This is a genomic window from Streptomyces cinnamoneus, from assembly GCF_014650495.1.
GTDB lineage: Bacteria > Actinomycetota > Actinomycetes > Streptomycetales > Streptomycetaceae > Streptomyces > Streptomyces cinnamoneus.
This window is the reverse complement of record NZ_BMVB01000016.1, coordinates 1-111175: the sequence shown is the minus strand read 5'-3', so window position 1 is coordinate 111175 and position 111175 is coordinate 1. Positions and strand designations below refer to the sequence as shown.

Here is a 111175-nt window from a genome sequence, read left to right as displayed (position 1 = left end):
ACGGCCATGACGCGGGTGAGCGCGCCGGCCGCCAGCCGGCGCCACTCGGCGCGGACCCTTGCGTGGCGGTGCCGGGCGTCCGTGCGGCAGGCGCAGGCCGGGTCCTCGCAGCGGCAGCCGGGGTTCACGCAGAGCACGGTCTCGCGGTGCGGGAAGACCCGCAGTGACACCGAGTCGCAGTGCGGGCAGCGGCCGCGCACGCGCACCGGCGTCTCGGCGTCGCCGAGGGAGCAGCGGCGGGCCATGCGGTGGGCCTCGGCCCGTACGTGCTCGGCCAGGTCCGGGTCGGCGGTGATGCGGTCCAGCGCCGCGATCAGGCGGGTCAGGCGCGCCAGTCGGCGGGGCGGCGGCGGGCTGCGGTGGGGTGCGGAGAGGCGGAGGCGGGTGCGCGGAGCGCTGGATCGGGCATGGGCGGGTCGGGTCCCTCTCGGGCACGGGCGTGGACGGTCGCCCCGGGTTGCGGAGGGCCGGGGCGTGTGCGTGGCGTACGGGCACCGGTTGTTGCGGTGGCGCAATGAACGGTCCGCAGCGTGCTGGCGCGAGCGCAACAAAAGTCGCAGATGTATCCCCTGCCACGCCGGGCACCCCCTGTTCACCGGCCAAAGGACGAGAAATTACCCATCGGCCCTAGCCGGTTGCGCCCGCGCGCAGCATTCTGGTTATTGCGTGCGCGAACGGACGGTAGCGTTTCTGCTGCGGAGGGAGCAGTGCTATGGGCGGAAAAGGCTCGGAGACGGAGCGATTCGCGGGCTGGGTCGAGGGTCTGATGCGGGAGCGCGGTTACGACATCGACAGCCCGCGCGGCGGCGGACGGTCGCGGCTCGCGGAGGACGCCGGCGTGCACCGCGCGGCGGTGACCCGGCTGCTGCAGCGGCAGAGCCTGCCCGACCTGGAGACGATGCGCGCCCTGGCGCGCGTGCTCGGCGTGTCGCTGCGCGACATGCTCATCCAGTCCGGGAAGGTGACGGCGGAGGACCTGCCGCTGCCCGACGCGGCGCGCCCGGGCGTGTCGCACCGAAGCGACGGCCCGGTGACCCCCGGTGAGGCGGCCGACGCGCTCGGCATCCCCGACAGCTACCGTCGGCAGTTCGTGGAGATGACCGAAATGATCCTGGCGGTCAGCGGGGCCCGGCCGGAGGAGCCCCGGAGCACCCATCGGGGTGTATCCACCGGGCGCTAGGCGCGCGGGCGGGCCGGGGCGAGGCCCGGTGGGGCCGCCCTGAGCTGCGACATATCCAGCACATCGGGGTGTCCTCCGCGTGTGCATTTGTTTTGACCGCAGCCCATGCGGTAGGTACGCTCTGACCTTGTGCCTGGGGTGTCCCTGGGCTCTCGTGCGTGCCTTCAAACCGTACGAGGGGCCCGGAGCCGAGCGGTTCTCAACGCTCGGAGACGCCGAAATCTGCACCAATCCGCCCTCGGCGGAGGTCTGCAGTCTTCGACACGCCCGACCGCGTGGGTCGGCCGTCGCTCCCAGGTTAGTTTTATCGTGATCGGCACACAGAAACCGGAGAAACGGTGCCTACGATCCAGCAGCTGGTCCGGAAGGGCCGGCAGGACAAGGTCGAGAAGAACAAGACGCCCGCACTTGAGGGTTCGCCCCAGCGCCGTGGCGTCTGCACGCGTGTTTTCACGACCACCCCGAAGAAGCCGAACTCGGCGCTCCGCAAGGTCGCGCGTGTCCGCCTGACCAGCGGCATCGAGGTCACCGCTTACATTCCGGGTGAGGGCCACAACCTGCAGGAGCACTCCATCGTGCTCGTGCGCGGCGGCCGTGTGAAGGACCTGCCGGGCGTTCGCTACAAGATCATCCGTGGCTCGCTCGACACCCAGGGCGTCAAGAACCGCAAGCAGGCTCGCAGCCGCTACGGCGCCAAGAAGGAGAAGTAAGAATGCCTCGTAAGGGCCCCGCCCCGAAGCGCCCGGTCATCATCGACCCGGTCTACGGCTCTCCTCTTGTCACCTCGCTGATCAACAAGATCCTGCTGCACGGCAAGCGCTCCACCGCTGAGCGCATCGTGTACGGCGCCATGGAGGGTCTGCGCGAGAAGACCGGTAACGACCCGGTCATCACCCTCAAGCGTGCCCTCGAGAACGTCAAGCCGGCTCTTGAGGTCAAGTCCCGCCGTGTCGGTGGCGCCACCTACCAGGTGCCGGTCGAGGTCCGTCCGGGCCGCGCCTCCACCCTGGCGCTGCGCTGGCTGGTCGGTTACTCCCGCGCCCGTCGCGAGAAGACCATGACCGAGCGCCTCATGAACGAGCTGCTGGACGCCTCGAACGGTCTCGGCGCCTCGGTCAAGAAGCGTGAGGACACGCACAAGATGGCCGAGTCCAACAAGGCCTTCGCGCACTACCGCTGGTAGTCGCTACCCCCATCGAGAACCGAGAGAAGACTGAGCCATATGGCCACCACTTCGCTTGACCTGGCCAAGGTCCGCAACATCGGGATCATGGCCCACATCGACGCGGGCAAGACGACCACCACCGAGCGGATCCTGTTCTACACCGGCGTTTCGTACAAGATCGGTGAAGTCCACGACGGCGCTGCCACGATGGACTGGATGGAGCAGGAGCAGGAGCGCGGCATCACGATCACGTCTGCCGCGACGACCTGCCACTGGCCGCTCGACAACGTCGACCACACCATCAACATCATCGACACCCCGGGTCACGTCGACTTCACCGTCGAGGTGGAGCGCTCCCTGCGCGTGCTCGACGGTGCCGTGACGGTGTTCGACGGCGTTGCCGGTGTCGAGCCCCAGTCCGAGACCGTTTGGCGTCAGGCGGACCGCTACGGCGTGCCGCGCATCTGCTTCGTCAACAAGCTGGACCGTACGGGTGCCGAGTTCCACCGCTGCGTCGACATGATCGTCGACCGCCTGGGCGCGGTTCCGCTGGTCATGCAGCTGCCGATCGGCACCGAGGCCGACTTCAAGGGCGTGGTCGACCTCGTCCAGATGAAGGCTCTGGTCTGGTCCGCCGAGGCCGCCAAGGGCGAGATGTACGACGTCGTCGACATCCCGGACACGCACATCGAGGCTGCCGAGGAATGGCGCGGCAAGCTCCTCGAGGGCGTTGCCGAGAACGACGAAGAGATGATGGAGCTCTTCCTCGAGGGCCAGGAGCCCACCGAGGAGCAGCTGATGGCGGCCATCCGCCGCATCACTCTCGCCTCCAAGGGCGGCGGCGACTCCGTCACCGTCACCCCGGTGTTCTGTGGCACCGCGTTCAAGAACAAGGGCGTCCAGCCCCTGCTCGACGCGGTCGTGCGCTACCTGCCGTCGCCGCTCGACATCGAGGCCGTTGAGGGCCACGCGGTCAACAACGCCGACGAGGTCGTCAAGCGCAAGCCGTCCGACGACGAGCCGTTCGCCGGTCTTGCCTTCAAGATCATGAGCGACCCGCACCTCGGCAAGCTCACCTTCGTCCGGGTTTACTCGGGCCGCATGGAGGCCGGCACCCAGGTGCAGAACTCCGTGAAGGGCAAGAAGGAGCGCATCGGCAAGATCTACCGGATGCACGCGAACAAGCGTGAGGAGATCGACTCGGTGGGTGCCGGTGACATCGTCGCCGTCATGGGTCTGAAGCAGACCACCACCGGTGAGACCCTCTGCGACGCCGCGAAGCCGGTCATCCTCGAGTCGATGGACTTCCCGGCCCCGGTGATCCAGGTCGCCATCGAGCCGAAGTCCAAGGGCGACCAGGAGAAGCTGGGTGTCGCCATCCAGCGCCTGGCCGAGGAGGACCCGTCCTTCCAGGTCCACACGGACGAGGAGACGGGCCAGACCATCATCGCGGGTATGGGCGAGCTGCACCTCGACGTGCTGGTCGACCGTATGAAGCGTGAGTTCAAGGTCGAGGCCAACGTCGGCAAGCCGCAGGTCGCGTACCGCGAGACGATCCGCAAGGCCGTCGAGCGCATCGACTACACGCACAAGAAGCAGACTGGTGGTTCCGGCCAGTTCGCCAAGGTGCAGATCGCGATCGAGCCCCTCGAGGGCGACGGTTACGAGTTCGAGAACAAGGTCACCGGTGGCCGCATCCCGCGGGAGTACATCCCGTCCGTGGACGCCGGTTGCCAGGAGGCCATGGAGTTCGGTGTTCTGGCCGGCTACCCGCTGACCGGCGTCAAGGTGACGCTGCTCGACGGTGCCTACCACGACGTCGACTCCTCGGAGCTCGCGTTCAAGATCGCCGGTTCCATGGCGTTCAAGGAGGGTGCTCGCAAGGCGTCGCCGGCTCTGCTGGAGCCGATGATGTCGGTCGAGGTCACCACCCCCGAGGACTACATGGGCGACGTGATCGGCGACATCAACTCCCGCCGTGGCCAGATCCAGGCCATGGAGGACCGCCACGGCGCCAAGCTCGTCAAGGGCCTGGTTCCGCTGTCGGAGATGTTCGGCTACGTCGGAGACCTCCGCAGCAAGACGTCGGGTCGCGCAAGCTACTCGATGCAGTTCGACTCCTACGCCGAGGTTCCGCGGAACGTCGCCGAGGAGATCATCGCGAAGGCCAAGGGCGAGTAAGGGGCTCTCGTCTCCACAGACGAGGCTCACGCCTTAGGCTTGACACCGACTGTCGGGGCATACCGCCGCAAACCGTGAGGATTGCGGCGGGTGCCCCGGTGGACGGCACCCCAGCAAAGATCCCTGGCGCCGACCGAATCTAGGCGTACAGAACCACTCCACAGGAGGACCCCAGTGGCGAAGGCGAAGTTCGAGCGGACTAAGCCGCACGTCAACATCGGCACCATCGGTCACGTCGACCACGGTAAGACCACTCTTACCGCGGCGATCACCAAGGTGCTGCACGACGCGTACCCGGACCTGAACCCCTTCACGCCGTTCGACGAGATCGACAAGGCGCCCGAGGAGCGTCAGCGCGGTATCACGATCTCGATCGCGCACGTCGAGTACCAGACCGAGCAGCGTCACTACGCCCACGTTGACTGCCCGGGTCACGCGGACTACATCAAGAACATGATCACCGGTGCCGCCCAGATGGACGGCGCGATCCTCGTGGTCGCCGCGACCGACGGTCCGATGCCGCAGACCAAGGAGCACGTGCTCCTGGCCCGCCAGTCCGGTGTGCCGAAGATCGTTGTCGCCCTGAACAAGGCCGACATGGTCGAGGACGAGGAGATCCTGGAGCTCGTCGAGCTCGAGGTCCGTGAGCTCCTCAACGAGTACGAGTTCGACGGCGACGACGCTCCGGTCGTCCGCGTCTCCGCGCTGAAGGCGCTGGAGGGCGACAAGGAGTGGGGCGAGAAGCTCCTCGGCCTCATGGCCGCGGTTGACGAGTTCATCCCGCAGCCGGCTCGTGACACCGACAAGCCGTTCCTGATGCCGATCGAGGACGTCTTCACGATCACCGGTCGTGGCACCGTCGTCACCGGTCGTATCGAGCGTGGTGTCCTGAAGGTCAACGAGACCGTCGACATCATCGGCATCAAGACCGAGAAGACCACCACCACGGTCACCGGCATCGAGATGTTCCGCAAGCTGCTCGACGAGGGCCAGGCCGGTGAGAACGTCGGTCTGCTGCTCCGCGGCATCAAGCGCGAGGACGTCGAGCGCGGCCAGTGCATCATCAAGCCGGGTTCGGTCACCCCGCACACCGAGTTCGAGGCCACGGCGTACATCCTCTCCAAGGACGAGGGCGGCCGCCACACCCCGTTCTTCAACAACTACCGTCCGCAGTTCTACTTCCGTACGACTGACGTGACCGGTGTTGTGACCCTCAAGGAGGGCACGGAGATGGTCATGCCCGGCGACAACGCCGAGATGCACGTCTCCCTGATCCAGCCCGTCGCCATGGAGGAGAACCTCCGCTTCACCATCCGCGAGGGTGGTCGCACGGTCGGCGCCGGCCAGGTCACCAAGATCGTCAAGTAAGTCCTCTTACTTGCAGGTCTGAGAGGGCCCCGCACATCCTCGGATGTGCGGGGCCCTCTCGCTTTCTCCCCGCCCGCTCGCCTTTCGCGGCCCCGCCGCAGGTCAGCGGGTGTACGGCAGGATCTGCCGCAGCAGCCCCTTCGGGTGGCCGCGCCGCCGCCACTCCCTCGGATAGCCGATGGAGACCTCCTCGAAGCGGACCCCGTCGTGGAAGGTCGTGCGCGGGATGTGCAGATGACCGTAGACCACGGCCGCGGTGGTGAACCGCGTGTGCCAGTCCCGCGTCAGCACCGTCCCGCACCACTGGGCGAACTCCTGGTACGTCATGATCTCGGTGGGCTCGCGCACCAGCGGCCAGTGGCTGACCAGCACCAGCGGCAGCGACGGGTCGTGCGCGGCCAGCCTGGCCTCGGTCGCCGCCACCCGCGCCCGGCACCAGTCGTCGATGCCCGCGTAGGGCTCGGGGTGCAGCAGGAACTCGTCCGTGCACACGATGCCCGCCTCATGGGCCTGCGCCAGCGACTCCTCCTTGGTGGCCGCCGTCGGGGTGCGGAACGTGTAGTCGTAGAGCGTGAACAGCGGCGCGACCGCCACCGGCCCGCCCTCGCCCTCCCACACCGGCCACGGGTCCTCCGGCGTCACCACGCCCAGCCCCCGGCACAGCTTCACCAGGTGCTCGTAGCGGGCCTCGCCCCGCAGGTCCACCGGATCCGTGCGCGGCGTCCACAGCTCGTGGTTGCCCGGCGCCCACACCACCTTGGCGAAGCGGCCGGCCAGCAGGGCCAGCGTGCGCTCGACGTCCTCGAAGCGCTCGGCCACGTCACCGGCCACGATGAGCCAGTCCTCGTCGGTGACGGGCCGCAGTGACTCGGCGATGGGCACGTTGTCGGCCATGCCGGTGTGCAGGTCGCTGACGGCCAGGAGCCGTCGGCCGGGGGTGGGCGTAATCGGCTGCTGCATCGAATCCCAGACTCGCGGTCGGCTATTGGTGGTGCGCGGTACGGAACTTACGGTAGGCCCTGGTGCCCGGCGTGCGACGGGCATATTCATCACACCGGAGGACAGGGTGCCGACCGAGGAGTTCACCTACACGACCAGCTGGCGACCGGCCCCCCTGCCCGGGGGAGCGGGCACCGTCCCGCCGGGTCCGGTGCTGATCGTCCACACCCCCGCCGGCCGCCCCCTGGCCGACGCCCTCGCCGCCCGCCACCGACCCGACGAGGTGTTACGCCGCGAACTGGCCCCCCACCGCCGGGAGTCGGCTCCCCTGCCCACCGTGCCGCGCACCGTCTACTTCCTCGCCGGGGAGCACCCGGGAGCCCCCGGCGGCGCCCTCGACACCGCGGCCCTGGAGCGGGCCGAGGAGCAGGGCGTACGGGCCCTCTTCCGCTGCGCCCGCGACCTGCTCGTCCCGGTGGCCGCCACCCGTCCCGTGGACTGGCGGATCGTCACCCACGACGCCTGGCCCGTCGCCGGCACCCCCGTCACCAACCCCGCCGCCGCCTCCCTCGCCGGCCTGGCCCGCGTCCTGGAGAGCGAGCACCGGCACTGGAGCGCCCCCGTCCTCGACCTGGGCCTCGGCGGGCGGCTGCCGGCCGAGGCCGACCCGGCCCTGCCGCACCTCGCCGCCCTCATCGCCGCCGAACCGGCCGTACGCGGCGCCCACGCCGCCCACCGCGGCGGCGTCCGCCACGTCCCGGCACCGCACCCGGTCACCCTGCCCGCCCCGGCCGCGGCCCGCCTCCGCGCCGGCGGCACCTACGTCATCGCCGGCGGGGCGGGCGGCATCGGCCTGGAGACGGCCCGCCTCCTGGCCCGCGACCACGACGCCCGGGTGGTCCTGCTCGGCCGCTCCGACCCCGGCGAGGAGCTCCGCCGCCGGATCGCCGAGGCCGACCCCGATGGCAGGCACCTGCTCCACCTGCGGTCGGACGCCGGCGACCCGGAGAGCCTGCGCGCGGCCCTGCGGAGCGTGCACGCCCGCCTCGGGCCCGTCCACGGGGTGATCCACTCGGCGCTCTCCCACACCCCCGGCCTCGTCCGCGGCCTGGACGAAGCGGTGCTGCGCGACAGCCTCGCCGCCAAGAGCCGCATCAGCGTGGCGCTGGCGGAGGTCTTCGCCGCCGAGCCGCTGGACTTCCTCGTCTTCTTCTCCTCCGTCCAGTCCCTCCTGGGCGATGCGGGGCTGGCCGGCTACGCGGCCGGATCGGCGTTCCAGGACAGCTACGCCCACGCCCTCGACCAACTGCTGCCGTTCCCCGTACGGGTCGTCGACTGGGGCTGGTGGGGCACGGTGGGCGCCGCGTCCCACGCCGCCGTCCGCCGGCGGGCCCTGAGCCAGGGCTTTCGGTCCATCGCTCCGCACGAGGGCTTCGCGACCGTGCTGCGCACCCTGGCCGGCCGGCCCGTACAGGTGCTGGCGGTGCCCGGCGAGGACGTCCTGCTCGACCGGCTGGGGCTCACCCCGCGGCGTCGGGAGCAACCAGCCGTCGCCCGTTGAGCAGCTCCCGGCCCAGGAAGCTGAGCGTGTGGTACGCCCGGCCGTTGGCCCGGTGGGTGGTGATCAGGCCCGCGTCGCGCAGGACCGTGGCGTGGTGGCTGGCGGTCGCCATGGCGATGCGCACCCGGCGGGCCAGCTCGCTGGTGGTGCAGCCGCGGGCGGTGGCCTCCAGCACCTCGGCCCGGGTGCGGCCGAGCAGCGCGGCCAGCGGCGGCTCGCCGCGCGCCCGGCGGTCGCCGTGGACGTCGAGCAGCCACGCGGGGTCGTGGACGATCGGGTAGACGAGCACCGGCGGGAGCAGGGGATCACGCAGCACGGTGGGGGCGCGCCAGCAAAAGAAGGAGGGCACGAGCCGAAGCCCGCGCCCCTCCAGGTAGACGTCCTCGGTGGTCCCCGGGATCGCCACTTCCAGTACGGGTGGGTTCCAGCGGACCGCCGGATGCAGGGTGGCCAGCAGGTGCTCGCCGCCGCTGTGCAGGATCGACTGGGAGCGCACGGCCCGGTCGGCGGAGATGTGCTCGCTCAGCTTGCCGAGGTAGGGCCGGACGGCCAGGTCGTGGAAGGCGGTGATGCCGTCGCCGAGGGCCCGCAGGGGAGCGGCCTCACCGGCGGCGAGGGCGCGCACGAAGTGCAGGTCGCGCCGGTCCGGGGCGAGCAGCTCCAGATCGTGGCGCAGCTGGCCGCGGGGCAGCGAGAGCATGGCGTCCAGACCGCTCTCCAGCCCCTCGGCCGCCTCGGGCGGGGTGAGGAAGTCGGGGGAGTAGCCCCGGGGCGGCGCCAGGGCGAGGAGCCGGCGCATGGGGTCGGTCAGCGCGCTGCGCACCCGGTTGCGCCACTCGCCGAAGATCAGGGGCCCCTGGCCCGTCTGGACCATGTGGGCGGCCAGCAGCGTCTCCCACAGCAGGTCGGGCTCCGCGGAGACCCGGATGCGGCCGAGGTCGACGCCGGTGAAGTGAATGCGCACGGTCTGCCCCTGCCCCTCCGCGGCACGGCCTGAACGTGGGAGCGGCCGGAGAGTCGCCGGGGAGAAGCCTCCCCGGCCATTTTCCGGAAGCCGGCCCTCAGCCCCCCGGAGCCCGGCCTCAGACCCCCGAGCCCGGCCCTCAGCCCTCGGATCCCGGCCCTCAGCCCCCCCGGAGCCCGGGCCTCAGACCCCCGAGCCGGGGGCCGGACGCCAGAGCCAGGGGGTCGCGTCCGGGCCCAGGCCCACGGCGCACGGCCGCTGGCTCGCGTCCGTGACCAGCGAGGACGTGCCCAGCGGCAGGACGGCGTGGGACGGCCGTACGGGTGAGTCGCCGGCGTCGGCGTCGACGAGCTGTATCTCGCCGCGCAGCGAGCGGCCCAGCACCAGCAGGGAGTCCCGGCCGCCGCGCCGGGGCACGGTGGTCGCCGCGAGGGCGCCGTATCCGGTGAAGGAGCGCAGCCCCGCGCCCCCGGTCCGGCTGACCTTGGCGCCGTCCGGTTCCAGCCGGTAGCCGGTGGGCTCGGCGGCGGTGGGGGTGCGGTAGAGCACCGTCAGTGCCCCGTCCGGGCCGAGGGCCGCGCCGATCTGGTCGCCGCCGGGGCCGGGCAGCCCGTCGAGGGGCATGTGGCGCACCGGCTTGCCGGGCGCCTCCTGGCTCCAGTGGTGGACGGTGTCGCGGCCGGCACCGAAGACGTGGACGCGCTGCCGGTCGTCCAGGGCCACGGTGAGGCCCTCCTGGATCTCCTGGCCGTGCAGGCTCTGCCACTTCCCCCACTTCCCGTCGGCCTCGCGCACGCGGCTGGAGAGGCCCTTGCCGGCGTTGCGGACGAAGAGGTGGACCCGGCCGTCGGGGGTGGCGACGGCGGCGGGCAGGCCCACGCGGCGGCCGCGCTCGGTCTTCCGCTCGGGATTGCCGAGGCCCCGCCAGCCCTGGAAGGGGCCGCCGGGGGAGCGCTGCTCCAGGACGACGATCTCGCGGCTGTTGGCGCGGCCCTGGCCTTCGAGGGAGGAGAAGCGCAGGGCGAAGAGCAGCCGGCGGCCCTTGGCGTCCTTGACGGCCGCCAGCGAGGGCGCGAGGGGCCCGCCGCCGAGGTTCTGCGGCCGGCCCCAGCGGCCGCTGCCGGGGGAGGTCTCCTGCCAGCGCACGGCCTGCAGGCCGAGCACGCCGAACGCCTCCAGCCGGCCGGCGCGGTCGCTGTCGGCGACGGCCACGGCGCCGGGGTAGCGGTAGTGGGTGGAGCGGATCCAGCCCTTGCGGTTCTCCAGCGGGCGGTTGCCGCCCTGGCCGTAGTCGCCGCAGCCGGCGGCGTTGCCGCACTCCCAGGACGGGTCGCCGCCGTAGGCGGTGACGAGGCGGTGCTTGTCCTCCACGATCTGCTGCGGGAGGTTGTGCGGCCAGCGCTGGTTGTAGTACCCGCGGAACGCGTTCACGGCGAAGCGCGGCGGGTGTCCCTCGCGCCGGGTGGCGTCCGCGACCCACTGGTCGAGCGCCTTCCAGGTGAAGAGGGCAGTGGGGGTGTGGTCGCGGTGGTCCGAGCACGCCCCGTAGTCGTTGTCCTTGGGGTGGGTGGCGTCGTGGACCTGGTAGTCGGGGTCGGGGTCCATCGTGTGGACCACGGTCGGCCGGAACTTCGTCATGATCGCGGCGAGCACGTCCACCAGGGTGTTGTGCCGGTAGGTGCTCACGCTGGTGCAGGGCGAGCCCGCGGAGACCATGGAGTGCATGACGGCGTACGGGCGGTCCCACAGCTGGGGCATCCGGGTGTTGCCGGTGGAGAGCATGGCGATGTTGAGGAAGATCAGCCGGACTCTGCGGTGCCCGTTGGCGAGCTCGTCGGTCTCCGCCCGGACACCACCCGGAAGGTCCATGACGGACTTCTTCCAAGGGGTGAACTTGTCCTTGCCGATCATCTCGGCGTAAGCCTGGCGCAGGCCCTGCTGGCGGGCCGAGGAGTAGCCGGCCTTGTCGGCCCTGGGGTGGGGCATGCCCGGGATCCAGTTCTGCCCGACGGCCTCGCCGGCGGTGACGTAGACCGAGACGACGGGGACGCCCGCGTCGACCAGGCGCTGGGCGTCGGGGTTCATGAAGAACAGGTCGTCGTCGGGGTGCGCCATGACCTGCAGCAGGAGGGCGTTCCCGGCCGTGTCGAAGGACCGCATGGCGCTGGGGTCGACGGAACCCATGGCCTGGGGGGACGATGTGACCCGGTCCGCGCTGCCGGAGGCCCTGCTGCACCCGGCCGCGGTGAGCGCCGTGGTGGCGGCGATGCCGGTGAGCACGGCCCGGCGCGGGATGCCCCTGCGCTGTGAGATCTTCAACTAAGCGACTCCGTCCCGTCGTGCAGCGCGCAGTCTCCGGCTGCCCCAGCGTGATGAGGGACGGCCGGGGCTCCCCAGGGGTTGCCCCGGCCCTCGTCACAGCATGCCGGGGAGTGATGCTGCCGTGACACCGGGCCGCCGGCGACCACAGTGTCCCGTATGTCGGCGGGGTGGTTTGACAAGTGAGCCGGTAGGGGTACGGTCTTCGGCCGCGATTGGACCCCCTTCCGGGGTGTATGGCACACTGTTCAGGTTGCTCGGTTGAGTGCCGATGCTGCGCGCCTCCCGCCGGGAGGACTGGAAGCGAGTCCCGCAGTACTCGTCGTCCCTTATAAGGGGCGGAAGTACGGGAATCTTCCGGGAAGTGTCAGCGGGGCCCCAGCCAGGCGCTCGGTGGGTGCTTTTCCCCCACGAACCCCTTGAGCAGGGAATTTCCTTTGGGAAATTTTGCTGGAAGGGGCGCGACACGCCCGACCGCGTGGGTCGGAGGTGGAGCGGAGAACGGCAGCGTTCCGGGAGGTTTCCGGGCCGCGGCTCACCGAGTCCCAGAGCGTTACGAGAGACAGGACTACTGAGTAGCCATGGCGGGACAGAAGATCCGCATCCGGCTCAAGGCCTACGACCACGAGGTCATCGACTCCTCGGCGAAGAAGATCGTCGAGACGGTGACCCGCACTGGTGCGTCGGTCGCGGGCCCGGTGCCGCTGCCCACTGAGAAGAACGTGTACTGCGTCATCAAGTCGCCGCACAAGTACAAGGACTCGCGCGAGCACTTCGAGATGCGCACGCACAAGCGCCTCATCGACATCCTCGACCCCACGCCGAAGACGGTTGACTCGCTCATGCGCCTCGACCTGCCGGCGGGCGTCGACATCGAGATCAAGCTCTGAGGTGACGCGCGAGATGGCTAAGAACATTAAGGGCGTCCTGGGCGAGAAGCTCGGCATGACCCAGGTCTGGGACGAGAACAACCGTGTCGTCCCGGTGACCGTCGTCAAGGCCGGGCCCTGCGTCGTTACCCAGGTCCGCACCAACGACATCGACGGCTACGAGTCGGTCCAGATCGCCTTCGGCGAGATCGACCCGCGCAAGGTGAACAAGCCCCTCAAGGGTCACTTCGCCAAGGCCGACGTCACCCCGCGCCGCCACCTGGTGGAGCTGCGTACCGCTGACGCCAGCGAGTACACGCTCGGCCAGGAGATCACCGCTGCCGTGTTCGAGTCCGGCGTCAAGGTTGACGTCACGGGCAAGAGCAAGGGCAAGGGCTTCGCCGGTGTCATGAAGCGTCACAACTTCAAGGGCCTCGGCGCCGGTCACGGCACCCAGCGCAAGCACCGCTCGCCCGGTTCCATCGGTGGCTGCGCCACCCCGGGCCGTGTGTTCAAGGGCCTCCGCATGGCGGGCCGCATGGGCAACGAGCGGGTCACCACCCAGAACCTGACCGTCCACGCCGTTGACGCGGAGAAGGGCCTGCTCCTGATCAAGGGTGCGGTTCCTGGTCCGAACGGCGGCCTCGTCCTGGTCCGTACCGCGGCCAAGGGGGCCTGAGGTAACCGATGAGCACCATTGACATCCTTTCGCCGGCAGGCGACAAGGCCGGGACCGTCGAGCTCCCCGCGGAGATCTTCGACGCGAAGGTCAGCGTTCCGCTGATCCACCAGGTCGTCGTCGCGCAGCTGGCCGCTGCCCGTCAGGGCACGCACAAGACCAAGACCCGTGGCGAGGTCCGTGGTGGTGGCAAGAAGCCTTACCGCCAGAAGGGCACCGGTCGCGCCCGTCAGGGTTCGACCCGCGCGCCGCAGTTCGCCGGTGGTGGCGTCGTGCACGGTCCCGTGCCGCGTGACTACTCGCAGCGCACCCCCAAGAAGATGAAGGCCGCCGCCCTGCGCGGTGCCCTCTCCGACCGGGCGCGCCACAGCCGTATCCACGTCGTCACCGGCGTGGTCGACGGCGCGGTGTCCACCAAGGCCGCCAAGACCCTGCTCGGCAAGATCTCGGAGCGCAAGAACCTGCTCCTGGTCGCCGACCGGTCCGACGAGGCCGCGTGGCTGTCCGCCCGCAACCTGCCCCAGGTGCACATCCTGGAGCCGGGCCAGCTGAACACGTACGACGTGCTCGTCTCCGACGACGTGGTCTTCACCCAGGCCGCCTTCGAGTCCTTCGTGTCTGGCCCCAAGGCCGCTGAGACCGAAGGGAGCGTGGCCTGATGACTGAGGCCGTCGTCACCAGCAAGACCTTCTCGGACCCGCGCGACCTGCTGGTCAAGCCGGTTGTCTCGGAGAAGAGCTACGCGCTGCTGGACGAGAACAAGTACACGTTCATCGTCGACCCGCGCGCCAACAAGACCCAGATCAAGCAGGCCGTCGAGGCGGTCTTCTCGGTCAAGGTCACCGGGGTCAACACGATCAACCGTCAGGGTAAGCGCAAGCGCACCAAGACCGGTTTCGGCAAGCGCGCCAACACCAAGCGCGCCATCGTGACCCTCGCCGAGGGCGACCGTATCGACATCTTCGGCGGCCCGGTCTCCTAACCAGGAGTCCGAGTCGTCCGGAATCGGACGAGGACTGAGAAATGGGTATCCGCAAGTACAAGCCGACGACCCCGGGCCGTCGTGGCTCCAGCGTCGCCGACTTCGTCGAGATCACGCGGTCCACGCCGGAGAAGTCGCTGGTCCGCCCGCTGCACAGCAAGGGTGGCCGTAACAACACCGGTCGCGTGACCGTCCGCCACCAGGGTGGCGGCCACAAGCGCGCCTACCGCGTGATCGACTTCCGTCGTCACGACAAGGACGGCGTGCCGGCCAAGGTCGCTCACATCGAGTACGACCCGAACCGCACCGCGCGCATCGCGCTCCTGCACTACGCAGACGGCGAGAAGCGCTACATCATCGCCCCGGCGAAGCTCAGCCAGGGTGACCGGGTTGAGAACGGCCCCACGGCCGACATCAAGCCGGGCAACAACCTCCCGCTGCGCAACATCCCGGTCGGTACCACGATCCACGCGATCGAGCTCCGTCCCGGTGGTGGCGCCAAGTTCGCCCGCTCGGCCGGTTCGTCCGTCCAGCTGCTGGCGAAGGAGGGCGCTTACGCCCACCTGCGCATGCCGTCCGGCGAGGTCCGCCTGGTCGACGTCCGCTGCCGCGCCACTGTCGGCGAGGTCGGCAACGCCGAGCAGTCGAACATCAACTGGGGCAAGGCCGGCCGTATGCGCTGGAAGGGCGTTCGCCCGACCGTCCGCGGTGTCGCGATGAACCCGGTTGACCACCCGCACGGTGGTGGTGAGGGCAAGACCTCCGGTGGTCGCCACCCGGTCTCCCCGTGGGGTCAGAAGGAGGGTCGTACTCGTTCTCCCAAGAAGGCGAGCAACAAGTACATCGTCCGCCGCCGCAAGACGAACAAGAAGCGCTAGGAGCGGGTTTAGATGCCGCGTAGTCTCAAGAAGGGACCCTTCGTCGACGGACACCTCATCAAGAAGGTGGACGCTCAGAACGAAGCCGGTACCAAGAACGTCATCAAGACCTGGTCCCGTCGCTCCATGATCGTGCCGGCCATGCTCGGCCACACGCTCGCGGTGCACAACGGCAAGACGCACGTCCCGGTGTTCGTCACCGAGTCGATGGTCGGCCACAAGCTCGGCGAGTTCTCGCCGACCCGCACCTTCCGCGGCCACGTCAAGGACGACCGCAAGTCGAAGCGCCGCTAAGGCGGGGTGTGAACGACTATGACTGACACCGAAGGGACAACCATGGAAGCCAGGGCCCAGGCGCGGTACATCCGCGTCACGCCCATGAAGGCCCGCCGCGTGGTGGACCTCATCCGTGGCATGGATGCCACGGAGGCTCAGGCGGTCCTGCGTTTCGCCCCGCAGGCCGCGAGCGTGCCGGTGGGCAAGGTGCTGGACAGCGCCATTGCCAACGCCGCGCACAACTACGACCACACGGACGCTTCGTCGCTGTACATCAGCGAGGCGTTCGTGGACGAGGGCCCGACCCTGAAGCGGTTCCGTCCGCGTGCTCAGGGCCGTGCCTACCGGATCCGCAAGCGGACCAGCCACATCACCGTGGTCGTCAGCAGCAAGGAAGGAACCCGGTAATGGGCCAGAAGGTTAACCCGCACGGGTTCCGGCTCGGCATCACCACGGACTTCAAGTCCCGCTGGTACGCCGACAAGCTGTACAAGGACTACGTCAAGGAAGACGTTGCCATTCGTCGCATGATGACGAAGGGCATGGAGCGCGCCGGTATCTCGAAGGTTGAGATCGAGCGCACCCGCGACCGCGTCCGCGTTGACATCCACACCGCCCGCCCGGGCATCGTCATCGGCCGCCGTGGCGCCGAGGCCGACCGCATCCGTGGCGAGCTGGAGAAGCTGACCGGCAAGCAGGTCCAGCTGAACATCCTCGAGGTCAAGAACCCCGAGGTCGACGCTCAGCTGGTGGCCCAGGCCGTCGCCGAGCAGCTGTCCTCCCGCGTCTCCTTCCGTCGCGCCATGCGTAAGAGCATGCAGTCGACGATGAAGGCCGGCGCCAAGGGCATCAAGATCCAGTGCGGTGGCCGTCTCGGCGGCGCCGAGATGTCCCGCTCGGAGTTCTACCGCGAGGGCCGTGTGCCCCTGCACACGCTCCGCGCGAACGTCGACTACGGCTTCTTCGAGGCCAAGACCACCTTCGGCCGCATCGGCGTGAAGGTCTGGATCTACAAGGGCGACGTCAAGAACATCGCCGAGGTCCGCGCCGAGAACGCCGCTGCGCGTGCGGGCAACCGCCCGTCCCGTGGCGCCGGCGACCGCCCGGCCCGTGGTGGCCGTGGTGGCGAGCGTGGCGGCCGCGGCCGCAAGCCGCAGCAGGCTGCCGAGGCCCCCAAGGCCGAGGCCACCGCTGCTCCGGCTGAGTCCACCGGAACGGAGGCCTGACCGACATGCTGATCCCTCGCAGGGTCAAGCACCGCAAGCAGCACCACCCCAAGCGGAACGGCATGGCCAAGGGTGGCACCGAGCTCGCCTTCGGTGAGTACGGCATCCAGGCCCTGACCCCGGCCTACGTGACGAACCGGCAGATCGAGTCCGCTCGTATCGCCATGACCCGTCACATCAAGCGTGGCGGCAAGGTGTGGATCAACATCTACCCGGACCGTCCGCTGACGAAGAAGCCGGCCGAGACCCGCATGGGTTCCGGTAAGGGTTCTCCGGAGTGGTGGATCGCGAACGTCAAGCCCGGTCGGGTGATGTTCGAGCTGTCTTTCCCGAACGAAAAGGTCGCTCGTGAGGCGCTGACCCGCGCCGCTCACAAGCTTCCGATGAAGTGCCGCATTGTTCGGCGCGAGGCAGGTGAGTCGTGATGGCCGCTGGTATCAAGGCGACCGAGCTGCGTGAGCTGAACGACGAGGACCTCGTCGCGAAGCTCCGTGAGGCCAAGGAAGAGCTGTTCAACCTCCGCTTCCAGGCGGCGACCGGGCAGCTTGAGAACCACGGTCGGCTCAAGTCCGTCCGTAAGGACATCGCCCGGATCTACACCCTGATGCGCGAGCGTGAGCTGGGCATCGAGACGGTGGAGAGCGCCTGATGAGCGAGAAGAATGTGACTGAGACGAACGAGCGCGGTTTCCGCAAGACCCGTGAGGGTCTCGTCGTCAGCGACAAGATGGACAAGACCGTCGTCGTCGCCGTCGAGGACCGCGTCAAGCACGCGCTGTACGGCAAGGTCATCCGCCGTACGAACAAGCTCAAGGCGCACGACGAGCAGAACGCTGCCGGCGTCGGCGACCGCGTCCTCCTGATGGAGACGCGTCCGCTGTCGGCGTCCAAGCGCTGGCGCGTCGTCGAGATCCTCGAGAAGGCCAAGTAATTCCTGAGGGGAATTCCCCTCGGGCTAGTTCCGCCAGGCTCGGCGCGGGGCTCCCGCCGCTTCCGGAAGGAAGCGTCGGGGCCCCCGCCGGGAACCGGCAGACGATCAGGAGATAGACGTGATCCAGCAGGAGTCGCGACTTCGCGTCGCCGACAACACTGGTGCCAAGGAGATCCTTTGCATCCGTGTTCTCGGTGGCTCGGGTCGCCGCTACGCGGGCATCGGTGACGTCATCGTCGCCACCGTGAAGGACGCGATCCCCGGCGGCAACGTGAAGAAGGGTGACGTCGTCAAGGCCGTCATCGTTCGCACCGTCAAGGAGCGCCGCCGTCCGGACGGCTCGTACATCCGCTTCGACGAGAACGCGGCCGTCATCCTCAAGAACGACGGTGACCCCCGCGGCACCCGTATCTTCGGCCCCGTGGGCCGAGAGCTGCGCGAGAAGAAGTTCATGAAGATCGTCTCGCTCGCGCCGGAGGTGCTGTAACCGATGAAGATCAAGAAGGGCGACCTGGTTCAGGTCATCACCGGTAAGGACAAGGGCAAGCAGGGCAAGGTCATCGTGGCCATGCCCAGCGAGAACCGCGTCCTCGTCGAGGGTGTCAACCGGGTCAAGAAGCACACCAAGGCCGGCCAGACCGCTCGTGGTTCGCAGACCGGCGGCATCGTCACGACCGAGGCCCCCATCCACGTGAGCAACGTTCAGCTCGTCGTGGAGAAGGACGGCAAGAAGGTCGTCACGCGAGTCGGTTACCGCTTCGACGAGAACGGCAACAAGATCCGCGTTGCCAAGCGCACCGGTGAGGACATCTGATGACTGCCACCACCAACGCGCCGCGTCTCAAGCTGCGCTACCGCGAAGAGATCGTCGGCAAGCTGCGTGAGGAGTTCTCCTACGAGAACATCATGCAGGTTCCCGGCCTGACCAAGATCGTGGTCAACATGGGTGTGGGCGACGCCGCCCGCGACTCCAAGCTGATCGAGGGCGCCATCCGCGACCTCACCACGATCACCGGCCAGAAGCCCGCCGTCACCAAGGCTCGCAAGTCCATCGCGCAGTTCAAGCTGCGTGAGGGCCAGCCGATCGGCGCCCACGTCACCCTCCGTGGTGACCGCATGTGGGAGTTCCTGGACCGCACCCTGTCGCTCGCGCTCCCGCGCATCCGCGACTTCCGTGGTCTGTCCCCGAAGCAGTTCGACGGTCGGGGCAACTACACCTTCGGTCTCACGGAGCAGGTCATGTTCCACGAGATCGACCAGGACAAGATCGACCGTGTCCGGGGTATGGACATCACCGTGGTGACCACGGCGACCAACGACGACGAGGGCCGTGCCCTCCTTCGTCACCTCGGCTTCCCCTTCAAGGAGGCGTGACCGAGATGGCGAAGAAGTCTCTGATCGCGAAGGCCGCGCGCAAGCCCAAGTTCGCGGTCCGTGCGTACACCCGTTGCAACCGCTGCGGCCGTCCGCACTCCGTGTACCGCAAGTTCGGCCTCTGCCGCGTGTGCCTTCGTGAGATGGCTCACCGTGGCGAGCTGCCGGGCGTGACCAAGAGCTCCTGGTAACAACCCACTTGGGTTGACCAGGGCTCTCGGTAAGCATCAAGGACGGTGGGGCCCAGTCCTTCACTCGCGTAGAGTTGAAGGGTTGGGCGCCCGCCGCCCATGACCGTCTTACTACGCCGTAGGTCCCCGCGCCGCACCCGCTCCGACTCAGTTCGGGGAGAGGGATGGCGCACATAGGAAACCCCGGCGAGAGAGGCCGAAGGCCAAACATGACCATGACCGATCCGATCGCAGACATGCTGACCCGTCTGCGGAACGCGAACTCGGCTTACCACGACTCCGTGGCCATGCCCCACAGCAAGATCAAGGCGCACATCGCCGAGATCCTGCAGCAGGAGGGCTACATCGCCGGCTGGAAGGTCGAGGACGCCGAGGTCGGCAAGTCCCTCGTCATCGACCTGAAGTTCGGTCCGAACCGTGAGCGCTCCATCGCGGGCATCAAGCGGATTTCGAAGCCGGGCCTCCGGGTCTACGCAAAGTCCACCAACCTGCCGAAGGTCCTCGGCGGCCTGGGCGTGGCGATCATCTCCACGTCCCACGGTCTCCTGACCGGCCAGCAGGCCAGCAAGAAGGGCGTGGGTGGGGAAGTCCTCGCCTACGTCTGGTAATCGGGAACGGAGGAAAAGCTAATGTCGCGTATTGGCAAGCTGCCCATCCAGGTTCCCGCTGGTGTGGACGTCACCATCGATGGCCGTGACGTGCAGGTGAAGGGTCCCAAGGGCACCCTGAACCTGACCATCTCCGCGCCCATCGAGATCGCCAAGGGCGAGGACGGCGTTCTGAACGTCACCCGTCCCAACGACGAGCGTCAGAACAAGGCCCTGCACGGCCTGTCCCGCACGCTGGTGGCGAACATGATCACCGGCGTGACCCAGGGCTACAGCAAGGCTCTTGAGATCAGCGGTGTCGGTTACCGCGTCCAGGCGAAGGGCTCCAACCTGGAGTTCTCCCTGGGCTACAGCCACCCGATCCTGATCGAGGCCCCCGAGGGCATCACCTTCAAGGTCGAGTCGCCCACCAAGCTCAGTGTCGAGGGCATCGACAAGCAGAAGGTCGGCGAGGTTGCCGCCAACATCCGCAAGCTTCGCAAGCCCGACCCCTACAAGGCCAAGGGCGTGAAGTACGCGGGCGAGGTCATCCGCCGCAAGGTCGGAAAGGCTGGTAAGTAAGCCATGGCATACGGTGTGAAGATCGCCAAGGGCGATGCTTACAAGCGCGCCGCCAAGCAGCGCCGCCACATCCGCATCCGCAAGAACATGTCGGGTACGGCCGAGCGCCCGCGTCTCGTCGTGACGCGCTCCAACCGCGGTATCACCGCTCAGGTCATCGACGACCTCAAGGGTCACACCCTGGCGTCGGCGTCGCACCTGGACGCGTCGATCCGTGGTGGCGAGGGCGACAAGAGCGCCCAGGCCAAGAAGGTCGGCGCCCTGGTGGCCGAGCGTGCCAAGGCCGCCGGTGTCGAGGCCGTCGTGTTCGACCGCGGTGGCAACCAGTACGCCGGGCGCATTGCCGCTCTGGCGGACGCCGCCCGCGAAGCCGGGCTGAAGTTCTAAGCCCCGGTTCCGGAGCTAGCGGACGTAACAGAGAGAGGTAAATCCAATGGCTGGACCCCAGCGCCGCGGAAGCGGTGCCGGTGGCGGCGAGCGGCGGGACCGGAAGGGTCGCGACGGTGGCGCTGCCGCCGAGAAGACCGCGTACGTTGAGCGCGTAGTCGCGATCAACCGCGTCGCCAAGGTTGTCAAGGGTGGTCGCCGCTTCAGCTTCACCGCGCTGGTCGTGGTGGGCGACGGTGACGGCACGGTCGGTGTCGGTTACGGCAAGGCCAAGGAAGTTCCGGCTGCCATCGCCAAGGGCGTGGAAGAGGCCAAGAAGAACTTCTTCAAGGTCCCCCGTATCCAGGGCACCATCCCCCACCCGATCCAGGGCGAGAAGGCGGCCGGTGTCGTCCTGCTCAAGCCCGCCACCCCCGGTACCGGTGTTATCGCCGGTGGCCCGGTGCGTGCGGTGCTCGAGTGCGCCGGCGTCCACGACATCCTGTCGAAGTCGCTCGGTTCGTCGAACCCGATCAACATCGTGCACGCCACGGTGGAGGCCCTCCAGGGACTGCAGCGTCCCGAGGAGATCGCCGCCCGTCGTGGTCTGCCGCTTGAGGACGTCGCTCCCGCCGCACTGCTGCGGGCGCGTGCAGGGGCGGGTGCGTAATGGCTCGCCTCAAGGTCACGCAGGTTAAGTCCTACATCGGCAGCAAGCAGAACCACCGCGACACCCTTCGTTCGCTCGGGCTCAAGCGCCTGAACGACGTGGTTGTCAAGGAGGACCGTCCCGAGATCCGCGGCATGGTGCACACCGTCCGCCACCTCGTGACGGTTGAGGAGGTCGACTGACATGGCGGAGCAGAACCCGCTGAAGGTCCACAACCTCCGTCCTGCCCCGGGCGCCAAGACCGCCAAGACCCGTGTCGGTCGTGGTGAGGCGTCCAAGGGTAAGACCGCAGGTCGTGGTACCAAGGGCACGAAGGCCCGTTACCAGGTTCCGGAGCGCTTCGAGGGTGGGCAGATGCCCCTCCACATGCGTCTCCCGAAGCTCAAGGGCTTCAAGAACCCTGCCCACAAGCAGTTCCAGGTCGTGAACCTGGACAAGCTGGCCGCGCTCTACCCGCAGGGTGGCGAGGTCACGGTGGCCGACCTGGTCGCCAAGGGCGCTGTTCGCAAGAACGAGCTCGTCAAGGTCCTTGGCCAGGGCGAGATCTCCGTGGCGCTGCAGGTGACGGTCGACGCCGTCTCCGCCTCCGCCCAGGAGAAGATTGCCGCCGCAGGCGGCACCGTCACCGAGCTCATCTGAGCTCGTTGATCTGACAACCGGGGATGTCCCAAAAGGGGCATCCCCGGTTGGTCGTTCCAAGGGGGGCACGGTCGCCGGTAAGGTGGCGTGCACTGCTAATCTCCGCGCGGCCTGTGTCCGTGCGGATTTTGACTGACTACGTATTCGTCGATCCTCAAGACCGTCACCTCTCACGTAGCCACGTGGGGGGCGCAGGAGGCACCGTGCTCACCGCGTTCGCCCGGGCGTTCAAGACGCCCGACCTGCGCAAGAAGCTGCTGTTCACGCTGGGCATCATGGTCCTCTTCCGGCTCGGGGCACACGTGCCCGTGCCCGGCGTCGACTACCGCAACGTCCAGACGTGCATGGACCAGGCCAAGAGCGGGATGGGCCTTTTCGGCCTCGTGAACATGTTCAGCGGTGGTGCGCTGCTGCAGATCACGATCTTCGCGCTGGGGATCATGCCGTACATCACGGCGAGCATCATCCTTCAGCTTCTCACCGTCGTCATTCCGAGACTCGAAGCCCTCAAGAAGGAGGGTCAGTCCGGTCAGACCAAGATCACCCAGTACACCCGCTACCTGACCGTCGCGCTCGCGGTGCTCCAGGGCACCGGCCTCGTGGCCACCGCACGCAGCGGTGCGCTCTTCGGCAACTGCACGGTCGGCAACCAGATCGTGCCCAACCAGTCGATCTTCACCACGGTCGTCATGGTCATCACGATGACCGCGGGCACGTCGATCATCATGTGGCTCGGTGAGCTGATCACCGACCGCGGCATCGGCAACGGCATGTCGATCCTGATGTTCACGTCCATCGCGGCCGGCTTCCCGAGCGCCCTGTGGGCGATCAAGATGCAGGGCAAGCTGATGGGCGGCTGGCTGGAGTTCAGCCTGGTGATCCTCTGCGGTCTGGCGATGGTCGCACTGGTCGTCTTCGTGGAGCAGGCCCAGCGCCGCATCCCGGTCCAGTACGCGAAGCGCATGATCGGCCGCCGTTCCTACGGCGGTACGTCCACCTACATCCCGCTGAAGGTGAACCAGGCCGGTGTGATCCCGGTCATCTTCGCCTCGTCGCTGCTCTACATCCCGGCGCTGCTCGTGCAGTTCACCGGCTCCAAGGCGGACTGGGCCAACTGGGTCCAGGCCAACCTGGTCAAGGGCGACCACCCGATCTACATGGTCACGTACTTCCTGCTGATCGTTTTCTTCGCCTTCTTCTACGTCGCCATCTCCTTCAACCCCGAAGAAGTTGCCGACAATATGAAGAAGTATGGTGGATTCATTCCGGGCATCCGGGCTGGTCGTCCCACCGCGGAGTACTTGAGCTACGTGCTGAACCGCATCACGTGGCCCGGCTCGCTCTATCTGGGGCTGATCGCCCTGGTGCCCACGGTGGCACTGGTCACACTCAACGCAAACCAGAACTTCCCGTTCGGGGGAACCAGCATCCTGATCATCGTGGGTGTCGGTCTGGAGACTGTGAAGCAGATCGAGAGCCAGCTTCAGCAGCGCAACTACGAAGGGTTCCTCCGCTGATGCGAATCGTCCTCGTCGGCCCGCCCGGCGCCGGCAAGGGTACGCAGGCCGCGTACCTCGCCAAGAACCTCGCGATCCCGCACATCTCGACGGGTGACCTCTTCCGGGCGAACATCAGCCAGGGCACGCCGCTCGGCCAGAAGGCCCAGGAGTACATGCGTGCCGGCCAGCTGGTGCCGGACGAGGTCACGATCGGGATGGCCCGGGACCGCATGGAGCAGCCGGACGCCGCCGACGGCTTCCTGCTCGACGGCTTCCCGCGCAACCTGGCCCAGGCCGAGGCGCTGGACGAGATCCTCACGGCGGACGGGCTGCGGCTCGACGCCGTCCTGGACCTGGAGGTCCCGGAGGACGAGGTCGTCAAGCGGATCGCCGGCCGCCGGATGTGCCGCAAGGACAGCAGCCACATCTTCCACGTGATCTACAACCCGCCGGCGACGGAGGGCATCTGCGACACGTGCGGTGGCGAGCTGTACCAGCGCGAGGACGACAGCGAGGAGACCGTCCGCAAGCGGCTGGAGGTCTACCACAGCGAGACCGAGCCGATCATCGACTACTACAAGGCCCAGGGCCTGGTGGTGACGATCTCGGCGCTCGGCAAGGTCGCCGAGGTGACCCAGAGGGCCATGGAGGCCCTCCCCGCGCGCGCCTGACGCACGCCGAACACGGCCGCGATGCCCCCACGGGCATCGCGGCCGTAGTGTTGTTCCCACGCGCCCGAGGGCGCGCCCACCGCAGAACCGAGGAAGGCAGTCCATGGTCGAGATCAAGACCCCCGAGCAGATCGCGAAGATGCGCGAGGCGGGACTGGTCGTCGCCGCCATCCACGCGGCCACCCGGGAGGCCGCCGTCCCCGGCGCCACGACCAAGGACCTGGACGAGGTCGCGCGGAAGGTGATCGCCGAGCACGGGGCGAAGTCGAACTTCCTCGGCTACGGCGGCTTCCCCGCCACGATCTGCACCTCGGTGAACGAGGTCGTCGTCCACGGCATCCCGGACGGGAAGACCGTCCTGAAGGACGGCGACATCATCTCCATCGACGCCGGCGCCATCGTGGACGGCTGGCACGGCGACGCGGCCTTCACGGCCTTCGTGGGCACCGGTCACGCTCCGGAGCTGATCGAGCTCTCCCGGGTGACCGAGGAGTCGATGTGGGCCGGCATCGCGGCCGTGAAGAACGGCAACCGCCTGGTGGACATCTCCAAGGCCATCGAGGGCTACATCCGCCGCCAGCCCCGCCCGGCCTCCGGGAAGTACGGGATCATCGAGGACTACGGCGGCCACGGCATCGGCTCCGAGATGCACATGGACCCGCACCTGCTGAACTACGTCTCCCGCAAGCGCGGCAAGGGTCCGAAGCTGGTCCCCGGCTTCTGCATCGCGATCGAGCCGATGGTGAGCCTGGGCACGGCGAAGACCCACGTCCTGGCGGACGACTGGACCGTCCTCACCGACGACAAGAGCTGGTCCTCGCACTGGGAGCACTCCGTCGCCGTGACGGAGCAGGGCCCCCTGGTCCTGACGGCGGTCGACGGCGGCCGCGCGAAGCTGGCGGAGTACGGCGTGACGGCGGCGCCGGATCCGCTGGCGTAAGGATCTCTGCGGCGGGGCAAGGACCCTGGATTAGGCTTTCCGGTTGCCCTGACGTAGACTGATGCGTCGGCTCTCGTGTATCCGCATGCCTGCGTGCATATGGGGGAGTCGATCAAGGTAGCCGATTCGAAAGGCGAAGCGTGGCCAAGAAGCAAGGTGCCATCGAGATTGAGGGCACCGTGATCGAGTCTCTGCCGAACGCCATGTTCAAGGTGGAGCTCCAGAACGGTCACAAGGTCCTCGCGCACATCAGCGGCAAGATGCGGATGCACTACATCCGCATCCTCCCGGATGACCGGGTCGTCGTGGAGCTGTCTCCGTACGACCTCACGCGTGGCCGGATCGTCTACCGCTACAAGTAGATCTTGTCGACGCCCCGCCGCGGCGGGGCGCCGGCACTGACCCGGAGAACCTCACACCCATGAAGGTCAAGCCGAGCGTCAAGAAGATCTGCGACAAGTGCAAGGTGATCCGCCGCCACGGCCGGGTCATGGTCATCTGCGACAACCTGCGCCACAAGCAGCGCCAGGGCTGACGCAGAACCTGCACTCCGCAGTTTCTTCGCGCGACGCATAGCAATACGTACATACGCAGGGCCCGTCCAGCCCAGGCTGGCGACACCTCCGGCGGGGGCCGGGGACCCGGACGTACCGCTCTTCCAGACGGAAGGGCCGGCGGTCGGGAGTGGCTCTGCGGAAGACCCCCGAGAATCAACTGGAGCCATTGAATGGCACGCGTTTCCGGTGTTGACATCCCGCGCGACAAGCGCGTGGAGGTTGCACTCACCTACGTCTTCGGTATCGGCCGCACCCAGTCGCAGGCGACTCTCGCCGCCACCGGTGTGAACCCGAACACCCGCGTTCGTGACCTTCCCGAAGAGGACCTGGTCAAGATCCGCGAGTACGTGGACGCCAACCTCAAGACCGAGGGTGACCTCCGTCGCGAGATCCAGGCCGACATCCGCCGCAAGGTCGAGATCGGCTGCTACCAGGGTCTGCGTCACCGTCGTGGCCTGCCCGTCCACGGTCAGCGCACCAGCACGAACGCCCGTACCCGCAAGGGCCCGCGTCGCGCCATCGCCGGCAAGAAGAAGCCGGGCAAGAAGTAGTCCGCAGCGGACGCTCACCAGCGGTCTTCGCTGTAGGACCGACCACCTCCCTCCATCAGGAGTAAGACATGCCCCCCAAGGGTCGTCAGGGCGCTGCCAAGAAGGTGCGCCGCAAGGAAAAGAAGAACGTCGCTCACGGCCACGCGCACATCAAGAGCACGTTCAACAACACCATCGTTTCGATCACCGACCCCACGGGCAACGTGATCTCCTGGGCCTCCGCCGGCCACGTCGGCTTCAAGGGCTCGCGCAAGTCCACCCCCTTCGCCGCGCAGATGGCTGCCGAGTCGGCCGCCCGCCGCGCGCAGGAGCACGGCATGCGCAAGGTTGACGTCTTCGTCAAGGGCCCGGGCTCCGGTCGCGAGACCGCCATCCGTTCGCTCCAGGCGACCGGTCTTGAGGTTGGCTCCATCCAGGACGTCACCCCCACCCCGCACAACGGCTGCCGTCCGCCGAAGCGCCGCCGCGTCTGACGCAGCAGGCCGTTTCGCACGGTTGTTCTGAGTGTCCGGGCGGTACGACTCCCTTCACGGGAGCCGTGCCGCCCGTACCCTTGCAGTAGCAGAGGACATCAAATAGTGGGTGTCCATGACTGAAGGATTCATCGCATGCTGATCGCTCAGCGCCCCTCGCTGACCGAAGAGGTCGTCGACGAGTTCCGCTCGCGGTTCGTGATCGAGCCGCTGGAGCCGGGCTTCGGCTACACCCTCGGCAACTCCCTGCGTCGTACGCTCCTCTCCTCGATCCCGGGTGCGGCGGTCACGTCCATCCGCATCGACGGTGTCCTGCACGAGTTCACCACCGTGCCGGGCGTCAAGGAGGACGTCACCGACCTCATCCTGAACATCAAGCAGCTGGTCGTCTCCTCGGAGCACGACGAGCCGGTCGTGATGTACCTGCGCAAGCAGGGTCCGGGTCTGGTCACCGCCGCCGACATCGCCCCGCCGGCCGGCGTCGAGGTGCACAACCCCGACCTGGTCCTGGCGACCCTGAACGCCAAGGGCAAGCTGGAGATGGAGCTGACCGTCGAGCGCGGTCGCGGCTACGTCTCCGCCGTCCAGAACAAGCAGGTGGGCCAGGAGATCGGCCGCATCCCGGTCGACTCCATCTACTCGCCGGTTCTCAAGGTCACCTACAAGGTCGAGGCGACCCGTGTCGAGCAGCGCACCGACTTCGACAAGCTGATCGTCGACGTCGAGACCAAGCAGGCCATGCGCCCGCGCGACGCCATGGCGTCCGCCGGTAAGACCCTGGTCGAGCTGTTCGGTCTGGCCCGCGAGCTCAACATCGACGCCGAGGGCATCGACATGGGCCCGTCCCCCACGGACGCCGCCCTGGCCGCCGACCTGGCGCTGCCGATCGAGGAGCTGGAGCTCACCGTTCGGTCGTACAACTGCCTCAAGCGCGAGGGCATCCACTCCGTGGGTGAGCTCGTCGCCCGCTCCGAGGCCGACCTGCTCGACATCCGCAACTTCGGTGCGAAGTCGATCGACGAGGTCAAGGCGAAGCTGGCCGGCATGGGCCTGGCCCTCAAGGACAGCCCGCCCGGATTCGACCCGACCGCTGCCGCGGACGCCTTTGGCGCCGACGACGACGCGGATGCGGGTTTCGTGGAGACCGAGCAGTACTGACGGTCTTCGGGTGCGGGTCGGCTTCGGCTGATCGCGCCCACGCGGCGGAGCCGCAAATCGAATACCTTCCCGCGCCCCTTCGGGGGCGCGGGTCTCCGACAGGCGACCGCCTGCTCGGATACTGACTCCGGTACCTGATACGGCCGGGGCAGACACCTAGGAGAAACACCATGCCGCGTCCCACCAAGGGTGCCCGTCTGGGCGGCGGTGCCGCGCACGAGAAGCTGATGCTGGCGAACCTCGCCAAGTCGCTCTTCGAGCACGGCCGCATCACGACGACCGAGGCCAAGGCCCGCCGCCTGCGTCCGGTCGCCGAGCGCCTGATCACCAAGGCGAAGAAGGGCGACATCCACAACCGTCGCCAGGTGCTGCAGACGATCACGGACAAGGGCATCGTGCACGTGCTCTTCACCGAGATCGCGCCGCGCTTCGCCGAGCGTCCGGGTGGCTACACCCGCATCACCAAGATCGGCAACCGTCGCGGCGACAACGCCCCGATGGCTGTGATCGAGCTGGTCGAGGGTGAGATCGCCAAGAAGGCGACCGTCGCCGAGGCCGAGGCCGCCACCAAGCGTGCGGTCAAGGAGTCCGAGGCCGCCGCCGAGGCTCCGGCCGAGGAGTCGAAGGACGCCTGACAACGCTGATGCGTGTCAGTGACGGGCCCGCCCCTTCCGGGGGCGGGCCCGTCCCGCATTTCTGAGAGGAACACTCGGTGAGTGACGAGGTGGCGCCCGGTTTCGTCCGGGTGCGGCTGGACCTGTCGTACGACGGCAAGGACTTCTCCGGCTGGGCCAAGCAGCGCGAGGGCCAGCGCACGGTCCAGGGCGAGATCGAAAGCGCGCTCCGGACCGTGACCCGGTCCCAGGAGACGTACGAGCTGACGGTCGCCGGCCGTACGGACGCCGGAGTCCACGCCCGCGGCCAGGTCGCCCATGTCGATCTTCCGGCTGAGGTGTGGGCCGAACACGAGGACAAGCTGCTGCGCCGTCTCGCCGGCCGGCTGTCGCACGACGTCCGCGTGTGGAAGGTCGCCGAGGCGCCGGCCGGTTTCAACGCGCGCTTCTCCGCGATCTGGCGGCGCTACGCGTACCGGGTCGTCGACCACGTCGGCGGGGTCGACCCGCTGTTGCGCGGTCATGTGCTGTGGCACGACTGGCCGTTGGACGTGGACGCGATGAACGCCGCCGCGCAGCGGCTGGTCGGCGAGCACGACTTCGCCGCGTACTGCAAGAAGCGCGAGGGCGCGACGACGATCCGTACGCTCCAGCAGCTGAGCTGGGAGCGGGACACCTCCGGCGTCATCACGGCGACGGTGCGCGCGGACGCCTTCTGCCACAACATGGTGCGTTCGCTGGTGGGCGCGATGCTGTTCGTCGGCGACGGGCACCGGCCGGTGGAGTGGCCGGGCCAGGTGCTGGCGGCCGGGGTGCGGGATTCGGCGGTGCACGTCGTGCGGCCGCACGGGCTGACGCTGGAGGAGGTCGGGTATCCGGCCGACTCGGAGCTGGCGGCGCGGAACCTGGCGGCCCGCAACAAGCGGACGCTGCCCGGCGCCGGGTGCTGCTAGGCCGGGTCCTGGGGGCGCGAGGTCCTCGAAGGGCGCCGGGCGGGCCGGAGTTACCGGCCCGCCCGGCGTCTTCTGTTTGTCCGGCGCAGCGTCAGCTGTCGGTGCCTGCCGCCAGGTTGACGGCGAGGTCGCTGTTGACCGTGAAGTACGGGCGGACGCCCGCCGTCGCCGGGTAGAGGTCGGTCTTGTTGCGGTCGACGATGTCGCCGGTCAGGCGGGCGATGCGAACGGGCTTGGCTCCGGCGGTCGTTCGCAGGGCCAGGTCCCACGTGACGGCCTCGTCGCCCTCGCGTGCCGCGCGCAGCCGCTCGTACGGGAGGGTGAAGCGGAAGGTGTCCGGGGTCGGCGTCTCGACGTCCACGGTGACCCCGGCGGCGTTGTCGCCGCGCGGCGTGCCGATGACGGCCGGTGTGTCGTCGGTCGTCAACTCCACGCCGTACAGGGTGCCTTCGACCGTGAGCGCGTCGTCCGCCGCCCGCACGGAGCGGGCTTCGGCGTGGGCCTCGCGGTGCCAGGCGCGCAGGGCGAGGTAGCCGTCGACGGTCGGGTAGGGCACCCACCAGGTGAACGGGGTGCCGGGCAGCGGTTCCAGGCCGAGCAGGCCGCGGCCTTCGGCGAGGTGGGCCACCACGCGGCGGCGGGCCTTGTCGTCGGCGCGGACCACGTGCAGGTCCCAGCGGCCTTCGCCCAGGCGCAGCGCCGTGCGGTCGAGTACGGCCGTGTAGGGGCCGCGTCCGTCGGCGGCGGGCTGCAGGGGGACCTCGACGGGCTTGCCCTCCTTGCGGCGGGTGACGGTGAGGGTCAGCTTGTCGCCGCTGGCGCCCTTGCGCTGGACCGAGACGAGGATGTTGCCGTCGGCGTCGACGCGGCACGAGGCGACCGGGCGCAGCGGCTTGGCGGCGGTGGCCTTCTGGGCCTTCTTCGGCTGTGCGGTGGCGGGGGCGGCGGCCGGCCGGCGGCGCAGCGGCCTGACCAGTTTGCCGACCGTGCGCCGCAGCCGCTTGGCGAGCGGCAGGGGCTTCGGGGCCGCGGCGGCGGGCTTCGGGGCGGGCCGGGCGGCGGGGGCGCTCGCGGCGTCCGCGTCCGGGGTCGCGGCGGTGCGCGGGCCGCCGAGGCTGTCGATCAGCTCCAGGTAGGCGTCGGCGATGCGTTCGGGTGCGTAGCGCTGGGCGGAGGTGCGGGCGGCGGCGCCCATGGCGCGGCGCAGCTCGTCGTCCTCGATGAGCTTGAGCAGGCCCTTGGCGATGGCGTCGCTGTCGCCGACGGGGACGAGCAGGCCGTCCTCGCCGTCGGTGATGATCTCGCCGGGGCCGTGCGGGCAGTCGGTGGCGACGACGGGGACGCCGCAGCCCATGGCCTCGACGATCGTCATGCCGAACGACTCCTCGCGGGAGGTCACGGCGGCGATGGAGCCCTTGGCCCATTCGGTCTCGATGGGGGAGTGGGCGCCCATGAGGGTGATGGCCTCGTTCAGGCCGAGCGTGTCGATCTGGGTGCGCAGCTTGGCCAGCTCGGGGCCGCGGCCGTAGATGCGCAGCTTCCAGTCGGGGCGGGTGGCCGCGACGGTCTCCCAGGCGCGTACGAGCAGGTCGTAGCGCTTGACGGGGATGAGGCGGCCGGCGGCGACGACCAGCTTGGCGCTGGAGTCGGAGGGCTCGACCTCGGACGGGGGGCAGCCGTTGGGCAGGCAGACGATCTTCGTCCGGATGCCGGGGAACTGCTCGCGGTGGGTGGCCGCGTCCGCCTCGGAGACGGTGGTGTGCGCGTCGAGGGCGGGGATGGCGGCGTCCTGGCAGGCGCGGATGGTCGGCTCGTGGGTGCCGTAGATCCGGTGTTCCTGGCCGATGCGCAGGTAGCGGTCCTGTCCGAACTCGGCGAGGTACATCACCAGGCCGGGACGGGTGGCGACGACGACGTCGGCGTCGGTCGTGGCCAGGTGCTCGGCGACGCGCTCGTCGGTGAGGGCGCTGAAGTGCGCGCCCTTGGCCTCGACCGGGGGGACGTGCTTGCTGTCCTGGGCGAGCAGCGGGTGGTCGCGGTCGGCGCCCTTCTCGGCGCGCCGGTCGATGAGGTTGACCAGCCGCACCTTGGGGTGAAGCGGGAGGCGGGGTTTGTCGCCGCTCCTGATCGTGGACACGATCTCCACGTCGTGCCGGGCGGCGAGGGCGCCGGCGACGTTGAACGTGGAGCGGATGGTGCCGCCGATGCCGTAGGCGTTCTGCAAAAGGAAAGAGATCTTCATGGCGTGTCTGCGCGACGCGCCGGGGGCGTCGCGCCGGTCCTTCCCCCTGGCGTGGGTGGTGTCCGGGTCTTCCCTTGCTGATCGGTCCGTCGGTTCCGGCGTGGTCCGAACCGCCGGTGGAGACCGTTGGGAGGGATTTCGGTTGCCTGCGCAGCCTACATTGTGGCTTGGGTCACGCCGCAAGAAGGTGTGGAGGAGACCGCTCGGTGGGCGCTGGGAGGCGGAACGCGTGAGGGCGAAGGTGGCGGTGGTGGTCTCGGCGGCCTTGGTGCTGGGCCTCGCGGCCGGCTGCGGCATCGGCCGGTCCGGCGGTGCGGGCGGCGCGGGCGGCGCGGGGGAGGCGGGCGGTGCCGCCGAGGACAAGGACGAGCACGAGGTGGTGCGGGTGCTCGGGCACGCCCAGCTGCGCCACGCGGAGCTGGGGCCGCGGGAGGTGCCGGGCTTCGTGGTGGAGCGGGCGTCGGCGAGCACGGCCGGGCACGGTCTGCCCAGCACCGACAGCCGGGCGTGCCGGCCGCTGGTGGTGGCGCTGGGTTCGCAGCCGCAGCCCGCGCCCGTGGCCTCGGTCGTCAACACCTTCGCCAAGGCCACCAGGGAGCAGGGCTTCCAGGGGCTGCTGGGCACGATCCGGGTCTCCACGTACGCGGGCGACGGGGCGCGGAGCACGTTGCGGGCGCTGCGGTCGGCGGCGGAGGACTGTGCGGGCGGTTTCGCGATGGAGACCGGTGAGGGCCAGCCGCAGCGGTTCGAGGCGGTACGGGCGCTGCCGGCGCCGCGCCTGGGCGACGAGGCGATGGCGTACCGCCTGGTCAATGCGGCGGAGCGGGCTCCGAGCCTGGTCACGGTCGTGCGGACGGGGGCCACGCTGGCGATGTTCTTCGCGACGCACCTGTCCGACCCAGGGGCCGTGGAGATCCCGCAGGCGCTGCTGGCGGCGCAGGTCGCGAAGGTGGAGGCGCTGCAGCGGGCGGAGCGGCCGCCCACGGCCCCGCCGCCGCACGCCGGCCCCGGGGCGGGGCCCGGTGAGGGCGGTGAGGCGGGGGACGGCGAGAACGACGGCGACGGTGCGGAGTAGGCCGTACGTCGTCGTAGACCGTACGTCGCCGCGGTGGTCAGTCCTTCTCGGACGGGGACGGGGAGGACTTGGCCGGGGGCTTGTCGGAGACCGTCTTGTCGGAGCCCTTGTCGGAGGGCTTGGCCGACGGCTTGGGCGAGACGGAGGCCGCGGCCAGTGCGTTGGCCCGGTACATGATCCGGCGGAAGGTGTAGCCGGCGACGTCCCGGCCGGCCTGCAGGGCCTTGGTGTCGTCGGAGGTGACGGCGCTGCCGTTGGTGTAGCCGGCGACGGTGAAGTAGGCGTAGCGGCCCTCGGCGTTCGCCGTGAGCCGGCAGGCGGTGGCGCGGCAGAAGGCGGGGCCGTCGTCCCCGGAGAGGGCGGTGATGTTGCCCGTGGCCTGCTCCTTCGCCTTGTCGGCGGCGGCCTTGTCGGCGAAGACGGCGACGCCGACGGTGACGGCGACGCCGTCCCGCTCGTAGGTGGAGCGCAGCACCTTCTGGCAGCCGTTGTCGGCGAGGACCTGGCCCAGGCCGCCCTGGGTGGCGGAGGCGCAGTCGGTGGTGGTGTCGGTGGCCACCCGCTTGTAGGTGCGCTTGTCGAGGACGGGCTTGGTGTGCGGGAAGAGCGTCTTGGTGGAGAGCGGCGCGGTGTCCTTCTCCTCGCTGGCGATGAACTCGCGCGGGTTGGGCGGGGCCACCTGCGAGAACGTCGGCTCGGGGGAGCCCGCGGAGGCGCTGGGCAGCTTCTCGGGGGAGGGCAGGGCCTTGTCGTCGTCCTTGCCGGACATCATCACGGCGGTGGCCACGATCGCGGCGATCGCGCCGGCGGCCAGGACGCCGCCGCCGGCCAGCAGCCAGGTGCGGCGGCGGCCGCGGGCGGCGGCCTCGTCGGCGAGCCGTCCCCAGTCGGGGGTGGCCGTCCGGCCGGGTATCTGCTGGTGCCAGGGGGCGCCCGGTGCCGCAGCCGGCGGTATCTGCGGAGGCGGCTGGGGCGCAGGAGGCTGTGGAGACCCCTGGGGTGCCTGGGGCGCATGAGGCGGCGGCCCCCACTGCGGCGTGGACGGCTGATCCCCCGGGGCCCCGTGCGGCCCTCCCTGCCCAAAGCTCATGGCGTGCATCGTAAACCGGTTGGGCGACTGCCCCGGGAGCGGAGAGAATCCCCGCATGGGACATGTGGAAGCGGCACATCTGGAGTACTACCTCCCGGACGGTAGGGCCTTGCTGGGCGATGTGTCGTTCCGCGTGGGCGAAGGGGCGGCGGTGGCCCTGGTGGGGGCCAACGGCGCGGGCAAGACCACGCTGCTGCGCCTGATCGCCGGGGAGCTCCAGCCGCACGGCGGCTCGGTCACGGTCACCGGCGGGCTCGGGGTGATGCCCCAGTTCGTGGGGTCCGTGCGGGACGACCGCACGGTCCGTGACCTGCTGCTCACGGTCGCCCAGCCGCGGATCCGGCAGGCGGCCGCGGCCGTCGACGCGGCCGAGCACGCGATCATGACGGTGGACGACGAGGCCGCGCAGATGGCCTACGCCCAGGCCCTGTCCGACTGGGCCGAGGCGCACGGCTACGAGGCCGAGACCATGTGGGACATCTGCACCATGGCGGCCCTCGGCGTGCCGTACGAGCAGGCCCAGTGGCGGCAGGTGCGCACCCTCTCCGGCGGCGAGCAGAAGCGCCTGGTGCTGGAGTCGCTGCTGCGCGGCACCGACGAGGTCCTCCTGCTGGACGAGCCGGACAACTACCTCGACGTCCCCGGCAAGCGCTGGCTGGAGGAGAGGCTGCGCGAGACGAAGAAGACGGTCCTCTTCGTCTCCCACGACCGCGAACTGTTGGCCCGCTCCGCTGAGAAGATCATCAGCGTCGAGCCGGGCCCGGCGGGCAGCGACGTCTGGGTGCACGGCGGCGGCTTCGGCACGTACCACGAGGCCCGCAAGGAGCGCTTCGCCCGCTTCGAGGAGCTGCGCCGCCGCTGGGACGAGAAGCACGCCCAGTTGAAGAAGCTGGTGGTCAACCTGCGGCAGGCCGCGGCGGTCAGCCACGAAATGGCCTCCCGCTACGCCGCCGCCCAGACCCGGCTGCGCAAGTTCGAGGAGGCGGGCCCGCCGCCGGAGCCGCCGCGCGAGCAGGACATCCGGATGCGGCTGCGCGGCGGACGCACCGGCGTGCGCGCGGTGACCTGCGCCGGCCTGGAGCTCACCGGCCTGATGAAGCCGTTCGACCTGGAGATCTTCTACGGCGAGCGGGTCGCGGTGCTGGGCTCCAACGGCTCCGGCAAGTCCCACTTCCTGCGGCTGCTCGCCGGCGAGGGCGTCACCCACACCGGGCAGTGGAAGCTGGGCGCCCGCGTCGTCCCCGGCCACTTCGCGCAGACGCACGCCCACCCCGAGCTGATGGGCCGCACGCTCGTGGACATCCTGTGGACCGAGCACGCCAAGGACCGCGGCGGCGCGATGTCCGTGCTGCGCCGGTACGAGCTGGAGAAGCAGGGTGACCAGCCCTTCGAGAAGCTCTCCGGCGGCCAGCAGGCCCGCTTCCAGATCCTCCTCCTGGAGCTGGCGGGGACCACGGCCCTGCTGCTGGACGAGCCGACGGACAACCTGGACCTGGAGAGCGCGGAGGCGTTGCAGGAGGGGCTGGAGGCGTACGAGGGGACGGTGCTGGCGGTGACGCACGACCGCTGGTTCGCCCGTTCCTTCGACCGTTTCCTGGTCTTCGGCGCGGACGGCAAGGTCCGCGAGGTCCCGGAGCCGGTGTGGGACGAGGGGCGCGTGGCGCGGGCCCGGTAGCAGGGTGTGGCGGCCGGTGGGATCATGACCGGTGGGACCATGTTTTGACCCGGCAGGTGGGCTCCCGGTACTCTACGAGTTCGTTATGCGTATTGGCTTGGTCGTTCTCACGCGAGGGGCCCTTACGCTTGTCCGCCAGGATGGTCGTCGGCGGTCGGCACGCGGGTTGCGTCCCCGTTGTGCGGCCGGTTCCGTGTGATCGTCCAGTGCGGACCGTGTCAGGACCCACTCACTGAAGAAGCGAAGGCTACGACCGTGCGTACGTACAGCCCCAAGCCCGGCGATGTCACGCGCCAGTGGCACATCATCGACGCGCAGGACGTCGTCCTGGGCCGTCTGGCCTCTCAGGCTGCCTCCCTGCTGCGCGGCAAGCACAAGCCCGTGTACGCCCCGCACATGGACATGGGTGACTTCGTCGTCATCATCAACGCCGACAAGGTGCACCTGTCCGGTAACAAGAAGACCCAGAAGATGGCCTACCGCCACTCTGGCTTCCCGGGCGGTCTGCGCTCTGTCCGTTACGACGAGCTGCTCGACAAGAACCCCGAGAAGGCCGTCGAGAAGGCGATCAAGGGCATGCTGCCCAAGAACTCCCTCGGCCGTCAGATGCTCTCGAAGCTGAAGGTCTACTCGGGCGACCAGCACCCGCACGCTGCCCAGCAGCCCGTGCCGTTCGAGATCACCCAGGTCAAGCAGGGCTAAGTCCCGGCCACCGCCGAACCAGAAAGTCTGAGGAGAATCGTGGCTGAGACCACCGCCGAGATGCCGGTCGAGGGCGTCGAGGAGTACACCAGCGAGACCGAGGTCGTGGAGTCGGAGTACACCTCCGAGTCCCTCGCGTCCCGCTTCGGCGACCCGCAGCCGGCCGCCGGCCTGGGCCGTCGCAAGAACGCCATTGCCCGCGTCCGGATCGTTCCGGGCTCCGGCAAGTGGAAGATCAACGGTCGCACCCTTGAGGACTACTTCCCCAACAAGGTGCACCAGCAGGAAGTCAACGAGCCCTTCAAGGTGCTTGAGCTCGACGACCGCTACGACGTCATCGCCCGCATCTCGGGTGGCGGCGTTTCCGGCCAGGCCGGCGCCCTGCGCCTCGGTGTGGCCCGCGCGCTGAACGAGGCGGACGTGGACAACAACCGCGGCCCGCTGAAGAAGGCCGGCTTCCTGAGCCGCGACGACCGTGCGGTCGAGCGCAAGAAGGCCGGTCTGAAGAAGGCCCGCAAGGCTCCGCAGTACAGCAAGCGCTAATCCCGCGGCTTCGCTGCACTGCCCGAACGCCCCGGTCGGCACGATCCGTGCCGCCGGGGCGTTCGGCCATTACCGGTCAGGACTTGGTACGTATGTTCGGGGCCCGCTGACGGCCCCGCCCCGCTTTTTCGGAGGACACCTGTGGGACGACTCTTCGGTACGGACGGTGTGCGCGGTGTCGCCAACGCCGATCTGACGGCGGAGCTCGCGCTCGGCCTGTCGGTCGCGGCTGCGCATGTGCTCGCCGAGGCGGGGACCTTCGAGGGCCATCGCCCGGTGGCGGTGGTCGGCCGTGACCCGCGTGCGTCCGGTGAGTTCCTGGAGGCCGCCGTGGTGGCCGGTCTCGCCAGCGCCGGAGTGGACGTCCTGCGTGTCGGCGTGCTGCCCACGCCCGCCGTCGCCTACCTGACCGGTGCCCTGGGCGCCGACCTCGGCGTGATGCTCTCCGCGAGCCACAACGCCATGCCCGACAACGGCATCAAGTTCTTCGCCCGCGGCGGCCACAAGCTCGCCGACGAGCTGGAGGACCGCATCGAGCAGACGTACCGGGCGCACGCCTCCGGCGAGCCCTGGGACCGTCCCACCGGCGCCGGCGTCGGCCGCGTCAAGGACTACGACCAGGGCTTCGACAACTACGTCGCCCACCTGATCGGCGTCCTGCCCAACCGCCTCGACGGCATCAAGGTCGTCATCGACGGCGCCCACGGCGCCGCCTCCCGCGTCTCGCCCGAGGCGTTCTCGCGCGCCGGCGCCGAGGTCGTCACCATCGGCACCGAGCCCGACGGCCTCAACATCAACCACGAGTGCGGCTCCACCCACCTGGACAAGCTGCGCACCGCCGTCGTCGAGCACGGCGCCGACCTGGGCGTCGCCCACGACGGCGACGCCGACCGCTGCCTGGCCGTCGACGCCAAGGGCAACGAGATCGACGGCGACCAGATCCTCGCCGTGCTGGCGCTCGCCATGCGCGAGGCGGACTCGCTGCGCAAGAACACCGTCGTCGCCACCGTGATGTCCAACCTGGGCTTCAAGCTGGCCATGGAGCGCGAGGGCGTCCAGCTCGTCCAGACGGCGGTCGGCGACCGCTACGTGCTGGAGGAGATGAAGGCGAACGGCTTCGCCCTGGGCGGCGAGCAGTCCGGCCACGTCATCGTCCTCGACCACGCCACCACGGGCGACGGCACCCTGACCGGTCTGATGCTGGCCGCGCGCGTCGCCGCCACCGGCCGCTCGCTGGCCGACCTCGCGGGCGTCATGGAGCGCCTGCCGCAGGTGCTGATCAACGTCCGTGACGTCGACAAGTCCCGCGTCGGCTCCTCCGAGGAGCTCGCCACGGCCGTCAACGCCGCCGAGCGCGAGCTGGGCTCCACCGGCCGGGTGCTGCTGCGCTCCTCCGGCACCGAGCCGCTCGTCCGGGTGATGGTCGAGGCCGCCGACATCGAGCAGGCGCGCACCGTCGCCCAGCAGCTGGCCGACGTCGTGAAGTCGGCGCTGGGCTAGGCGCCTTTTCCGGGGCTGCGCCCCGGACCCCGGTCCTCAAAACGCCGGACGGGCTGATTCCTCAGCCCGTCCGGCGTTTTGTGCGTCCCGCCTCTCAGAGCTTGCGCAGCGACAGCCGCTGGACCTTGTGGTCGGGGCCCTTGCGCAGGATGAGGTTGGACCGGCCACGGGTGGGCGCCACGTTCTCCAGCAGATTCGGCTTGTTGATCGTGCGCCAGTTGCGGCGGGCGTAGTCCAGCGCCTCCTCCTCGGAGACCTGCGTGTACCGCCGGAAGTAGGAGTCGGGGTCCTGGAAGGCCGTCGCCCGCAGCTTCCTGAACCGCTCGTAGTACCAGCGCTCGATGTCCTCGGCGCGCGCGTCCACGTAGACGCTGAAGTCGAAGAAGTCGGCGAGCGAGACGCGCGTGCGCCCGTCCTGGCCCGGCTGGGCCGGCTGCAGGACGTTGAGGCCCTCGATGATCAGGATGTCCGGGCGGTGCACGGTCAGCCGCTCACCGGGCACGATGTCGTAGATCAGGTGGGAGTAGACCGGCGCGGAGACCTCGTCCTTGCCGGCCTTCACGTCCGCGACGAACCGGGTCAGGGCACGGCGGTCGTACGACTCGGGGAAGCCTTTCCGCGACATCAGCCCCCGGGCCTGCAGCTCGGCGTTGGACAGCAGGAAGCCGTCGGTGGTGACCAGCTCGACGCGCGGGTGCTCGGGCCAGCGGGCCAGCAGGGCCTGCAGCAGCCGGGCCGTGGTCGACTTGCCCACCGCGACGCTGCCGGCCACCCCTATGACGAAGGGCGTGCCGCGCTGGGCCCCCTTCTCGCCGAGGCTCTCGCCGAGGAAGGTGTTGAGCGTGCCGCGCAGGCTGCCGGTGGCCCCCACGTAGAGGTTGAGGAGCCGGGACAGCGGCAGGTAGATGTCGCGGACCTCGTCGAGGTCGATCACGTCGCCGAGCCCGCGCAGCCGCTCGACCTCCTCCGCCGTCAGGGGCAGAGGGGTGTTCTCCCGCAGGGCGCTCCACTGCGCGCGGCTGAGGTCCACGAACGGGGACGAGTCTGCGCGGCGTCGTTGCTGCGGGTCCATGGTGGTCGGCACGGGCCCATTGTGCGCGCGTGCGGCCCCGGCGGGTGACTTCGGGGTCCGTTTCTGCCGTGACGGTAGGGGACCGAGAGGTTCCTGTGGGTGAAGTTTTCTCGCGGGGTCTGTACCTACTCGCGGGTCAGGACTACGTTCCTCCCCCCGGTCCGCACGAGGCGAGGAGCTCTGCTCCGTGTTCGTTTTCTTTCTGGTCCTCCGGCTCGCCAGGAGGCGCGTACGGCGCCTCGTCCACCGCCGCTGTCCCGTTCCCGCCGTTCCCGCCGCCCGCGTCGCCCGCCCGGACTTCGCCGGGCAGGTGTGCGGCGACCTCGCCGCCGAGCTGCCGGAGGAGGACCTCGGCCAGGACCTCGACGACTGCCTCGACCGGTACGTTCTCGGCAGCAAACCGCGCTGTGAGGAGGTCGAGTACCTCGAACTCGTGCAGGAGGCCATCGACCGCATCGAGCGCGGGCGTTGACCCACGGGCGCCGGCCCCCGGGCCGTACGCTGCACCCCATGTGCGGAATCGTTGGCTATGTGGGAGGGCAGTCCGCCCTCGACGTCGTATTGGCAGGGCTGCGGCGGCTGGAGTACCGCGGCTATGACTCGGCCGGGGTGGCGGTGCTGGCCGACGGCGGGCTCGCCGCCGCGAAGAAGGCGGGCAAGCTCGCCAACCTGGAGAAGGAGCTGGCCGGCCGGCCGCTCCCCTCCGGCGCGACCGGCATCGGCCACACGCGCTGGGCCACCCACGGCGGTCCCACGGACGCCAACGCCCACCCCCACCTCGACAACCCCGGCCGCGTCGCCGTCGTCCACAACGGGATCATCGAGAACTTCGCCGCACTGCGGGCCGAGCTGGCCGAACGCGGCCACGCGCTGGAGTCGGAGACCGACACCGAGGTCGTCGCGCACCTGCTGTCCGAGGTCTTCTCCTCCTGCGGCGACCTCGCCGAGTCCATGCGGCAGGTCTGCCGCCGGCTGGAGGGCGCGTTCACGCTCGTGGCGGTGCACGCGGACGAGCCGGACGTGGTCGTGGGGGCGCGGCGCAACTCCCCGCTGGTCGTCGGGGTCGGTGACGGCGAGAACTTCCTCGCGTCGGACGTGGCGGCGTTCATCGCCCACACCCGGGAGGCGATCGAGCTCGGCCAGGACCAGGTCGTCGAGCTGCGCCGGGACCGCGTCACCGTCACCGGCTTCGACGGCACGCCGGCCGACGACGCCGTGCGCGCGTACCACGTCGACTGGGACGCCTCGGCCGCCGAGAAGGGCGGCTACGACTACTTCATGCTCAAGGAGATCGCCGAGCAGCCGCGGGCCGTCGCCGACACCCTCCTCGGCCGGATCGACGCGGCGGGCTCGCTGACCCTGGACGAGGTGCGGATCCCCGCGTCGGTGCTGCGGGAGGTCGACAAGGTCGTCATCGTGGCCTGCGGCACGGCCTACCACGCCGGAATGATTGCCAAGTACGCGATCGAGCACTGGACCCGCATCCCCTGCGAGACCGAGCTCGCCAGCGAGTTCCGCTACCGCGACCCGATCCTCGACCAGCGCACGCTCGTCATCGCCATCAGCCAGTCGGGCGAGACGATGGACACCCTCATGGCCCTGCGGCACGCGCGCGAGCAGGGGGCGAACGTCCTGGCCATCTGCAACACGAACGGCTCGACGATCCCGCGCGAGTCGGACGCCGTGCTGTACACGCACGCGGGGCCGGAGGTGGCCGTCGCCTCGACGAAGGCGTTCCTGACCCAGCTGGTGGCCTGCTACCTGGTCGCGCTCTACCTCGGCCAGGTGCGGGGCACCAAGTGGGGCGACGAGGTCGGCAGCGTGGTGCGCGAGCTGTCGGAGATCGCCGGGGAGGTGGAGGAGGTGCTGGAGACCATGGAGCCGGTGCGGGAGCTGGCCCGTTCCCTGGCCGACAAGAACACCGTCCTCTTCCTCGGCCGCCACGTGGGCTACCCCGTGGCGCTGGAGGGCGCCCTGAAGCTCAAGGAGCTGGCCTACATGCACGCCGAGGGCTTCGCCGCGGGCGAGCTCAAGCACGGTCCGATCGCGCTGATCGAGGACGACCTGCCGGTGGTGGTGGTCGTTCCCTCGCCGCGCGGCCGGTCCGTCCTCCACGACAAGATCGTCTCCAACATCCAGGAGATCCGGGCGCGCGGTGCGCGCACGATCGTCATCGCCGAGCGCGGCGACGAGGCGGTGCGCCCCTACGCCGACCACCTGATCGAGGTGCCGCCGACCCCGGTGCTGCTGCAGCCCCTGGTGGCGACGGTGCCGCTGCAGGTCTTCGCCTGCGAGCTCGCCACGGCGCGGGGCAACGAGGTCGACCAGCCGCGCAACCTGGCGAAGTCGGTGACCGTCGAATGATCGTCGGAGTGGGCATCGACGTCGCGGAGATCGACCGCTTCGACGCCGCGCTGCAGCGGACGCCGGGGATGGCGGACCGGCTGTTCGTGGAGCGCGAGCTGTTCCTGCCGAGCGGTGAGCGCCGGGGCATCGCCTCGCTGGCCGCCCGCTTCGCCGCCAAGGAGGCCCTGGCCAAGGCCCTGGGGGCGCCGGCCGGCCTGCTCTGGACCGACGCCGAGGTCGTCACGGAGGCCGGCGGCCGCCCGGCCCTCGTGGTGACGGGGACGGTGGCCGCGCGAGCGGAGGCGCTGGGGGTGCGGAGCTGGCACATCTCGCTGAGCCACGACGCGGGGGTGGCGTCGGCGGTGGTGATCGCGGAGGGGTGACGGGCCGCTCCGTCCGGGTCGGACGCCCTCTTCGGGGGCGTCCCCTCAGCGTGCGCCCGTGAGGTTGTACTGGCTGTCCAGGGTCAGGGTCATGGTGTACGAGGGCGATCCGGTCGTGCCGTTCTTGAACTGCCCGCTCAGCGTGTACGGCCCCGTCCGTGTGGTGCCGCCGGGGCTGGTGTCGGTGTCCGTCGTGGTTCCCGAACCCTGGACCGTGCCGTCCTGGAGCAGCTGCGCGTCCATGGGTCCGAGCGTCTCGTTGAGCACGCTGGCCACGCCGTTGAAGGCCGGGGTGTAGTTCACCTCGGTGACGGTGACGGTGATGCGCCCCGCCTCGTCGGGGCCCGGGCCGGAGGGATCGGATTGCTTCGCGATCGTCACGAAGCACTCGGGCTGCGCGCACACAGCGCCGTTCAGCGTCCCGTTGTACATCCCGTTGACGTCGAAGGTCGTGGGAGCGGCGGGCGGCGGGTTCGAGGGGGTCGGCGCCTGCGGATTCCCCGGTGCGGGGTTGCCGGGCTGTTGCGGGGCCGGGGCGGCCGGCGAGTGCGCCGGCGCCTCCTGGTGGGTGCGGTTCCAGAGGTAGACCGCCCCGCCGGCCAGCACCAGGATGATCACACCGCCGGTGATCAGCGAGCCGAGGCCGAGTCCCGCGATGCCGCCCACGCCCTCGGCGGCGGCCGCGCCGCCCACGGCTTCGCCTGCCGCGACCGCCTCGCCCGCGGCGATGCCCTCACCTACGGCGATGCCCTCACCCACGGCGACGCCTTCGCCCACGGCGGCGCCCTCACCGAGGGCGGCCCCCTCGCCCAGGGCGGCTCCTTCGCCGGCGGCCGCGCCTGGGGCGGCTGCGCCCGGTGCGACCGTCGCCGCGTCGGCACCGGCGGCGGGGGCGGCCGTCATCACGCGTGCGGCGGTCCCCAGGCTCCCGACCTTGGCGGCATTGTCCTGCAGGAACCGCGTGATCGCTTCGGGAGACCACTTCATGACGTTGACGAGGAAGTCCTTGAACCCGGCGGCCCCGGCGTCCAGGGCGGCATGGAGCTCGGCCTGCACGCGAGGGAACACTGTACGAAGCATGTCGCGGTATTCCTCGACGGTCTCCCCCAGGGTGCCGAAGTAATCGCCGAGTTGCATGCCGCCGGTGCGTAGCCCTTCTTCCACCTCCAGCAGCCCTTGTCCGATCATCCTCACGATGTTCTGCTGCTTCGAGACGAACGCCTCGAAGGCGGCTTGCAGGGCCTGCTCTTCTTCCGGCGTGACGGCCATGGCTCAGCCCTCCGCGGATCCGGCGGCCCGGTCCGGGGGCGGCTCCTCGTCCAGGAACGAGCCCATGGTGTGGAGCCGGATGCCGTCGTACCAGTACCAGGTCCCGCTGGGGAGATCGAGAAGCAGGGCACCGCTGTCCCGCATGACGAGCCCGGCGTGGAACGCCTGACGACGGAACGAGTCGAAGTCGATGCGTTGTGCCTGAAGGTCGTCCAGGAGTTGTTGATACGTACCGAGAGAGGTCTTGAGCTGCGACAGCAGCTCCATCCCGATGGCCTGCTCGGATTCTGTCGGCTCCTGCAGGCGCCGCCCGTCCACCCAGACGGGCCAGCCGCCCGAAGCGCACACGACGCGGGCCCAGCCGCTGGGTGACCGCTCGACGACCTGCACGCGCGTGCCGGGGTCCAGACGGCCGTCGGGGGCCTTCATCGCGTCGGGGGTCCGCCAGGAGTCCAAGCCCGTTGCGGGAACCACGTGGGTCGCCGCGAACGGCTCCCCCTTCGAGCCGCGATCGCTACCGGCCGGTACCTGCCATTGATGTCTTGTCGTGTCTGGACGGTCCATGTGCCCGACCCCTTCCAGGGCCCCTCTGCCAGTTTTGCACCGTGGGGGAGGCGGGGGTAGCCCCAGAATCCGGGCAGGTCAGTGACTCTCTGGGCCATACGGGCTCGCGCGAGTGGGACACGTTCGGGTGGACGTTGTGGGGAGGGCACCGCATCCGCCGACCGCGCCTCCGGCGGGTCCGGGTGCGGCGTGAACGGCCCCCGAGCCAGGGGCCGTTCACCATTGCTCTGTCGGCGGGCGGCGGTACCGTTCTTGTGTCGTGTCAGAACGGAGCTCCGTATGCCCCCGCACAGTGACGACTGCACCGGCGCGCGCATTGCGCGTACGCGCAAGGTACGCCGCCTGACCCAGAGAGAGCTGGCGGAACTCTCCCACGTCTCCTACAGCACGCTGACGAAGGTCGAGCAGGGCGCCCTGCCCGCGAGCCCTTCCGTCACCGGGGCCCTGGCCCGTGCCCTCTCGGTGCCCGTCACCGAGCTGACCGGGCAGCCCTACCTGGACGAACTCCGGGCGGACCAGCTGGACGGGCTGATCCAGCCGATCCGCGAGGCGCTGAACATCTACGACCTCGGGGCCGACCCGGACGTGACGCCCCGCCCCGTGGAGGAGCTGGAAGCGCACGCCGAGGAGCTGTGCTCCCTGGTCCGCGCGACGCGCATCAAGCAGGTCGCCGCGGACCTCCCCGGCCTGATCCACGAAGCCACCACCACGGCGCACACGACCCCCAGGGACCGCAACTGGCGCGTCCTCGCCAGTGCGTACCGCACTGCTTACGACGTGACCACGAAGCTCGGTTTCCCCGACCTCTGCACGGTCGCGCTGGACCGACTGGACTGGGCCGCGCAGCGGGCCTCGGACCCGGTGCTGGGCGGAATGCGGCAGTACCTGCGGGCCCTGGCCTACCTCCGCGCCAGCGATTACCGCACGGGGAAGCGGCTCGTGGTGCTGGGAATGTCCACTTTGGCGCAGGCCGAGCCGGGTCGCGTCCGCGACGTCGTCACCGGGCAGTTGCACTTGGGCGCCGCCGTGCTGGCGGGCCGCGACAAGGATGAGACGGCCGCCGACGGCCACCTCGCCGAGGCGCGGCGGATCGCCGAGCGCACGGGCGCGGCCGAGAAGGTGTACTGGCTGTCCTTCGGCCCCACCAACGTCGTCGCCCACCGAGTGAGCGTCCTCGCCGAGCTCGACCGGTACCCCGAGGCCGTACGGGCCGCCGAGGAGAGTCCGCTCCCCGACGACTGGCCGCCCTCCCGCCGGGCTCACCACTACACCGAGGTCGCCCGCGCCGAGATGTGGACCGGCCGCACGGACGCGGCCTTCAAGAACCTGCAGCTGGCCCGCAAGGTGGCGCCGCAGCAGACGCGCTACCACCCGACCGTCCGGGAGACCTTCGCAGGACTGGAGTCGGCGAAGCGGCGCATGCCGGACAGCTTCAACAACTACGGGACCTGGCTGGGAAGATGACGGGCAGCAAGGCGTCGGCCGAGGCTATCGGTCACGTCTGATAGTTGGGGCCTTGTGGTGTCGGCAGGCTGTGAAGGTCGGAGGACCCCCGCAACCGCGCGAACGGCCCGGGGGCGTGGCCAACGCTGCTGAGGAGCGTCGACATGCGAGACCCCATCCGCCGCATCACCCGGTGGGCGAGAGCCCTTCTCGACGGCCACCGGCCGTCGAAGTCACCGGCCCCCGCACCGCACGCGCCGTGCACCACCCACCGCGCGGTGATCAGCGCGCACAGCATCGACTTCGTGGCGGTGCGCCCATGAGCGACGCGCCCGCCGAGAACTACCGTCTCTCCGCCCCCGTGGCGCCCGGCACCGCCCGGCTGGCCCGGGAGTTCGTGACCGCCTCCCTCGTCGCGGCCGACCGCCACCCGCTGATCGAGAACGCCCGGATCTGCGTCTCCGACGCCGTGACCAACGTCGTGCGCCACGCGCGCGTGCCCGAGCTCGCCGTCGAGGTGACGGTCCACACCGGCCGCGTGGTCGTGGCCGTACGGGACGACGACCCCGGACGGCCCCCGTGGCCGCGGCAGCCGCACTCCGGCGAGGGCGACGGCAAGGGCATGGCCCTGCTGCGCAGGCTGTCCCACGCCTCCGGCGTGATCTGGGTGTGGGACGAGCTCACGCCCGTGGGCAAGGAGGTCTGGTTCGAGCTGCGCGAGGGCGGGCCGGCGCTCGCCTGATCCGCCCCGCCCCGCCGTACCCCGGCCCGGACGTGCACCCCCGTGGCGCGTCCGGGCCGGTCCGTGCACATGCGAGGATCTTCGTACCTCAAGCCGGGTTGAGGTCAAGGCTCCCCCGTGATGCACCGGCTTGACTCTCCAGCGACGGGAGACCCCACGGTGGTGGACATGGACGACGGCATCCCGCTCTATTCCATCGGCGAGCTGGCCCGGCTGACCGGCCTGACGGTCAAGACGATCCGGTTCTGGTCCGATGCCGGCGTGGTGCCGCCGACCGACCGCACACCCGCGGGCTACCGGCTCTACGGGCCGCAGGCCCTGGCCCGGCTCGGCCTCGTCCGCACGCTGCGCGAACTCGGCGTCGGCCTCACCGCCATCCAGCGCGTGCTGGCGCGCGAGGTCACCGTCGCCGACGTCGCCGCCGTGCACGCCGAGGCCCTGGAGACGCAGATCCGCACCCTGCGGCTGCGCCGGGCCGTGCTCAGGGCGGTAGCCGGACGCGGGTCCACACCGGAGGAGTTGGAACTGATGCACAAGCTCGCGCACCTCACCGACGGGGAACGCCGCCGGCTGATAGAGGACTTCATCGACCACGCCTTCGACGGCCTGGACGTCGACCCCGGCTTCCTGGCCACGATGCGCAACGCCATGCCGATGCTGCCCGAGGACCCCTCGCCCGAGCAGATCGACGCCTGGGTGGAGCTCGCGGAGCTCGTCCAGGACGACGGTTTCCGGGCCGGCATGCGCAGGGCGGCCGACGACCAGATGCGGGCCTGGGCGGAGGCAGGCCGGCCGGGGGTCGAGGAGACGCGGCGGCAGGCGGATCTGATCAGGGAGCGGACGGGTGCGGCGCGGAAGGCGGGGATCGCGCCGCAGTCGCCGCAGGCCCGGCCGTTCGTCGACGACATCGTCGTGGCCTCGGCCCAGATGACGGGACGCCAGGACTCGCCGGAGTTCCGGGCGTGGCTCCTGGAGCAGCTGGAGAGCGGCCACGACTCGCGCTACGAGCAGTACTGGCGGCTCCTGGCGGTGATCAACGGGTGGCGGCAGCCCGACATGGGCCCGGCCGTCGAGTGGCTGATCGCGGCGCTGCGGGCCGGGGGGCCCGCGGCCTGACGGGCCGGCGTCCGCCCGGCTCGGGGGTCCGGGCGGGCGCCTCGTCCGTGCGTCTTCCCGATCCCCCCGCTCGCATGCGACGGCTGGCGTATCGTCTGCTCCGCTCGTAGCGCGGAGGGGGAGAGGCTGTGCACCCGGCGAGGGAACGCATTGCGGCGGTGTTCGGGCGGAGTCAGGGCAGTGGATACCTGCTGGCGCCGAACGTCGTCCTGACCGCCGCGCACGTGGTGGGTGACTGCGACGCTCCCTCGGTGATCGTGCCCGGCGGGACCGGCAGGGTCCGCTGCCGGGTGGCGTGGGCGCGGGACGACGACCGGCGGTGCGACGCAGCGTTGCTGGTGGCCGAGCGGGACCTGGTCGTGCCGGAGACCGCGGCGGCGTTCGAGCCGCTGGTCTGGGGCCGGGCCTACGACCTGCGCGCCTGGCCGGGCGCGCAGGCCATCGGCTACCCGCAGGTGCAGCGCGACGCCGGCGGCGGGCTCGACACCGAGCAGGTGCTCGGCACGCTCAAGCCGGGCAGCAACCTGCTCAGCGGGCGGCACGTCCTCGACAGCGAGTACGGCGCCCCCGGCGCACCCGGTGACGGGGGCTCGCCGTGGGCGGGCATGTCGGGTGCGGCCGTGTTCGTGGACGGCCTGCTGGCCGGGGTGGTGTGCGCCGACCCGAACGGCTGGCGGCACGGCCGGCTGACGGTCACGCCGTCGGCGACGCTGTGGTCGGAGTTCAGCTTCCTCAGCGAGTGCCTGCTGGCGGGCCACAAGCCGCAGTCGCGCTCGCTGGCGTCGCCACGGCAGCTGGAGATCGAGGCGTTCGAGCGGCGGCTGCGCGACTACGTCGTCGAGAAGTCCGGCGAGCTGACCATCATCGGGCTGACGCTCTCCGACGGCGAGGGCGAGACGTGGCCGCTCGACGCCGCCTACCTCAGCCTCGAACTCACCGGCCCCACGCCCGGGCCGCAGGCGCGGCCCGGGGAGACCTGTGCCGACGGCGGGCGGCGTGCGGTGCCCTCGCCGCAGCGCGCGGAGGAGGCGCTGGCCGGGCACCGGCGGGTGCTGCTCCGCGGTGCCGCCGGGTCGGGCAAGACCACGCTGCTGCAGTGGCTGGCCACGACGACCGCGCGCGGTGATCTGCCGCCCGGGCTCGGGCACTTGAGCGGCTGCATGCCGCTGATGCTGCCCCTGCGCACCCTCATCCGCAGGGGTGCGCTGCCGCAGCCGGAGGAGTTCCTCGCGGCCGCGGCCGGACCGCTGGCCGGGGTGCCGGCGGCGCAGGGGTGGGTGACGGGCCGGCTGGACGAGGGCACGGCGCTGCTGCTGATCGACGGCGTCGACGAGGTGCCCGAGGCCGACCGTCGGCGCACCCTCGCCTGGGTGAAGGACCTGCTGGCCGCCTACCCCGACGCCCGGTACGTCATCACGACGCGCCCGTCGGCCGTGCGCGAGGGCTGGCTGTCGGACGCCGGCTTCACCGAGCTGGAGCTGCTGCCGATGAGCCGGGGCGACGTGCTCGCCTTCATCGACCGCTGGCACGCGGCGGCCGGACAGGAGCACGCCGGGCAGGAGCACGGGCAGGAGCACAGCGAGCGGCTGCGGGCGTTCAAGGAGTCGCTGAGCGCGGCCGTCGTCGCGAAACGGGACCTGGGCCGGCTCGCCACCAACCCCCTGATGTGCGCGCTGATCTGCGCCCTCAACCGCTCCCGCCGCGGCTACCTCCCGCACGGCCGCATGGAGCTCTACCGCGCGGCGCTCGACCTGCTGCTCATCCGGCGCGACCGCGAGCGCGAGATCGAGGTCGGCCTGGAGGGGCCGGAACTGGAGCAGGCGCAGACCGCCCTCTTACAGAAGATCGCCTACTGGCTGATCCGCAACGGCCGTGCGGAGATCGAGTGGCACAAGGCCGTGGAGATCCTCGACCGGGCGCTGCCCGCCATGCCGGCCGTCGCGGCGAAGGGCGGCGCGGAGGACATCCTGCGGCACCTGGTCGTGCGCAGCGGCCTGCTGCGGCAGCCGACCAGCGAGACCCTCGACTTCATCCACCGGACGTTCCAGGACTACCTGGGCGCCCAGGCCGCCGTCGACGACTGGGACTTCGACCTGCTCGTCAACCACGCCCACGACGACCAGTGGGAGGACGTCCTGCGCATGGCCGTCGGGCACGCCCCGCCGCGCGCCCGGGCGGAGCTGTTGCGCAAGCTGCTGGAGCGCGGCGACGCCGAGGACGCCAACCGGCACCGTCTGCACCTGCTGGCCGCGGCCTGCCTGGAGCAGGTGACCGAGGTCGACCCGGACGTTCGCACCCGGGTGGAGAAGGCCGCCGCCGAGCTGGTGCCCCCGCGCGACACGGAGTCGGCCAAGGCCCTGGCGGAGGCGGGCCGGATCGTCCTGGACCTGCTGCCGGGCCCGGAGGGCCTGTCCGACGAGGTGGCCCACGCGGTGGTGGTGGCGGCCACGACGGTGGCGGACGACCGCGCCATCCCCCTCCTGTCGCGCTACGCCACCCACCCCTCGCGCCAGGTGCGCGCCCAGCTGGCCTGGGCGTGGGACCGTTTCGACACGGACCACTACGCGCACGCCGTGATCGGCCGCCTCCCGTACGACGACGGCCTGGCGTTCGTGGTCAAGAACAGCGCCCAGGAAGACGCCCTCCGGAGACTGGGCGGCCGGCCGGAGGTGTGGTCTGCCGGACAGTGGCAGCGGCGGTCCCGCACTACGGATTGACGTCCAGGACTCGCACTGCCTGTCCCGCCCACCGGGCAGGTGCGGTGGTGGCGACGTATGCGCCGTCGGGCCGTTCGGCGGTCGGCTCGGCCGCGTACTGCGTGTGTGCCGGGGCCCAGTTGTCCTTGCCCGCGACGGCCAGTGCTGCGGGCAGGTCCAGGTCGAGAACGATGATGCCGGGCAGGGCGGCGATGTGTTCGGCCGTGCCGGGGCGTTTACGGTCCGCTTCCACCAAGGCGCACGTGGGGGCGTACAGGTGCCATCCCGCCTCGGTGTGCGCCCGGTGGATCAACCGGGAGGTCATGGCGTTGCCCTGGCCGGCGGCCACCATGGCGGTCTCGTCAAGGACGATGTGAACGTGGTCGCTCACCGAGCCGCCTCCACCAGGCGCCGGTCCAGCTCGGCGTCGAGGCGGGCCTCCTCGTCCGGACTTGGGTCGTAACCAGTCCACTCGTGCAGGAGTTGGCGAGCCCGTTCGGCCTGCTCTGCGCGCTCGGCGGGGGTGAGAACGCTGTCGGCGAGGCGCGCGAGATAGGCACGCAGCGACATGCCTTCGGCGGCGGCGACTTCGGCGAGGCGGTCACGTGCCTCGGCAGGGATGCGGATGTTGGCATCGGCCATGGATGGGTCCTTCCACTCCCCTCCAAGGGTACGGGTACGTCCCCGTACCCGTACGGGGGGTTCGTCGTGTTCACCCGATCGAGACGTCCCGCCACACCCCCCGCAGTTCCTCCGCCACGCCCAGTGCCGTGATCGGTGCGGCTCCCAGTTGCCGTGCCGCCAGGCCGTGCAGGTACGCGCCCGCGGACGCCGCGTCGCGGGCCGCCAGGCCCGCCGCCAGCAGCGAGCCGGTCAGGCCGGACAGCACGTCCCCGCTGCCCGCCGTCGCCAGCCAGGGGGTGCCGGTGGGGTTGACCCGGACCGCCGGATGCGTGGCGGAGGCGATCAGGGTCGTGGAGCCCTTGAGGAGGGCGGTGACGCCGAAGCGGTGGGCCAGCTCGCGGGCGGGCGGCAGGCGGGCCGCCTCGACCTCCTCGCGGGAGCGGCCCAGCAGGGCGGCGGCCTCTCCGGCGTGCGGGGTCAGGACCGTCGCGGCGGAGCGGGACCGCACGGTGTGCGGGTCCAGCAGGCGCAGGCCGTCGGCGTCGATCAGGACGGGGACGTCCGACGCCAGGACGTCCTCCAGCGCCTGCCGGGCCTCCGCGCCGTCCCCCAGGCCGGGCCCGGCCACCCACGCCTGGACGCGGCCCGCCTTCGACGGGGGGCCCGTCGTCACCAGGGTCTCCGGGAAGCGGGTGATCACCGCCTCCGCCGCCGGCCCCGCGTAGCGGACGGCGCCCGCGCCGCCGCTGAGGGCGCCGGCCACGGCCAGCACCGCGGCGCCCGGGTAGCGGGCCGAACCGGCCACGACGCCCACGACGCCCCGGCGGTACTTGTCGCTCTCGGCGGCCGGCCGGGGCAGCAGCGCGGCGACGTCCGCGTGCTGCAGCGCCTCCACGTCCGGTTCGGCCGGCAGGTACGGCCCCAGCCCGATGTCCACCAGCCGCAGCGCCCCGGCGTGCTCGCGTGCCGGGTCGATGAGCAGCCCCGGCTTGTACGTGCCGAAGGTGACCGTCGCGTCCGCCCGTACCGCCGCCCCGCGCACCTCGCCGCTGTCCGCGTCGACGCCGCTCGGCAGGTCGACGGCGACGACCGGCGCGCCCCCGTCCTCCGCCGCCCGCACCAGGGCCTGCGCCTCGGGCCGCAGGCCGCCCCTGCCCCCGATCCCGACGATGCCGTCGACGACCAGGTGCGCGCGGGCGAGCGCCCGCCCGGCGGCCGGCCCGTCCGTGGCGGGCACCGCCCGGCCCCCCGCGGCCCGCAGCGCCCGCAGCCCGCCGGCGTGGGCGCGGTCCGGCGCCAGCAGCACCGCCGTCACGCCCGCGCCGCGGCGGGCCAGGCGCGCGCCCGCGTACAGGGCGTCGCCGCCGTTGTCCCCGCTGCCGACGAGCAGGGCGACCCGCGCCCCGTACACGCGGCGTCCCAGCAGGTCGGCGCAGGCCGCCGCCAGGCCCGCGGCGGCGCGCTGCATCAGGGCGCCCGCGGGCAGCGCGGCCATCAGTTCCCGCTCCGCGGCCCGTACCGTCTCGACGCTGTAGGCAGTCCTCATGGGCCCAGCCTCCCCCGTCCGCCCCGGTTGTGACACCCGTGAGACATCACCGGGGACCATGGCCTGAGACACTGACGGGGATGAGTGAGACACCGATGCGCGCCCGAGCCGTGGTCGACCTGGCCGCCCTGCGGGCCAACGTACGTGCTCTGCGGGCCCGTGCCCCCCGTGCGCAGCTGATGGCCGTCGTGAAGGCCGACGCGTACGGGCACGGCGCCGTGCCCTGCGCCAGGGCCGCGCGCCAGGCCGGCGCGCAGTGGGTCGGAACGGCCACTCCGCACGAGGCGCTGGCCCTGCGTGCCGCCGGCGACCGGGGCCGGCTGATGTGCTGGCTCTGGACGCCCGGCGACCCGTGGCGCGAGGCCGTCGAGGCGGACATCGACGTGTCGGTCAGCGGGCTGTGGGCCCTCGACGAGCTGACGGCGGCCGTCCGTGCGGCCGGCCGCCCCGCCCGCGTCCAGCTGAAGATCGACACCGGTCTCGGCCGCAACGGCTGCCAGCCCGCCGACTGGGAGAAGCTCGTCGCCGCCGCCCGGGACGCCGAGCGGGCCGGCCTGCTGAAGGTCACCGGCATCTGGTCGCACTTCGCCTGCGCCGACGAGCCGGGCCACCCCTCCATCCGGGCGCAGCTCGACGTCTTCCGGGACGCGGTCTCCTACGCCGAGCGCCAGGGGCTGACCCCCGAGGTCCGGCACATCGCCAATTCGCCGGCCACCCTGACCTTGTCCGAGACCCATTTCGACATGGTGCGGACGGGCGTCGCGATGTACGGCGTGTCGCCCAGCCCCGAGGTGGGCGTCCCCGAGGACTTCGGCCTCAGGCCGGTCATGACGCTCTCCGCCTCCCTGGCCTCGGTCAAGCGCGTGCCGGGGCACCACGGCGTCTCGTACGGCCACACCTACCTCACCCCCGGTGAGACGACCCTCGCGCTGGTCCCCGTCGGCTACGCGGACGGCATCCCGCGGGCGGCCTCCGGCACCGGCCCGGTGCTGGTGGGCGGCAAGTGGCGCACGGTGGCGGGCCGGGTCGCGATGGACCAGTTCGTCGTCGACCTGGGCGGGGACAGCGCCCAGGCCGGTGACGAGGCGGTGCTCTTCGGCCCCGGCGACCGCGGCGAGCCGACCGCCGAGGACTGGGCCCGGGCGACCGGAACCATCGCCTACGAAGTCATCACCCGCATCTCCGCGCGCGTGCCCCGCGTCTATGTCGGAGAGGTCCGGGAAGAAGAGGGAACCGGACTCGACGGACGCGACGACACGGGGGCGTGAGATGAGCGAGGGCGGCGACAGTACGGGAGCGGCGGCGGCACTCGCCGCCGCCGCCGGAGCCACGGCAGCGGCCGCGGGGGCCACGACGGCGGCCGGCGCGGGCGGGACCGGCTGGCGCCTCGGCGCGGGCCTCGCGGGCGCCGCGGTGGGCGTCGTCGCCGCCGGAGCGGCGGTCGGTGTGGCCGTCGAGCGGCTGACGGTCGGCCGTGGCATGCGCCGCAAGGCACGCCTCGCCCTGGACGCGGCGGGCCCGTACGGGACGCTGCGCGGCACGCCCGGCACCGCCGTCGCCGAGGACGGGACGGTTCTCCACTACGAGGTGGACGAGGCCGACCCCGAGGGCGCCGGTGGCCGCCGCGGCCGGCTCTTCGGCCGCCGTCCCGCGCCCGCCGTCACCGTCGTCTTCAGCCACGGCTACTGCCTGAGCCAGGACTCCTGGCACTTCCAGCGCGCCGCCCTGCGCGGCGTCGTGCGCACCGTCTTCTGGGACCAGCGCAGCCACGGCCGCTCCGCCCGCGCCGAGGGCGGCGATCCGGTCAGCATCGACCTGCTCGGCCGCGATCTGAAGGCCGTCATCGACGCCGCCGCCCCCGAGGGGCCGCTGGTGCTGGTGGGGCACTCGATGGGCGGGATGACGACCATGGCCCTGGCCGCCCAGTACCCCGAGCTGATCGCCGAGCGGGTCGTCGGCGCGGCCTTCGTCGGCACCTCCTCGGGCAAGCTCTCCGAGGTCACCTACGGGCTCCCGGCCGCCGGCATGAACCTGGTGCGCCGGGCGGTCCTGCCCGGCGCGTTCAAGCTGATGGCGGCGCAGACCGAGCTGGTGGAGAAGGGACGGCGGGCGACCGCGGACCTCCTCGCGGGGATCATCAAGCGCTATTCGTTCGGGTCGAGGGACGTCGACCCGGCGGTCGCGCGCTTCGCCGAGCGCCTCATCGAGGCGACGCCCGTGGACGTGGTCGCCGCGTTCTACCCGGCGTTCGACGAGCACGACAAGGTGGCGGCCCTGGAGGCGTTCGGCCGCCTCCCGGTGCTGGTCCTCGCGGGCGAGAAGGACCTGATCACCCCGAGCGGGCACAGCGAGGTCATCGCGGCCGCGCTGCCGGACGCCGAGCTGGTCGTGGTGGAGGGCGCCGGGCACCTGGTCATGCTGGAGCAGCCGGCCACCGTCTCCTCGCACCTGACCGCGCTGCTGACGGCCACCGGCGCGGCCGGGGTCCGGCAGGGACGCGCGGCCGGAGCACAACCGGGCGGCTGAGGCCCGTACGGCCGCCCCGGCCCCGTACCATCGGCGAATATGAACGTCCCGCACGAGACCTCCGCCGCCACCGCCGCGCAGCTCACCGTGAAGTCCGCCGAGGACATGCGCGAAGTGGGCCGCAGGCTGGCGACGCTGCTGCGCCCCGGCGACCTGGTGCTGCTCTCCGGCGAGCTGGGCGCCGGCAAGACGACCATGACCCGCGGCCTGGGCGAGGGCCTCGGCGTCCGTGGCGCCGTGACCTCCCCGACCTTCGTCATCGCCCGCGTGCACCCGCCGCTCGGCGACGGCCCCGCCCTGGTCCACGTCGACGCCTACCGGCTCTCGGGCGGGCTGGACGAGATGGAGGACCTGGACCTCGACGTCTCGCTGCCGGAATCCGTGATCGTCGTGGAGTGGGGCGACGGCAAGGTCGAGGACCTGTCCGAGGACCGCCTGCGGGTCGTCATCGAGCGCGCGGTGGGCGCGGACGCCCCCGTCGACGACGCCGACGACGTGCGCAGCGTGACGGTCACGGGCGTGGGCGACCGCTGGGCGTCGGTCGACTTCGCGCTCCTGGGCTAGGCGGCGGGGCGGGGCCTGCGGGGCCCCTGCGGGGCAGTGCCGGCGGGGTCGGCGCGGCCTGTTGCCGAACATTCCGACAGTCCGTCGGGAAGATGTTGCGCGCGCGGCCGCGGACGTGGTCACATGGAGAGGCGGAGGGTTGGTTAGGTGTGCCTAACTCGGTCCTGGCACACTCCTGACTCGCTCCGTCCGGCCCCAGCTGCCCCAGGAGGCACTCATGTCGGCCCACGAGCCCGCTGCCGCTGCCGCCTCGGCGAACCGCTCCGAGCCCGAGGAGCGCCGCCCCCTGTCGATGCGCGACCTGCTCGCCGCCTGCGCCGCGGCCGACGCCGTCTCCACCCCGCCGAAGGCGCCGGGGACCGTCACGCCGGGCCCCGACGAGCCGCAGGAGCGGGGGCCGGGGCGCGGGGAGACCCCGGACCCGGAGCGCGACGCCGCGTAGGAGTGGGGCGGGTGAGAGCCGGAAGCCGGACGGACCGTCCGACAGGCCGGAAGCCGGGTGAGCCGGAAGCCGGGCGGGCCGGAAGCCGGGTGAGCCGGACGGGCCGGAAGCCGGGCGGGCCCCTTACGGGGCCCCGGGCTTACGGGACGACGACCACCTTCGTGTTGTTCACGGCGAACTCCCACATCGCCCGCCCGTCCGCGGGCTGCTCACGGATGCCGCCGGTCTTCTTCGCCGGGTCCGGCTTCGGCGACGAGCCGTCGACGGCCGCGCTGAAGCCGAAGACGATCCCGGCCGAGTCCTTGTGGAAGCGCACCACGTGCTCGATCGGAATGCCGTCCGAGCCGGTGACCTGCGGGTCGCGCGAGGTGACCTTGTACGCCCCGGGCGGCGGGCTGACGGTGCTGGGCGCCACCTCGTACGTCCGGGTGGCCTTGCCGTCGGAGCCGACGAGCCACACCCGCTTCTTGCCGAGCGCGTAGACGACCCGCAGGCCCGTGCCCGAGCCCTCGGGGACCGCGTTCGCCGCCTGGCCCTGACCCTGGGCATCGGAGGCCGCGCCCTTGTCCGAGCCGCCGTCGCCCTTCGCCTTGCCGGACTCCTGGCCCGTGGCCTGCGCGCTCTTCGGGTGGTCGGGTGCGGCCTCCGCCTGCACGGCCAGGAAGCCGACTCCGGCCAGGGCCGCCGCGGTGAGCGTGGCCACGAAGATTCCTGAGCTGCTGCGTGCCACGGTGCGCACCTTTCGTCCTGCGTTCGGGTCGCCCCGATGTGCCGCTACGTACTGCCTGCACGCCCCGTCGGCACAGTGCTCGTACGACTATGCGGCTGACCGTAGCACCCGCTCAGTGACCCCGCCGCGCCCCCGCGGCGGCCGGTGCGGGCACCGGACGCCCCACGGCGCGCCGTAGGCTTGTTCCGTGCTGCTGCTCGCTCTGGATACCGCCACCCCCGCCGTCACCGTCGCCCTCCACGACGGCGACTCCGTCGTCGCCGAGTCGAGCCAGGTGGACGCCCGCCGGCACGGGGAGCTGCTGCTGCCCGCTGTCGACCGGGTGCTGGCCGAGGCGGGCCGCAAACTGGACGCCGTGACCGGCATCGTCGTCGGGGTCGGCCCCGGCCCGTACACCGGCCTGCGCGTCGGCATCGTCACGGCCGCGACCTTCGCCGCCGTGCTGGACGTTCCCGTCCACAGCCTGTGCACGCTGGACGGCATCGCGTACGCGGCCGGTCTGGCGGGGCTGGAGGGAGAGTTCGTCGTGGCCACGGACGCCCGCCGCAAGGAGGTCTACTGGGCCAGGTACGCGGACGCCCGCACCCGCGTCACCGAGCCGGCCGTGGACCGTCCGGCCGAGCTCGCGGAGCGGGTCGCCGGCCTCACGGCCGTCGGCGCGGGCGCCGTGCTCTACCCGGACGCGTTCACCGACGTACGGGCCGACCTGCCGCAGCACCAGTCGGCGGGCGCGCTGGCCGCGCTGGCCGCGGAGAAGCTGCGCACGGGCGGGGAGTTCCTGCCGGGCCAGCCGCTGTACCTGCGCCGCCCCGACGCCCAGGTGCCGGCCAACTACAAGGTGGTCACCCCCCAGTGACCGGGACCGCCGCAGCCGTGGGCATCCGGGAGATGCGCTGGTGGGACATCGGCCCGGTGCTGGAGCTCGAACGCGAGCTCTTCCCGGACGACGCGTGGTCCAAGGGGCTCTTCTGGTCCGAGCTGGCCCACGCGCGCGGTGCGAACGCCAACCGCCGCTACGTGGTGGCCGAGACGGCCGGGGCCGCCCCCGCCGGCGCCGGGGAGGCGCCCCGGCGGATCGTCGGCTACGCCGGGCTCGCCGCCATCGACGGCACCGGCGACGTGCAGACGATCGCCGTGGCCAAGGAACACTGGAGCACCGGCCTGGGCGCCCGCCTCCTGGCCGAACTGCTCACGACCGCGACCGCCTTCGAGTGCCACGAGGTGCTGCTCGAAGTGCGCGTCGACAACACCCGCGCCCAGCGCCTGTACGAACGCTTCGGCTTCGAGCCCGTGGGCGTGCGCCGCGGCTACTACCAGCCCGGCAACGTCGACGCGCTCGTCATGCGCCTGTCCGATCCCATCACCGCAGTGCAAGGAATGCCCCATGGCTCGCAGGACTGACGAACCCCTCGTCCTCGGCATCGAGACCTCGTGCGACGAGACCGGCGTCGGTATCGTCCGCGGTCACACGCTGCTCGCGGACGCGGTCGCCTCCAGCGTCGACGAGCACGCCCGCTTCGGCGGCGTCGTCCCCGAGGTCGCCAGCCGGGCGCACCTGGAGGCCATGGTCCCGACGATCCAGCGCGCCCTGAAGGACGCGGGGGTGAGCGCGAAGGACCTGGACGGCATCGCGGTCACCGCGGGCCCGGGCCTCGCGGGCGCCCTGCTCGTGGGCGTCTCGGCGGCCAAGGCGTACGCGTACGCGCTGGGCAAGCCGCTCTACGGCGTCAACCACCTGGCCTCGCACATCTGCGTCGACCAGCTGGAACACGGTGCGCTGCCCGAGCCGACGATGGCGCTGCTGGTGTCCGGCGGCCACTCCTCGCTGCTCCTGGCACCGGACATCACCGCGGACGTCCGCCCGCTCGGCTCGACGATCGACGACGCGGCGGGCGAGGCGTTCGACAAGATCGCCCGCGTGCTGAACCTCGGCTTCCCCGGCGGCCCGGTCATCGACCGCTACGCCCGCGAGGGCGACCCGGACGCCATCCGCTTCCCGCGCGGCCTGACGGGCCCGCGCGACCCGATATACGACTTCTCCTTCTCCGGCCTCAAGACGGCGGTCGCCCGCTGGATCGAGGCCAAGCGCGCGGCGGGCGAGAACGTGCCGGTGGCGGACGTGGCGGCCTCGTTCCAGGAGGCGGTCGTGGACGTGCTGACGCGGAAGGCGGTGCGCGCCTGCAAGGACCACGGCGTGGACCACCTGATGATCGGCGGCGGTGTGGCGGCCAATACCCGTCTGCGCGCGATGGCCGAGCGCCGCTGCGAGGACGCGGGCATCACGCTGCGCGTGCCGCGCCCGAAGCTGTGCACGGACAACGGCGCGATGGTGGCGGCACTGGGCGCGGAGATGGTGGCCCGGGGCCGCGCGTCGTCGTCGTGGGACCTGTCGGCGGACTCGTCACTGCCGGTGACGGAGTCGCACGTGCCGGGGCATGGGGATGGCCACGGTCACGGCCATGGCCATGGCCATGGGCACGACCACGATCACTTCCACGAGCTGAGCAAGGACAACCTGTACTCGTAGGCGGACCGGAGCGGTCAAGGCCGCTTCGGCGGGTCCCCGTTCAGGTGGTCGCATGCCTGTTTGGGCTGGGTACGGTGAGCGTACGGAGCAGAGTCCCGCCCATGGGAGAAACCATGACTGCTGATGTTCCCGCGCGACCGTTGATTCCGCAGCCTTCGCCCACGGTGTCCGCGCTACGCCAAGCCGTCGGGAAGATCATGCCTGCTTCTCTGCCTGCATTTGCCAGAGAGCTGGAACAGGCTGTTGACGAGGCTATGGACCCGGCCCGTCAGGTAGCGGAGTTTGGGCCGCTGTGGCGGTTCACCACGCGCTGGGCTGTTTACGTGCAGATCCAGCGCCAGCCACAGGTAGCGGCGAGGTTCCGGGAGCTGGAGGACTTGGCGGCCGAATTGGACGACCGGGAGCAGATCTTCACGGTCACGTCCGAGCTCGGCCACATCCTCGACGACGCGTTTGAGGCAATTGGGCTGAGGAAGCCTTGAGCGATTGGAGCTGGGCGTACGACCCGAACGAAGAGCACGTTGCGGGCGGCGTACCGGCTGCCTACGTGGCGGAGGTCGAGCGACTTGCCGAGGACCTTGTCTTGTTGGCGAGCACTGGCGCAGACCTCGATCACGTCGGCGAAGGGCCAAGGCCCGGTGGCATGCGGCAACTGGAAGCCGCAGGAGGATTCTTCTTCTTCCTCGTGTTCCGGCGGGGCAGGATGATCGTCGTCACGAGGATTGTGCCGCCCTTCGAGAGCCTCTGACTCGCCGTGGAGGAGAGGGCGGTACGGGCAGGCGTCGGCGCCTGGCGATTCACCCGTTCGGGGGCAGGCTTGGCGTGCGAACCGGGAGACCCGAGCGTTCCCTGACGGCTACCTTGCGTAGTGGCGATGGGAAGGGGTGGCCCATGGGGGAAGCGGAGTCTCAGCCGCCGATCGGCTGGCGCTACTGCGGGGATCAGCTGAAGCTGTGGCGGCAGCGGGCGGGCGTCTCGCGGGAGGAGCTGGGGAAGGAAGCCGGGTACGGCTACGAGACCATCAAGTCGATGGAGCAGGGACGGCGCCGGCCGAGCCTGCGGGTGCTGCAGGTCGCGGACCAGATGTGCGGGGCGGCCGGGCTGCTGGAAGCGGCGCACCCGTTCTTGAGGCCGGAAGAGCCGCGGTCGGTTGTGCAGGACTTCTTCCGGTACGAAGCCGAGGCGATCGTGTACAGCTCCTGCGAGCCCATGTTCATTCCGGGGCTGCTGCAGACGGAGGAGACCATGCGGGCGCTGTTCAACTCGGCATGGCCACCAGTGGATGACGCGACGGTTGAGGAGAGGGTCGCTGTCCGGCTCGGGCGGCAAACACTGCTCGACAAGCAAACTGTGGCGTTCTCCTTCGTGATCGGCGAGCTTCCGCTGCGCTACCCAGTCGTCAGCAACGAGGCCCATAGGAGGCAACTGCTGCGCATCTTGGAGGTGGGGCAGCAGCGCAACGTAACGGCGCAGGTGATGCCGCTCGACAGGTACAGGGAGGGGCTCGACAGGGCCATCATGGTGTTGGAGTTGCCAGGGCATGACCGGATTGCCTACGAGGAAGCGCACGCCACGGGTGGGCTCTACGGCGATCCGGCCAAGGTCAGTTCGTATGCGCAGAAGCACGCATTGAACGGCAGGGTGGCTCTCAATCCGGCGGAGTCCGTGCGTTTCATCCGAGAGCTCTCGGAGGAGTTGTGAGCACCAAGCTGATGTGGTTCAAGTCCAGCTACAGCACGTCAGAGGGAAACGCCTGCGTCGAGGTGCGCTCCGGGCCCCGGGAGATACGGGTGCGGGACTCGAAGCGAATAACCGGGCCGGAGCTCCGCTTCGCGGCTCCCGCCTGGGCGGCGTTCGTGGCCGCTCTCGCCGCCGGGGGCTGAGCCCAGGGATCGCGCAGCGATTCTGCGCCGCTGCGCGGCTTGGGGCGCGGAGGGGGCCAGGGGCTCCGCCCCAGGGGGCCGGCTGCTGGCGCAGCCTTGGTGGGCGAGCTCCGCATGCCGGGCGCACCCGGCAAGGTCGCGCCAGCGGGCGGGCTCTCAGGGGCGGAGCCCCGGCGCCCTCCCGGCCCAAGCCGCGCAGCGGTGCAGAGACGCTGCATGTGCGCGCAGCGGAGCGGAGCGGAGCCTCGCCTTGACCTCAAGCTTGATTGAGTTCCTACCTTCGTGGCCATCGGCAGAAATCGATGAAGGAGGAACTTCCCATGGCCGCGACCACCGTTCCCGAGAACTACCGCAACGCCGTGATCGCTCACATCATGCTCGACGGAGCCGCCTCTGCGATCAGCTTCTACGTCCAGGCTTTCCGCGCCGAAGAGCTGTTCCGCCTCGATGGTCCGGACGGGCGCATCCTGCACGCAGAGATCAGCATTCAGGGATCCGCCATCATGCTCGGAGACGCCGAAGGGCCCGTCTTCGGCGCGCCGACCGCCATCGGCGGTACCACCGTGGGTCTGCACGTCTACGTCGATGACGTCGATGCTCTCGTGCGGCAGGCCGTTGTGGCCGGCGCGGAGCTGCTGCAGCCGCCGACCGACCAGTTCCACGGCGACCGCACCGCCATACTGCGCGACCCCTTCGGGCATGTCTGGGTCTTCCTCACGCACCTGGAGGACCTGACGCCGGACGAGCTCGCCCGCCGGGCCCGGGAATATTTCCACGCCGGGGCTTGAGCTCCGGGCTCCGGGCTCTTTATTCAAGGAATGGGCGGTGGGTTTCAACCCACCCACCCTCCCCAATCGCGCGTATACCACGCCGCGTTCACTTTGTGTGATCTGCTTGCGACGAACAGTGGCGACCCTCTAGCGTCCGGAACAAGCAAACGACCCCGGTCGGTGTTAGCGCACCGAGCCGGGGTCTGACCATCAAGATCGAAAAGGACTCGATCTCATGGCTGACGCCAACCCTAGCGCCGTCGCGCGCCCCCCGCACGCCTACCCGATGGCCAAGCCGGGCTACGGCAAGAAGTCCGCCCCCGCCCAATCGCCGCGTACCGCCACGGACTTCGCGCACCTCCCGCCGCGCGAGGCGCAGATCGCCGCGTTCGTCGACCGCCTGCCCGAAGGCGCGGCCATGGACGCCAAGTCGCTGGCTGCCCAGCTTCCCGCCTACGGCCAGGCCGCGTGCCGCACGGCCCTGCGGCGCCTGTCGGAAGCCGGGCACCTCCGTCGGGTGAAAGAGCACCTCAAGGGTGACGACGGGGCCTATCACTGGGTGACGCGCACGTACTTCTCGCGCACCGCGCGGGACGACGCCTGGTGGACGGCCGTCCTCGCGGGCGAGGTCCCCGAGCCGCCCTCCGGGCCCGCGCCCCGCTCGCGGGCGTACGCGGCGCTGGCCGCCGCCGGGCGCACGGACCCGCGCATGACGCTGTCGCACACCGACTGCGTCGCCCTCGAACCGCTGGCGGCCGCATGGCTGGAGCGCGGCGCGAGCGAGAGCCACGTCGTACGCGAGCTCACGGCGGGGTTGCCCTCGCAGGTGCACCACGCTGCGGCGCTGGCCCGTCGTCGACTCATCGACAAGCTGCCTCCCGAGCGCGCGCCGGAACCGCCGAGCCTCACCCCGCTGAGGCTCGTGGAGTGCACCGTCTGCGCCGCTCCCGGCCGCCCGGAGGCCCTCCCCGGCGGCCTCTGCCGCGACTGCCGGGGCGAACCCCAACGACCCGCCTCGGCCGCCCTCACACCGGAGGAAGTCCACGCCCGGGCGGCCATCCTGCGGGCGATCAACCGTGAACCCGAACGGCCGTACGGCACGCCGGTCGAGCTCCCTGCGCCGGTTGGGTTCACCCTGGAGACAGAGAAGCTCAAAGAGTTCAGGCACTAGCCAACGGGAGCGCCCCATGACCACAGCCCGGGACCTGCTGATCGCCGTCATGGGCGAGGCCCCCGACCGGCCCGCGGAGCGGGGTGAGGTGTCACTGGCGCTGGCAGGCGCCGAGCTGGCCGACCTCCTGGCCGCCGGGGTCGTCACGCTGGGCGGCGACCAGGGCGACCGGATCGTCCCCGGCCCGCCCACGGGCACGGGTGACCCCCTGCTGGACGAGGCCGCGGCGTCGCTCACCGCGGAGGCGCCGTACGAGGCAGTCGGCGACTGGCTGTGGCGCAGGGGACGCGACCTGGCCTCGGCCTACGTGGCCGCCCTTGAGGCGGACGGGCACGTCCGACGGCAACGTCGTAGCTGGACCTTCCGGCCCGGCCGGCCGGTGCTGACGGATCCGGACGGCCGCCTGCGGTCGAACGAGCCCGTCCTCGCCGCCCTCGTCACGGCCGTCCGGACCGGCGACGAGGGGAACGCAGAGGCCGCCGCCCCGGGCGTGGCCGACGACGCCGTGGACACCGTGCTCGCCGCGGTCAACGGCGCGGTGATGGAGCTGGAAGCGCTACGGCAGCGGCGGGCCATCGAGCAGTCGGCCTTCGACAACATCTGGCGGGGCGACTGAATTCAGCATCACCGCCTCAAGGGCCGAGAAGGGCTGACCCGGGGTTAGGGCGTGTCCGAGGGCCTCGCCACCGGCTGCCCCAGCAGCATCGTCGGTGCACCCGCCACGCGCGTCAGGACGATGACGCAGGAGTTCGGCCCGGCCGGCTTGAGCTTCTTGCGGAGCTCCTCCGGCTCGACGGCCGAACCCCGCTTCTTGATGACGACGACGCCGATCCCGCGCTCCCGCACCAGCGCCTTCAGCCGCTTCAGGTTGAACGGCAGCACGTCCGTGATCTCGTACGCCGCCGCGTACGGCGTCCCGCGCAGCTCGTCGCTCGTCACGTACGCGATCGTCTCGTCGATCAGACCGCCGTCGCCGAGCCCGGCCGCGACATCGGCCACCAGGTGCGCGCGGATGACCGCGCCGTCCGGCTCGTAGAGGTAGCGCCCCACCGGCCGTACCGCCGGGTCCGGCAGGCCCTGGCCCACCAGCGACGCACCGCCCGGCAGCAGCGTCGCGCGGCGGGCGCCCGGCTCCGTGCCGAACCACAGCACGGCCTCCTTCACGTCGCCGCCGTCCGAGATCCACTCCGCCTCGGCGTCCTCGGGGATCGCCTCGTGCGGGACGCCCGGTGCGATCTTCAGGGCCGCGCGCGGGGCCCGGCGGGCCGCCTCGATCGCCCAGGACAGGGGCGGGGAGTACGCCTCCGGGTCGAAGATCCGGCCGCGGCCGCCGCGCCGCGCAGGGTCGACGAACACGGCGTCGTACGTCGACGTGTCGACCTCCGTGACGTCGGCGCAGCGCACCTCGATGAGATCCGACAGACCCAGCGCCGCCGCGTTGGCCCGGGCGACCTCGCAGGTCAGGGGGTCGCGGTCCACGGCGAGGACGGCGATGCCGGCCCGGGCGAGGGCGATCGCGTCGCCGCCGTTGCCACAGCACAGGTCGGCCAGGCGACGCACGCCGAGCGCCTCGAAGCGCCGGGCGCGGTGGAGCGCGACGGACGCGCGCGTGGCCTGCTCCACGCCGTTGGGGGTGAAGAACATCCGGTACGCGTCCTCCGCACCGAACTTCGCGACCGCGCGCTGCCGCAGCCGTGCCTGTCCGAGCGCCGCCGACACCAGCTCGGCGGGGTGCTCGCGGCGCAGCCGGGTGGCCGTGGCCAGCTCCTGGGAGGGGTCGTAGTCGCGCAGGCCGTCGAGGAGGGCGCGGCCCTCGTCGGTGAGCAGGGCCGCGAAGGCGGCGGTGGCGTCGGTCGCGTCGGTGGCGGGATTCGGTGCGGGCACGTGTCTCATTCTCTCTTGCGGGCCGGTGCCCCACGCGGTGGACTGCCGGGGTGACGACCACCGCGAACCGCATCCTCTACCTGGTCTGCTGCGCCGCCGCGCCCGCCGTCCGGGTCGCCGACGGAGTCCGCGCCGCCCAGGCCCGTGGCTGGGACGTGTGCCTGATCCTCACGCCCTCCGCGCACCGCTGGCTGGAAGCGGAGGTGCCCGCCCTGCGCGCACTGACCGGCCACCCCGTGCGCCACCAGTACAAGCTTCCCGGCGAGCCCGACGTCCTGCCGCCGCCCGACGCGATCCTCGTTGCGCCCGCCACCTTCAACACGGTCAACAAGTGGGCGGCCGGCATCTCCGACACCCTCGCCCTCGGCCTGATCACCGAGGCCGTCGGCCTGGGCCTGCCCCTCGTCGCCCTGCCCCGTCTGGGCGACGCCCAGGCGGCGCACCCCGCCTTCCCCCGGAGCGTGGAGTTCCTGCGCGCGGCGGGGGTGACCGTGCTGCTCGACGAGGCCGGCGACGGACCGGGCGACGACCCGGGCGACGAGCCGGTCCAGGGCGACGGCCAGGAGGCGTACCCCTGGGCGAAGGCCGTCGCGGCGCTCCCGGCCGTCGGCTGAGGCGCCGGGGCAGCGGGCCGGGGCAGGGGCTGGAGCAGAGGGCCGAGGCAGCGGAGCGAAGCGGCGGGCCGGGGCGGGAGTCCCTGGGCGGAGGCCCCCGCGCGGAGTTCGAACGCATGCACAACAATCGTCCGCGTGAGCCTGCTCGTTTCCGGCCGCCGTCTGCGCGCCGCCGCCCTCGCCTCCGCCGCCGTCCTCCTGGCCGGTGCCCTCGCCGGCTGCTCCGGTTCCTCCGGGGGAGGCAAGAAGGAAGCCCGCGCGGGCGGCGCGTCCGCCGCCACGACGTCCGCGACGCCGCCCGCGTCCGACGACGCGTACCGCCGCTGGGGCCTGGAGCGGCCGCTGGCCGCGCCGCCCGCCCCGCCGGCGAAGAAGCTCACCGACGGGGCCACGGGCGGCGCCCCCCAGGTCGTCCGCCGGATACCCACCCAGGACAAGGTCGTCTTCGTGACCTTCGACGACGGGGCCGAGAAGGACCCCGAGTTCCTGAAGATGGCCAAGGACCTCAAGCTGCCGTTCACGATGTTCCTGACGGACAGCATCTCCCGCGCGGGCAGCGGCTACGGCTACTTCGACCAGCTCCGGGCCCTCGGCAACGGCATCGACAACCACACCCTGACCCACCCCAACCTGCGCACCCTCTCCGCCGATGCGCAGAAGCACGAGATATGCGGGCAGCAGGACGCCCTGGAGAAGCGTTTCGGCACACGGCCGGCGCTCTTCCGCCCCCCGTACGGCAACTACAACGACGCCACCCTCGCCGCGGCCGGCGGCTGCGGTGTGCGCGCGGTCGTGCTCTGGGAGGTGACGATGCAGATCAACGACATGCGCTACGCGCAGAGCGACAAGCTGCGCCCCGGCGACATCGTCCTGGCGCACTTCCGCGGCCCTCAGGAGCTCAAGGGCACCTCGATGACCGGCATGGTCACCAACATGCTGCGCAGCATCCAGCGGCAGGGCTACACGGTGGCGCGGCTGGAGGACTACCTCTAGGCGCGTCGCGGACGGCCAGGGAGACCGCCCTGGACGATCAGGTCCGCTCCGGACGGCGCCGGGGGAGTGCGCCGGGTCCCGGCTGGGTAGGGCACCTTCCGGCCGTCCGCCGCACCCGCGTCGCACCCCGCGTCGCACCCGCGTCGTACCCGCGCCGCACCCGGTGATCGCCAGGCTCGCCGCAACGGCGAATTGGCACTCCGCTTGACCGAGTGCTAACCGCGTCATAGTCTCGGCTCCGTTGGCACTCTCCACCGGTGAGTGCCAAACACAGCGACGGGCAGATTCGGCACCCGCGACGACGGATCCACCTGGTCGCCACCTCAGACAGTTAACCCCGTGAGATCTCCGAAGGGGGAGGTCGGATCGTGACGACCGCCAGCTCCAAGGTTGCCATCAAGCCGCTTGAGGACCGCATCGTGGTCCAGCCGCTCGACGCCGAGCAGACCACGGCCTCCGGCCTGGTCATTCCGGACACCGCCAAGGAGAAGCCCCAGGAGGGCGCTGTCCTGGCCGTGGGCCCGGGCCGCTTCGAGAACGGCGAGCGCCTGCCGCTCGACGTGAAGGTCGGCGATGTCGTGCTGTACAGCAAGTACGGCGGCACCGAGGTGAAGTACAACGGCGACGAGTACCTCGTCCTCTCGGCCCGCGACGTCCTCGCGGTCATCGAGAAGTAATTCACCCAAGCTTTCGAACCTTCGAAGCTTTTGTTCTGCGCCCCTGGTTCCCGCGTCACAGCCGGGCGCCCGGGGCGCAGTTCGTTTGAGAGAGATCGCGAGGATACGTAACCCATGGCGAAGACCCTGAAGTTCGACGAGGACGCCCGTCGCGCTCTTGAGCGCGGCGTCAACAAGCTTGCCGACACCGTGAAGGTGACGATCGGCCCCAAGGGCCGCAACGTCGTCATCGACAAGAAGTTCGGCGCCCCCACCATCACCAACGACGGCGTCACCATCGCCCGCGAGGTCGAGCTCGACGACGCGTACGAGAACCTGGGCGCCCAGCTCGTCAAGGAGGTGGCGACCAAGACCAACGACATCGCGGGTGACGGCACCACCACCGCGACCGTCCTGGCCCAGGCGCTGGTCCGCGAGGGTCTGCGCAACGTCGCCGCCGGCGCCTCCCCGGCCTCCCTGAAGAAGGGCATCGACGCCGCGGTCAAGGCCGTCTCCGACGACCTGCTGGCGACCGCCCGCCCGATCGCCGACAAGGCCGACATCGCCGCCGTCGCCGCGCTCTCCGCGCAGGACAAGCAGGTCGGCGAGCTCATCGCCGAGGCCATGGACAAGGTCGGCAAGGACGGTGTCATCACCGTCGAGGAGTCCAACACCTTCGGTCTGGAGCTGGACTTCACCGAGGGCATGGCCTTCGACAAGGGTTACCTCTCGCCGTACATGGTCACCGACCAGGAGCGTATGGAGGCCGTCCTCGACGACCCGTACATCCTGATCCACCAGGGCAAGATCTCCTCGATCCAGGACCTGCTCCCGCTGCTGGAGAAGATCATCCAGGGCGGTGGCTCCAAGCCGCTGCTGATCATCGCCGAGGACGTCGAGGGCGAGGCCCTCTCCACCCTGGTCGTCAACAAGATCCGCGGCACGTTCAACGCCGTGGCCGTCAAGGCCCCGGGCTTCGGCGACCGCCGCAAGGCGATGCTGGGCGACATGGCCACCCTCACCGGTGCCACCGTCATCGCCGAGGAGGTCGGCCTCAAGCTCGACCAGGCCGGTCTGGACGTGCTGGGCTCCGCCCGCCGCGTGACGATCACCAAGGACGACACCACCATCGTCGACGGCGGCGGCAACGCCGCCGACGTCCAGGGTCGCGTCGCCCAGATCAAGGCCGAGATCGAGACCACCGACTCGGACTGGGACCGCGAGAAGCTCCAGGAGCGCCTCGCCAAGCTCGCCGGTGGCGTCTGCGTCATCCGCGTGGGTGCGGCCACCGAGGTCGAGCTCAAGGAGAAGAAGCACCGTCTGGAGGACGCCATCTCCGCGACCCGCGCCGCGGTCGAGGAGGGCATCGTCTCCGGTGGTGGCTCCGCGCTCGTCCACGCCGCCAAGGTGCTGGACGGCGGCCTGGGCAAGGAGGGTGACGAGGCCACCGGCGTCGCCGTCGTCCGCCGCGCCGTCGTCGAGCCGCTGCGCTGGATCGCCGAGAACGCCGGCCTGGAGGGCTACGTCATCACCTCCAAGGTCGCCGAGCTGGAGAAGGGCCAGGGCTTCAACGCCGCCACCGGCGAGTACGGCGACCTGGTGAAGGCCGGCGTCATCGACCCGGTCAAGGTCACCCGCTCCGCCCTGGAGAACGCCGCGTCCATCGCCTCCCTGCTGCTCACGACCGAGACCCTGGTCGTCGAGAAGAAGGAAGAGGAGTCCGCCGAGGCCGGTCACGGCCACGGTCACGGCCACGCGCACTGACGCACCGCCGCACCGACGCCTTTGCACCACGGCCCGGCCCGGCCTCCCCTCGCGGGAGGCCGGGCCGGGCCGTTCGTGTGCGGTGTTCGTGTGCGGCTTCGTGTGCGGTGGCGCGGAGCCGTTCCGTTGCGGCCGTTACGGCTCCGGTCCGGCCGTTACGGCCCCACGTCCAGCTGGCGCCTCAGGCCCATCAGATCGTAGATCCACCAGCCCTCCGCGATCTTCCCGTCCGCGAAGCGATGGATCGTCACGCCGTCCATCGTGGCCCGTCGGCCCGTCGGCTGCAGCCCCATGAAGTCGCCCTGGTGGACGCCCCGCCAGGTCCAGTGGGTGGTGACCTGGTCGCCCTCGGCCACCTGGCAGTGGAGGGTGAAGTCGAAGTCGAACGCGTTCCGCCAGAACGTCACGTCCTGCTTCATGACGTGCGCGCCGATCGCGGTCTCCTCCTCCTTGACGACGTCGTGGTCCCGGTAGTCGGCCGCGAAGATCTCGTCGACGAGGTCCAGGTCGCCGCCGACGGCGATCTCCTCGTAGAAGCGGCGGGCCGTCGCCTTGTTGACCTGCTCGTCGCGGACGACGTCGAGGTCGGTGAAGGTCGGCATGCCGTCGCAGAGCGCCACCATCTCCTCGAAGATCCGGTTGGTCTCCGGGAGGCTCGAGTTCTTCATCGCCTCTTCGTAGGACGGGAACTCGACGATCTCGATGTAGTGGTCGGCGGCTGCGCGGTCCCGGCCGACGACCGAGCGGGTGGCGGTGCGCCTGCCCTCGGTGGCGGCGAGCCACTCGTCCATGAGCCGGTTCATGTCGTCGTACCGGCTGGTCTTGCAGTCGATTACCTGTACGAAAGTCATGGCGCCTCCCAGGTGATATATCCAGGCTAGCCCGGAATGTGCACCCGGGAGGCGGGGAGTGGGGCGGGGAGCGAGGCGGGTGGCGTCGCGCCGGAAGCGGGGGTCAGTTCGGCCCGTACCGGCGGCCGGTCGATGCGCTCGCGCGCGAGACCGCCCGGCGCGGGGCCAGCTTCATCAGGCCCGTCAGCGCCTTGTACCGGGGGTCAGGGATGGACAGGGACTTGCCGCGGGCGAGGTCCTTCAGCGCGGCCTCGACGAGCTTGTCGGCGTCCAGCCACATCCAGCCCGGCACGTTGTCCACCCCCATGCCGGCCCGCTGGTGGAACTCCGTCCGGACGAAGCCGGGGCACAGAGCCATCAGCCGCACTCCGCTGCCCGCCAGGTCCCGCGCGGCACCCTGGGTGAACTGCACCACCCACGCCTTGCTCGCCCCGTACGTACCCCGGGGGACGAACGCGGCCACCGACGCCACGTTGACGACCCCGCCGCGCCTGCGCTCGCGCATGCCCGCGGCCGCGGCCGACGTCAGCCGCAGGACCGCCTCGCAGTGCACCTTGAGCATGGTCAGCTCGTCGGCCATCGAGACTTCGAGGTAGCGGCCCTTGTTGCCGAAGCCGGCGTTGTTGACCAGCAGGTCCACCGGGTTCTTGCGGTCCGAGAGCCGGGCCTCGACGGCCGCGATGCCCGCCTCCTCCGACAGGTCCGCGCGGAGCACCTCCACCTCCACCCGGTGGCGGTCGTGCAGCTCGGTCGCCTGCTCGCCCAGCCGCTTCTCGTCCCGGGCCACGATGACCAGGTTGTGTCCGTCGGCCGCCAGTCGTCGTGCGAAGGCCGCGCCGATGCCGGCCGTGGCTCCCGTGATCAGTGCAGTCGTCATACCGGAACGTTAGTGCTCGCCGCCCGTCCCCGGTTGCCTCCCCCGGCCTCCGTTCGCCCCTGCGGGGCGCTGCGCGGCACATCCGCCCTCCTGCGCCCGCACCCCCGCGCCCCCGCGGCCAACGCCCTCCGGCGTGCACGCCGTTGACGCCGCCCCCCATGGCCTCAAAGGGACCAGTGAACATTTCTCGACGAGTCCAAGTCTGTCTTATGCTCGGAGCTATGATCGAGGCTCGTCACCTGAGGGTGCTGCGCGCGGTGGCCGCCACCGGTTCGTTCTCCGCGGCGGCACGCGACCTGGGCTGCACCCAGCCCGCCGTCAGCCAGCAGATGAAGGCCCTGGAGCAGTCCACGGGCACCCCCCTGCTGATCCGCACGGGGCGCGAGATGCGCCTGACCGAGGCGGGCGAGGCCCTCGTCCGGCACGCCGCCGGGATCCTGGCCGGCCTGACCGCGGCCGAGGAGGAGATCGCGGCCATCGCCGGGCTGCGGGCGGGCCGCGTGCGGCTGGTGTCCTTCCCCAGCGGCAGCTCGACGCTGGTGCCCACCGCCCTCGCCGAGATGCGCGCCGCCCACCCCGGCACCCAGATCTCCCTCGTCGAGGCGGAGCCGCCGCGCTCGGTGGAGATGCTGCGCGAGGGCGACTGCGAGATCGCGCTCGCCTTCCGCTACCCCGACGTGCGCGGCGCCGATCCGGCCGCCGGCGCGGAGTGGGACGACCTGGTCGTACGGCCGCTGCTGACGGACCGCCTCATCGGCGTGGTGCCGGAGGGGCACCGGCTGGCGGGCGCGGAGCGCATCGGGATCGGCGAGCTGGAGCAGGAGCCCTGGATCGCCGGCTGCCCGCGCTGCCGGCGGCACCTGGTGGAGGTCTGCGAGAGCGCGGGCTTCACGCCGCGCATCGACTTCGCCACCGACGACTACCCGGCCGTCTTCGGGCTGGTCGGGGCCGGGCTCGGGGTGGCCGTCATGCCGGAGCTGGCGCTGGAGTCGGTCCGGCCGAAGGGGGCCCGCACGGTGCCCGTCGAGCCGGTCGTCCACCGCGAGATCGTCGCCCTCACGCTGCCGGACCTGGCCCGGGTGCCGGCGGTCGCGGCGATGCTGGACCGCCTGGTGGCCGCCGCCCACCGCTGAGCACGCCCGCCGAGGAGCGGCGCCGGCCGCATCGCCGAGGCACGCGCGCATCACCCCGGCGCCGGAAGGCCGCCGAGGGCTGTCGGCCGAAACCGGAACCTCTCAGCTGACGGGAAACCTCTCAGCTGAAACGTTTCTTCTCGGGGTGGCCGATGGGGTGCGCCCGGGCGCTCAGGCAGTCATGGCACCGGCGCCCGCGCCGCTCGCGGTGATGGAACGGTGCCGCGCGCGCCCCATGAGCTCCTCGCGCTCGTCCTCGGTCAGGCCGCCCCACACGCCGTAGGGCTCCCGTACCGCCAGCGCGTGCGCCGCGCACTCGGCGCGTACCGGGCAGCGCATGCACACCTCCTTCGCGGAGGTCTCACGGGCGCTGCGGGCGGCGCCCCGTTCGCCCTCGGGGTGGAAGAAGAGCGAGCTGTCGACCCCTCGGCACGCCGCCAGCAGCTGCCAGTCCCACAGGTCGGCGTTGGGACCGGGGAGGCGGGAGAAATCTGCCATTGCTTATCCCCTCGGGACGATCTGTCGAAGTGATCCGTTGCAGTACCCGTCCATACCTCTGTCATGCGTCTGCTGTGTGAGCAGATGAAAATATGACTCATTGCGAATCTAGCCACAGACAGCAGCAAATGGGAAGAAAAACGGGTCCGACTGGGCAAATGGGGCATAGCTTGCCTGGTGGGACGGGCGCCCCCTGTGCGCCCTGCTCCGTGTCCGCGCCCTCACGTAGAGTGCCGAACACGGCCGACCGAGCCCGTAACTCTTTCGGGTGACCGTCGTTGAGAGTGCGGAGGCGGTTGACGCATCAAGCAGTCGGGCGGGTGGCAGTGCCCGGGCGTCGTCAATCGCACAGGTGACGATCAATACCAGCCTCTGGAGGCTCAAGGTGACGCGCATCAGCTGCGGAGGGCGGCCATGACATCCGTCCTCGTCTGCGACGACTCCCCGCTTGCCCGAGAAGCGCTCCGTCGCGCGGTGGCGACCGTGCCCGGCGTCGAGCGCGTGACGACGGCGGCCAACGGCGAGGAAGTCCTCCGCCGCTGGGGCGCCGATCGTTCGGACCTCATTCTGATGGACGTACGCATGCCCGGCCTCGGCGGTGTGGAGACCGTCCGCCGGCTGCTCTCGGCCGACCCCGGCGCCCGCATCATCATGCTCACGGTCGCGGAGGACCTGGACGGGGTCGCGCTCGCGGTCGCCGCAGGTGCGCGCGGCTATCTCCACAAGGACGCCTCGCGCGCCGAGCTCCGCGCCACCGTGACCCAGGCGCTGGCCGACCCGACCTGGCGGCTGGCGCCGCGGCGGCTGCGCTCCGCCGAGATGGGTGCGGCGCCCACGCTCACCGCGCGTGAGATCCAGGTGCTGGAGGGCATGAGTCACGGCCGCTCCAACGCCGAGATCGGCCGTGAGCTGTTCCTCTCCGAGGACACCGTCAAGACCCACGCGCGTCGTCTGTTCAAGAAGCTGGGCGCCTCGGACCGGGCGCACGCCGTGGCGCTGGGCTTCCGCTGGGGCCTGGTCCGCTAGGCCGCCGACGGCCGGTTCCGGGCAGCTCTGGGGCGTCGTGTTCGTGCGTCGAAGCGGGGGAGTGACGTACCCCGCCCGCCGGGGAGCGGGCGGGGCGGCCCGCCGTGGCCGCCCGCCCGGCGGCCCCCGATCACCGGCCCGCTGCACGTTTCCCGCGCGCTGCCGCATCCTTGGAGTATGGAGTTCCTCGGGGACGGCTCGGGAAGGCGTGATGGGAAGGTGCGGGACATGACCGCCGGCGCACCCGCTCATAACGCTTCGGTGCACAACTACGGATGCGGTGCCGCGGACAATCCGGCGTCAAGGCACCATGGACCGATGCGCGACGACGACACGACAGCCATTGGCGCGCTCGTCGCCCGCGCCGTAGAGGGCGACCGCCAGGCCACCCACGATCTGCTCGCCCTGGTGCATCCGCTCGCGCTGCGCTACTGCCGTACGCGCCTGTCGCGGCTGCCCGGCGACGCCCGCCACTTCGTCGACGACCTCGCCCAGGAGGTCTGCCTGGCGGTGCTGTGCGCCCTGCCGCGCTACCGCGACACCGGGCGGCCCTTCGAGGCGTTCGTCGTGGCCATCGCCGCGCACAAGGTCGCCGACCTGCAGCGGGCCGCCATGCGTCACCCGGGGAGCACCGCCGTGCCCTCCGACGAGATGCCCGAGCAGCCGGACGACTCGCTCGGGCCGGAGGAGCGTGCCCTGCTCAGCAGCGATGCCGAGTGGGCCAAGAAGCTGCTCGCCAACCTCCCGGAGAACCAGCGCGAGCTCGTCCTGCTGCGGGTCGCCGTGGGGCTGACGGCCGAGGAGACGGGGCAGATGCTCGGCATGTCGCCGGGGGCCGTGCGCGTCGCCCAGCACCGGGCGCTCAGCAGGCTCCGGGCGCTCGCGGAGCAGTGATCCAATCCTCTGGGGCAGCCAACCGACCGAATCCTGTACGAATCTCCAAGTGATGCGGACCTCAGTGCTCGTGGAATGGGACACCATTGGTGGCCGTTAGCATGGGAGTCCTCGCTGGGGCAAGACCATTTGGGAAGGTGTCATGACTGACAACGTCGACGGAATGCCCGGGAAATTCGCGATGCTCGGTCTGACATATGACGACGTCCTGCTGCTGCCGGGCGCCTCCGAGGTCCTGCCGAACGCCGTGGACACCTCCTCCCGGGTCTCGCGCAACGTCCGGGTCAACATCCCGCTGCTGTCCGCCGCCATGGACAAGGTGACCGAGGCGCGCATGGCCATCGCCATGGCCCGCCAGGGCGGCGCGGGCGTGCTGCACCGCAACCTGTCCATCGAGGACCAGGCCAACCAGGTCGACCTGGTCAAGCGCTCGGAGTCCGGCATGGTCTCCGACCCGATCACGGTCCGCCCGGACGCCACGCTGGCCGAGGCGGACGCCCTCTGTGCGAAGTTCCGCATCAGCGGCGTGCCGGTCACCGACCCGGCGGGCAAGCTGCTCGGCATCGTCACCAACCGCGACATGGCCTTCGAGGTGGACCGCAGCCGCGCCGTCCGCGAGATCATGACGCCGATGCCGCTGGTGACGGGCAAGGTGGGTATCTCCGGCGAGGACGCCATGGAGCTGCTGCGCCGCCACAAGATCGAGAAGCTGCCGCTGGTCGATGACGCCGGTGTGCTCAAGGGCCTCATCACGGTCAAGGACTTCGTCAAGGCCGAGAAGTACCCGAACGCCGCCAAGGACGCCGAGGGCCGCCTGGTCGTCGGTGCCGCGGTGGGCGTGGGTCCCGAGGCGTTCGAGCGCGCCCAGGCGCTCGTCGAGGCCGGCGCGGACTTCCTGGTCGTCGACAGCGCGCACGGCCACAGCCGCGGCATCCTCGACATGATCGCCAAGATCAAGTCCAACATCACCGTCGACGTCGTCGGCGGCAACGTCGCCACCCGTGACGGCGCCCAGGCGCTGATCGACGCCGGCGTGGACGGCGTCAAGGTCGGCGTCGGCCCCGGCTCGATCTGCACCACCCGCGTCGTCGCCGGCATCGGTGTGCCGCAGGTCACCGCGATCTACGAGGCCGCCCAGGCGTGCCACGCCGCCGGTGTGCCGCTCATCGGCGACGGCGGCCTGCAGTACTCCGGCGACATCGCCAAGGCGATCGCCGCCGGTGCCGACACGGTGATGCTCGGCTCGCTGCTCGCGGGCTGCGAGGAGTCGCCGGGCGAGATGGTCTTCATCAACGGCAAGCAGTTCAAGTCCTACCGCGGCATGGGCTCCCTGGGCGCCATGCAGTCCCGCGGCCAGGCGCGGTCCTTCTCCAAGGACCGTTACTTCCAGGACAACGTCCTCTCCGAGGACAAGCTGGTGCCCGAGGGCATCGAGGGCCAGGTTCCCTACCGCGGCCCGCTGGCCTCCGTCGCCCACCAGCTCATCGGCGGCCTGCGCGCCTCCATGGGCTACGTCGGCTCGGCGGACATCCAGGAGCTCAAGGACAAGGGCCGCTTCGTGCGGATCACGTCCGCGGGCCTCAAGGAGAGCCACCCGCACGACATCCAGATGACCGTGGAAGCGCCGAACTACTCCCGCCGGTAGTAGGGCCGGGGTAGTTTCGGAGTTTCGTACAGCGCCCGCAGGAGCCCGCGACCGACAAGGCCGCGGGCTCCGCCGCGTCGGGGATACTGGTATGCGGCAGACGGAGCGCCAAGGAAAGTGAAAGGCCACAGACGTGACTGAGATCGAGATCGGGCGCGGCAAGCGCGGCCGCCGGGCGTACGCGTTCGACGACATCGCCGTCGTCCCGAGTCGCCGTACCCGCGACCCGAAGGAGGTCTCGATCGCCTGGCAGATCGATGCCTACCGCTTCGAGCTGCCGTTCCTGGCCGCCCCGATGGACTCGGTCGTCTCGCCCGAGACCGCCATCCGGATCGGTGAGCTGGGCGGCCTGGGCGTGCTCAACCTTGAGGGTCTGTGGACCCGCTACGAGGACCCCGAGTCGCTGCTGGCCGAGATCGCCGAGCTGGACGAGACGGCCGCGACCAAGCGCCTCCAGGAGGTCTACGCCGCGCCGATCAAGGAAGAGCTGATCGGGCAGCGCATCAAGGAGGTCCGCGACTCCGGTGTCGTGACCGCCGCCGCGCTCTCCCCGCAGCGCACCGCGCAGTTCTCCAAGGCCGTCGTCGACGCCGGCGTGGACATCTTCGTGATCCGCGGCACGACCGTCTCCGCCGAGCACGTCTCGGGCGCCGCCGAGCCGCTGAACCTCAAGCAGTTCATCTACGAGCTCGACGTCCCCGTCATCGTCGGCGGCTGCGCCACCTACACCGCCGCCCTGCACCTGATGCGCACGGGCGCGGCGGGCGTTCTCGTCGGCTTCGGCGGCGGCGCCGCCCACACCACCCGTAACGTCCTGGGCATCCAGGTCCCGATGGCGACCGCCGTGGCCGACGTGGCCGCAGCCCGCCGCGACTACATGGACGAGTCCGGCGGCCGCTACGTGCACGTCATCGCCGACGGCGGCGTGGGCTGGTCCGGCGACCTGCCGAAGGCCATCGCCTGCGGTGCGGACGCCGTGATGATGGGCTCCCCGCTCGCGCGCGCCACCGATGCCCCGGGCCGTGGCTTCCACTGGGGCATGGAGGCCGTCCACGAGGACGTGCCGCGCGGCAAGCGCATGAACCTCGGCACGGTCGGCTCCACCGAGGAGATCCTCACCGGTCCCTCGCACACCCCGGACGGGTCGATGAACTTCTTCGGCGCGCTGCGCCGGGCGATGGCCACCACGGGCTACAGCGAGCTCAAGGAGTTCCAGCGGGTCGAGGTGACGGTCGCGCCGTCGCAGCACGACAACCGCTGACCCCGCGTCGGCTCCGCGTCGGCCTTTGGGCCCGGTCCGCTTCGGCGGGCCGGGCCTTTCGCGTTGTCCGCGAGCCCCGTTAGCGCCGTATAAACATTCGATCGTAGGGAATACTGGCGACTTATGGCGCAAAGCAAGTCGTTCAGCGGCAGGGACATGGGTATCGACCTCGGCACCGCGAACACGCTGGTGTACGTACGCGGGAAGGGAGTGGTGCTCAACGAGCCCTCGGTCGTCGCCGTCAACGCCGAGGACGGCAGTGTGCTGTCGGTCGGCTCCGAGGCGAAGGAGACCATCGGCCGTACGCCGTCGAGCATCGTCGCCATCCGCCCGCTGCGCGACGGCGTCATCGCCGACTTCGAGATAGCCGAGCGGATGCTGCGGCACTTCATCAAGAAGGTCATGGGCAACCGCCTCTTCTCCCGGCCGCGCGTCGTGGTCTGTGTGCCGTCCGGCATCACGGGCGTCGAGCGCCGCGCCGTCATCGAGGCCGCCTCGCAGGCCGGGGCCCGGCAGGTGCACCTGGTCGAGGAGCCCATGGCGGCGGCGATCGGCGCGGGACTCCCGGTCAGTGAGCCCACCGGCTGCATGGTCGTCGACATCGGCGGTGGCACCACCGAGGTCGCGGTGATCTCGCTCGGCGGCATCGTCACCGCCCGTTCGGTGCGCACGGCCGGCGACGCGATGGACGCGGCCATCATTTCGTACGTCAAGAAGAAGTACGCCATGGCGATCGGCGAACGCACCGCCGAGGACCTCAAGATGAGCATCGGCTCCGCTTCGCCCACCAATTACTTGTCGGAGTCCGGGCTCGCGGCGCTCGCCCGGCACGTGGCGGCCGGCGGCCAGGACGAGGCGGGCGACCCGGAGGAGACCCAGGGCCTGCGGCCCGGCGACCGCTGCACCATCCGGGGCCGGGACCAGGTCAGCGGCCTGCCCAAGACCCTGGAGCTGACGGCCGACGAGATCCGGCACGCCCTGTCCGAGCCGGTGGACGCGATCGTCATGGCCGTGCGTCAGACGCTGGACGAGACGCCGCCGGAGCTGTCCGGCGACATCATGGACCGGGGCATCGTGCTCACCGGCGGTGGCGCGCTGCTGCGCGGCCTGGACGTGCGCCTGAGCAAGGAGCTCGACATCCCGGTGATCATCGCGGACGACCCGCTGGACTGCGTGGCCGTCGGCACCGGGCGCTGCGTGGAGAACTTCGCCTCCCTGCGGACCGTGCTGGACGCCCAGCCGCGGATGCTGTCGACCGGCCGGCTGTAACGGCGCGCCGTCCGGGCGGGGAGCGGTGCCTCACAGGCGGTGCGCCGCTCCCGCCGGGCTCGCGCCGCGGGTGTCGAGCAGCAGCTGTGCCTTGACCGACAGACCCTGCAGGTCGTACTTGCGGTGGTGCTGGAGAAGGACCGTCAGGTCCGCGGCGGCGGCCGCCTCGTGGGGGCAGTCGGCCCTCGGCACGGGGTGGCCGAGGACGCGCCACTGCGGGACGTAGGGGTCGTGGTAGCTGAGCTGGGCACCCATCTCCATCAGCCGGGAGGCGATCTCCCGGGCCGGTGAGCCCTCCTGGTCGCCGACGTCGGGCTTGTAGCCGACGCCGAGCAGCAGGACGCGGGCGCCGCGCGCCGACTTGCCGTGCTCGTTGAGCAGCGTGGCGCAGCGCTGGATGACGTAGCGCGGCATCCGCCCGTTGACCTCCTGGGCGAGCTCCACCATGCGCAGCGGGTAGCCGAGGCTGCGGCCCTTGTAGGAGAGGTAATTGGGGTCGATGGGCACCCCGTGGCCGCCCACCCCGGGGCCCGGCCGGAACGCCTGGAAGCCGAAGGGCTTGGTCTCGGCGCAGCGCACGACGTCCCAGAGGTCGACGCCGATGTCGTGGCAGAAGACCGCCATCTCGTTGGCGAGCGCGATGTTGACGTGCCGGTAGTTGGTCTCCAGGACCTTGACCGCCTCGGCCTCGCGGGGGCCCCGGGCGCGGACGACCCGCTCGCAGACGCGCCCGTAGAAGGCGGCGGCGGCCTCCGTGCAGGCGGGGGTGAGGCCGCCGATGACCTTCGGGGTGTTGGCGTAGGCGTGGTGGCGGTTGCCGGGGTCGAAGCGGCTGGGCGAGTACGCCAGGTGGAAGTCCTGGCCGGCCCGCAGGCCGGAACCGGCTTCGAGGAGAGGGCGCAGGACGTCCTCCGTGGTGCCGGGGTAGACGGGGGACTCCAGGAGCACGGTGGTGTGCGGGCGCAGCCGCGGCGCGAGGGTGCGGGCGGCATCGGTGATGGCGCTCAGGTCCAGGGCCCGGTCCTCGCCGAGGCGGGTGGGTGCGCAGATCACGGCCGTACGGACCCGGCCCAGCTCGACGTCCTCGGTCGTGGCGCGGAAGCCGGCGTTGAGCATGCGGCGGATCCCGGCGACGGTGAGACAGCCGTCGGCGCCCTCGGAGGGCATGCGCCCGGCGCGCAGCTCGGCGACGGTGTGGGCGTCGGGGTCGTAGCCGACGGTGGGGATGCCCGCGGCCGTGGCGGCCTGGGCGAGGGGGAGTCCGAGGTGGCCGAGGCCGATGACGGCGAGATCTGCGGGCATGGCGGGATGCGGTCCTTCCCGGAGGGGATTCCGGCGGTTTCCGACGGGTTTCCGGCGGGGATCAGCCGTTACATCAGGTTAGGCGGATATATGACTGTTATCCGGTATTGCCGCGGCGTGGCACGCCCGCCACACGCTGCCCGGATGCCGTCCTGCCGGACTCCGGCGCGGCCGAAGCGGCCGATCTGGGGCAGCATCGAAGGAGAACGGGCGCGGCCCCGGCGCGACGGGGCCGTGGCGCCGGCCGTGGTCCCGGGGCGGAGCAGGGCGCCGTGCGGGCGCGTCGCGACAGCGGCGCGGGCCCGGCAGGGCGTGGCGGCACCGGCAGCGGCAGGTCACCGGCAGCGGCGGCGAGAGCGGCCAGGCAGGAGGCAGCGGTGAGGACAGCGACACTCGGGCCGGCCGAGCGCGGAGCGGCGCTCGCCCGGATGGCGGAGCGGGAACTGGACATCCTGGTGGTCGGCGCCGGCGTCGTCGGCGCGGGCACCGCGCTGGACGCGGCCACCCGCGGCCTGGCCACCGGGCTCGTGGAGGCCCGGGACTGGGCGGCGGGCACCTCCAGCAGGTCCAGCAAGCTCATCCACGGCGGACTGCGCTACCTGGAGATGCTCGACTTCGCCCTCGTGCGCGAAGCCCTCAAGGAGCGCGGACTGCTGCTGCAGCGCCTCGCCCCGCACCTGGTCAAGCCGGTGCCCTTCCTCTACCCACTGCAGCACCGGGGATGGGAGCGCTTCTACGCCGGCTCGGGCGTGGCCCTCTACGACGCCATGTCCCTCTCCTCCGGGCACGGCCGCGGCCTGCCCACCCACCGCCACCTCACCCGCAGAAAGGCCCTGCGGGTCGCTCCCTGCCTGCGCAAGGACGCACTGATCGGCGCCCTGCAGTACTACGACGCCCAGATGGACGACGCCCGCTACGTCACCACCCTCGTCCGCACCGCGGCCGCCTACGGCGCCGACACCGCCAACCGCGCCCGCGTCGTCGGCTTCCTCCGCGAGGGCGAGCGCGTTGTCGGCGCCCGGGTGCGCGACCTGGAACAGGGCGGCGAGTTCGAGATCCGGGCCCGGCAGGTCGTCAACGCCACCGGCGTGTGGACGGACGACACCCAGCAGCTCATCGCCGAGCGCGGCCAGTTCCACGTACGGGCCTCCAAGGGCATCCACCTGGTCGTGCCGAAGGACCGCATCCACTCCACCACCGGGCTGATCCTGCGCACCGAGAAGAGCGTCCTCTTCGTCATCCCCTGGGGCCGGCACTGGATCATCGGCACGACGGACACCGACTGGGACCTGGACAAGGCCCACCCGGCGGCTTCCAGCGCCGACATCGACTACCTGCTGGAGCACGTGAACTCGGTGCTCGCCGTGCCCCTCACCCGCGACGACGTCCAGGGCGTCTACGCCGGGCTGCGCCCGCTGCTGGCCGGCGAGTCCGACGCCACCAGCAAGCTCTCCCGCGAGCACACCGTGGCCCACCCCGTGCCGGGGCTGGTGGTCGTGGCGGGCGGCAAGTACACCACGTACCGCGTGATGGCGAAGGACGCCGTGGACGAGGCGGTGCACGGCCTGACCCAGCGGGTGGCCGACTGCGTCACGGAGGACGTGCCGCTGGTGGGCGCCGAGGGCTACCGGGCGCTGTGGAACGGCCGGGCCCAGATCGCCCGGCGCACCGGACTGCACGTGGCGCGCGTCGAGCACCTGCTCAACCGCTACGGCTCGCTCGTCGACGAGGTGCTGGGCTACGTCACCGCCGACCCGGCGATGGGCGAACCGCTGACGGGCGCCGACGAATACCTGCGGGCCGAGGTCGTCTACGCCGCCTCGCACGAGGGGGCGCGCCATCTGGACGACGTCCTCACCCGGCGGACCCGGATCTCGATCGAGACCTTCGACCGGGGCACGCGCTGCGCCCGCGAGGCCGCCGAGCTGATCGCGCCGGTGCTGGGCTGGGACGGGGCCCAGGTCGACAAGGAGGTCGAGCACTACGAGAAGCGCGTGGAGGCCGAGCGTGAGTCCCAGCGGCAGCCCGACGACCTGACAGCGGACGCGGCCCGGCTGGGCGCGCCGGAGATCCAGCCCATCTAGGCCCCTGTCACCCTGCTCCCGCCGTTCAGCCCGTCCTGCCCTCGCCGTTCAGCCGTCCCGGTCGGGCCGGGAGCAGAAGTCCTCGCGGAGGAGCTCTGCCTCGGCCCCGGTGGGCGGCCGGGTGTCGCTGTTGACGCGGTAGCTGACCACGTGCCGGCCGTCGGCGGTGCCCAGCGTCTGGACGTAGGAGCCGTTGATCTCGCCGTTGTGCCCCCAGACCGTGCGCCGGCACGGCAGCCGCACGGGGAAGACGCCCATGCCGTAGCGGCCGCCGGTGGCCTTCGTGTCCAGCATGGTGCGCAGCTCGGGCGCGGCCAGCAGCTCGCCGCCGAGGAGCGCGGCGAAGAGGCGGTTGAGGTCGGGGAGGGTGGAGACCATCTCTCCGGCGGCACCTGCGACGGACGGGTTGAGCTCGGTGACGTCGCGCGGGGAGCCGCCTGCTGACGCGCTGTAGGCCCGGCCGTGCGGGGCGGGGAGCGTGGTGCGGGTGCCGGGGAAGCTGGTACCGGAGAGGCGCAGGGGGGTGATGACGCGGCGTAGGGCCTCGGTGGCGTAGGAGTGGCCGGTGACCTGACGGATGACCATACCGAGGAGGAGGTAGTCGGTGTTGGAGTAGTGGTACCGGGCGCCGGGCGGCGCGTACGGGGCGTGTGCGACGGCGGTCCGTACCAATGTCTCGGGCGAGTGGGCGGTGAGGCGGTGGTCGGTGACGTCGTGGAAGAGGGCGAGGTCGTCGGTGTACGAGAACAGCCCGCTGGTGTGGGTGAGGAGTTGGCGGACCGTGACATCCCGCCCGTACCGGACGCGCCGGACCGCGTCGGCGGTGGGTTGCGGGAGGTGGCCGGTGACCGGATCGTCCACCTTCAGCCGGTGCTCGGCCGCCAGCTGGAGTACGACGACGGCGATGACCGTCTTGGTGATGCTCCCGGCGCGGAAGCGGTCCGTGAGGCCGATGGGACGTCCGCTCCGTACGTCCGACACGCCCGCGGTGGCGAACCGGAGGGCACCTTGAGCATCTTGTGACAGCTCGGCCGCGCCGGGAACCGTCCGCGCAGAAACCAGGTCCTGTAGAGGGGAGCGGGCGACGTCGCCACCGCATCCCGTCATCGCCGACACCGTTACGGCGCAGGTCAGCGCGGCCATGGTCGCGGTGAGTCGCGGGCGGGCGGTGCGCGTCGGCATGCGCCCATCATCCACGGCCTCCCGGACCCTGGCCTTCCACTGGTCCGCGGATGAGAGACAATGGTCGCTCTGCCAGGGTCGGTTGGTCGCAGAGCTGATTGCCAGAGGGGACGCATGTCGGAGGCGGAGCAGACGCAGGGCACGACAGGGCGCCTCCTCGCCGGGCGATACCGCCTCGGGGACGTCCTCGGGCGCGGTGGCATGGGCACGGTCCACCGGGCGACGGACGAGACGCTGGGCCGGGCAGTCGCGGTGAAGGAGCTGCGATTCCCGGCCAACATCGACGAGGACGAGAAGCGCCGTCTCATCACGCGGACACTGCGTGAGGCGAAGGCCATTGCCCGCATCCGCAGTGCGGGCGCGGTCACCGTCTTCGACGTCGTGCACGAGGACGACCGGCCGTGGATCGTCATGGAGCTCATCGAGGGCCGTTCCCTCGCCGAGGTCATCCGGGAGGACGGGCCGCTGAAGTGGCGCAGAGCCGCCGAGGTCGGCCTCGCCGTCCTCGACGTGCTGCGCGCCGCGCACCGCGAGGGCATCCTGCACCGCGACGTGAAGCCCTCCAACGTGCTCATCGCCGATGACGGCCGTGTCGTCCTGACCGACTTCGGCATCGCCCAGGTCGAGGGCGACCCGTCGGTCACCTCGACCGGCATGCTCGTCGGCGCGCCCTCGTACATATCCCCCGAGCGCGCCCGCGGCCAGAAGCCCGGCCCCCCGGCGGACCTGTGGTCCCTGGGCGGTCTGCTCTACGCCGCCGTGGAGGGCGCCCCTCCGTACGACAAGGGGTCGGCCATAGCGACCCTGACGGCCGTGATGACGGAGCCCCTGGGACCGCCCAGGAACGCGGGCCCCCTGGAGGGCGTCATGTACGGGCTGCTCGCCAAGGACCCGCAGAAGCGCCTGGACGAGGCCGGCGCCCGGGCCCTGCTGACCGACGCCGTCAACGCCCCGGACGAGCGCCTGCCCAGGGCGCCCGAGCCGACCCCGGACCTGGACGCGACCCAGGCCCTGTCCCTGCCGCCCATACCGGAGACGCCCCACAGGGCGGCCTCCTCGTCGTCCCGGGGCAGGAAGGGCGGCTACGGCTACGACGGCCGGTCGTCCTCCTCCGGCGCACACTCCTCGCACTCCTCGGCCGGACCGTCCGCCACGGGCCGTCCGAACCCGGCCCCGGCCTCCGCCGCCGGCGCGCGCCCGGGCGGGCGCAATGCGGCGGGCAACGCGGCCACCCAGCGCACGCCGGGTGCCTTCCGCCCGCTGCGGGACGCGACCCCGGGCGGCTCGTCGGTGACCGCCGAGTCCGCCGGTCCGGCGCAGCCGGTGAAGCTGAGGGTGGGCAGCGTCGCCGCCCGCAGCCGCGCGGGCGCGCGCACCGGCACGTACGGCCGGGCGTCGATTTCCGACATCGTGCCGCGCCGGGTGCTGCTCATCGCGGCGGTGGTCGTTGTGCTGGCCGTCATCGGCACCGTGCTGGCCTTCAGCCTGAGCGGCGACGACAAGAGCGAAAACGGCAAGGGCGGTTTGTCCCCCGCGCACAAGAAGGCGTCGATCGCCCCCGCCGCGGTGCTCTATGACGCCCCGGCAGGCTTCCCGGGCGCGCACTGACGCAGGTGGCGCGCGGGCCGGAAGACCCGCGCGCCACGTCGGGCGCATAACGGGCGGCGTGCCGGGGGACGTACTGAGCCGTACGGGCCCGAAGGGGCGGGTTCGGCACGTATCGTGAGTCGTCGTGGACCGTACGCAACCGCAATAAGCGGCTGAACGACCGGCTTTGGCGGTTGTGCGGGGCAATGGTGGTGCATCGCACGCTGGGGCGGATCGCACGATTGGGGAGGCGTCGTGGACGAGTACGCGGGCCGGGTGCTCGCCGACCGCTATCGCCTGCCGTTGCCACCCTCCGACGCCTTCGAACTCGTCGAGACGCGGGCCTTTGACACCTACAGCGGGCAGGAGGTCCTGGTCCGCCAGATTCCCCTGCCGGAGGTCGTGGACGCCGAGGTCCTGGGCGACGACCCCCCTGGAGCCAGCGCGACCGGGACCGGGACCGCAGCGATGCCCGGAACCCGGACGCCGGGCGCCGGCCCCGGCGCGGCAACGGGCGGCGCGGTGCCCGGTGCGGGTGCGGGAACGGGTGCAGGGAGGGCGTCCGCTTTTGGGGCCGTGCCCGGCCAGCGCGGGGCGTCCGGGGCCGGTGCGAGGGCCGGGAGCGGGCTCCGCGAACGGGCCGGCTTCGGCGGCCGGCCCGGTGGCGCGGGGCGCAGCGGCCAGGGCGCGAGCGACCCGGCGGTGCGTCGTGCGCTGGCGGCTGCGACCGCCGCCGCGCAGGTGCCCGACCATCCGCGGCTCGACCAGGTCTTCCATGTCTTCGCCGAGGCGGGCAGCCTCTGGATCGTCAGCGAACTCGTCTCGGCCCGCCCGCTCGCCGCCCTGCTCGCCGAGCGCACGCTCTCCCCGCACCGCGCGGCGGAGGTCGCCGCGGACGTCCTCACCGCCCTGCGCGCCCTGCACGCCCAGGGCTGGACCCACCGCAACATCACCGCCCGTACCGTCCTCATCTGCGACGACGGCCGCGCCATCCTCACCGGCCTCGCCGCCGGAGCGGCCGAAGAGGCCCTCTGCGGATACGACCCCGTGCCGGCGCCCTCCGCCCCCCACGGCGCGGCGGACCGCCCGTACGCGCCGGGCCCCGCGGGTGCCGGCGCGGGGCAGCCCGGCCCGGGGAGCCCCGGCGCCGGGGCCGCGGGCGGTGGGACCGCGGGCGGTGGGTACCGCGACCAGGGAACGGCGGGCGGCGCCTACCGGGACCAGGGCGCTGCGGGCGGCTTCGTGCGGCCCGATGCTGCCGGCACAGGCCGTCCGGGTGAGGCGCAGAACGCACGCGACGTACGAGCGGTGCGCTCCGGGGCGATTGCCGCCTACCACGCCGCCGCCCGCGCTGCTGCGGCCCGGGTCGCAGCCGAAGCCAAGCCCGGACTGCCGACCGGGGCATCCACCTGGGGCGGCGGCAGCGCCGCCAGCGGGACCGCCCCCGCCCCCGGAGCCAAGTCCGCGCGGAACACGCCCCCTGCCCCGCACGCTGCCCTGCCCGGGGCGGCTCCGCTCCCCGCGCAGGCTTCCGGTCCCCTTGCGCCGCACCCTCCGGCCCCCGTGGCGGAGGAGCGCAGTCCGGCCGAGGGCCCCGCGCCCGCCCCCGCCCCCGCTCCATGGGCGGACGGCTGGGCCTACCCCGGTGGCCCCGGCAGCGCCGTGGCCGCCGAACGGGCCCGGCAGGCGCGCATGGTGGTCGTCGGCGCCGTCACCGAGCGCTGGGCACCCGAGCAAGCCTGGCCGATCCAGGAGAACTGGCAGCTCGCACCCCCCGTCGGCCCCGCCGCCGACCTGTGGGCGCTCGGCGCGCTGCTCTTCCGCGTCGTCCAGGGACACGCGCCCTACCCGGAGGACAGCACGACCGAGCTCGTCCAGGTCGTCTGCGCCGAACCGCCCGCATACGCCGAGGAGTGCGGAGCGCTGCGGCCCGTCGTCGAGTCGCTGATGCGGAAGGACCCGACCGAGCGACCGGAGTTCGAGGAGCTGCGGGGCTGGCTCCGCTCACTCATCCGGTCCGCGCCGGAGCCGGACATCGGCAGCCGTACGGTCACCGTGCCGTCGATCGGCGCCCCTGCCCCCGCGGACCCGCGCCGGCTGCCGGTGGTCCGTCGCCGCGGCGAGCTGGTCCGCCGTCGGCGCGCCCGTACCGCCGCCTCCACCGCCGGTCCGGCGCCCGCCGCCGCGCACGGGCGGCACAAGAAGACGGTCAAGGAGAGCGGCAGGGCGGCCCGGCCCCAGGAGCGGAGCGGCTTCCACTCCACCGGTCATCTGCAGGAACAGCGGGTCCGTACGGCTCCCGCCCCGCAGCGCCTGGGGCGCCTTCTCCTCGGCCTGATCCTGCTCGCCCTGATCGGGGCCGTGCTGTACGCCCTGCTGTTCATGCCGCGTGCGGAGGAGAGCGCAGGCCAGGCCCCGGCGGACCGCACCGGTTCGGCGGGCGCGCTGAGTGCGGCCCCCAACAACCCCGGCTCCAACGGCAGAGTGGGTCAGACCTCCGCCACCGGCGCGCAGAACGAGCGGACCGAGGAGCGCGGCGGCGCGAAGGGGTTCACCACGCGCAAGGCCCCCCAGGGCTTCACCATCGCCGTCGCCAAGGACTGGCAGCGCCGTGGCGAGAACGACCGCGGCCAGGTCGTCTACGTCGGCGGCGACTACGAACTGATCGTGGTGCCGGGCCGGGACAAGGCGTCGGAGTTCGGCAACGACCCGATGGCCTACCAGCAGGACAAGGAGCCCGAGCTGGCCCCGTACCGCTCGTCCTCCTGGTCGGGCGCCTCCGGCCTGCGCCGCAGCGACGTGGGCGGCACGGCGACGGCGGAGGGCACGTTCAACTGGAACGACAGCAGCGGACGGCAGGTCTACGTCCGCAACGCCGCCATGCTCCTCGGCGGCCGCTACCACCTCATCCAGGTGCGCGGGCCGATGGATGAACAGCGCTCGATCGACGGCTTCTTCGAGCAGGCCATGGCCACCTACCGGGCGAACGGCTGACGATCGGACGAGGGCGGGCTGGAGAAGCGCTCGCGCAGCTTGTACTTCAGCACCTTGCGGAGGGTGTCGTTGCGCGGCAGCGCGTCGACGACTTCCAGCTGCTCGGGCAGCTTGTGCACCGCCAGACCTGCGGCCCTCAGATGGGCGGTCACGTCCGCGAGGGTCAGGGGAGCGGCTCCTTCGGGCTGCTGGACCACCGCACAGACGCGCTCTCCGCGTGCGGCGTCGGGAAGCCCGACGACAGCCACGTCCTCGACTCCGGGGTGGCCGTGGAGGAGCTGTTCGATCTCCTGCGCGGAGACGTTCTCGCCCTTGCGGACGATGACGTCCTTCGCGCGCCCGGTGAGCACGAGGTAACCGTCCTCGGTGAGGTGACCGAGATCGCCGGTGCGCAGGAAACCGTCGGCGTCGAACGCCTCGGCGGTCTGGCGCGGGTCGAGATAGCCGCGGAAGACGGCCTCGCCGCGCAGCCGTACCTCCCCGTCCGTACCGATGGGGACCGGCATGCCGTCCGGGCTCGTGATCCGGATCGTCATCCCGGTGGCCGGCCTGCCCTCCGTGCCGGCCAGTCTCTCCTCCGGGTCATCCGGACTCCCCATGGTGATCATGGGTGCCTCGGTCATGCCGTAGCCGTGGGTGAGGCGGCAGCCCAGTTCCCGGACGACCGCGTGGTGCAGCTCGGGCGGCTTCGGCGCCCCGCCGCCCGCCATGAGGCGCAGGGCCGGGAGGATCCTGCGACCGGGGGCCTTGCGCTGCTCGGCGAGGAACATGGCGTAGAAGACCGTCGACCCGCCCGCCACTGTGACGCCGTGGCGGCGATAGGCGGCCAGTGAGTCCGGCAGGGCGAAGTGCTCCAGGAGGAGCACCGGGAAGCCGCGCAGCAATGCCATCACCATGTAGTCGGGCCCGCCCACGTGCGCAAAGGGGAAGGCCATGGAACCGACATCGTTCGGGGTGAGGCCGAGCGCGTCGGCGAGGTGGGTGCCCGAGGCGATGAGGCTGCGGTCCATGTGCAGGACGCCCTTGGGGTCGGAGGTGGTGCCGGACGTCCAGTAGATCCAGCGGACGTCCGTACCGCTTGTGGGCGCAGGCGGAAGCGCGGCGGGATCGGCCTCCGGAAGGGCGTCGTACGCCGGGAACACCAGCGGCGGGTGGGGCAGCGTTCCCGCGATGCGCCGGGCCATCGCGGTGTGGTCGAACCCCCGCCAGGTACCCGGGACGGCGAGGTGGCGTGCCCCGGTCGTCCGCAGGGCATGCCCGACCTCGCGGTCGCGACAGGAGGGGATCAGGGGCGTCTGGACGGCACCCAGACGGGCCAGGGCCAGGCTCAGGACGACGGTCTCGATGCGCGTGGGCAGCTGCCACGCCACGCGGCTGCCGGGACGCACACCCTGTGCGTACAGCCCGGCGGCGACGCGCTCGGCACGCTCCCGCAGTGCGCCGAACGTCACCCGCCGGTCGCCGCCCGGCGCCGCCGGCTCGTCGGCCTGGATGAGAGCGGGGGCACCGGGCGTGAGGGCCGCCCGCCGCGCGAGAAGCTCCCACAGCGTGGGCGAGCCGGACAGGTCGCCGTCGGCATCTGCCAGACGCATGGCCGTCGCCTCCTTGGGTCTGACGAAGCGTCATATTGCGCCGGAGCGTAGGGCGTATGCGCTTGTCGGTCCAGGGGTCGGCGGCTAGCCTCCTGAACTGAACTGACGGTCCGTCAGAATAGCGAGGGAGTGCCATGGACCTGCCGCGCATCGTCAGTGTCGACGACCATGTGATCGAACCCGCCCACCTCTTCGAGACGTGGCTCCCGGCCAAGTACCGCGACCGAGGCCCCCGCCCCATGACCGCAGGCATCGGCGAGCTGGAGTACACCGGCGGGAAGTACCGCATCACCATGGACCCCGACGGGCGGCCCACCGACTGGTGGATCTACGAGGACCTCCGGTTCCCGTACAAGCGCAACATCGCGGCGGTCGGCTTCCACCGGGACGACATGACGCTGGAGGGCATCACCCGGGAAGAGATGCGCCGCGGCTGCTGGGACCCGGCGGCTCGGCTGAAGGACATGGACCTCAACCACGTCGAGGCGTCCTTGTGCTTCCCGACCTTCCCCCGCTTCTGCGGGCAGACCTTCGCGGAGGCGCACGACAAGGAAGTGGCCCTCGCGTGCGTACGCGCCTACAACGACTGGATGGTCGACGAGTGGTGCGGCGACAGCGGCGGCCGGCTCATCCCGCTGTGCATCATCCCTCTCTGGGACATCGATCTCGCCGTCGCCGAGGTCCGGCGCAACGCCGACCGGGGTGTACGCGCCCTCACCTTCAGCGAGCTGCCCACCCACCTGGGCCTGCCCAGCATCCACACCGGCTACTGGGACCCGCTCTTCGCCCTCTGCCAGGAGACGGGGACCGTCGTCAACATGCACATCGGCTCCTCCTCGCAGATGCCCGCAACCTCCCCCGACGCGCCGACGGCCGTACAGGCGACCTTGTCGTTCAACAACGCCATGGCCTCGATGTCGGACTTCCTCTTCAGTGGCGTGCTCGTCCGCTTCCCCCGCCTCACCCTCGCCTACAGCGAGGGTCAGATGGGATGGATCCCCTACGTGCTGGAACGCGCTGACGACGTGTGGCGGGAACACCGTGCCTGGGGCGGGGTGCGCGATGTGATCCCCGAGCCGCCCTCCACGTACTACTACCGGCAGATCTTCTGCTGCTTCTTCCGCGACAAACACGGAATCGCCTCACTCGATGCGGTGGGCCGCGACAACGCCACCTTCGAGACCGACTACCCGCACGTGGACTCCACCTTCCCCCACACCAAACGGGTGGCCCTCGACCATGTGAAGGGCCTCGACGACGAGACCGTCCACAAGCTCATGCGGGGCAATGCCATCCGGATGCTCGGCCTGGACCTCGACACCCCCGCGGCCTGACCGCCATGGACCTCCAACCCACCGCAGAGGAGGAAGAGTTCCGGCAAGGGCTGCGGGCCTGGCTGGCCGCCACCCTGCCGCATCTGCCCCCCAAGCCGGCACCGGCTGACTGGCCCGCCCGTCGCGCCTATGACTGTGACTGGCAGCGGGCGCTGTACGACGCCGGATACGCGGGCCTGCACTGGCCCGTCGACGCCGGGGGCCGGGGCGCCACCCCTGCCCAGCACCTGATCTTCCTGGAGGAGACGGAGCTGGCCGGAGCGCCGTACGTGGGCGCCAACTTCGTGGGTCTGCTGCACGCCGGACCGACGATCGCGGCGGAGGGAACAGCCGCCCAGCGTGCCCGCTGGCTGCCACCGATCCTGCGGGGCGAGGAAGTGTGGTGTCAGGGGTTCTCCGAACCGGAGGCCGGCTCGGACCTCGCCTCCCTGCGCACCCGCGCGGTCCGGGACGGCGACGACTACGTCGTCACCGGCACCAAGATCTGGACCTCGCACGCCGAGGTCGCCGACTGGTGCGAGCTGCTCGCCCGCACCGGCCCCGCCGGCTCCGGGCACCGGGGGATCTCCTGGATCGCGATGCCGATGGACGCCCCCGGGGTGACGGTCCGCCCCCTCCGGACCCTCGCCGGCTCCACCGAATTCGCCGAACTGTTCCTGGACGACGTGCGGATACCGGCCGGACACCGGGTCGGTGCCGAGAACGACGGCTGGCGCGTCACCATGGTCACCCTCGCCTTCGAGCGTGGCACCGCCTTCGCCGGCGAGATCGTCGCCTGCCGCCGCACCCTGGTCCAGCTGGCCCGGACGGCCCGGGAGAACGGCCGGTGGGACGACGCCGTCCTGCGACGCCGACTGGGCAGACTCAACGCCGTCTTCACGGCCCTGTGGCGCCTGGTGCAGTGGAATACGAGCGAGGCCCAGGCATCGCTCATCGCCGGCGGCAGCGGCCTCCCCGGCATCGGCGGGTCGGTCTTCAAACTCCGCTATTCCCAGGCCCGCCAGGAGCTGTACGACGCGGCGGCCGAGATCCTGGGCCCGCACTCCCTGGACGCCGGCCGGCTGTGGACCGCCGAGCGCCTGTCCTCTCTCGCCTACACCATCGCCGCCGGTACCTCCCAGATCCAGCAGAACATCATTGCCGAGCGCATCCTCGGCCTGCCCAGAGGACGGTGAGAGCGGTCATGGATTTCCGGCTGAGCGACGATCAACGCGCCGTGCAGACGGCGATGCGGGAACTCCTGGCGGCGCACTTTCCGCGGGAGAAGCTCCGGCAAGTGGTGGATGCGGGGGAGCAGGACCAGGGCTTCGACCGGGCTCTGTGGCACGAGCTGGGTAAGGCCGGCTTCTTCTCCCTGAGACTGCCCGAGAAGGACGGCGGTGCGGGCCTCGGCCTGCCGGAGGCGGTGCTCCTCTTCGAGGAGGCCGGGCGCGCCCTGCTGGCCGGCCCGCTCGTCGCCACGCACCTTGCCGCGGGGGTGGTGCCCGGCGCCGCCGAGGGCACGGCCGTGGTGACGGCCCTGGACCGGCCCGGCATGGTCGGCCACCTTGCCGCGGCCGACGCCGTTCTGCTCCTCGACGGCCCGGCACCCCGGATCCTGCGGACGGGCGGAGAAGAAGCGCTGAAAGTGCTCGCGGCCCGGCCCGTCCGGTCGGTCGACCCCGCCACCCCCCTCCATCACATCGAGCGTCTGTCCCCGCTGCCGGGGGCGACGCCGCTGAGCGACGCAGGTGATGCTGCCCGCCTGCGTCGGGAGGCGGCCCTGCTGACCGCCGCCGAACAACTCGGCAGCGCCCTCCGGACTCTGGAAATGGCGGTCCGCCACGTAAAGAACCGCAGCCAGTTCGGTCGCCCGATAGGGGCTTTCCAAGCCGTGCAACACCTCTGCGCCCGCATGCTCGTCCGTACGGAACTCGCACGCAGTAGCGTGTACGCCGCGTCGCCGGCAATTACGGTCAGTGACACGTGGGCGGCCAAAGTGCTCTCCGACGAGGCTGCTGTCCGTAATGCCCGTGACTGTTTGCAACTGCATGGCGGCACGGGTTTCACCTGGGAAGCGGAAGTCCACCTGCATCTCAAGCGGGCCTGGCTGAGGCTTGAACACTGGCAGACGCCGGCGGACGGGGAAGAGGCGCTGGCCGCCGCGCTTCTCGACGGTTCGGAAAATTGCTCGACGGAAATCGCGAATCACCCGAATGGCGCTACGTAATCGGTGTGGGTGAATTATGCGCCTTGCGGCGGATAAGTGATCACGCTGCGTCGATATCGACTTGTGTTCTTCGCGTTACTCGTCACAGTGCGGAGTCGGGCCGGGTTTCGGGTACTCTCCGTGGGATGCGAGTAGTTCAGGGCCGCAGCAAAACCGGTGATGCCGGAGCGGCTGAGTCGCGGGCGGAAATGCCCCTCGTTCACGTCGCTACGAGGTTCGAAAGAACTCGTTGTTCGAGTCCCAGCAGCGCGCGTCGCACAGTATGCAGCACGCATACTCCTTTGCGCCGGAATATGCCTGAAGCGCTTGTTGGGGTAACTGTACGTCAACCATGCTGTCTCGCAGCGGGATCACGTTCCGTGACCCCCCTGAGACGCGAGGCGTTGTGTCCGCCGGTTCGGATGGTGTGAGCGGTGCAGGTGCTTCAGATGCAGATGGAGGTCCGGGCCGACCCCGCGGAGGTGGGGCGGGCCCGCAGGTGGGCGCGGTCGCGGCTTGCCGGATCCGGCATAGGGGCCGATGAGCCCGTGGCGGAGACGCTGATCCTGCTGATCTCCGAGTTGGTCACCAATGCGGTCGTCCACACGGGATGCCCCGCCGTGCTGCGGATGCTCTTCCCCGGCGCGGCCGGCGCCGCCGCCGCGGGTGCGGTCGGCGGACGTGTCGACACCGTCCGCGTCGAAGTGACCGACATCAGCGCCCGGCCGCCGAGGCGGCGGTGCGCCGAGGGTGATGACACCGGAGGCAGGGGGCTGGAGCTGGTGGACGGCCTCGCCGACCGCTGGGGCTGGCACCGCGAGGGTGCCGGGAAGCGCATCTGGTGCGAGGTCGACCGCGGTGGACCGATCTGGAGTGGCGCTTTTGAGCCACAACACGCCGCGACAAATCGGGCTTAGTCGACAAAGTCCAGACCGGGTGTTGACGTGAAGTGTTCACGTGATCACCCTTGGGTGCAGCGATTCGTTGCGAGGGGACGTCGAGAGGCCCAGGTGACCAGGGCTGCCTTGGCGAGTGCGGGTCGCGTCCGGCGCGACAACAGGGCTCAGGCGCCGGAGCTGGGTGGCGGCGTACGGTGCCGTGCTCGGGGTGCGCATCTGTACGCCGCCGCCCGCCCGAACCGCGCGGGGTCAAGCCCCAAGGCGCGGGCGGACGGTGACGTGCAGTCTGCTCGTCAGAAAATCGCGACCGGCGCCACGGGCGCTCCGACTCCTCCGACGAAGGGTTCGGGCATGGCCGCCAGCAGGAAGGCGTAGCGCCGTTCCTCGGCACAGACCTCCGCAAGCTCCTCCAGATTCCAGTTCTGCCCCTGCGGCATGCCCATCTCGACCAGGTCGAGTGCGTGGACGGGAAGCCACAGGTCTTCTATCTCGGGCGGGAAGATCTCGAACGTGAGGGTGTCGTTGGCGACGGCGGCGACGTCGCGGGCGTGGAACCACTCGGGTGTACGGATCGAAAGGCCGGGCGAAGGGTAGGCGTACGCCTGTTTGTCGCCTGTCAGATAGCGCTGGATCTGGCCAGTCCGCACCAACGCGATATCGCCGGGCCCCACCCTGACTCCGGCCAGTTCCTCGGCCGCCTCCAGATCCTCGGGAGTGACGGCGTGTGCACTCTCGAGCCGGTCGACACCCCTGGCGCGCGCGACGTCGAGCAGCACTCCGCGCGAGACGATGTGCCCGGCCTTGTCGACCCCGTTGAAGGCCGAGCGCCCGTGTGCGGTGATCGACTCCGCCGGCCGCCCGTTGTAGAGCCGCCCGCCGTGCGAGACGTGGGACAGGCCGTCCCAGTGCGTGCCCGCTTGAAGGCCCATGGTCACGGTGTCGTCGCTGGTGGCCACGGTCCCGGGGCCGAAGAACTCCACGTTGATCGCGACCATCGTGTGCAGCGGATTGACGCGACCGGGGATCACCCCCGTCTGAACGCCGTCCTGCTGCAGGGGCAGCGCGAGCGGAACGCGACGTCCACTGGTGACCGTCGCGGCCGCTGCGCGCACCACGGCATCGGTGATGAGATTGAGGGTTCCGATCTCGTCGTCCACCCCCCAACGCCCCCAGTTGTTCACTCGCTTGGCCAGCTCATGGAACTCGTCCGGCAGTGGCATGGAATTCCTCTCCGATCGTGACCTGATGCGGTGCGTCTTTGCTTCGTCGACGGGTCTTGTGTTCACGCCTGCGCTGCCCAAAAATCTAACGGACCGTCAGAAACTGCGGGAAGGGGCACACCGTGGGGAGCTTCTTGACCGGCAAAGTGGTCGCCGTCACCGGTGCCGGGCGCGGTATCGGCAGGGCAGTGGCCCTGGCGAGTGCCGCCGAGGGCGCCAAGGTCGTCGTCAACGACCACGGCGTCTCCCTCACGGGCGACGAACCCACCAGCGAGGTCGCCACCGCCGTCGCCAAGGAGATCGAGGCGGCCGGCGGCGAGGCGGTCGCCCTGGCGGACGACGTCTCGACGATGGCCGGCGGCCAGCGGATCATCGATGCGGCCCTGACGCAGTACGGGCGGGTCGACGGCGTGGTGTGCGTCGCCGGGATCCTCCGCGAACGCATGATCTTCAATATGACCGAGGAGGAGTGGGACCCGGTCATCGCCACCCACCTGAAGGGCACCTTCACCGTCTTCCGGGCTGCCTCCGCCGCCATGCGCCGACAGCGGAGCGGCACCCTCATCGGCTTCACCAGCGGCAGCCATCAGGGCAGCGTCGCGCAGGCCAACTACGCCTCCGCCAAGGGAGGTGTCATCTCCCTCGTCCGCAGTGCCGCACTGGGCCTGCACCGGTACGGAGTCACCGCCAACTGCGTGGCCCCCGTGGCCCGTACGCGGATGTCCGCCAACGTGCCGACCGAGCTCACGGAGATCGGGGAACCGGAGGACGTGGCAGCGTTGGTGGTCTACCTCCTCAGCGACCGCGCCCGCCAAGAGCGGATCACCGGGCAGGTCTACACGGTGGCCGGCCCGAAAATCGCGGTCTGGGCCCAGCCCCGCGAACTGCGGGCCGCCTACGCGGAAGACCGGTGGACCCCCGGGCGCATCGCCGACGCCCTCCCCGGCACGATCGGCACCGACCCGATGCCGATGCTGGACCGGATCCAGGCGATGGCCGACGCGGCCGCCGCCGACAAGCGCCCCAACGCGTGACGCGGCGAGCGACGACGGGAGCGCGCATGGACTTCGCATTCGGGCCGGAGGACGAGGCGTTCCGCCAGGAGGCCCGCGCCTGGCTGGACGAGCACGCCGCCACCACCCCACCCCCGGCCGTCGGCCGCCCCTGGGAACGGGAACTCGGCGCCGACGGCTGGATCGGCCTCGGCTGGACCCCCGCCCGCGGCACCTACGGCAACCGGACCGCCACCCTCACCGGGCAGGTCGTCTGGGCCGAGGAGTACGCCCGCGCCCAGGCGCCCGTCCGCCTCGGTCACCTCGGCGAGAACCTCCTGGCACCCACCCTCCTCGCCCACGGCGACGACACGCAGTGCGCCCGCTTCCTTCCCGCCATCGCCCGGGGCGAAGAGCTCTGGTGCCAGGGATACAGCGAGCCCGGTGCGGGCTCCGACCTGGCCGCCGTACGGACCGCGGCCGTGCGCGCCGACGGTGGCCGTACGTACCGCGTCAGCGGACAGAAGATCTGGACCTCACAGGCCCACGAGGCCGACTGGTGTTTCCTGCTGGCCCGGTCCGCCAAGGGCTCCCGGCGCCACCATGGGCTCTCCTTCCTTTTGGTGGCGATGGACCAGCCCGGCCGGATCGAGATCCGCCCCATCCGCCAGATGTCCGGGGACGCCGGCTTCAACGAGGTCTTCTTCGACGGCGCCGTGGCCAGGGCCGAGCACCTCGTCGGCGGCGAGGGCAACGGCTGGCGCGTGGCCATGGGCCTCCTGGCACGCGAACGCGGGGTGTCCACGCTCGTCCAGCAGATCGGCTTCGCGGCCGAGCTGACCCGCGTGGTCCGCCTGGCAGTCGAGACCGGTGCCGTAGAGGAGCCGGCGGTACGGAACCGGCTCGTACGGCAATGGGCCGAACTGCAGGCCATGCGCTGGAACGCCCTGCGCACCCTGGGCGCCGCGGACGATCCCGGGGCGCCCAGCGTCGCCAAACTGCTGTGGGGCGGCTGGCACCAGCGGCTCGGTGAACTGGCGATGCAGGTGCGCGGCGCGCCCGCCGCCCTGGGACCGGACGACTGGCGGGCCGACAGGCCGTACCGACTGGACGCCCTGCAACGCCTGTTCCTCTTCAGCCGGGCCGACACGATCTACGGCGGCTCGGACGAGATCCAGCGCACCATCATCGCCGAGCGCGTTCTCGGCCTGCCGAAGGAGTCTCGCCCATGACGGCGTACGGGCACTGGATCGACGGCGCCTGGCGTGCGCCGGAAAAAGGGCACTATCCAATTGTCAATCCGGCGACCGAAGAGGTCGTCGGGGAGGCCCCGGAGTCGACTCCCGCCGAAGTCGCCGACGCCGTGGCCGCCGCGCAGGCCGCGCAGAGCGGCTGGTGTCGTACTGATCCGCGCGAACGCGCGGTCGTGCTGGAGCGGGCCGCCGAACTGCTCGCCGAACGGGAGGAGCGGTTCGTCCGCCTCATTCAGGCCGAGACGGGCGCGACCCTGCGCGTCGCCTCGTCCCTTCAGGTGCCCGTGGCAGTGGACCGATTCCGGCGCTACGCGCGCGGCGCGATGGAGCCGCACGTGATCCCGCTCGCGCCCCATGTCGTCAAGGCCGGGCCACTCGCTCCCGGGGGCCTGATCGGTGCCGCGGTCGCCCGCCGCCCCGTGGGCGTCGTCTGTTGCATCACCTCCTACAACTTCCCGATCGTCAATCTCGCGGGCAAGGTTGCGCCTGCCCTGGCCATGGGCAATTCAGTCGTCGCGAAGCCGGCTCCGCAGGACCCGCTCTGCTGCCTGGAGCTGGGCCCACTGCTGCAGGAAGCCGGCCTCCCGGACGGCGTGTTCAACGTGATCACCGGTTCGGGCCCGGGCGCCGGGGAGGCGCTCGTGACCCACCCGGGCGTCGACATGGTGAGCTTCACCGGATCCACCACGGTGGGAAGGAAGATCGCCGAAGCCGCGGGGAGGTCGATGAAGCGCACCCTCATGGAGCTGGGCGGCAAGGGCGCGGCCATCGTACTGGAGGACGCCGACGACAACGTGCTCAAGTCGGCGATCATGGCGGTCGGTTCGGTCTGGTCCTTCCACAGCGGGCAGATCTGCACGGCACCGACCCGGGTGCTCGTGCATCGATCGCTGTACGAGCGGGTCGTCACCGGTCTCAAACGGTACGCCGGGTCACTGACAATCGGGGACCCTGTGGATAACTCCACGGTCGTGGGCCCGTTGATCTCCGCCGCGCAGCGCGACCGCGTCGAGGCGTACGTCGCCGGAGCCCGTGCCGAGGGAGCCCGGATCATCACCGGAGGCACGCGGCCCGCCGTCCGGCCCGGGTTCTACGTGGCCCCCACCCTCATCGGCGACGCCACTCCCGACATGACGGTCGCCCGGGAAGAGATCTTCGGCCCCGTCGTCGTCGCCCTCGCGTTCGACGACGAGGACGAGGCGGTCCGTATCGCCAACGGCACCTCGTACGGCCTCCACGACTATGTCTTCAGCGCCGATACGGGCCGGGCCTGGGCCCTCGCCGCCCGGCTGCGCAGCGGCAATGTCGGCATCAACACCGCACAGCGCCACCCCGAGACGGCTTTCGGCGGGTTCAAGGAAAGCGGGATCGGCCGCGACGGCGGCTCCTTCGGCCTGCACGCCTACAGCGAACTCCAGTCGGTCGTCTGGCCGTCCTGAGGCCCGACGCCCCCGCTGCCGGAGAGGAAACGATCATGAGAGGCGTCATCTTCGACGGGAAGCGGCCCGAGATCGTCGACGATCTCGAGGTCCGTCCCCCACGCCCCGGCGAGGTCCTCGTCGCCATCGCCGCCGCCGGCCTCTGCCACAGCGACCTCTCGGTGGTCGACGGCACCATTCCCTACCCCGCCCCCGTGGTCCTCGGTCACGAGGGCGCGGGCATCGTGGAGGCGGTCGGTCCGGGCGTCACGCACGTCGCTTGCGGAGATCACGTCGCGCTGTCCACTCTGGCCTGCTGTGGCACCTGTCCCGAGTGCGACCGGGGGCGTCCGACCATGTGCTGCCAGTCGATCGGCCGACCCGGCCGCCCCTTCACCCGCCGCGGGGAGAAGCTCTTCCACTTTGCTTCCTGCTCTGCCTTCGCCGAGCGCACGGTCGTCAAAGCGGTTCAGGCCGTGAAGATCCCCCGTGAGGTCCCGCTGATCCCGGCCTCCCTCCTGGGCTGCGGCGTTCTGACGGGGGTCGGAGCCGTTCTCAACCGTGCGCGCGTGAGCCAGGGCGAGTCCGTCCTCGTCATCGGCGCCGGCGGCATCGGGCTCAACGTCCTGCAAGGGGCGCGGATCGCCGGCGCCTCCACGATCATCGCCGTCGACGTCAACCCGGCGAAGGCCGAGCCGTCCCGGCGCCTCGGTGCAACCCATTTCGTCGATGCCTCCGCCGTCGACGACACGGCCGCAGCCGTGCGGCAGATCCTTCCGGACGGTGTCGACCACGCCTTCGAATGCGTCGGGGACTCCCGCCTCATCCGGACGGCCGTCGATCTGCTCGACCGGCACGGCCAGGCGGTACTGCTCGGCGTCCCGCCCGCCGGTGCCCAGGCGTCCTTCCTCGTCTCGTCGTTGTATCTCGACAAGTCGATCCTCGGCTGCCGCTACGGCTCCTCGCGCCCGCAGCGCGACATCGCGCTGTACGCGCAGCTCTACCGCGAGGGACGGCTCCTGCTCGACGAGCTCGTCACCGCGGTCTACCGGATCGAAGATTTCCCCAAGGCGGCCCACGACGTGAACAACCGTACGGTGGCGCGCGGCGTCCTCTCGTTCGACCGGTGACCCGGTCCGCCCCTTATGTGATCCCTGTCGACAGGTCTTGCGCCGACCGCTGCCTGCGTGTGGGGTTGGCTCGCACCCCCTGCCATCCAGGCAGGCCCGAAATCGGGCCAAGACGGACTATTCAGTAAGAATGGTCCGACTGGGCGGCTGACGCCGGTGCAGCGGTATGTCCGGACCTGATTGTCGGTGGAATTCGGTGGACCGGTGGGCTGAGCGTGCTCTTGCCTCTCGCAACGGAACCCCCGACTTCTGGGGGAGTCATTCTTGGAGAGAGGGGCGCACGTGAGACAGAAGGCGGAGCCGCACGCGATACCGGGCGAGGCGACCAACACCTCGCCCGAGAACTGCTGTGCCCTCCCGAAGAAACGGGGCACGTACGCCGACGGCTTCGGTGCCGCGTTCTGCGCGTCGATGGCAGCGCTGTGCGCGGAGGTCCTCGTCGCCGGCACGGCAGGGGTGTTCGTACTGCTCTCCCGCGAGCACGACGGAATCCCCGGGGGGCCGCTCATGGTCGCCGCGCTCGCCCTCGGTGTCGTGCTCCTGACCGTACTCGTCAGTGGCTTCGTCACCGCTGCCGCGGTGATGCCGGCCCTGTCGCTGGGCCGCTGGGCGGCAGCCCGCCGGAGCTGGAGCGGCAGCCCGCTGTGGGCCCTCGCCGCCGTACCGGTGGTCTCGGCCGCGGTAGTTGGGGCCTTCGGCGGCGTGGCGGCGCTGGGCAGCCTCTCCTTCGCCTCTCCCCTCCGCTATCTGCTCTGGTGGGTGTTCCTGACGGCCGGTCTGCTGCCCGCCGCCGTTGCGGGCCAGGCGGCGGCCCGCAGAGTGCGCGAAGCCCGGTCGGGGAGCGTGGCGCGCAGAGTGACGACCGGCGGCCTGATCGCCTGGCTGGCCGTCGGTGCGGTGGGCGCCGGAGTGTACGGCTCCGGGCTCGTGAAGGTCTACGAGCCGCCGCGGCTGTCCAAGTCCGACCTCGCCGGCACTTGGACCGACGGGCGTGGGGGCACCGTCCGGCTCGGGCCGGACGGCAATGCGGTCGCCGACGGTCTCGACAACTTCATCTGGGACGGTACGGGCAAGGACAAGCCCAAGGACTGCGACGGCGCCGGCACCTGGAAAGAGGTGAAGGAGAGCGGCCGGGTGGAAGGAGTCTCCCTGCGGATCGGCTCTTGCGAGCTGGCCCGTGACTGGAGCGTGACCGGCACGCAGAAGGAGCCGCGGATCTACCACGAGATCGGCAAGCCTGGCTCGGGCAAGCGATATGTGCTGACCAAGGTGGTCAAGCACAAGAAGTGAGGCCGCGGCCCCCGGGCAGCCGGGCGGTCCGGAACCAGCAGGTGCCTCAGTTGCCGTCCGCCCCGAACCCGTCGAAGGTTCCGAAAGCGCCCCGGTGGAACAGCAAGGGCCCCGCGCCCGCTGCACCCTCGTCCGCGCCCAGTGCCTCCACGCGCCCCACGACGATGAGATGGTCCCCGGCCGTGTGCACCGCATGGATGGTGCAATCGATCCACGCCGGTACGCCCTCGATCCTGGGCGAGCCGGTCACAGGCGCGCGCTCGTAGGCCACCCCGGCGAACTTGTCGTCTGTCTGTGAACTTCTGACGGCGAAACCTCGGCAGAGCGCTCCCTGATCCGAACCGAGGACGTTGACGCAGAACACCCCGGCGCGGGCGATGCGTGGCCAGGTGCCGGACGACCGGGCCACCATGAAGACGACCAGCGGTGGGTCGAGGGACAGTGAAGAGAAGGACTGACAGGCGAAACCGGCAGGCGGTTCCCGCTCCGCGCCGGGCGCAGTGATGACGGTGACGCCGCTGGCGAAGTGTCCAAGGACGTTCCGGAACTCTTCCGGCGCCGGCGGAGGCCGTTCGTCCGCTCGTACGGCCCGGAGCTCCGGACGGGGGAGAGGGTCGAGAGGCGCGGCGGCGGAGGCCGGTGCGCCCGCCGATCGCAGGCGGCGCACGGCGAGGGCCGCCATCCCGGCGTGTCCCATCATGAATCCATTGAATCTGACGGGGCGTGAGATGGGAACACTGCTGCCGGGTGGGAAGCGCTGCGGCGCCCGCCCGGCCTTGTGCAGCGATCTCAGCGGCCCCGGAAGTCGGGGCTGCGGCGCTCGACGAAGGCGATCACGCCCTCGGCCGCGTCCTCCGTCGCCGCGTTGATCTCCTGCGCGGCCGCCTCGGCGGCGAACGCAGCTGCGCGATCCGTCTCAAGCGAAGCGTTGACCAGCTGCTTCGTCAGTGCGAGTGCCCGCGTCGGGCCGGCGGCCAGCCGTTCGGCCCAGGCCAGCGACCTCCTGACAAGCTCCGCGTCCGCCACGACGCGGTTGATCAGGCCGAATCGTTCCGCCTCGGAGGCGTCGAGGGCGTCGCCGAAGAACATCAGCTCCTTCGCCCGCTGCGGTCCGATCAGGCGCGTGAGCAGGAAGGCTCCGCCACCGTCGGGGACGAGGCCCCGGCGGACGAAGACCTCGACGAACCGGGCGGATTCCGCGGCCAGGACCAGGTCGCAGGCCAGCGCGAGATGCGCCCCGAGCCCCGCGGCAGTGCCGTTCACGGCGGCGATCACGGGCTTCTCGCAGTCCAGCACCGCGCCGATCAGTCGCTGAGCCCCCTCGCGGATCGTGCGGGTCACATCGCCCGGGACACGGCTCGACGCGGCCGCCGCGGGGGCTGCCCGGAGGTCGGCGCCCGAGCAGAAGCCCCTGCCCGCACCGGTGAGGACCACGGCCCGGACGGCGGGGTCAGCGGAGATCCGGGTGAATTCCACAACGAGGTGTTCCCGCAGGTCAGGGGTGATGGCGTTGAGCGTGTGGGGGCGGTTGAGGGTGATCACGGCGACGCCGTTGTCAGTGGTGTGCCGTATCAATGACTCAGCGGATCCGGTGGATGCGACGGAGTCGTCGGGCTTGCCGTGTCCGCCGGGCCGGGAGGGTGACTCACGGGGGGAGAGGTTCATGGGGGAGCTCCTTGTCCTACGGGCGGTTCGCGCGAGAGGGCGCCGACCGGCGCACTCGGACGGCCGGGCGGGAAGGGCGGTGACGCCTGGGGGCTCAGCGGCAGAAGGCCAGTGCGTCCAGCGCCACGGCGCCCTGGCCGCGTTCGAGGACCACCAGCGGATTGAGGTCCAACTCGGCGATTCCGTCACCCAGTTCCAGCGCCATGCGCTGGACCCGAAGGACGGTCTCGACCAAGGCGTCCACGTCGGACGGGGGAGCCCCCCGGACGCCCTCCAGCAGGGCTTTTCCGCGCAGCTCGCCGAGCATCGCCCGGGCATGGTCCTCGCCGAACGGCGGTACGCGCACGGCGGTGTCGTCCAGCACCTCGACCAGCACACCGCCCAGCCCCACCGTCACCGTGGGACCGAACAGGTCGTCGTGCGTGATCCCGACCGCCATCTCCACGCCCCGCCCGACCAGTTGGCAGACCAGGATGCCGTCCAGGGGGAGCTGCTCGTAGCGGGCGATGTCGGTGAGCTCGCGATACGCGTCGCGGACCTGGCTCGCCGAGGTCAGGCCGATCTTGACCAGCCCCAGCTCGGACTTGTGGGCCAGCCGGGGGCCGGACGCCTTCATGACGACCGGGTAGCCGACCTGGGCGGCAGAGCGGACGGCGGCGGCTGCGCTGGTCACCAACTGCTCGCGGGGCACGCGTATGCCGTACGCGCGCAGGAGCTGCTTCGCCGCGTGCTCGCTGAGTTGCTCGCCGGGGCGCAGCAATGCCTGCGCCTTGCGGGCCGACGGGGAGAGGGCGCGGGGGGCGTCGTCGAAGGGAGAGCGGTAGCCGGCGGTGAAGCGGTGGTGGCCGAAGTAGGCGCGTACGGCGGTGATGCAGTTGGCGAAGGTGCGGAAGGTGGCCACGCGGGAGGAGCCGAGGAGGGTGGTGCGGTAGGCGTCCTCGGTGCCCACGGGGGAGCCCCAGATCACGCAGACGAGCTTGTCCGTCTTCTCGGCGGCGTCCACCAGGTCCCGCGCGAGCTTGTCGCTCAGCGGCGGGAACGGTCCCGTGATGGGGCAGACGAGGACCCCGACGGACGGGTCGGCGAGAAGGGCATCGATGATCTTGCGGCCGCGCCAGTCACCGACGGGGTGACCGCCGTTGTCGACGGGGTTCGCGGTGCTCAGGTAGTCGGGGATCCACTGGTGGAGCTCGGCCTGCTTCCCGGCCGGCAGGACGGGCAGGTGGAGCCCGGCCGCCGCGGCGAGGTCGGCGAAGTGGGCGCCCGTACCGCCGGAGATCGAATACACGGCGACGCCGTCGGCCCGGGGCGGGCGGGCGCGGGCGAGGAGCGCTGCGGTGTCCTGGAGCTCGTCCAGGCCGTTCACGCGGATCACGCCGAACTGCCGCATGGCCGCGTCCACCACGTCGTCCGCGCCCGTCAGCTTGCCGGTATGGGTAGCGGCGGTGCGTGCGCCGACCTCGGTCCGGCCGACCTTGACGGCAATGACCGGGACCCGGTGGCGGGCGGCCCGGTCGGCGGCGAGCAGGAAGGCGCGGCCGTCCTTGAGGCCCTCCACATAGGCGGCGATGGCCCCGACCTCGGGGCGGGTGGCGAAGTAGGAGATGAAGTCGGCGCACTCCAGATCCGCCTCGTTGCCCGTGGGGGCCCAGTGCGAGAGGCGGATGCCCAGCTCCTGCAGGGCGAAGACGGGACGGCCCTGGTGGCCTGACTGGGTGATCAGGGCGATGGCGGGGCCGTGGAGGTCGTCGCGCAGCGGTTCGAAGGCGTTGAGGTTGGTGTTGGGGCCGAGCAGGCGGGTGCCGGTGCCGTGGAGGGCGGCGGCGAGCCGGGCCTGGGCCGTGGCGCCGTCGGCGCCCGTCTCGGCGAAGCCGGAGGCGAAGACGACGGCGAAGGCGACGTCGCACCGGGCCAGCTCCTCAAGGACCGGGGTGGGGTCGCCGACGAGGAGAACGGCCACGTCGACCGGGCCCGGGATGTCGTGGACGGAGGAGTGACAGGGGAGGCCGAACACGGTGGTACGGGTGGGATGCACCGGGTGGACGCGGGCGCCGACGCACTCGGCCCAGGCGATGAGACGGCGGGTGATCCCGGTGTTCGGCCGGCCCTCCGTCTCGGAGGCGCCGATGACCGCGACGGTCCGGGGGCGAAAGAGGCGGTCGAGGTCGGGGACGTCGGAGCGCAGGGGGCGTCCGCTGACGTCCAGGTCGTCGGCGGATGTGGTTCTGCCGTGGACGACGGGGCCCGGGTGCCGGCCGCAGGCCACCACGCGGGCGGGACGGGAGGTGGTGGTGAGGGTGCCGTGAGTCGATCCGAGCATCGCCCGCTCCTGCCCGATGGCCGATAAACTGACGTTCAGTCAGATTAGCGAGCTGACAAGCTGTCAGGAAAGGTCGTGCGCCGCGACAGGCGACCGGCCGGTGCGGACGGGACCCCTTGGGGAGGTGGCTCGTTGGGCGGACTTCCGCGGTTCGATGTGCCCGGTATCGACGACTTCACGCGGCCCTACTGGGACGCCGCGGCCGGAGGGGTGCTGCTGATTCGACGCTGCCGTGCGGCCGGATGCGGGAAGGCGCACCACTACCCCCGCGAGTTCTGCCCGCGCTGCTGGAGTGAGGAGGTCGTCTGGGAAGAGACGAGCGGCCTTGCCGGGCTCTACACCTGGTCCGTCGTGCAGGTGAATGATCTTCCGCCCTTCGGTGCCCGCGTCCCCTACACGGCGGCCGTCGTCGATCTCGACGAGGGGCCGCGCATGATGACCGAGGTGATCGACTGCCCCGCGTCGGACCTGCGGATCGGCATGCGACTGCAGGTGGCGTACCGGACGGATCCGGAGGGTGTCGTGCCGGCGGTGCCGGTGTTCCGGCCGGCGGCCGGGGCGGGGTAGACGGGAGGGGGGAAGCCGGAGGTGGGGGCGGGCGGGTGGCGGCTGGGCTGTCGGTACGGGTTCAGTCGCGGCCCAGGATCAGCGTTCCCGACGAGCAGAACCAGCCGCCCGTGCCCGAGGCGACGGCCAGGCGGGGAGGCTGCCCGCCCGCCTTGCGGACCTGGCGGCCCTCCTCGGCTTCGCCGCGCAGCTGGCGTACGGCCTCCACCAGGAGGAAGAGTCCCCGCATACCGGGGTGGCAGGCGGAGAGGCCCCCGCCGTCCGTGTTGACCGGCAGGTCGCCGCCCACCGTCAGCCGCCCCTGCGCGGCGAAGGCGCCTCCCTCGCCCTTGGGGCAGAAACCGAGGTCTTCCAAGGTCACCAGCGTCATGTAGGTGAAGGCGTCGTACAGCTGCGCAATGTCGATCTCCTGCGGGGTGATTCCGGCCCGCGCGAAGGCCAGGCGTCCCGAGGCCGCGGCCGGGGACGTGGTGAAGTCCTCCCACTCGGACATGGTGGTGTGCGAGACGGCCGTGCCGGTGCCCAGCACCCACACCGGCGGCTTGGCCGCGTCAGCCGCGCAGTCCGCGGCGGCCAGCAGCACTGCGCACCCTCCGTCGGAGCGGACGCAGCAGTGGAGCTTGGTGAAGGGGTCGGCGATCACCGGGCCGTCGAGGACGTCGTCGACGGTGATGGGCGCGCGGTACATGGCATGCGGATTGTGGACGGCGTTGGCGCGGGTCTGAACGGCGATGTCCGCCAGCTGTTCAAGCGTCGTGCCGTACTGGTGCATGTGGCGGCGGGCCGCCATGGCGTACTTGGCGACGAGGGAGTGCCCGTACGGGACCTCGAACTGTGCCGGGCCGCGGGCGCCGAAGGACAGGCTGGAGGTGCGGCGGCCGGCCTTGATGTCGGCGCGCGCGGTGGAGCCGTAGACGAGCAGGACCGCACGGGCGTGCCCCGCCGCGATGGCGTCGACCGCGTGGGCGGCCATGACTTCCCAGGTCGAGCCGCCGACGGACGTCGAGTCCACCCAGGTGGGGCGCAGTCCCAGATACTCCGCGACGTCCACTGGGGCGAGCGCGCCGAGCCCGGCCGAGGCGAAGCCGTCGACGAGGGAGCGGTCGAGCCCGGAGTCGGCCAGTGCGCGGCGGGCGGCCTGGGCGTGCAGCGCGTACGGCGTGACGGTGTCCAGCCGTCCGCAGTCCGACAGGGCGACACCGACGACGGCTGCTGCGCGCTTGCCTGGAGGCATGCAGCTGACGGTACATCAGATCGGAAGGGTGCGCCCTCCTGTCCGCCTGCGTTCGGTCGTGGCCTGGGTCTGGGTCTGGGTCTGGGTCTGGGAATGGATGGCGGCGCACCCTAATATGACGCACCGTCAGCAAACCGGTTCAGGGAGGCTGCCGATGCACACCGCGTTCACTGAGGAGCAGGTGGAGATCCGGCGCACCCTGCGTGACGTGCTGCTCAAGCGGTGCGGCCCGGACGAGGTCAGGGCGGCGGTGCTGACTCCCGCCGGCCACGACCTGCGGTTGTGGCACAGCCTCGCGGACCAGCTGGGGCTGCCGGGGCTCGCGGTGCAGCAGCAGTACGGCGGGGCAGGGTGCGGCCTCCTGGAGCTCGCCCTGGCTTGCGAGGAGGCCGGCCGGGTCCTCCTGCCGTCGCCCCTGACGGCCACCGCGGCACTGACCGTTCCCCTCGTGACCGCTCTGGGCACGCCGCAACAGCGCGCCGGGCTCCTGCCCCGCCTCGCATCGGGCCGGCTGACCGGCACGCTCGCGGTGCCGAACGGCACGCTGCCGGACGCCCTCGGGCTGACCGGTGACGGCTGCGGGCGGCTCCGGGCCGGCTGGTCCGGCGGTGGCCGGGCCGGGGGTGTGCAGGCCCGCCGGACGGGTGACAGCTGGAGGCTTTACGGCGAGGCCGGCCAGGTGCTCGATGGGCACACGGCGGGACTGCTGCTGGTCGCCGCACACACGGGTGGCTACGCATGCAGCCGCACCCTGCTGTTCGTGCTGCGCCCAGAGGAGGCGCGCGGCGTGGTCCGTACGCGGCTGACCGCGCTGGACGAGACGCGGCCCCAGGCCGGTATCGAGCTGCGGGACGTGGAGGCGGAGCCGCTCGGGCAGGTGGACTCCGACGTGCGGGGCGCGCTGGCCGGGGTCGGTGGCGTCGTTGCGACGGCCCTCGCGGCCGAGGCCGTGGGGGCCGCGGACCGCGCGCTGGAGCGAACGGTGGAGTACGCGCGCGTGCGGGAACAGTTCGGCAGGCCGATCGGTTCGTTCCAGGCCGTCAAACACCGGCTCGCAGACCTGTACGTGGCCGTGCAGGCGGCCCGCTCAGCGGTGTACTACGCGGCCTGGTCCGGGCGTCCGGCTGTCGGCGGACTCGCGCTCGCACAGGCATTGGAGGCGGCCCAGGTGGTCACCGCAGAGGCGGTCCAGCTGCATGGAGGCATCGGAGTGACGTGGGAACACGACGTGCAGATGTACTTCAAACGCGCCGCTTCGGACGCGCTCTTGTTCGGCTCCGTCCACCGTCTGCGGGAGCGTGCTGCGGACGTGGCCGGGCTGTTTGACGCCGCGGGGGGCCGGGAAGCGGTGGTGCTGTGATGGCCGCCGTCGAGCGCCTGGTGCGCACGGTCTCCTCGACCCGTACGTTCGCCCGGGTCGCGCCGCACTGCATTCCGGCGGTCGACCGGGCCGTGCACCGGCTGACCCGCGGCAAGGTGCTGCTGAGCGCCTTCATGCTGCCGGCGGTCGTGCTGACGTCGACGGGAGCGAAGAGCGGTCTGCCCCGGCGGACGCCGCTCGCGTGCATGCCGGAGGACCGTACGGAGACCTGCTGGATCCTGATCGGCAGCAACTTCGGACGCACGGGGCATCCCGCGTGGACGGCGAACCTGCTGGCCCATCCAGAGGCCGAGATCAGCTGGAAGGGCAGGGACATCCCCGTACGGGCGCGGCTGCTGCGCGGCGCGGAACGGGAGGCGGCATGGGCGGCGGTGTTGAAGTTCTGGCCGCCGTACGCGCGCTACCAGGCGCGGGTGGAGCGTGAGATCCGGCTGTTCCGGCTGGAACGGCGGTAGACAGGCGCCGGAGGGTGCGTGAGCGGCGCGGGCGTGGGCCGGTGGCCGCGTCACGGTGCACCGCGGCGGACCGTCCGGGGCCGGGCCCGAGCGGCCCGCCGCTGCGATGACAGGACATGCGAGGGGGAGCGGTTGTGGTGCGCGTGCGCGCCGGAGGCTACTTGGTCGGCTTCTTGCCGGTGATGCCCAGGTGGACGAGCAGCGCGAGGTTCGGCTTGAGCTCGGCCTGCTTGACGCCCCAGCTCTGGAAGCCCTTCTGGTGCGAGGCAACGGCCGCGAGCATGGCGACGAGGGAGCCGGCCACCGCAGCCGGGCTGAGGTCCTTGTCGACCTTGCCCTTCGACTGCAGTTCCTTGACGGAATCCGTCAGGGAGTTGGTGACCGCGTTGAGGATCTTCATGCGGATCTTGTAGAACCGCTTGTCGCCCTCGGCCGCCCCGAGGTCGACGACGCGCAGGATCGCGTCGTGCTTGCGCCAGAAGCCGAGGAAGCCGTCGACGAGTTCCTCGGCCGCCTGCCAGCCGGACTTGCCGACCCAGGAGCGCCCGGCCACCAGATCCGTGAGGCTCGCGCCCTCCTTCGCCATCTCTTCGGCGATCTCCAGTACGGCGCCCTCGACGTCGGGGAAGTACTGGTAGAAGGTCGCCGGAGAAGTGCCGGCCCGGCGGGCGACATCGATGACCTTGACATCGCGGTACGGCGATGAGCTGAGCATTTCGCTGAGGCAGTCGAGCAGCTTCTGCCGCGTCGCCTGGCCGCGCCGACCGGCCACGCGGCCGTCGACGGTGCGTACTTGTCCTGTCATGCCGTCAGCTTACCGAGGGGTGATCGGAGCGCGATTCGGCCGCATGCAAATGGGGGCGGGGGTGCCCGATGGTGCGAAAGCCCAGGTCAGGTGGGGTATGCGAGGGTGTGGAGAGCGTAGGAGCGGATTGGCCCGTACCGGTGAATTGTCCTATCAACAAGCCGTGGACGGAGAGCCCGGCAAGGGCTGGGCGAAGGGGCTTCCACGGTTATCCACAGGCCGCGCGGAATCCACGATCCGCCTCTACCGTGGCAGCGAGAACACTCGGAATGAGTAAGGCGTCCCATCCGACCGCGCGGAAGGAGCCGGGCCATGAGTTCAGCACCGGACGGATATCCGGAAGGCACCCCGTGCTGGGCGGACGCCATGCTGCCGGACCTCGCCGCGGGCAAGCGTTTCTACGGCGAGATCTTCGACTGGACGTTCGAGGACGGTGGTGGCGAGTACGGGTACTACACGCAGGCGTTCCATGAGGGGAAGAACGTCGCGGCGCTGGCGCCGAAGCCGGACGGCCGGATGCCGACGACCTGGTCCGTCTACTTCGCCTCGCCGGACGCCGCGGCCACGGCCGGCCGGATCCGGGCCGCCCGCGGGCAGATCTTCATGGGGCCGATGGCCATCGACGGCTTCGGCACGATGCTCATGGCGGCCGACCCCGGCGGCGCGGTCTTCGGCGTGTGGCAGGCGGGCAGCCACAAGGGCTTCGAGAAGCGCGGCGAGCCGGGTGCCTTCGGCTGGACGGAGGTCTACACGTGGGACGCCCAGGCGGTCGACCCCTTCTACGAGGCCGTCTTCGGGTTCGGCACCCAGGACCTGAGCGACGAGACGGGGACGGGCTTCGCCGTCTGGACCCCCGCCGGGGCGCCCGCCACCCCCGAGCACGCGGTGGCGGGCCGGGCCGTGATGGACGACCGGTTCCCGAGGGAGATGCCCGCGCACTTCCTGGCCTACTTCGTCGTCGAGAACTGCGACACCGTGGCGGACGCGGTGCTGCGGCTGCACGGACGGGTCCGCCTGGAGCCCCAGGACACCCCGTACGGACGCTTCGCCATGCTCGCCGACGACCAGGGCGCCGACTTCGCCATCATCGACGTCTCGCAGCCGGGACAGGAACTGGGGCAGGGGCTCGGGCAGGGGTAGCGGGAGAGACGGGGAGGGGGCGGTACGGGATCTCAGGGGGGAGTGCCGCAGTCGGAACGAAGCGGACGCATCCGGCTATAGCCGGATATCGACCCATTTGGCGGAGACACGGCGAAGCGTGCCCCGGGTTCGCAACCGCGGGCTTCGCCAGGAAGAATCAGGGTGCGTACCCCGGGATAATTTTCGCGGTGAGACGCTGCACGGGGCTGAAACCCTTCAAGCCCCCACGGGGAGGTGGCAGGTCAGTGGTGGAGCAGCTTACGCAGCACGACCCGAGACGGATCGGCCCGTTCGAGGTGCTCGGCCGGCTCGGTGCGGGCGGCATGGGGCTGGTCTATCTCGCCCGCTCGGCGTCCGGCCGACGGGTGGCGATCAAAACGGTGCGCACGGAGCTCGCCGAGGATCAGCTCTTCCGGGTCCGCTTCACCCGTGAGGTGGAAGCGGCCCGGGCGGTCAGCGGCTTCTACACCGCCGCGGTCGTCGACGCCGACCCGAGGGCCGCCGTGCCGTGGCTGGCCACCGCCTACGTCCCCGCGCCCTCGCTGGAAGAGATCATCAACGAGTGCGGGCCCCTGCCCGCCCAGGCCGTGCGCTGGCTCGCCGCCGGCATCGCGGAGGCACTGCAGTCCATCCACGGCGCAGGGCTCGTGCACCGGGACCTCAAGCCCTCGAACGTGCTGGTGGTGGAGGACGGCCCCCGGGTCATCGACTTCGGCATCGCCTCCGGCGTGTCCAACACCCGGCTGACCATGACCAACGTCGCGGTCGGCACGCCCGCGTACATGTCACCCGAGCAGGCGCGCGACTCCCGCAGCGTCACCGGTGCCAGCGACATCTTCTCCCTCGGCTCCACGCTCGTCTTCGCCGCGACCGGTCATGCGCCCTTCCACGGCGCCAACCCGGTCGAGACCGTGTTCATGCTGCTGCGCGAAGGCCCGGACCTGAGCGGGCTGCCGGACGAGCTGCGCCCCCTCATCGACTCCTGCATGCAGATGGCCGCGGAGAACCGGCCGAGCCCGGCGGACCTGCAGTCGCAGCTGGCACCGCACCTGTTCGCCTCGGGCGGCGACGACAGCGGCACGGCCTCGGCATGGCTGCCCGACAACGCGGTCACCCTGATCGAGCAGCGCCGCGCCGGCCACCGGCCGCCCGCCGCGGGGGCGGCCGGCGGCGCCCGGGGCGGCAGCCGGCGCGA

General features: G+C 71.1%; 115 protein-coding genes and 1 pseudogene. 91 read left to right on the top strand and 25 right to left on the bottom strand.

Going from position 1 to position 111175, the window contains the following annotated elements:
- Positions 1-712 precede the first annotated feature (712 nt).
- From IE182_RS21945 to tuf, 5 genes are all read left to right on the top strand, one after another.
- Positions 713-1180 (top strand): helix-turn-helix transcriptional regulator, encoded by a 468-nt coding sequence (locus IE182_RS21945; protein ID WP_190111592.1) that lies wholly within the window; start codon positions 713-715, stop codon positions 1178-1180.
- 338 nt (positions 1181-1518) lie between these two features.
- A complete protein-coding gene (rpsL, locus tag IE182_RS21940) occupies positions 1519-1890 on the top strand; it encodes a 30S ribosomal protein S12 (protein ID WP_003948652.1) in 372 nt (123 codons plus the stop codon).
- 2 nt (positions 1891-1892) lie between these two features.
- Positions 1893-2363 (top strand): 30S ribosomal protein S7, encoded by a 471-nt coding sequence (rpsG, locus tag IE182_RS21935; RefSeq protein WP_004950419.1) that lies wholly within the window; start codon positions 1893-1895, stop codon positions 2361-2363.
- 39 nt (positions 2364-2402) lie between these two features.
- Entirely contained in the window at positions 2403-4526 is a 2124-nt protein-coding gene (gene fusA, locus IE182_RS21930) for an elongation factor G (protein ID WP_190111591.1), read from the top strand.
- 174 nt (positions 4527-4700) lie between these two features.
- Positions 4701-5894 (top strand): elongation factor Tu, encoded by a 1194-nt coding sequence (gene tuf / locus IE182_RS21925; protein ID WP_190111590.1) that lies wholly within the window; start codon positions 4701-4703, stop codon positions 5892-5894.
- Between the two features lie 102 nt (positions 5895-5996).
- Here tuf and IE182_RS21920 read toward each other — a convergent pair whose 3' ends face one another.
- Positions 5997-6854, bottom strand: coding sequence for a metallophosphoesterase family protein (locus IE182_RS21920; RefSeq protein WP_190111589.1), 858 nt, complete (start codon positions 6852-6854; stop codon positions 5997-5999).
- 106 nt (positions 6855-6960) lie between these two features.
- Between IE182_RS21920 and IE182_RS21915 the strand changes: the two genes are divergently transcribed.
- Positions 6961-8394, top strand: coding sequence for an SDR family NAD(P)-dependent oxidoreductase (locus IE182_RS21915; RefSeq protein ID WP_190111588.1), 1434 nt, complete (start codon positions 6961-6963; stop codon positions 8392-8394).
- Here IE182_RS21915 and IE182_RS21910 read toward each other — a convergent pair.
- Positions 8354-9358, bottom strand: coding sequence for an ArsR/SmtB family transcription factor (locus IE182_RS21910; protein ID WP_229845008.1), 1005 nt, complete (start codon positions 9356-9358; stop codon positions 8354-8356). The genes IE182_RS21915 and IE182_RS21910 overlap by 41 nt on opposite strands.
- A gap of 183 nt (positions 9359-9541) precedes the next feature.
- Positions 9542-11677, bottom strand: coding sequence for a PIG-L family deacetylase (locus tag IE182_RS21905; protein WP_229845007.1), 2136 nt, complete (start codon positions 11675-11677; stop codon positions 9542-9544).
- A gap of 581 nt (positions 11678-12258) precedes the next feature.
- Here IE182_RS21905 and rpsJ point away from each other — a divergent pair.
- From rpsJ to truA, 31 genes are all read left to right on the top strand, one after another.
- Positions 12259-12567: a 30S ribosomal protein S10 gene (rpsJ, locus tag IE182_RS21900; protein ID WP_003948644.1), complete on the top strand. Its 309-nt coding sequence runs from the start codon at positions 12259-12261 to the stop codon at positions 12565-12567.
- Positions 12568-12580: 13 nt separating this feature from the next.
- The gene (rplC, locus tag IE182_RS21895) at positions 12581-13225 is read left to right on the top strand and encodes a 50S ribosomal protein L3 (protein ID WP_058942728.1); all 645 of its coding nucleotides are present in this window, start codon (positions 12581-12583) and stop codon (positions 13223-13225) included.
- An 8-nt stretch (positions 13226-13233) separates the two neighbouring features.
- Positions 13234-13884: a 50S ribosomal protein L4 gene (gene rplD / locus IE182_RS21890; protein WP_190111587.1), complete on the top strand. Its 651-nt coding sequence runs from the start codon at positions 13234-13236 to the stop codon at positions 13882-13884.
- Positions 13884-14207 (top strand): 50S ribosomal protein L23, encoded by a 324-nt coding sequence (gene rplW, locus IE182_RS21885; protein ID WP_058046827.1) that lies wholly within the window; start codon positions 13884-13886, stop codon positions 14205-14207. Before rplD ends, rplW begins: the two co-directional genes overlap by 1 nt.
- Before the next feature lie 41 nt (positions 14208-14248).
- Entirely contained in the window at positions 14249-15085 is an 837-nt protein-coding gene (rplB, locus tag IE182_RS21880) for a 50S ribosomal protein L2 (protein ID WP_071964544.1), read from the top strand.
- A 12-nt stretch (positions 15086-15097) separates the two neighbouring features.
- Positions 15098-15379 (top strand): 30S ribosomal protein S19, encoded by a 282-nt coding sequence (rpsS, locus tag IE182_RS21875; RefSeq protein WP_004950443.1) that lies wholly within the window; start codon positions 15098-15100, stop codon positions 15377-15379.
- Between the two features lie 42 nt (positions 15380-15421).
- Positions 15422-15769: a 50S ribosomal protein L22 gene (rplV, locus tag IE182_RS21870; protein ID WP_031012097.1), complete on the top strand. Its 348-nt coding sequence runs from the start codon at positions 15422-15424 to the stop codon at positions 15767-15769.
- Positions 15769-16587 (top strand): 30S ribosomal protein S3, encoded by an 819-nt coding sequence (rpsC, locus tag IE182_RS21865; protein WP_071964543.1) that lies wholly within the window; start codon positions 15769-15771, stop codon positions 16585-16587. The genes rplV and rpsC overlap by 1 nt, the downstream gene beginning before the upstream one ends.
- A gap of 5 nt (positions 16588-16592) precedes the next feature.
- Positions 16593-17012, top strand: a complete 420-nt coding sequence (rplP, locus tag IE182_RS21860; RefSeq protein ID WP_106677952.1) for a 50S ribosomal protein L16 — start codon at positions 16593-16595, stop codon at positions 17010-17012.
- Positions 17012-17236 carry a 50S ribosomal protein L29 gene (rpmC, locus tag IE182_RS21855; RefSeq protein WP_030368408.1) on the top strand — a complete coding sequence of 75 codons (225 nt, stop codon included), beginning with the start codon at positions 17012-17014 and terminating at the stop codon, positions 17234-17236. The genes rplP and rpmC overlap by 1 nt, the downstream gene beginning before the upstream one ends.
- Complete coding sequence (gene rpsQ, locus IE182_RS21850) at positions 17236-17517, top strand: 30S ribosomal protein S17 (RefSeq protein WP_086567292.1); 282 nt, start codon at positions 17236-17238, stop codon at positions 17515-17517. The genes rpmC and rpsQ overlap by 1 nt, the downstream gene beginning before the upstream one ends.
- A 118-nt stretch (positions 17518-17635) precedes the next feature.
- Positions 17636-18004 carry a 50S ribosomal protein L14 gene (rplN, locus tag IE182_RS21845; RefSeq protein WP_087927567.1) on the top strand — a complete coding sequence of 123 codons (369 nt, stop codon included), beginning with the start codon at positions 17636-17638 and terminating at the stop codon, positions 18002-18004.
- A 3-nt stretch (positions 18005-18007) separates the two neighbouring features.
- Positions 18008-18331, top strand: coding sequence for a 50S ribosomal protein L24 (gene rplX, locus IE182_RS21840; protein WP_030368405.1), 324 nt, complete (start codon positions 18008-18010; stop codon positions 18329-18331).
- Positions 18331-18891, top strand: a complete 561-nt coding sequence (gene rplE / locus IE182_RS21835; RefSeq protein WP_086567288.1) for a 50S ribosomal protein L5 — start codon at positions 18331-18333, stop codon at positions 18889-18891. Before rplX ends, rplE begins: the two co-directional genes overlap by 1 nt.
- Positions 18892-18896: 5 nt before the next feature.
- Positions 18897-19082 (top strand): type Z 30S ribosomal protein S14, encoded by a 186-nt coding sequence (locus IE182_RS21830; RefSeq protein ID WP_071964550.1) that lies wholly within the window; start codon positions 18897-18899, stop codon positions 19080-19082.
- A 209-nt stretch (positions 19083-19291) separates the two neighbouring features.
- Entirely contained in the window at positions 19292-19690 is a 399-nt protein-coding gene (gene rpsH, locus IE182_RS21825; RefSeq protein ID WP_058046822.1) for a 30S ribosomal protein S8, read from the top strand.
- Positions 19691-19711: 21 nt separating this feature from the next.
- Positions 19712-20251, top strand: a complete 540-nt coding sequence (gene rplF / locus IE182_RS21820; protein ID WP_190111586.1) for a 50S ribosomal protein L6 — start codon at positions 19712-19714, stop codon at positions 20249-20251.
- Positions 20252-20254: 3 nt separating this feature from the next.
- A complete protein-coding gene (gene rplR, locus IE182_RS21815) occupies positions 20255-20638 on the top strand; it encodes a 50S ribosomal protein L18 (RefSeq protein WP_179081375.1) in 384 nt (127 codons plus the stop codon).
- A gap of 46 nt (positions 20639-20684) precedes the next feature.
- Positions 20685-21287, top strand: coding sequence for a 30S ribosomal protein S5 (rpsE, locus tag IE182_RS21810; protein WP_190111585.1), 603 nt, complete (start codon positions 20685-20687; stop codon positions 21285-21287).
- The gene (rpmD, locus tag IE182_RS21805; protein WP_018558884.1) at positions 21287-21469 is read left to right on the top strand and encodes a 50S ribosomal protein L30; all 183 of its coding nucleotides are present in this window, start codon (positions 21287-21289) and stop codon (positions 21467-21469) included. The genes rpsE and rpmD overlap by 1 nt, the downstream gene beginning before the upstream one ends.
- 1 nt (position 21470) lies before the next feature.
- A complete protein-coding gene (gene rplO / locus IE182_RS21800) occupies positions 21471-21926 on the top strand; it encodes a 50S ribosomal protein L15 (RefSeq protein ID WP_189454756.1) in 456 nt (151 codons plus the stop codon).
- Between the two features lie 203 nt (positions 21927-22129).
- Complete coding sequence (secY, locus tag IE182_RS21795; RefSeq protein WP_190111584.1) at positions 22130-23443, top strand: preprotein translocase subunit SecY; 1314 nt, start codon at positions 22130-22132, stop codon at positions 23441-23443.
- Positions 23443-24096 (top strand): adenylate kinase, encoded by a 654-nt coding sequence (locus IE182_RS21790; RefSeq protein ID WP_190111583.1) that lies wholly within the window; start codon positions 23443-23445, stop codon positions 24094-24096. Before secY ends, IE182_RS21790 begins: the two co-directional genes overlap by 1 nt.
- A 103-nt stretch (positions 24097-24199) precedes the next feature.
- Positions 24200-25036, top strand: coding sequence for a type I methionyl aminopeptidase (map, locus tag IE182_RS21785; RefSeq protein ID WP_190111582.1), 837 nt, complete (start codon positions 24200-24202; stop codon positions 25034-25036).
- Between the two features lie 140 nt (positions 25037-25176).
- Positions 25177-25398, top strand: a complete 222-nt coding sequence (infA, locus tag IE182_RS21780) for a translation initiation factor IF-1 (protein WP_003956442.1) — start codon at positions 25177-25179, stop codon at positions 25396-25398.
- Between the two features lie 59 nt (positions 25399-25457).
- Positions 25458-25571 (top strand): 50S ribosomal protein L36, encoded by a 114-nt coding sequence (gene rpmJ, locus IE182_RS21775; protein WP_003956441.1) that lies wholly within the window; start codon positions 25458-25460, stop codon positions 25569-25571.
- Positions 25572-25763: 192 nt separating this feature from the next.
- A complete protein-coding gene (gene rpsM / locus IE182_RS21770; protein ID WP_030368393.1) occupies positions 25764-26144 on the top strand; it encodes a 30S ribosomal protein S13 in 381 nt (126 codons plus the stop codon).
- Between the two features lie 68 nt (positions 26145-26212).
- Positions 26213-26617 carry a 30S ribosomal protein S11 gene (gene rpsK / locus IE182_RS21765; protein WP_003948617.1) on the top strand — a complete coding sequence of 135 codons (405 nt, stop codon included), beginning with the start codon at positions 26213-26215 and terminating at the stop codon, positions 26615-26617.
- 135 nt (positions 26618-26752) lie between these two features.
- Entirely contained in the window at positions 26753-27775 is a 1023-nt protein-coding gene (locus tag IE182_RS21760; RefSeq protein WP_004946635.1) for a DNA-directed RNA polymerase subunit alpha, read from the top strand.
- A gap of 170 nt (positions 27776-27945) precedes the next feature.
- Positions 27946-28410 (top strand): 50S ribosomal protein L17, encoded by a 465-nt coding sequence (gene rplQ, locus IE182_RS21755; RefSeq protein WP_030368392.1) that lies wholly within the window; start codon positions 27946-27948, stop codon positions 28408-28410.
- A 77-nt stretch (positions 28411-28487) separates the two neighbouring features.
- Entirely contained in the window at positions 28488-29342 is an 855-nt protein-coding gene (gene truA / locus IE182_RS21750; RefSeq protein ID WP_190111581.1) for a tRNA pseudouridine(38-40) synthase TruA, read from the top strand.
- 91 nt (positions 29343-29433) lie between these two features.
- Here the strand turns inward: truA and IE182_RS21745 are convergent, their stop codons facing one another.
- A complete protein-coding gene (locus IE182_RS21745; RefSeq protein WP_190111580.1) occupies positions 29434-31584 on the bottom strand; it encodes a glycosyltransferase in 2151 nt (716 codons plus the stop codon).
- Positions 31585-31813: 229 nt separating this feature from the next.
- Between IE182_RS21745 and IE182_RS21740 the strand changes: the two genes are divergently transcribed.
- Complete coding sequence (locus tag IE182_RS21740; protein WP_190111579.1) at positions 31814-32659, top strand: hypothetical protein; 846 nt, start codon at positions 31814-31816, stop codon at positions 32657-32659.
- A gap of 37 nt (positions 32660-32696) precedes the next feature.
- Here the strand turns inward: IE182_RS21740 and IE182_RS21735 are convergent, their stop codons facing one another.
- Positions 32697-33749, bottom strand: a complete 1053-nt coding sequence (locus tag IE182_RS21735) for a hypothetical protein (protein WP_190111578.1) — start codon at positions 33747-33749, stop codon at positions 32697-32699.
- Positions 33750-33804: 55 nt separating this feature from the next.
- Between IE182_RS21735 and IE182_RS21730 the strand changes: the two genes are divergently transcribed.
- The 4 genes from IE182_RS21730 (at position 33805) to glmM (ending at position 38169) form a co-directional block, all read left to right on the top strand.
- Entirely contained in the window at positions 33805-35424 is a 1620-nt protein-coding gene (locus IE182_RS21730; protein WP_190111577.1) for an ABC-F family ATP-binding cassette domain-containing protein, read from the top strand.
- 255 nt (positions 35425-35679) lie between these two features.
- Positions 35680-36126 carry a 50S ribosomal protein L13 gene (rplM, locus tag IE182_RS21725; protein ID WP_071964527.1) on the top strand — a complete coding sequence of 149 codons (447 nt, stop codon included), beginning with the start codon at positions 35680-35682 and terminating at the stop codon, positions 36124-36126.
- Between the two features lie 39 nt (positions 36127-36165).
- Positions 36166-36669, top strand: a complete 504-nt coding sequence (rpsI, locus tag IE182_RS21720; protein WP_190111576.1) for a 30S ribosomal protein S9 — start codon at positions 36166-36168, stop codon at positions 36667-36669.
- 141 nt (positions 36670-36810) lie between these two features.
- On the top strand, positions 36811-38169 hold the full coding sequence (glmM, locus tag IE182_RS21715; RefSeq protein ID WP_190111575.1) for a phosphoglucosamine mutase: 1359 nt from the start codon (positions 36811-36813) through the stop codon (positions 38167-38169).
- Between the two features lie 94 nt (positions 38170-38263).
- Here glmM and coaA read toward each other — a convergent pair whose 3' ends face one another.
- Positions 38264-39241: a type I pantothenate kinase gene (gene coaA, locus IE182_RS21710; protein ID WP_190111623.1), complete on the bottom strand. Its 978-nt coding sequence runs from the start codon at positions 39239-39241 to the stop codon at positions 38264-38266.
- 187 nt (positions 39242-39428) lie between these two features.
- On the opposite strand from coaA, the gene IE182_RS21705 reads away from it, so the two are divergent.
- The 3 genes from IE182_RS21705 to IE182_RS21695 are packed head-to-tail and all read left to right on the top strand — an operon-like array spanning position 39429 to position 41970.
- Entirely contained in the window at positions 39429-39713 is a 285-nt protein-coding gene (locus IE182_RS21705; RefSeq protein ID WP_190111627.1) for a hypothetical protein, read from the top strand.
- A gap of 38 nt (positions 39714-39751) precedes the next feature.
- Positions 39752-41605, top strand: a complete 1854-nt coding sequence (glmS, locus tag IE182_RS21700) for a glutamine--fructose-6-phosphate transaminase (isomerizing) (protein WP_190111574.1) — start codon at positions 39752-39754, stop codon at positions 41603-41605.
- A complete protein-coding gene (locus IE182_RS21695) occupies positions 41602-41970 on the top strand; it encodes a holo-ACP synthase (protein WP_190111573.1) in 369 nt (122 codons plus the stop codon). The genes glmS and IE182_RS21695 overlap by 4 nt, the downstream gene beginning before the upstream one ends.
- A gap of 45 nt (positions 41971-42015) precedes the next feature.
- Here IE182_RS21695 and IE182_RS21690 read toward each other — a convergent pair whose 3' ends face one another.
- A complete protein-coding gene (locus tag IE182_RS21690) occupies positions 42016-43239 on the bottom strand; it encodes a hypothetical protein (RefSeq protein WP_190111572.1) in 1224 nt (407 codons plus the stop codon).
- Between the two features lie 3 nt (positions 43240-43242).
- The gene (locus tag IE182_RS21685; protein ID WP_190111571.1) at positions 43243-43695 is read right to left on the bottom strand and encodes an SH3 domain-containing protein; all 453 of its coding nucleotides are present in this window, start codon (positions 43693-43695) and stop codon (positions 43243-43245) included.
- A gap of 387 nt (positions 43696-44082) precedes the next feature.
- On the opposite strand from IE182_RS21685, the gene IE182_RS21680 reads away from it, so the two are divergent.
- The 5 genes from IE182_RS21680 (at position 44083) to IE182_RS21660 (ending at position 49821) form a co-directional block, all read left to right on the top strand.
- Positions 44083-45267, top strand: a complete 1185-nt coding sequence (locus tag IE182_RS21680; protein ID WP_190111570.1) for a helix-turn-helix domain-containing protein — start codon at positions 44083-44085, stop codon at positions 45265-45267.
- Positions 45268-45410: 143 nt separating this feature from the next.
- On the top strand, positions 45411-45569 hold the full coding sequence (locus IE182_RS21675; protein ID WP_190111569.1) for a hypothetical protein: 159 nt from the start codon (positions 45411-45413) through the stop codon (positions 45567-45569).
- Positions 45566-45988 carry an ATP-binding protein gene (locus IE182_RS21670; protein WP_190111568.1) on the top strand — a complete coding sequence of 141 codons (423 nt, stop codon included), beginning with the start codon at positions 45566-45568 and terminating at the stop codon, positions 45986-45988. The genes IE182_RS21675 and IE182_RS21670 overlap by 4 nt, the downstream gene beginning before the upstream one ends.
- 168 nt (positions 45989-46156) lie before the next feature.
- Positions 46157-47104 carry a MerR family transcriptional regulator gene (locus tag IE182_RS21665; protein ID WP_190111567.1) on the top strand — a complete coding sequence of 316 codons (948 nt, stop codon included), beginning with the start codon at positions 46157-46159 and terminating at the stop codon, positions 47102-47104.
- A 158-nt stretch (positions 47105-47262) separates the two neighbouring features.
- Complete coding sequence (locus tag IE182_RS21660) at positions 47263-49821, top strand: serine protease (RefSeq protein ID WP_190111566.1); 2559 nt, start codon at positions 47263-47265, stop codon at positions 49819-49821.
- Here IE182_RS21660 and IE182_RS21655 read toward each other — a convergent pair.
- The 3 genes from IE182_RS21655 to IE182_RS21645 all read right to left on the bottom strand — a co-directional run bounded on the left by IE182_RS21655 (position 49811) and on the right by IE182_RS21645 (position 51970).
- The gene (locus IE182_RS21655; RefSeq protein ID WP_190111565.1) at positions 49811-50191 is read right to left on the bottom strand and encodes a PIN domain-containing protein; all 381 of its coding nucleotides are present in this window, start codon (positions 50189-50191) and stop codon (positions 49811-49813) included. The two genes, IE182_RS21660 and IE182_RS21655, sit on opposite strands and share 11 nt — an antisense overlap.
- A complete protein-coding gene (locus tag IE182_RS21650) occupies positions 50188-50442 on the bottom strand; it encodes a hypothetical protein (protein WP_190111564.1) in 255 nt (84 codons plus the stop codon). Before IE182_RS21650 ends, IE182_RS21655 begins: the two co-directional genes overlap by 4 nt.
- 70 nt (positions 50443-50512) lie before the next feature.
- Positions 50513-51970: an NAD(P)H-hydrate dehydratase gene (locus IE182_RS21645; protein WP_190111563.1), complete on the bottom strand. Its 1458-nt coding sequence runs from the start codon at positions 51968-51970 to the stop codon at positions 50513-50515.
- A gap of 80 nt (positions 51971-52050) precedes the next feature.
- Here IE182_RS21645 and alr point away from each other — a divergent pair, with 80 nt between their 5' ends.
- From alr to IE182_RS21625, 4 genes are all read left to right on the top strand, one after another.
- Positions 52051-53238: an alanine racemase gene (alr, locus tag IE182_RS21640; protein WP_190111562.1), complete on the top strand. Its 1188-nt coding sequence runs from the start codon at positions 52051-52053 to the stop codon at positions 53236-53238.
- Position 53239: 1 nt separating this feature from the next.
- Positions 53240-54496, top strand: a complete 1257-nt coding sequence (locus IE182_RS21635) for an alpha/beta fold hydrolase (protein ID WP_190111561.1) — start codon at positions 53240-53242, stop codon at positions 54494-54496.
- A gap of 39 nt (positions 54497-54535) precedes the next feature.
- Positions 54536-55060 carry a tRNA (adenosine(37)-N6)-threonylcarbamoyltransferase complex ATPase subunit type 1 TsaE gene (gene tsaE, locus IE182_RS21630; protein ID WP_190111560.1) on the top strand — a complete coding sequence of 175 codons (525 nt, stop codon included), beginning with the start codon at positions 54536-54538 and terminating at the stop codon, positions 55058-55060.
- A gap of 217 nt (positions 55061-55277) precedes the next feature.
- A complete protein-coding gene (locus IE182_RS21625; RefSeq protein ID WP_190111626.1) occupies positions 55278-55502 on the top strand; it encodes a hypothetical protein in 225 nt (74 codons plus the stop codon).
- A 139-nt stretch (positions 55503-55641) separates the two neighbouring features.
- Here IE182_RS21625 and IE182_RS21620 read toward each other — a convergent pair whose 3' ends face one another.
- Positions 55642-56232, bottom strand: coding sequence for a hypothetical protein (locus tag IE182_RS21620; protein WP_190111559.1), 591 nt, complete (start codon positions 56230-56232; stop codon positions 55642-55644).
- 187 nt (positions 56233-56419) lie between these two features.
- On the opposite strand from IE182_RS21620, the gene tsaB reads away from it, so the two are divergent.
- The 10 genes from tsaB to IE182_RS21570 all read left to right on the top strand — a co-directional run bounded on the left by tsaB (position 56420) and on the right by IE182_RS21570 (position 63199).
- Positions 56420-57088 carry a tRNA (adenosine(37)-N6)-threonylcarbamoyltransferase complex dimerization subunit type 1 TsaB gene (tsaB, locus tag IE182_RS21615; protein ID WP_190111558.1) on the top strand — a complete coding sequence of 223 codons (669 nt, stop codon included), beginning with the start codon at positions 56420-56422 and terminating at the stop codon, positions 57086-57088.
- A 32-nt stretch (positions 57089-57120) separates the two neighbouring features.
- A complete protein-coding gene (gene rimI / locus IE182_RS21610) occupies positions 57121-57633 on the top strand; it encodes a ribosomal protein S18-alanine N-acetyltransferase (protein WP_190111622.1) in 513 nt (170 codons plus the stop codon).
- Entirely contained in the window at positions 57617-58759 is a 1143-nt protein-coding gene (gene tsaD / locus IE182_RS21605) for a tRNA (adenosine(37)-N6)-threonylcarbamoyltransferase complex transferase subunit TsaD (protein WP_190111557.1), read from the top strand. The genes rimI and tsaD overlap by 17 nt, the downstream gene beginning before the upstream one ends.
- A gap of 101 nt (positions 58760-58860) precedes the next feature.
- Entirely contained in the window at positions 58861-59241 is a 381-nt protein-coding gene (locus IE182_RS21600) for a hypothetical protein (protein ID WP_229845006.1), read from the top strand.
- Positions 59238-59507, top strand: coding sequence for a hypothetical protein (locus IE182_RS21595; protein WP_190111556.1), 270 nt, complete (start codon positions 59238-59240; stop codon positions 59505-59507). The genes IE182_RS21600 and IE182_RS21595 overlap by 4 nt, the downstream gene beginning before the upstream one ends.
- A 143-nt stretch (positions 59508-59650) precedes the next feature.
- On the top strand, positions 59651-60460 hold the full coding sequence (locus tag IE182_RS21590) for a helix-turn-helix domain-containing protein (protein WP_190111555.1): 810 nt from the start codon (positions 59651-59653) through the stop codon (positions 60458-60460).
- 11 nt (positions 60461-60471) lie between these two features.
- Positions 60472-60642: a DUF397 domain-containing protein gene (locus IE182_RS21585; protein WP_190111620.1), complete on the top strand. Its 171-nt coding sequence runs from the start codon at positions 60472-60474 to the stop codon at positions 60640-60642.
- A 320-nt stretch (positions 60643-60962) separates the two neighbouring features.
- Positions 60963-61430: a VOC family protein gene (locus IE182_RS21580; RefSeq protein WP_190111554.1), complete on the top strand. Its 468-nt coding sequence runs from the start codon at positions 60963-60965 to the stop codon at positions 61428-61430.
- A gap of 217 nt (positions 61431-61647) precedes the next feature.
- The gene (locus IE182_RS21575) at positions 61648-62583 is read left to right on the top strand and encodes a hypothetical protein (RefSeq protein WP_229845005.1); all 936 of its coding nucleotides are present in this window, start codon (positions 61648-61650) and stop codon (positions 62581-62583) included.
- Positions 62584-62599: 16 nt separating this feature from the next.
- The gene (locus IE182_RS21570; protein ID WP_190111553.1) at positions 62600-63199 is read left to right on the top strand and encodes a GOLPH3/VPS74 family protein; all 600 of its coding nucleotides are present in this window, start codon (positions 62600-62602) and stop codon (positions 63197-63199) included.
- 44 nt (positions 63200-63243) lie between these two features.
- Here the strand turns inward: IE182_RS21570 and IE182_RS21565 are convergent, their stop codons facing one another.
- Positions 63244-64467 carry a class I SAM-dependent methyltransferase gene (locus tag IE182_RS21565; protein WP_229845004.1) on the bottom strand — a complete coding sequence of 408 codons (1224 nt, stop codon included), beginning with the start codon at positions 64465-64467 and terminating at the stop codon, positions 63244-63246.
- A 50-nt stretch (positions 64468-64517) separates the two neighbouring features.
- On the opposite strand from IE182_RS21565, the gene IE182_RS21560 reads away from it, so the two are divergent.
- The 4 genes from IE182_RS21560 to groL all read left to right on the top strand — a co-directional run bounded on the left by IE182_RS21560 (position 64518) and on the right by groL (position 68494).
- Positions 64518-65081, top strand: a complete 564-nt coding sequence (locus IE182_RS21560; RefSeq protein ID WP_190111551.1) for a flavoprotein — start codon at positions 64518-64520, stop codon at positions 65079-65081.
- A 135-nt stretch (positions 65082-65216) separates the two neighbouring features.
- The gene (locus IE182_RS21555; protein ID WP_229845003.1) at positions 65217-66074 is read left to right on the top strand and encodes a polysaccharide deacetylase family protein; all 858 of its coding nucleotides are present in this window, start codon (positions 65217-65219) and stop codon (positions 66072-66074) included.
- A gap of 368 nt (positions 66075-66442) precedes the next feature.
- On the top strand, positions 66443-66751 hold the full coding sequence (gene groES / locus IE182_RS21550; RefSeq protein WP_083105757.1) for a co-chaperone GroES: 309 nt from the start codon (positions 66443-66445) through the stop codon (positions 66749-66751).
- A gap of 114 nt (positions 66752-66865) precedes the next feature.
- Positions 66866-68494 carry a chaperonin GroEL gene (gene groL, locus IE182_RS21545; RefSeq protein ID WP_190111550.1) on the top strand — a complete coding sequence of 543 codons (1629 nt, stop codon included), beginning with the start codon at positions 66866-66868 and terminating at the stop codon, positions 68492-68494.
- Between the two features lie 155 nt (positions 68495-68649).
- On the opposite strand, the gene IE182_RS21540 is transcribed toward groL, so the two are convergent.
- Positions 68650-69345, bottom strand: a complete 696-nt coding sequence (locus tag IE182_RS21540) for an ester cyclase (RefSeq protein WP_190111549.1) — start codon at positions 69343-69345, stop codon at positions 68650-68652.
- A 103-nt stretch (positions 69346-69448) separates the two neighbouring features.
- Positions 69449-70222: an SDR family NAD(P)-dependent oxidoreductase gene (locus tag IE182_RS21535; protein WP_190111548.1), complete on the bottom strand. Its 774-nt coding sequence runs from the start codon at positions 70220-70222 to the stop codon at positions 69449-69451.
- A 221-nt stretch (positions 70223-70443) separates the two neighbouring features.
- Here IE182_RS21535 and IE182_RS21530 point away from each other — a divergent pair, with 221 nt between their 5' ends.
- The gene (locus IE182_RS21530; protein ID WP_190111547.1) at positions 70444-71355 is read left to right on the top strand and encodes a LysR family transcriptional regulator; all 912 of its coding nucleotides are present in this window, start codon (positions 70444-70446) and stop codon (positions 71353-71355) included.
- A gap of 171 nt (positions 71356-71526) precedes the next feature.
- Here IE182_RS21530 and IE182_RS21525 read toward each other — a convergent pair whose 3' ends face one another.
- Positions 71527-71853 carry a WhiB family transcriptional regulator gene (locus tag IE182_RS21525; RefSeq protein ID WP_099199465.1) on the bottom strand — a complete coding sequence of 109 codons (327 nt, stop codon included), beginning with the start codon at positions 71851-71853 and terminating at the stop codon, positions 71527-71529.
- A gap of 414 nt (positions 71854-72267) precedes the next feature.
- Here IE182_RS21525 and IE182_RS21520 point away from each other — a divergent pair, with 414 nt between their 5' ends.
- The 5 genes from IE182_RS21520 (at position 72268) to IE182_RS21500 (ending at position 77948) form a co-directional block, all read left to right on the top strand.
- Positions 72268-72879 (top strand): response regulator transcription factor, encoded by a 612-nt coding sequence (locus IE182_RS21520; RefSeq protein ID WP_003948568.1) that lies wholly within the window; start codon positions 72268-72270, stop codon positions 72877-72879.
- A gap of 318 nt (positions 72880-73197) precedes the next feature.
- On the top strand, positions 73198-73773 hold the full coding sequence (locus IE182_RS21515) for a sigma-70 family RNA polymerase sigma factor (RefSeq protein ID WP_206279852.1): 576 nt from the start codon (positions 73198-73200) through the stop codon (positions 73771-73773).
- A gap of 142 nt (positions 73774-73915) precedes the next feature.
- Positions 73916-75418, top strand: coding sequence for an IMP dehydrogenase (gene guaB / locus IE182_RS21510; protein ID WP_190111545.1), 1503 nt, complete (start codon positions 73916-73918; stop codon positions 75416-75418).
- A gap of 133 nt (positions 75419-75551) precedes the next feature.
- Positions 75552-76679 (top strand): GuaB3 family IMP dehydrogenase-related protein, encoded by a 1128-nt coding sequence (locus IE182_RS21505; protein WP_190111544.1) that lies wholly within the window; start codon positions 75552-75554, stop codon positions 76677-76679.
- Positions 76680-76802: 123 nt separating this feature from the next.
- The gene (locus tag IE182_RS21500; protein WP_190111543.1) at positions 76803-77948 is read left to right on the top strand and encodes a rod shape-determining protein; all 1146 of its coding nucleotides are present in this window, start codon (positions 76803-76805) and stop codon (positions 77946-77948) included.
- Between the two features lie 30 nt (positions 77949-77978).
- Here IE182_RS21500 and IE182_RS21495 read toward each other — a convergent pair whose 3' ends face one another.
- A complete protein-coding gene (locus IE182_RS21495) occupies positions 77979-79250 on the bottom strand; it encodes a nucleotide sugar dehydrogenase (RefSeq protein WP_190111542.1) in 1272 nt (423 codons plus the stop codon).
- 377 nt (positions 79251-79627) lie between these two features.
- Here IE182_RS21495 and IE182_RS21490 point away from each other — a divergent pair, with 377 nt between their 5' ends.
- Positions 79628-81334, top strand: a complete 1707-nt coding sequence (locus IE182_RS21490) for a glycerol-3-phosphate dehydrogenase/oxidase (RefSeq protein WP_190111541.1) — start codon at positions 79628-79630, stop codon at positions 81332-81334.
- Positions 81335-81382: 48 nt separating this feature from the next.
- On the opposite strand, the gene IE182_RS21485 is transcribed toward IE182_RS21490, so the two are convergent.
- The gene (locus IE182_RS21485) at positions 81383-82516 is read right to left on the bottom strand and encodes a serine hydrolase domain-containing protein (protein WP_190111540.1); all 1134 of its coding nucleotides are present in this window, start codon (positions 82514-82516) and stop codon (positions 81383-81385) included.
- A gap of 114 nt (positions 82517-82630) precedes the next feature.
- Between IE182_RS21485 and IE182_RS21480 the strand changes: the two are divergent.
- Positions 82631-83938 (top strand): annotated as a pseudogene (locus IE182_RS21480) (serine/threonine-protein kinase); the annotation flags it as partial.
- Between the two features lie 420 nt (positions 83939-84358).
- On the top strand, positions 84359-87097 hold the full coding sequence (locus IE182_RS21475) for a serine/threonine kinase C-terminal domain-containing protein (RefSeq protein ID WP_229845002.1): 2739 nt from the start codon (positions 84359-84361) through the stop codon (positions 87095-87097).
- Here IE182_RS21475 and IE182_RS21470 read toward each other — a convergent pair.
- Positions 87079-88689 carry a class I adenylate-forming enzyme family protein gene (locus tag IE182_RS21470; protein WP_190111538.1) on the bottom strand — a complete coding sequence of 537 codons (1611 nt, stop codon included), beginning with the start codon at positions 88687-88689 and terminating at the stop codon, positions 87079-87081. The genes IE182_RS21475 and IE182_RS21470 overlap by 19 nt on opposite strands.
- Positions 88690-88823: 134 nt before the next feature.
- Between IE182_RS21470 and IE182_RS21465 the strand changes: the two genes are divergently transcribed.
- From IE182_RS21465 to IE182_RS21450, 4 genes are all read left to right on the top strand, one after another.
- Positions 88824-90023, top strand: a complete 1200-nt coding sequence (locus IE182_RS21465; RefSeq protein WP_190111537.1) for an amidohydrolase family protein — start codon at positions 88824-88826, stop codon at positions 90021-90023.
- 5 nt (positions 90024-90028) lie between these two features.
- Positions 90029-91198, top strand: coding sequence for an acyl-CoA dehydrogenase family protein (locus IE182_RS21460; protein WP_190111536.1), 1170 nt, complete (start codon positions 90029-90031; stop codon positions 91196-91198).
- Between the two features lie 8 nt (positions 91199-91206).
- The gene (locus IE182_RS21455; protein WP_190111535.1) at positions 91207-92232 is read left to right on the top strand and encodes an acyl-CoA dehydrogenase family protein; all 1026 of its coding nucleotides are present in this window, start codon (positions 91207-91209) and stop codon (positions 92230-92232) included.
- A gap of 413 nt (positions 92233-92645) precedes the next feature.
- Entirely contained in the window at positions 92646-93128 is a 483-nt protein-coding gene (locus IE182_RS21450; RefSeq protein ID WP_190111534.1) for an ATP-binding protein, read from the top strand.
- A gap of 275 nt (positions 93129-93403) precedes the next feature.
- Here the strand turns inward: IE182_RS21450 and IE182_RS21445 are convergent, their stop codons facing one another.
- Positions 93404-94330, bottom strand: coding sequence for a cyclase family protein (locus IE182_RS21445; RefSeq protein WP_190111533.1), 927 nt, complete (start codon positions 94328-94330; stop codon positions 93404-93406).
- Between the two features lie 122 nt (positions 94331-94452).
- Here IE182_RS21445 and IE182_RS21440 point away from each other — a divergent pair, with 122 nt between their 5' ends.
- The 5 genes from IE182_RS21440 (at position 94453) to IE182_RS21420 (ending at position 100413) form a co-directional block, all read left to right on the top strand.
- Positions 94453-95364 carry an SDR family NAD(P)-dependent oxidoreductase gene (locus tag IE182_RS21440; RefSeq protein ID WP_190111532.1) on the top strand — a complete coding sequence of 304 codons (912 nt, stop codon included), beginning with the start codon at positions 94453-94455 and terminating at the stop codon, positions 95362-95364.
- Between the two features lie 26 nt (positions 95365-95390).
- Positions 95391-96554: an acyl-CoA dehydrogenase family protein gene (locus IE182_RS21435; protein WP_190111531.1), complete on the top strand. Its 1164-nt coding sequence runs from the start codon at positions 95391-95393 to the stop codon at positions 96552-96554.
- The gene (locus tag IE182_RS21430) at positions 96551-98014 is read left to right on the top strand and encodes an aldehyde dehydrogenase family protein (protein WP_190111530.1); all 1464 of its coding nucleotides are present in this window, start codon (positions 96551-96553) and stop codon (positions 98012-98014) included. The genes IE182_RS21435 and IE182_RS21430 overlap by 4 nt, the downstream gene beginning before the upstream one ends.
- A gap of 35 nt (positions 98015-98049) precedes the next feature.
- The gene (locus tag IE182_RS21425) at positions 98050-99123 is read left to right on the top strand and encodes a Zn-dependent alcohol dehydrogenase (RefSeq protein WP_190111529.1); all 1074 of its coding nucleotides are present in this window, start codon (positions 98050-98052) and stop codon (positions 99121-99123) included.
- A gap of 282 nt (positions 99124-99405) precedes the next feature.
- Positions 99406-100413 (top strand): hypothetical protein, encoded by a 1008-nt coding sequence (locus IE182_RS21420; RefSeq protein ID WP_190111528.1) that lies wholly within the window; start codon positions 99406-99408, stop codon positions 100411-100413.
- A gap of 46 nt (positions 100414-100459) precedes the next feature.
- On the opposite strand, the gene IE182_RS21415 is transcribed toward IE182_RS21420, so the two are convergent.
- From IE182_RS21415 to IE182_RS21405, 3 genes are all read right to left on the bottom strand, one after another.
- Entirely contained in the window at positions 100460-101110 is a 651-nt protein-coding gene (locus IE182_RS21415) for a flavin reductase family protein (protein ID WP_373303596.1), read from the bottom strand.
- Between the two features lie 92 nt (positions 101111-101202).
- The gene (locus IE182_RS21410; protein ID WP_190111527.1) at positions 101203-102078 is read right to left on the bottom strand and encodes an enoyl-CoA hydratase/isomerase family protein; all 876 of its coding nucleotides are present in this window, start codon (positions 102076-102078) and stop codon (positions 101203-101205) included.
- 94 nt (positions 102079-102172) lie between these two features.
- The gene (locus IE182_RS21405; protein ID WP_190111526.1) at positions 102173-104398 is read right to left on the bottom strand and encodes an acetate--CoA ligase family protein; all 2226 of its coding nucleotides are present in this window, start codon (positions 104396-104398) and stop codon (positions 102173-102175) included.
- Positions 104399-104530: 132 nt separating this feature from the next.
- Here IE182_RS21405 and IE182_RS21400 point away from each other — a divergent pair, with 132 nt between their 5' ends.
- On the top strand, positions 104531-104965 hold the full coding sequence (locus IE182_RS21400; RefSeq protein WP_190111525.1) for a Zn-ribbon domain-containing OB-fold protein: 435 nt from the start codon (positions 104531-104533) through the stop codon (positions 104963-104965).
- Positions 104966-105026: 61 nt separating this feature from the next.
- On the opposite strand, the gene IE182_RS21395 is transcribed toward IE182_RS21400, so the two are convergent.
- Complete coding sequence (locus IE182_RS21395) at positions 105027-106199, bottom strand: thiolase C-terminal domain-containing protein (protein ID WP_190111524.1); 1173 nt, start codon at positions 106197-106199, stop codon at positions 105027-105029.
- A 154-nt stretch (positions 106200-106353) separates the two neighbouring features.
- Between IE182_RS21395 and IE182_RS21390 the strand changes: the two genes are divergently transcribed.
- Both IE182_RS21390 and IE182_RS21385 read left to right on the top strand, forming a co-directional pair.
- The gene (locus IE182_RS21390) at positions 106354-107559 is read left to right on the top strand and encodes an acyl-CoA dehydrogenase family protein (protein WP_190111523.1); all 1206 of its coding nucleotides are present in this window, start codon (positions 106354-106356) and stop codon (positions 107557-107559) included.
- Positions 107559-108035, top strand: a complete 477-nt coding sequence (locus tag IE182_RS21385; RefSeq protein WP_190111522.1) for a nitroreductase family deazaflavin-dependent oxidoreductase — start codon at positions 107559-107561, stop codon at positions 108033-108035. Before IE182_RS21390 ends, IE182_RS21385 begins: the two co-directional genes overlap by 1 nt.
- Before the next feature lie 157 nt (positions 108036-108192).
- Here IE182_RS21385 and IE182_RS21380 read toward each other — a convergent pair whose 3' ends face one another.
- The gene (locus IE182_RS21380) at positions 108193-108840 is read right to left on the bottom strand and encodes a TetR/AcrR family transcriptional regulator (protein ID WP_190111521.1); all 648 of its coding nucleotides are present in this window, start codon (positions 108838-108840) and stop codon (positions 108193-108195) included.
- 312 nt (positions 108841-109152) lie between these two features.
- On the opposite strand from IE182_RS21380, the gene IE182_RS21375 reads away from it, so the two are divergent.
- Together IE182_RS21375 and IE182_RS21370 are read left to right on the top strand one after the other, a co-directional pair.
- The gene (locus tag IE182_RS21375; RefSeq protein ID WP_190111520.1) at positions 109153-109980 is read left to right on the top strand and encodes a VOC family protein; all 828 of its coding nucleotides are present in this window, start codon (positions 109153-109155) and stop codon (positions 109978-109980) included.
- Between the two features lie 245 nt (positions 109981-110225).
- Positions 110226-111175 (top strand): serine/threonine-protein kinase (locus IE182_RS21370; protein WP_190111519.1); only part of this gene is annotated, 950 nt, incomplete at its 3' end.

Bases quoted from the DNA above. Each gene is read 5' to 3' on its own strand.
- IE182_RS21945 (WP_190111592.1), top strand. From the start codon at position 713: ATGGGCGGAAAAGGCTCGGAGACGGAGCGATTCGCGGGCTGGGTCGAG.
- rpsG (WP_004950419.1), top strand. From the start codon at position 1,893: ATGCCTCGTAAGGGCCCCGCCCCGAAGCGCCCGGTCATCATCGACCCG.
- fusA (WP_190111591.1), top strand. From the start codon at position 2,403: ATGGCCACCACTTCGCTTGACCTGGCCAAGGTCCGCAACATCGGGATC.
- IE182_RS21920 (WP_190111589.1), bottom strand. From the start codon at position 6,854: ATGCAGCAGCCGATTACGCCCACCCCCGGCCGACGGCTCCTGGCCGTC.
- rpsJ (WP_003948644.1), top strand. From the start codon at position 12,259: ATGGCGGGACAGAAGATCCGCATCCGGCTCAAGGCCTACGACCACGAG.
- rplC (WP_058942728.1), top strand. From the start codon at position 12,581: ATGGCTAAGAACATTAAGGGCGTCCTGGGCGAGAAGCTCGGCATGACC.
- rplD (WP_190111587.1), top strand. From the start codon at position 13,234: ATGAGCACCATTGACATCCTTTCGCCGGCAGGCGACAAGGCCGGGACC.
- rplW (WP_058046827.1), top strand. From the start codon at position 13,884: ATGACTGAGGCCGTCGTCACCAGCAAGACCTTCTCGGACCCGCGCGAC.
- rplB (WP_071964544.1), top strand. From the start codon at position 14,249: ATGGGTATCCGCAAGTACAAGCCGACGACCCCGGGCCGTCGTGGCTCC.
- rpsS (WP_004950443.1), top strand. From the start codon at position 15,098: ATGCCGCGTAGTCTCAAGAAGGGACCCTTCGTCGACGGACACCTCATC.
- rplV (WP_031012097.1), top strand. From the start codon at position 15,422: ATGGAAGCCAGGGCCCAGGCGCGGTACATCCGCGTCACGCCCATGAAG.
- rpsC (WP_071964543.1), top strand. From the start codon at position 15,769: ATGGGCCAGAAGGTTAACCCGCACGGGTTCCGGCTCGGCATCACCACG.
- rplP (WP_106677952.1), top strand. From the start codon at position 16,593: ATGCTGATCCCTCGCAGGGTCAAGCACCGCAAGCAGCACCACCCCAAG.
- rpmC (WP_030368408.1), top strand. From the start codon at position 17,012: ATGGCCGCTGGTATCAAGGCGACCGAGCTGCGTGAGCTGAACGACGAG.
- rpsQ (WP_086567292.1), top strand. From the start codon at position 17,236: ATGAGCGAGAAGAATGTGACTGAGACGAACGAGCGCGGTTTCCGCAAG.
- rplX (WP_030368405.1), top strand. From the start codon at position 18,008: ATGAAGATCAAGAAGGGCGACCTGGTTCAGGTCATCACCGGTAAGGAC.
- rplE (WP_086567288.1), top strand. From the start codon at position 18,331: ATGACTGCCACCACCAACGCGCCGCGTCTCAAGCTGCGCTACCGCGAA.
- IE182_RS21830 (WP_071964550.1), top strand. From the start codon at position 18,897: ATGGCGAAGAAGTCTCTGATCGCGAAGGCCGCGCGCAAGCCCAAGTTC.
- rpsH (WP_058046822.1), top strand. From the start codon at position 19,292: ATGACCATGACCGATCCGATCGCAGACATGCTGACCCGTCTGCGGAAC.
- rplF (WP_190111586.1), top strand. From the start codon at position 19,712: ATGTCGCGTATTGGCAAGCTGCCCATCCAGGTTCCCGCTGGTGTGGAC.
- rplR (WP_179081375.1), top strand. From the start codon at position 20,255: ATGGCATACGGTGTGAAGATCGCCAAGGGCGATGCTTACAAGCGCGCC.
- rpsE (WP_190111585.1), top strand. From the start codon at position 20,685: ATGGCTGGACCCCAGCGCCGCGGAAGCGGTGCCGGTGGCGGCGAGCGG.
- rpmD (WP_018558884.1), top strand. From the start codon at position 21,287: ATGGCTCGCCTCAAGGTCACGCAGGTTAAGTCCTACATCGGCAGCAAG.
- rplO (WP_189454756.1), top strand. From the start codon at position 21,471: ATGGCGGAGCAGAACCCGCTGAAGGTCCACAACCTCCGTCCTGCCCCG.
- IE182_RS21790 (WP_190111583.1), top strand. From the start codon at position 23,443: ATGCGAATCGTCCTCGTCGGCCCGCCCGGCGCCGGCAAGGGTACGCAG.
- map (WP_190111582.1), top strand. From the start codon at position 24,200: ATGGTCGAGATCAAGACCCCCGAGCAGATCGCGAAGATGCGCGAGGCG.
- rpmJ (WP_003956441.1), top strand. From the start codon at position 25,458: ATGAAGGTCAAGCCGAGCGTCAAGAAGATCTGCGACAAGTGCAAGGTG.
- rpsM (WP_030368393.1), top strand. From the start codon at position 25,764: ATGGCACGCGTTTCCGGTGTTGACATCCCGCGCGACAAGCGCGTGGAG.
- rpsK (WP_003948617.1), top strand. From the start codon at position 26,213: ATGCCCCCCAAGGGTCGTCAGGGCGCTGCCAAGAAGGTGCGCCGCAAG.
- IE182_RS21760 (WP_004946635.1), top strand. From the start codon at position 26,753: ATGCTGATCGCTCAGCGCCCCTCGCTGACCGAAGAGGTCGTCGACGAG.
- rplQ (WP_030368392.1), top strand. From the start codon at position 27,946: ATGCCGCGTCCCACCAAGGGTGCCCGTCTGGGCGGCGGTGCCGCGCAC.
- IE182_RS21745 (WP_190111580.1), bottom strand. From the start codon at position 31,584: ATGAAGATCTCTTTCCTTTTGCAGAACGCCTACGGCATCGGCGGCACC.
- IE182_RS21735 (WP_190111578.1), bottom strand. From the start codon at position 33,749: ATGAGCTTTGGGCAGGGAGGGCCGCACGGGGCCCCGGGGGATCAGCCG.
- IE182_RS21730 (WP_190111577.1), top strand. From the start codon at position 33,805: ATGGGACATGTGGAAGCGGCACATCTGGAGTACTACCTCCCGGACGGT.
- coaA (WP_190111623.1), bottom strand. From the start codon at position 39,241: ATGGACCCGCAGCAACGACGCCGCGCAGACTCGTCCCCGTTCGTGGAC.
- glmS (WP_190111574.1), top strand. From the start codon at position 39,752: ATGTGCGGAATCGTTGGCTATGTGGGAGGGCAGTCCGCCCTCGACGTC.
- IE182_RS21695 (WP_190111573.1), top strand. From the start codon at position 41,602: ATGATCGTCGGAGTGGGCATCGACGTCGCGGAGATCGACCGCTTCGAC.
- IE182_RS21690 (WP_190111572.1), bottom strand. From the start codon at position 43,239: ATGGCCGTCACGCCGGAAGAAGAGCAGGCCCTGCAAGCCGCCTTCGAG.
- IE182_RS21680 (WP_190111570.1), top strand. From the start codon at position 44,083: ATGCCCCCGCACAGTGACGACTGCACCGGCGCGCGCATTGCGCGTACG.
- IE182_RS21675 (WP_190111569.1), top strand. From the start codon at position 45,411: ATGCGAGACCCCATCCGCCGCATCACCCGGTGGGCGAGAGCCCTTCTC.
- IE182_RS21670 (WP_190111568.1), top strand. From the start codon at position 45,566: ATGAGCGACGCGCCCGCCGAGAACTACCGTCTCTCCGCCCCCGTGGCG.
- IE182_RS21665 (WP_190111567.1), top strand. From the start codon at position 46,157: ATGGACGACGGCATCCCGCTCTATTCCATCGGCGAGCTGGCCCGGCTG.
- IE182_RS21650 (WP_190111564.1), bottom strand. From the start codon at position 50,442: ATGGCCGATGCCAACATCCGCATCCCTGCCGAGGCACGTGACCGCCTC.
- IE182_RS21645 (WP_190111563.1), bottom strand. From the start codon at position 51,970: ATGAGGACTGCCTACAGCGTCGAGACGGTACGGGCCGCGGAGCGGGAA.
- alr (WP_190111562.1), top strand. From the start codon at position 52,051: ATGAGTGAGACACCGATGCGCGCCCGAGCCGTGGTCGACCTGGCCGCC.
- IE182_RS21635 (WP_190111561.1), top strand. From the start codon at position 53,240: ATGAGCGAGGGCGGCGACAGTACGGGAGCGGCGGCGGCACTCGCCGCC.
- tsaE (WP_190111560.1), top strand. From the start codon at position 54,536: ATGAACGTCCCGCACGAGACCTCCGCCGCCACCGCCGCGCAGCTCACC.
- IE182_RS21625 (WP_190111626.1), top strand. From the start codon at position 55,278: ATGTCGGCCCACGAGCCCGCTGCCGCTGCCGCCTCGGCGAACCGCTCC.
- rimI (WP_190111622.1), top strand. From the start codon at position 57,121: ATGCGCTGGTGGGACATCGGCCCGGTGCTGGAGCTCGAACGCGAGCTC.
- tsaD (WP_190111557.1), top strand. From the start codon at position 57,617: ATGGCTCGCAGGACTGACGAACCCCTCGTCCTCGGCATCGAGACCTCG.
- IE182_RS21600 (WP_229845006.1), top strand. From the start codon at position 58,861: ATGGGAGAAACCATGACTGCTGATGTTCCCGCGCGACCGTTGATTCCG.
- IE182_RS21590 (WP_190111555.1), top strand. From the start codon at position 59,651: ATGGGGGAAGCGGAGTCTCAGCCGCCGATCGGCTGGCGCTACTGCGGG.
- IE182_RS21585 (WP_190111620.1), top strand. From the start codon at position 60,472: ATGTGGTTCAAGTCCAGCTACAGCACGTCAGAGGGAAACGCCTGCGTC.
- IE182_RS21580 (WP_190111554.1), top strand. From the start codon at position 60,963: ATGGCCGCGACCACCGTTCCCGAGAACTACCGCAACGCCGTGATCGCT.
- IE182_RS21575 (WP_229845005.1), top strand. From the start codon at position 61,648: ATGGCTGACGCCAACCCTAGCGCCGTCGCGCGCCCCCCGCACGCCTAC.
- IE182_RS21570 (WP_190111553.1), top strand. From the start codon at position 62,600: ATGACCACAGCCCGGGACCTGCTGATCGCCGTCATGGGCGAGGCCCCC.
- groL (WP_190111550.1), top strand. From the start codon at position 66,866: ATGGCGAAGACCCTGAAGTTCGACGAGGACGCCCGTCGCGCTCTTGAG.
- IE182_RS21540 (WP_190111549.1), bottom strand. From the start codon at position 69,345: ATGACTTTCGTACAGGTAATCGACTGCAAGACCAGCCGGTACGACGAC.
- IE182_RS21535 (WP_190111548.1), bottom strand. From the start codon at position 70,222: ATGACGACTGCACTGATCACGGGAGCCACGGCCGGCATCGGCGCGGCC.
- IE182_RS21530 (WP_190111547.1), top strand. From the start codon at position 70,444: ATGATCGAGGCTCGTCACCTGAGGGTGCTGCGCGCGGTGGCCGCCACC.
- IE182_RS21525 (WP_099199465.1), bottom strand. From the start codon at position 71,853: ATGGCAGATTTCTCCCGCCTCCCCGGTCCCAACGCCGACCTGTGGGAC.
- IE182_RS21520 (WP_003948568.1), top strand. From the start codon at position 72,268: ATGACATCCGTCCTCGTCTGCGACGACTCCCCGCTTGCCCGAGAAGCG.
- IE182_RS21515 (WP_206279852.1), top strand. From the start codon at position 73,198: ATGCGCGACGACGACACGACAGCCATTGGCGCGCTCGTCGCCCGCGCC.
- guaB (WP_190111545.1), top strand. From the start codon at position 73,916: ATGACTGACAACGTCGACGGAATGCCCGGGAAATTCGCGATGCTCGGT.
- IE182_RS21500 (WP_190111543.1), top strand. From the start codon at position 76,803: ATGGCGCAAAGCAAGTCGTTCAGCGGCAGGGACATGGGTATCGACCTC.
- IE182_RS21495 (WP_190111542.1), bottom strand. From the start codon at position 79,250: ATGCCCGCAGATCTCGCCGTCATCGGCCTCGGCCACCTCGGACTCCCC.
- IE182_RS21485 (WP_190111540.1), bottom strand. From the start codon at position 82,516: ATGCCGACGCGCACCGCCCGCCCGCGACTCACCGCGACCATGGCCGCG.
- IE182_RS21470 (WP_190111538.1), bottom strand. From the start codon at position 88,689: ATGCGTCTGGCAGATGCCGACGGCGACCTGTCCGGCTCGCCCACGCTG.
- IE182_RS21465 (WP_190111537.1), top strand. From the start codon at position 88,824: ATGGACCTGCCGCGCATCGTCAGTGTCGACGACCATGTGATCGAACCC.
- IE182_RS21460 (WP_190111536.1), top strand. From the start codon at position 90,029: ATGGACCTCCAACCCACCGCAGAGGAGGAAGAGTTCCGGCAAGGGCTG.
- IE182_RS21455 (WP_190111535.1), top strand. From the start codon at position 91,207: ATGGATTTCCGGCTGAGCGACGATCAACGCGCCGTGCAGACGGCGATG.
- IE182_RS21445 (WP_190111533.1), bottom strand. From the start codon at position 94,330: ATGCCACTGCCGGACGAGTTCCATGAGCTGGCCAAGCGAGTGAACAAC.
- IE182_RS21435 (WP_190111531.1), top strand. From the start codon at position 95,391: ATGGACTTCGCATTCGGGCCGGAGGACGAGGCGTTCCGCCAGGAGGCC.
- IE182_RS21430 (WP_190111530.1), top strand. From the start codon at position 96,551: ATGACGGCGTACGGGCACTGGATCGACGGCGCCTGGCGTGCGCCGGAA.
- IE182_RS21425 (WP_190111529.1), top strand. From the start codon at position 98,050: ATGAGAGGCGTCATCTTCGACGGGAAGCGGCCCGAGATCGTCGACGAT.
- IE182_RS21415 (WP_373303596.1), bottom strand. From the start codon at position 101,110: ATGGGACACGCCGGGATGGCGGCCCTCGCCGTGCGCCGCCTGCGATCG.
- IE182_RS21410 (WP_190111527.1), bottom strand. From the start codon at position 102,078: ATGAACCTCTCCCCCCGTGAGTCACCCTCCCGGCCCGGCGGACACGGC.
- IE182_RS21405 (WP_190111526.1), bottom strand. From the start codon at position 104,398: ATGCTCGGATCGACTCACGGCACCCTCACCACCACCTCCCGTCCCGCC.
- IE182_RS21395 (WP_190111524.1), bottom strand. From the start codon at position 106,199: ATGCCTCCAGGCAAGCGCGCAGCAGCCGTCGTCGGTGTCGCCCTGTCG.
- IE182_RS21390 (WP_190111523.1), top strand. From the start codon at position 106,354: ATGCACACCGCGTTCACTGAGGAGCAGGTGGAGATCCGGCGCACCCTG.
- IE182_RS21385 (WP_190111522.1), top strand. From the start codon at position 107,559: ATGGCCGCCGTCGAGCGCCTGGTGCGCACGGTCTCCTCGACCCGTACG.
- IE182_RS21380 (WP_190111521.1), bottom strand. From the start codon at position 108,840: ATGACAGGACAAGTACGCACCGTCGACGGCCGCGTGGCCGGTCGGCGC.
- IE182_RS21375 (WP_190111520.1), top strand. From the start codon at position 109,153: ATGAGTTCAGCACCGGACGGATATCCGGAAGGCACCCCGTGCTGGGCG.